The organism is Citrobacter sp. Cf125, from assembly GCF_030333935.1.
GTDB lineage: Bacteria > Pseudomonadota > Gammaproteobacteria > Enterobacterales > Enterobacteriaceae > Citrobacter > Citrobacter freundii.
Genome location: NZ_JAOWEY010000025.1, coordinates 576,715 through 672,150, shown reverse-complemented (window position 1 = coordinate 672,150; position 95,436 = coordinate 576,715). Strand labels below are relative to the sequence as shown.

General features: G+C 52.5%; 91 protein-coding genes, 1 tRNA gene, 2 other RNA genes and 1 riboswitch (1 of these 95 only partly in view). Of the genes, 47 read left to right on the top strand and 47 right to left on the bottom strand.

Going from position 1 to position 95,436, the window contains the following annotated elements:
* From OGV89_RS19880 to OGV89_RS19870, 3 genes are all read left to right on the top strand, one after another.
* Nucleotides 1-77: transfer RNA gene (locus OGV89_RS19880), tRNA-Ser, on the top strand.
* 46 nt (nucleotides 78-123) lie between these two features.
* A non-coding RNA gene (locus OGV89_RS19875) (RtT sRNA) lies at nucleotides 124-260 on the top strand.
* 44 nt (nucleotides 261-304) lie between these two features.
* A non-coding RNA gene (locus OGV89_RS19870) (RtT sRNA) lies at nucleotides 305-441 on the top strand.
* 141 nt (nucleotides 442-582) lie between these two features.
* Here OGV89_RS19870 and rlmC read toward each other — a convergent pair.
* The 10 genes from rlmC to OGV89_RS19820 form a co-directional block, all read right to left on the bottom strand.
* Nucleotides 583-1,710, bottom strand: a complete 1,128-nt coding sequence (gene rlmC / locus OGV89_RS19865) for a 23S rRNA (uracil(747)-C(5))-methyltransferase RlmC (RefSeq protein WP_003845530.1) — start codon at nucleotides 1,708-1,710, stop codon at nucleotides 583-585.
* Nucleotides 1,711-1,751: 41 nt separating this feature from the next.
* Nucleotides 1,752-2,240 carry a YbjO family protein gene (locus tag OGV89_RS19860; RefSeq protein ID WP_003035378.1) on the bottom strand — a complete coding sequence of 163 codons (489 nt, stop codon included), beginning with the start codon at nucleotides 2,238-2,240 and terminating at the stop codon, nucleotides 1,752-1,754.
* Nucleotides 2,241-2,299: 59 nt separating this feature from the next.
* Nucleotides 2,300-3,145, bottom strand: coding sequence for a putrescine ABC transporter permease PotI (gene potI, locus OGV89_RS19855; protein ID WP_003035376.1), 846 nt, complete (start codon nucleotides 3,143-3,145; stop codon nucleotides 2,300-2,302).
* Complete coding sequence (gene potH / locus OGV89_RS19850; RefSeq protein WP_003831667.1) at nucleotides 3,142-4,095, bottom strand: putrescine ABC transporter permease PotH; 954 nt, start codon at nucleotides 4,093-4,095, stop codon at nucleotides 3,142-3,144. Before potH ends, potI begins: the two co-directional genes overlap by 4 nt.
* Nucleotides 4,096-4,104: 9 nt before the next feature.
* Nucleotides 4,105-5,238: a putrescine ABC transporter ATP-binding subunit PotG gene (gene potG, locus OGV89_RS19845; protein WP_003845528.1), complete on the bottom strand. Its 1,134-nt coding sequence runs from the start codon at nucleotides 5,236-5,238 to the stop codon at nucleotides 4,105-4,107.
* Nucleotides 5,239-5,376: 138 nt separating this feature from the next.
* A complete protein-coding gene (potF, locus tag OGV89_RS19840; protein WP_257679336.1) occupies nucleotides 5,377-6,489 on the bottom strand; it encodes a spermidine/putrescine ABC transporter substrate-binding protein PotF in 1,113 nt (370 codons plus the stop codon).
* A 433-nt stretch (nucleotides 6,490-6,922) separates the two neighbouring features.
* Nucleotides 6,923-7,399: a type III secretion system chaperone family protein gene (locus tag OGV89_RS19835; RefSeq protein ID WP_003035368.1), complete on the bottom strand. Its 477-nt coding sequence runs from the start codon at nucleotides 7,397-7,399 to the stop codon at nucleotides 6,923-6,925.
* Nucleotides 7,400-7,489: 90 nt separating this feature from the next.
* Nucleotides 7,490-8,392 (bottom strand): 30S ribosomal protein S6--L-glutamate ligase, encoded by a 903-nt coding sequence (gene rimK / locus OGV89_RS19830; protein ID WP_003836932.1) that lies wholly within the window; start codon nucleotides 8,390-8,392, stop codon nucleotides 7,490-7,492.
* 59 nt (nucleotides 8,393-8,451) lie between these two features.
* Nucleotides 8,452-9,174 carry a nitroreductase NfsA gene (gene nfsA / locus OGV89_RS19825; RefSeq protein WP_044701671.1) on the bottom strand — a complete coding sequence of 241 codons (723 nt, stop codon included), beginning with the start codon at nucleotides 9,172-9,174 and terminating at the stop codon, nucleotides 8,452-8,454.
* The gene (locus OGV89_RS19820) at nucleotides 9,158-9,448 is read right to left on the bottom strand and encodes a YbjC family protein (RefSeq protein ID WP_003845523.1); all 291 of its coding nucleotides are present in this window, start codon (nucleotides 9,446-9,448) and stop codon (nucleotides 9,158-9,160) included. Before OGV89_RS19820 ends, nfsA begins: the two co-directional genes overlap by 17 nt.
* A gap of 172 nt (nucleotides 9,449-9,620) precedes the next feature.
* Between OGV89_RS19820 and OGV89_RS19815 the strand changes: the two genes are divergently transcribed.
* Entirely contained in the window at nucleotides 9,621-9,884 is a 264-nt protein-coding gene (locus tag OGV89_RS19815; protein WP_003035358.1) for a GrxA family glutaredoxin, read from the top strand.
* A gap of 34 nt (nucleotides 9,885-9,918) precedes the next feature.
* Here OGV89_RS19815 and OGV89_RS19810 read toward each other — a convergent pair whose 3' ends face one another.
* Complete coding sequence (locus OGV89_RS19810) at nucleotides 9,919-10,299, bottom strand: inner membrane protein YbjM (protein ID WP_003035356.1); 381 nt, start codon at nucleotides 10,297-10,299, stop codon at nucleotides 9,919-9,921.
* 269 nt (nucleotides 10,300-10,568) lie between these two features.
* On the opposite strand from OGV89_RS19810, the gene OGV89_RS19805 reads away from it, so the two are divergent.
* The 3 genes from OGV89_RS19805 (at nucleotide 10,569) to OGV89_RS19795 (ending at nucleotide 14,949) form a co-directional block, all read left to right on the top strand.
* Nucleotides 10,569-12,254 (top strand): aspartate:alanine antiporter, encoded by a 1,686-nt coding sequence (locus tag OGV89_RS19805; protein WP_003035354.1) that lies wholly within the window; start codon nucleotides 10,569-10,571, stop codon nucleotides 12,252-12,254.
* A 520-nt stretch (nucleotides 12,255-12,774) separates the two neighbouring features.
* Nucleotides 12,775-13,986: a multidrug effflux MFS transporter gene (locus OGV89_RS19800; RefSeq protein ID WP_003845517.1), complete on the top strand. Its 1,212-nt coding sequence runs from the start codon at nucleotides 12,775-12,777 to the stop codon at nucleotides 13,984-13,986.
* A 165-nt stretch (nucleotides 13,987-14,151) separates the two neighbouring features.
* Complete coding sequence (locus OGV89_RS19795; RefSeq protein WP_204583822.1) at nucleotides 14,152-14,949, top strand: SDR family NAD(P)-dependent oxidoreductase; 798 nt, start codon at nucleotides 14,152-14,154, stop codon at nucleotides 14,947-14,949.
* Between the two features lie 12 nt (nucleotides 14,950-14,961).
* Here OGV89_RS19795 and OGV89_RS19790 read toward each other — a convergent pair whose 3' ends face one another.
* Complete coding sequence (locus OGV89_RS19790) at nucleotides 14,962-15,876, bottom strand: DMT family transporter (protein WP_054528223.1); 915 nt, start codon at nucleotides 15,874-15,876, stop codon at nucleotides 14,962-14,964.
* Between the two features lie 102 nt (nucleotides 15,877-15,978).
* Here OGV89_RS19790 and OGV89_RS19785 point away from each other — a divergent pair, with 102 nt between their 5' ends.
* The gene (locus tag OGV89_RS19785; protein ID WP_003836947.1) at nucleotides 15,979-16,893 is read left to right on the top strand and encodes a LysR family transcriptional regulator; all 915 of its coding nucleotides are present in this window, start codon (nucleotides 15,979-15,981) and stop codon (nucleotides 16,891-16,893) included.
* 5 nt (nucleotides 16,894-16,898) lie between these two features.
* On the opposite strand, the gene OGV89_RS19780 is transcribed toward OGV89_RS19785, so the two are convergent.
* Nucleotides 16,899-17,447, bottom strand: coding sequence for a TetR/AcrR family transcriptional regulator (locus tag OGV89_RS19780; RefSeq protein ID WP_286559190.1), 549 nt, complete (start codon nucleotides 17,445-17,447; stop codon nucleotides 16,899-16,901).
* Between the two features lie 85 nt (nucleotides 17,448-17,532).
* Here OGV89_RS19780 and OGV89_RS19775 point away from each other — a divergent pair, with 85 nt between their 5' ends.
* The 3 genes from OGV89_RS19775 (at nucleotide 17,533) to OGV89_RS19765 (ending at nucleotide 19,945) form a co-directional block, all read left to right on the top strand.
* A complete protein-coding gene (locus OGV89_RS19775) occupies nucleotides 17,533-18,741 on the top strand; it encodes an MFS transporter (RefSeq protein ID WP_048216661.1) in 1,209 nt (402 codons plus the stop codon).
* A complete protein-coding gene (locus OGV89_RS19770; protein WP_203398491.1) occupies nucleotides 18,741-19,556 on the top strand; it encodes a Cof-type HAD-IIB family hydrolase in 816 nt (271 codons plus the stop codon). The genes OGV89_RS19775 and OGV89_RS19770 overlap by 1 nt, the downstream gene beginning before the upstream one ends.
* A 107-nt stretch (nucleotides 19,557-19,663) precedes the next feature.
* On the top strand, nucleotides 19,664-19,945 hold the full coding sequence (locus OGV89_RS19765) for a hypothetical protein (protein ID WP_003035330.1): 282 nt from the start codon (nucleotides 19,664-19,666) through the stop codon (nucleotides 19,943-19,945).
* Nucleotides 19,946-19,973: 28 nt separating this feature from the next.
* Here the strand turns inward: OGV89_RS19765 and OGV89_RS19760 are convergent, their stop codons facing one another.
* Entirely contained in the window at nucleotides 19,974-21,206 is a 1,233-nt protein-coding gene (locus OGV89_RS19760; RefSeq protein ID WP_286559187.1) for an MFS transporter, read from the bottom strand.
* 298 nt (nucleotides 21,207-21,504) lie between these two features.
* On the opposite strand from OGV89_RS19760, the gene ybjG reads away from it, so the two are divergent.
* Nucleotides 21,505-22,113, top strand: coding sequence for an undecaprenyl-diphosphate phosphatase (gene ybjG / locus OGV89_RS19755; protein WP_058842573.1), 609 nt, complete (start codon nucleotides 21,505-21,507; stop codon nucleotides 22,111-22,113).
* Nucleotides 22,114-22,177: 64 nt separating this feature from the next.
* A complete protein-coding gene (gene deoR, locus OGV89_RS19750; RefSeq protein WP_057102159.1) occupies nucleotides 22,178-22,936 on the top strand; it encodes a DNA-binding transcriptional repressor DeoR in 759 nt (252 codons plus the stop codon).
* 45 nt (nucleotides 22,937-22,981) lie between these two features.
* Here the strand turns inward: deoR and dacC are convergent, their stop codons facing one another.
* A complete protein-coding gene (gene dacC / locus OGV89_RS19745; protein ID WP_003035316.1) occupies nucleotides 22,982-24,184 on the bottom strand; it encodes a serine-type D-Ala-D-Ala carboxypeptidase in 1,203 nt (400 codons plus the stop codon).
* A 328-nt stretch (nucleotides 24,185-24,512) separates the two neighbouring features.
* Here dacC and OGV89_RS19740 point away from each other — a divergent pair, with 328 nt between their 5' ends.
* Nucleotides 24,513-25,139 carry a glutathione S-transferase family protein gene (locus tag OGV89_RS19740; protein WP_286559184.1) on the top strand — a complete coding sequence of 209 codons (627 nt, stop codon included), beginning with the start codon at nucleotides 24,513-24,515 and terminating at the stop codon, nucleotides 25,137-25,139.
* A gap of 5 nt (nucleotides 25,140-25,144) precedes the next feature.
* On the opposite strand, the gene OGV89_RS19735 is transcribed toward OGV89_RS19740, so the two are convergent.
* Entirely contained in the window at nucleotides 25,145-26,242 is a 1,098-nt protein-coding gene (locus tag OGV89_RS19735; RefSeq protein ID WP_200010760.1) for a PQQ-dependent sugar dehydrogenase, read from the bottom strand.
* A gap of 102 nt (nucleotides 26,243-26,344) precedes the next feature.
* A complete protein-coding gene (gene bssR / locus OGV89_RS19730; RefSeq protein ID WP_003845496.1) occupies nucleotides 26,345-26,728 on the bottom strand; it encodes a biofilm formation regulator BssR in 384 nt (127 codons plus the stop codon).
* Between the two features lie 229 nt (nucleotides 26,729-26,957).
* Between bssR and rimO the strand changes: the two genes are divergently transcribed.
* Complete coding sequence (gene rimO / locus OGV89_RS19725; protein ID WP_003035305.1) at nucleotides 26,958-28,283, top strand: 30S ribosomal protein S12 methylthiotransferase RimO; 1,326 nt, start codon at nucleotides 26,958-26,960, stop codon at nucleotides 28,281-28,283.
* 55 nt (nucleotides 28,284-28,338) lie between these two features.
* On the opposite strand, the gene gsiD is transcribed toward rimO, so the two are convergent.
* The 6 genes from gsiD to OGV89_RS19695 all read right to left on the bottom strand — a co-directional run bounded on the left by gsiD (nucleotide 28,339) and on the right by OGV89_RS19695 (nucleotide 35,590).
* Complete coding sequence (gene gsiD / locus OGV89_RS19720) at nucleotides 28,339-29,250, bottom strand: glutathione ABC transporter permease GsiD (protein WP_003035302.1); 912 nt, start codon at nucleotides 29,248-29,250, stop codon at nucleotides 28,339-28,341.
* Nucleotides 29,251-29,252: 2 nt separating this feature from the next.
* A complete protein-coding gene (gene gsiC / locus OGV89_RS19715) occupies nucleotides 29,253-30,173 on the bottom strand; it encodes a glutathione ABC transporter permease GsiC (protein ID WP_286559181.1) in 921 nt (306 codons plus the stop codon).
* A 46-nt stretch (nucleotides 30,174-30,219) separates the two neighbouring features.
* Complete coding sequence (gene gsiB / locus OGV89_RS19710) at nucleotides 30,220-31,758, bottom strand: glutathione ABC transporter substrate-binding protein GsiB (protein WP_149911552.1); 1,539 nt, start codon at nucleotides 31,756-31,758, stop codon at nucleotides 30,220-30,222.
* A 28-nt stretch (nucleotides 31,759-31,786) separates the two neighbouring features.
* Nucleotides 31,787-33,658, bottom strand: coding sequence for a glutathione ABC transporter ATP-binding protein GsiA (gsiA, locus tag OGV89_RS19705; protein ID WP_003836972.1), 1,872 nt, complete (start codon nucleotides 33,656-33,658; stop codon nucleotides 31,787-31,789).
* The gene (gene iaaA / locus OGV89_RS19700) at nucleotides 33,645-34,610 is read right to left on the bottom strand and encodes a beta-aspartyl-peptidase (RefSeq protein WP_286559179.1); all 966 of its coding nucleotides are present in this window, start codon (nucleotides 34,608-34,610) and stop codon (nucleotides 33,645-33,647) included. Before iaaA ends, gsiA begins: the two co-directional genes overlap by 14 nt.
* 191 nt (nucleotides 34,611-34,801) lie before the next feature.
* On the bottom strand, nucleotides 34,802-35,590 hold the full coding sequence (locus tag OGV89_RS19695) for an aminoglycoside adenylyltransferase family protein (protein WP_049003173.1): 789 nt from the start codon (nucleotides 35,588-35,590) through the stop codon (nucleotides 34,802-34,804).
* Nucleotides 35,591-35,765: 175 nt separating this feature from the next.
* Here OGV89_RS19695 and moeA point away from each other — a divergent pair, with 175 nt between their 5' ends.
* Nucleotides 35,766-37,001, top strand: coding sequence for a molybdopterin molybdotransferase MoeA (moeA, locus tag OGV89_RS19690; protein ID WP_044701113.1), 1,236 nt, complete (start codon nucleotides 35,766-35,768; stop codon nucleotides 36,999-37,001).
* Nucleotides 37,001-37,750 carry a molybdopterin-synthase adenylyltransferase MoeB gene (moeB, locus tag OGV89_RS19685; RefSeq protein WP_016149838.1) on the top strand — a complete coding sequence of 250 codons (750 nt, stop codon included), beginning with the start codon at nucleotides 37,001-37,003 and terminating at the stop codon, nucleotides 37,748-37,750. Before moeA ends, moeB begins: the two co-directional genes overlap by 1 nt.
* An 86-nt stretch (nucleotides 37,751-37,836) precedes the next feature.
* Here moeB and fsa read toward each other — a convergent pair whose 3' ends face one another.
* Entirely contained in the window at nucleotides 37,837-38,499 is a 663-nt protein-coding gene (gene fsa, locus OGV89_RS19680) for a fructose-6-phosphate aldolase (RefSeq protein ID WP_003836983.1), read from the bottom strand.
* A 132-nt stretch (nucleotides 38,500-38,631) separates the two neighbouring features.
* Between fsa and OGV89_RS19675 the strand changes: the two genes are divergently transcribed.
* The 4 genes from OGV89_RS19675 to OGV89_RS19660 all read left to right on the top strand — a co-directional run bounded on the left by OGV89_RS19675 (nucleotide 38,632) and on the right by OGV89_RS19660 (nucleotide 44,367).
* Nucleotides 38,632-39,531: a glycyl-radical enzyme activating protein gene (locus OGV89_RS19675; RefSeq protein WP_048233316.1), complete on the top strand. Its 900-nt coding sequence runs from the start codon at nucleotides 38,632-38,634 to the stop codon at nucleotides 39,529-39,531.
* A 5-nt stretch (nucleotides 39,532-39,536) separates the two neighbouring features.
* Nucleotides 39,537-41,969, top strand: coding sequence for a glycyl radical protein (locus tag OGV89_RS19670; protein WP_286559177.1), 2,433 nt, complete (start codon nucleotides 39,537-39,539; stop codon nucleotides 41,967-41,969).
* A 166-nt stretch (nucleotides 41,970-42,135) separates the two neighbouring features.
* A complete protein-coding gene (locus tag OGV89_RS19665; protein WP_060855615.1) occupies nucleotides 42,136-42,951 on the top strand; it encodes a Cof-type HAD-IIB family hydrolase in 816 nt (271 codons plus the stop codon).
* 153 nt (nucleotides 42,952-43,104) lie between these two features.
* On the top strand, nucleotides 43,105-44,367 hold the full coding sequence (locus OGV89_RS19660) for a DUF1479 domain-containing protein (RefSeq protein WP_003035273.1): 1,263 nt from the start codon (nucleotides 43,105-43,107) through the stop codon (nucleotides 44,365-44,367).
* A gap of 143 nt (nucleotides 44,368-44,510) precedes the next feature.
* On the opposite strand, the gene OGV89_RS19655 is transcribed toward OGV89_RS19660, so the two are convergent.
* A complete protein-coding gene (locus OGV89_RS19655; RefSeq protein ID WP_003035269.1) occupies nucleotides 44,511-46,106 on the bottom strand; it encodes an ABC-F family ATPase in 1,596 nt (531 codons plus the stop codon).
* 232 nt (nucleotides 46,107-46,338) lie between these two features.
* On the opposite strand from OGV89_RS19655, the gene ldtB reads away from it, so the two are divergent.
* A complete protein-coding gene (gene ldtB / locus OGV89_RS19650; protein ID WP_003845438.1) occupies nucleotides 46,339-47,259 on the top strand; it encodes a L,D-transpeptidase in 921 nt (306 codons plus the stop codon).
* A gap of 64 nt (nucleotides 47,260-47,323) precedes the next feature.
* Here ldtB and OGV89_RS19645 read toward each other — a convergent pair whose 3' ends face one another.
* Together OGV89_RS19645 and mntR are read right to left on the bottom strand one after the other, a co-directional pair.
* Complete coding sequence (locus OGV89_RS19645; RefSeq protein WP_048233313.1) at nucleotides 47,324-48,433, bottom strand: anion transporter; 1,110 nt, start codon at nucleotides 48,431-48,433, stop codon at nucleotides 47,324-47,326.
* Entirely contained in the window at nucleotides 48,430-48,903 is a 474-nt protein-coding gene (mntR, locus tag OGV89_RS19640; RefSeq protein WP_003035264.1) for a manganese-binding transcriptional regulator MntR, read from the bottom strand. Before mntR ends, OGV89_RS19645 begins: the two co-directional genes overlap by 4 nt.
* Nucleotides 48,904-49,089: 186 nt before the next feature.
* Between mntR and mntS the strand changes: the two genes are divergently transcribed.
* Entirely contained in the window at nucleotides 49,090-49,218 is a 129-nt protein-coding gene (gene mntS, locus OGV89_RS19635; protein ID WP_003035262.1) for a manganase accumulation protein MntS, read from the top strand.
* A 276-nt stretch (nucleotides 49,219-49,494) separates the two neighbouring features.
* Nucleotides 49,495-51,081 carry a phosphoethanolamine transferase gene (locus OGV89_RS19630; protein ID WP_048233312.1) on the top strand — a complete coding sequence of 529 codons (1,587 nt, stop codon included), beginning with the start codon at nucleotides 49,495-49,497 and terminating at the stop codon, nucleotides 51,079-51,081.
* Nucleotides 51,082-51,145: 64 nt separating this feature from the next.
* On the opposite strand, the gene ompX is transcribed toward OGV89_RS19630, so the two are convergent.
* Nucleotides 51,146-51,661: an outer membrane protein OmpX gene (ompX, locus tag OGV89_RS19625; protein WP_003035257.1), complete on the bottom strand. Its 516-nt coding sequence runs from the start codon at nucleotides 51,659-51,661 to the stop codon at nucleotides 51,146-51,148.
* Nucleotides 51,662-52,014: 353 nt separating this feature from the next.
* Here ompX and rhtA point away from each other — a divergent pair, with 353 nt between their 5' ends.
* From rhtA to ybiO, 6 genes are all read left to right on the top strand, one after another.
* The gene (gene rhtA, locus OGV89_RS19620) at nucleotides 52,015-52,902 is read left to right on the top strand and encodes a threonine/homoserine exporter RhtA (RefSeq protein ID WP_003035255.1); all 888 of its coding nucleotides are present in this window, start codon (nucleotides 52,015-52,017) and stop codon (nucleotides 52,900-52,902) included.
* Between the two features lie 302 nt (nucleotides 52,903-53,204).
* Complete coding sequence (gene dps / locus OGV89_RS19615; RefSeq protein WP_003035253.1) at nucleotides 53,205-53,708, top strand: DNA starvation/stationary phase protection protein Dps; 504 nt, start codon at nucleotides 53,205-53,207, stop codon at nucleotides 53,706-53,708.
* Between the two features lie 365 nt (nucleotides 53,709-54,073).
* Nucleotides 54,074-54,820, top strand: coding sequence for a glutamine ABC transporter substrate-binding protein GlnH (glnH, locus tag OGV89_RS19610; protein WP_286559175.1), 747 nt, complete (start codon nucleotides 54,074-54,076; stop codon nucleotides 54,818-54,820).
* Between the two features lie 137 nt (nucleotides 54,821-54,957).
* Nucleotides 54,958-55,617, top strand: coding sequence for a glutamine ABC transporter permease GlnP (gene glnP, locus OGV89_RS19605; protein WP_003035248.1), 660 nt, complete (start codon nucleotides 54,958-54,960; stop codon nucleotides 55,615-55,617).
* The gene (gene glnQ / locus OGV89_RS19600; RefSeq protein WP_003035246.1) at nucleotides 55,614-56,336 is read left to right on the top strand and encodes a glutamine ABC transporter ATP-binding protein GlnQ; all 723 of its coding nucleotides are present in this window, start codon (nucleotides 55,614-55,616) and stop codon (nucleotides 56,334-56,336) included. Before glnP ends, glnQ begins: the two co-directional genes overlap by 4 nt.
* Nucleotides 56,337-56,454: 118 nt before the next feature.
* Nucleotides 56,455-58,692 (top strand): mechanosensitive channel protein, encoded by a 2,238-nt coding sequence (ybiO, locus tag OGV89_RS19595; protein WP_016149831.1) that lies wholly within the window; start codon nucleotides 56,455-56,457, stop codon nucleotides 58,690-58,692.
* Here the strand turns inward: ybiO and rlmF are convergent.
* Nucleotides 58,689-59,615, bottom strand: a complete 927-nt coding sequence (gene rlmF, locus OGV89_RS19590; RefSeq protein WP_003845423.1) for a 23S rRNA (adenine(1618)-N(6))-methyltransferase RlmF — start codon at nucleotides 59,613-59,615, stop codon at nucleotides 58,689-58,691. The two genes, ybiO and rlmF, sit on opposite strands and share 4 nt — an antisense overlap.
* A gap of 210 nt (nucleotides 59,616-59,825) precedes the next feature.
* Here rlmF and mcbA point away from each other — a divergent pair, with 210 nt between their 5' ends.
* The 5 genes from mcbA to ybiJ all read left to right on the top strand — a co-directional run bounded on the left by mcbA (nucleotide 59,826) and on the right by ybiJ (nucleotide 64,292).
* A complete protein-coding gene (gene mcbA, locus OGV89_RS19585) occupies nucleotides 59,826-60,086 on the top strand; it encodes a DUF1471 family periplasmic protein McbA (protein WP_003035239.1) in 261 nt (86 codons plus the stop codon).
* A 293-nt stretch (nucleotides 60,087-60,379) separates the two neighbouring features.
* Nucleotides 60,380-62,665: a catecholate siderophore receptor Fiu gene (locus OGV89_RS19580; protein WP_286559161.1), complete on the top strand. Its 2,286-nt coding sequence runs from the start codon at nucleotides 60,380-60,382 to the stop codon at nucleotides 62,663-62,665.
* 43 nt (nucleotides 62,666-62,708) lie between these two features.
* On the top strand, nucleotides 62,709-63,386 hold the full coding sequence (ybiX, locus tag OGV89_RS19575) for a PKHD-type hydroxylase YbiX (protein ID WP_162648420.1): 678 nt from the start codon (nucleotides 62,709-62,711) through the stop codon (nucleotides 63,384-63,386).
* A 75-nt stretch (nucleotides 63,387-63,461) separates the two neighbouring features.
* A complete protein-coding gene (locus tag OGV89_RS19570) occupies nucleotides 63,462-63,728 on the top strand; it encodes a DksA/TraR family C4-type zinc finger protein (RefSeq protein ID WP_003035233.1) in 267 nt (88 codons plus the stop codon).
* 303 nt (nucleotides 63,729-64,031) lie between these two features.
* Nucleotides 64,032-64,292: a DUF1471 family protein YbiJ gene (gene ybiJ / locus OGV89_RS19565; RefSeq protein WP_003035231.1), complete on the top strand. Its 261-nt coding sequence runs from the start codon at nucleotides 64,032-64,034 to the stop codon at nucleotides 64,290-64,292.
* A gap of 98 nt (nucleotides 64,293-64,390) precedes the next feature.
* Here ybiJ and OGV89_RS19560 read toward each other — a convergent pair whose 3' ends face one another.
* The 5 genes from OGV89_RS19560 to OGV89_RS19540 all read right to left on the bottom strand — a co-directional run bounded on the left by OGV89_RS19560 (nucleotide 64,391) and on the right by OGV89_RS19540 (nucleotide 71,749).
* Nucleotides 64,391-65,476: a malate/lactate/ureidoglycolate dehydrogenase gene (locus OGV89_RS19560; RefSeq protein ID WP_286559158.1), complete on the bottom strand. Its 1,086-nt coding sequence runs from the start codon at nucleotides 65,474-65,476 to the stop codon at nucleotides 64,391-64,393.
* A 162-nt stretch (nucleotides 65,477-65,638) separates the two neighbouring features.
* Nucleotides 65,639-66,607, bottom strand: a complete 969-nt coding sequence (gene ybiB / locus OGV89_RS19555) for a DNA-binding protein YbiB (RefSeq protein ID WP_003035227.1) — start codon at nucleotides 66,605-66,607, stop codon at nucleotides 65,639-65,641.
* Between the two features lie 29 nt (nucleotides 66,608-66,636).
* Nucleotides 66,637-68,787 (bottom strand): ATP-dependent DNA helicase DinG, encoded by a 2,151-nt coding sequence (gene dinG / locus OGV89_RS19550; RefSeq protein ID WP_286559156.1) that lies wholly within the window; start codon nucleotides 68,785-68,787, stop codon nucleotides 66,637-66,639.
* Between the two features lie 154 nt (nucleotides 68,788-68,941).
* Nucleotides 68,942-70,363 (bottom strand): DASS family sodium-coupled anion symporter, encoded by a 1,422-nt coding sequence (locus tag OGV89_RS19545; RefSeq protein ID WP_003837022.1) that lies wholly within the window; start codon nucleotides 70,361-70,363, stop codon nucleotides 68,942-68,944.
* A gap of 33 nt (nucleotides 70,364-70,396) precedes the next feature.
* Nucleotides 70,397-71,749 (bottom strand): class-II fumarase/aspartase family protein, encoded by a 1,353-nt coding sequence (locus OGV89_RS19540; RefSeq protein WP_003837024.1) that lies wholly within the window; start codon nucleotides 71,747-71,749, stop codon nucleotides 70,397-70,399.
* 202 nt (nucleotides 71,750-71,951) lie between these two features.
* Here OGV89_RS19540 and OGV89_RS19535 point away from each other — a divergent pair, with 202 nt between their 5' ends.
* Nucleotides 71,952-72,686: a GntR family transcriptional regulator gene (locus OGV89_RS19535; RefSeq protein WP_003837025.1), complete on the top strand. Its 735-nt coding sequence runs from the start codon at nucleotides 71,952-71,954 to the stop codon at nucleotides 72,684-72,686.
* 67 nt (nucleotides 72,687-72,753) lie between these two features.
* Here the strand turns inward: OGV89_RS19535 and rhlE are convergent, their stop codons facing one another.
* On the bottom strand, nucleotides 72,754-74,100 hold the full coding sequence (gene rhlE, locus OGV89_RS19530) for an ATP-dependent RNA helicase RhlE (RefSeq protein ID WP_003845409.1): 1,347 nt from the start codon (nucleotides 74,098-74,100) through the stop codon (nucleotides 72,754-72,756).
* A 221-nt stretch (nucleotides 74,101-74,321) separates the two neighbouring features.
* Here rhlE and cecR point away from each other — a divergent pair, with 221 nt between their 5' ends.
* The 5 genes from cecR to OGV89_RS19505 are packed head-to-tail and all read left to right on the top strand — an operon-like array spanning nucleotide 74,322 to nucleotide 79,963.
* The gene (gene cecR, locus OGV89_RS19525) at nucleotides 74,322-74,999 is read left to right on the top strand and encodes a transcriptional regulator CecR (protein ID WP_003035216.1); all 678 of its coding nucleotides are present in this window, start codon (nucleotides 74,322-74,324) and stop codon (nucleotides 74,997-74,999) included.
* Nucleotides 74,996-75,991, top strand: a complete 996-nt coding sequence (hlyD, locus tag OGV89_RS19520; RefSeq protein ID WP_286559154.1) for a secretion protein HlyD — start codon at nucleotides 74,996-74,998, stop codon at nucleotides 75,989-75,991. Before cecR ends, hlyD begins: the two co-directional genes overlap by 4 nt.
* Entirely contained in the window at nucleotides 75,984-77,720 is a 1,737-nt protein-coding gene (locus OGV89_RS19515; RefSeq protein ID WP_286559151.1) for an ATP-binding cassette domain-containing protein, read from the top strand. Before hlyD ends, OGV89_RS19515 begins: the two co-directional genes overlap by 8 nt.
* On the top strand, nucleotides 77,713-78,846 hold the full coding sequence (locus OGV89_RS19510; RefSeq protein WP_032938555.1) for an ABC transporter permease: 1,134 nt from the start codon (nucleotides 77,713-77,715) through the stop codon (nucleotides 78,844-78,846). The genes OGV89_RS19515 and OGV89_RS19510 overlap by 8 nt, the downstream gene beginning before the upstream one ends.
* 10 nt (nucleotides 78,847-78,856) lie before the next feature.
* Nucleotides 78,857-79,963, top strand: a complete 1,107-nt coding sequence (locus tag OGV89_RS19505) for an ABC transporter permease (RefSeq protein ID WP_003035205.1) — start codon at nucleotides 78,857-78,859, stop codon at nucleotides 79,961-79,963.
* On the opposite strand, the gene OGV89_RS19500 is transcribed toward OGV89_RS19505, so the two are convergent.
* Complete coding sequence (locus tag OGV89_RS19500; protein WP_003035203.1) at nucleotides 79,925-80,335, bottom strand: YbhQ family protein; 411 nt, start codon at nucleotides 80,333-80,335, stop codon at nucleotides 79,925-79,927. The two genes, OGV89_RS19505 and OGV89_RS19500, sit on opposite strands and share 39 nt — an antisense overlap.
* Nucleotides 80,336-80,466: 131 nt before the next feature.
* On the opposite strand from OGV89_RS19500, the gene OGV89_RS19495 reads away from it, so the two are divergent.
* The 3 genes from OGV89_RS19495 to OGV89_RS19485 are packed head-to-tail and all read left to right on the top strand — an operon-like array spanning nucleotide 80,467 to nucleotide 83,428.
* A complete protein-coding gene (locus OGV89_RS19495) occupies nucleotides 80,467-81,228 on the top strand; it encodes an endonuclease/exonuclease/phosphatase family protein (RefSeq protein WP_003837036.1) in 762 nt (253 codons plus the stop codon).
* Entirely contained in the window at nucleotides 81,225-82,466 is a 1,242-nt protein-coding gene (gene clsB, locus OGV89_RS19490) for a cardiolipin synthase ClsB (protein ID WP_003845400.1), read from the top strand. The genes OGV89_RS19495 and clsB overlap by 4 nt, the downstream gene beginning before the upstream one ends.
* Nucleotides 82,466-83,428 (top strand): lysylphosphatidylglycerol synthase domain-containing protein, encoded by a 963-nt coding sequence (locus tag OGV89_RS19485; RefSeq protein ID WP_032938557.1) that lies wholly within the window; start codon nucleotides 82,466-82,468, stop codon nucleotides 83,426-83,428. Before clsB ends, OGV89_RS19485 begins: the two co-directional genes overlap by 1 nt.
* A 39-nt stretch (nucleotides 83,429-83,467) precedes the next feature.
* Here OGV89_RS19485 and OGV89_RS19480 read toward each other — a convergent pair whose 3' ends face one another.
* From OGV89_RS19480 to moaA, 6 genes are all read right to left on the bottom strand, one after another.
* A complete protein-coding gene (locus tag OGV89_RS19480) occupies nucleotides 83,468-84,172 on the bottom strand; it encodes a Bax inhibitor-1/YccA family protein (protein ID WP_003831536.1) in 705 nt (234 codons plus the stop codon).
* Nucleotides 84,173-84,213: 41 nt separating this feature from the next.
* On the bottom strand, nucleotides 84,214-84,666 hold the full coding sequence (moaE, locus tag OGV89_RS19475) for a molybdopterin synthase catalytic subunit MoaE (RefSeq protein WP_032938561.1): 453 nt from the start codon (nucleotides 84,664-84,666) through the stop codon (nucleotides 84,214-84,216).
* Between the two features lies 1 nt (nucleotide 84,667).
* Nucleotides 84,668-84,913 carry a molybdopterin synthase sulfur carrier subunit gene (gene moaD, locus OGV89_RS19470; RefSeq protein ID WP_032948888.1) on the bottom strand — a complete coding sequence of 82 codons (246 nt, stop codon included), beginning with the start codon at nucleotides 84,911-84,913 and terminating at the stop codon, nucleotides 84,668-84,670.
* Nucleotides 84,906-85,391 (bottom strand): cyclic pyranopterin monophosphate synthase MoaC, encoded by a 486-nt coding sequence (gene moaC, locus OGV89_RS19465; protein WP_003035188.1) that lies wholly within the window; start codon nucleotides 85,389-85,391, stop codon nucleotides 84,906-84,908. Before moaC ends, moaD begins: the two co-directional genes overlap by 8 nt.
* A gap of 2 nt (nucleotides 85,392-85,393) precedes the next feature.
* Nucleotides 85,394-85,906, bottom strand: coding sequence for a molybdenum cofactor biosynthesis protein B (gene moaB / locus OGV89_RS19460; protein WP_003035187.1), 513 nt, complete (start codon nucleotides 85,904-85,906; stop codon nucleotides 85,394-85,396).
* Between the two features lie 19 nt (nucleotides 85,907-85,925).
* Complete coding sequence (gene moaA / locus OGV89_RS19455; protein ID WP_032934386.1) at nucleotides 85,926-86,915, bottom strand: GTP 3',8-cyclase MoaA; 990 nt, start codon at nucleotides 86,913-86,915, stop codon at nucleotides 85,926-85,928.
* A riboswitch (molybdenum cofactor riboswitch) is annotated at nucleotides 86,903-87,048 on the bottom strand. (Overlaps the previous gene by 13 nt.)
* A gap of 329 nt (nucleotides 87,049-87,377) precedes the next feature.
* Here moaA and yvcK point away from each other — a divergent pair.
* On the top strand, nucleotides 87,378-88,286 hold the full coding sequence (gene yvcK, locus OGV89_RS19450) for a uridine diphosphate-N-acetylglucosamine-binding protein YvcK (RefSeq protein ID WP_088902524.1): 909 nt from the start codon (nucleotides 87,378-87,380) through the stop codon (nucleotides 88,284-88,286).
* Nucleotides 88,287-88,408: 122 nt separating this feature from the next.
* Here the strand turns inward: yvcK and uvrB are convergent, their stop codons facing one another.
* Nucleotides 88,409-90,430, bottom strand: coding sequence for an excinuclease ABC subunit UvrB (gene uvrB / locus OGV89_RS19445; protein ID WP_003837055.1), 2,022 nt, complete (start codon nucleotides 90,428-90,430; stop codon nucleotides 88,409-88,411).
* Between the two features lie 410 nt (nucleotides 90,431-90,840).
* On the opposite strand from uvrB, the gene OGV89_RS19440 reads away from it, so the two are divergent.
* Together OGV89_RS19440 and OGV89_RS19435 are read left to right on the top strand one after the other, a co-directional pair.
* Entirely contained in the window at nucleotides 90,841-91,188 is a 348-nt protein-coding gene (locus OGV89_RS19440; RefSeq protein WP_136345716.1) for a hypothetical protein, read from the top strand.
* Nucleotides 91,189-91,199: 11 nt separating this feature from the next.
* Entirely contained in the window at nucleotides 91,200-91,922 is a 723-nt protein-coding gene (locus tag OGV89_RS19435; RefSeq protein WP_003035181.1) for an ABC transporter ATP-binding protein, read from the top strand.
* Here the strand turns inward: OGV89_RS19435 and bioD are convergent.
* The 4 genes in view from bioD to bioB are tightly spaced (each overlapping or abutting the next) and all read right to left on the bottom strand, a layout consistent with a single transcriptional unit that may run on beyond the window.
* Nucleotides 91,888-92,586 (bottom strand): dethiobiotin synthase, encoded by a 699-nt coding sequence (bioD, locus tag OGV89_RS19430; RefSeq protein WP_016149822.1) that lies wholly within the window; start codon nucleotides 92,584-92,586, stop codon nucleotides 91,888-91,890. The genes OGV89_RS19435 and bioD overlap by 35 nt on opposite strands.
* Nucleotides 92,579-93,334 (bottom strand): malonyl-ACP O-methyltransferase BioC, encoded by a 756-nt coding sequence (bioC, locus tag OGV89_RS19425; RefSeq protein WP_088902525.1) that lies wholly within the window; start codon nucleotides 93,332-93,334, stop codon nucleotides 92,579-92,581. The genes bioD and bioC overlap by 8 nt, the downstream gene beginning before the upstream one ends.
* Nucleotides 93,318-94,475, bottom strand: coding sequence for an 8-amino-7-oxononanoate synthase (gene bioF / locus OGV89_RS19420; protein WP_088902526.1), 1,158 nt, complete (start codon nucleotides 94,473-94,475; stop codon nucleotides 93,318-93,320). Before bioF ends, bioC begins: the two co-directional genes overlap by 17 nt.
* Nucleotides 94,472-95,436: the 3' portion of a biotin synthase BioB gene (gene bioB / locus OGV89_RS19415; protein ID WP_003837062.1), read on the bottom strand. 76 nt of this gene lie beyond the right edge of the window; the window shows 965 of its 1,041 coding nt (coding positions 77-1,041); its start codon lies beyond the right edge, outside the window — the gene reads right to left on this strand; the stop codon is at nucleotides 94,472-94,474. The genes bioF and bioB overlap by 4 nt, the downstream gene beginning before the upstream one ends.

The following is a 95,436-nucleotide window of genomic DNA, read 5'->3' as shown; positions in this document are numbered from 1 at the left end:
CGAGTGGCTGAAGGAGCACGCCTGGAAAGTGTGTATACGGCAACGTATCCGGGGTTCGAATCCCCGCCTCACCGCCATATTTTAAGAAGAGCTCGTACGCAAGTACGGGCTTTTTTTTTTCGCATGTTGCACAGCCTGGCGGGGATGAGAAGCCCGGACCGGGGTTCGACTACTGGCGCAGCCAGTTGGACAGACTGAGAGCGCAGCGAACAGACTGCCCGCAGGGCGAGCGAAGCGAGTCAATCCCCGCCTCACCGCCATATTTAAAGAAGAGCTCGTACGCAAGTACGGGCTTTTTTTTCGCATATTGCATAGCCTGGCGGGGATGAGAAGCCCGGACCGGGGTTCGACTACTGGCGCAGCCAGTTGGACAGACTGAGAGCGCAGCGAACAGGCTGCCCGCAGGGCGAGCGAAGCGAGTCAATCCCCGCCTCACCGCCATATTTTAAGAAGAGCTCGTACGCAAGTACGGGCTTTTTTTTCGCATATTGATTTGCCGGATGCGGTGCAAGCACCTTATCCGGCCTACGAATGACGAACAACCTGTAGGCCTGATAAGCGAAGCGCCATCAGGCATAGCAATTATTGTCGGCTGAGTAGCGTTAACACTTCATAATGCGAGGTGTGCGGGAACATATCGAAAAGCTGAACGCGTTCAATTCGATACCCAGGCAACTCACGAATATCCTTCGCCATGGTTTGCGCATTACAGCTGGAATAAACAATAAAACGCGGTGCCATGCGGGAAAGAAAATCGCACAGCGGTTTCCCAATCCCGCGACGCGGTGGATTCACCAGCACCAGATCCGGAACTTCGCCCTGAGCGGTAGCAAACTGAGTTGAATCCAACGCCTGAAAATGCAGATTCTGCAACCCAAGTTCCTGCGCCGACTGCTTCGCGCAGGTAATCGCCTCTGGCGCGATTTCAATCCCCGTCAGTTTCATTTGCGGCGTAGCGCAGTGCAGGCCAAAACCCCCAACGCCGCAAAACAGATCCCACATGTGATTAACCGGAAGCTGACGCACCCAGTCGCGCGCCGTGGCATACAACTGCCCCGCCACCACCGGGTTAGTCTGGAAGAAGCTCTGTGGGCGGATCCACAACGGTACATCGTTAAAGCGTTCCGCCAGCGCCTGTTGTTCCGTCAGGAAGATTTCTGTCTCCCCTTCCATAATCGCCATATGCACCGGCTGAATATTGGCAGTGATCACTTTTAACTGTGGGAGTTGTGCCTGCAGCCAGGGCAGCGCCGCGCGCAGCTGTGCCAGTTTTGCTTCAGAACGCAGGACAAAACGCAGCATCATGCCACCATCGAACCGGCTTTCCGTTAACAACAAATATTTCAGTTCCCCGCGTTTACGCGCAACGTTATAGGGCGTTAACCCTGCTCGGGCGATAAACGGCTTAAGCGCGGAAAATACGGACGCAAAAGACTCAGGGTAGAGCGGACAGTCGCACAAATCTTCCGGCGTACCGTCACGATGCAACATCCCCAGCAACGGTTTTTCCACGCTGCCGCTGACCACCATTTTGGCTTTATTGCGAAACGCGCTTTCCGGACCACTGACCGGCGCGCACCATTCTCCGACCGGATAATCGGCCAGCAGATTCTGCAGATCGGCTGTTTTAGCGAAGAGTTGATCGGCGACAGGCTGTGTTATCCACTGACAGGAGCGACAGCGTTCGGCGTCATAAAGTGCGCACTGCATACAAAGACCTACAAATTAACCGGGGGCCAAGATTATACACGTTATTGCAAACGGAAGAACCGCCTGCTGGACGCAGGAACAAACAGTAGCAGCAATACCAGCATATCCGGTAGTTTTTGCATCACCAGCGTATGCAGGATTTCGCGTCTGGACTCCCCCGCAATACTGAACAGTTCGGGATATCCGTAGCCCAGCGAAGCAGCCCACAGATAGACGCTGGCGATAATCTGGGTCAACAGATAGATCCAGCGTGCCCAGTTCCGTCCTTTTACCAGCGAAAATGCACAGTAAATTTCGATAAATAGCAGCACCAGACTGCCCAGAAACACCAGCGTCAAATTCCAGGTCTGCACACTGCGATGAATAAACTCACTGGTTCCACGAAACCCAAGCGTATTAAAAATCATCAACAGATCGAGACAGCGGATCATAATAATAGCCAGCGCCGCCACCTGCACCAAAGCAGGGACGTTTAAGCGAGCATGTGATGTGGATGATTTCTTAAAAAATCCCAACGCGTCGTCTTCCATGAAAACGGCGCAACCACCACAGCTGCGCCGTATAGACAGGTTGGCAGATTTTAGTTTTTTCAGCCGCGTCTTGCACGTTGGATATCGCGGATCCGTTGTTTTTCTGTTCGCGCCATCAGATACCACGCGATAAATCCGATAATTCCTACCACACCAAGAATCAGCGTTGCCAGCGCGTTGATCTCCGGGTTCACCCCCATACGTACGCTGGAGAACACCAGCATCGGTAACGTTGTGGCGCCAGGACCAGAGACAAAGCTGGCAATAACCAGATCATCGAGTGACAGCGTGAAGGCTAATAGCCAACCGGAAATCACCGCCGGCATAATCATCGGCAGCGTGATGACGAAAAAGACCTTCAGCGGCGTGGCGCCAAGATCCATCGCAGCTTCCTCAATGGAATGATCCAGTTCGCGCAAACGTGAAGAAATCACCACCGCTACGTACGCTGTACAGAAGGTGACGTGCGCCAGCCAGATGGTCAGCATTCCGCGATCAGCCGGCCAGCCGATGGCGTGAGCCAACGCTACAAACAGCAGCAGCAGCGACAAACCGGTAATGACATCTGGCATAACCAGCGGCGCGGTGATCATAAAGGCGAAACCATTCGAACCACGAAAACGACCAAAGCGCACCATTACCACGGCGGCGATGGTACCAAGGATTGCCGCCATCGTCGCAGCGCCTGCGGCAATCGTTAGGCTCATGCCTACGGCGCTTATCATCGCGGTATCGTGAAAAAGCTCGCCATACCAACGCGTTGACCACCCCGCCCAAACCGTCACCAGCTTCGAGCTGTTAAACGAATAGATAACCAACATCAGCATCGGCGCGTACAGGAAGGTAAAGCCAACTACCAGGATAAAAATACGCCACGGTGAGCGAACGACCGGTAAGTTATTCATCCGTGTTCCCCCACGCTTTTTTGCTGATATTTGTGGAACCACATGATCGGCACAATCAGTAACAGCAGCATAATAATGGCGACAGCAGAAGCCACCGGCCAGTCGCGGTTATTGAAAAACTCCTGCCAAAGCACACGGCCAATCATGATGCTGTCCGGGCCGCCCAGCAGCTCAGGGATCACAAACTCGCCAACAGCCGGAATAAACACCAGCATTGACCCGGCAATAATCCCGCCCTTGGTCAACGGCACAATCACGCTAAAGAAAGTCTTCAGCGGTCGGGCACCTAAATCCAGCGCCGCTTCCACCAGCGAGTAATCAATACGGGTCAGCGCGGTATAAATCGGCAGCACCATAAAGGGCAAATAGGCGTAAACAATGCCGATATAGACCGCCAGATTGGTGTGCAAAATAGTCAACGGTTGGTCGATGACACCCAGCCACATCAGAAAGTTGTTCAGGACGCCGTTGTTTTTCAGGATCCCCATCCAGGCATACACGCGAATTAAAAACGAGGTCCAGGACGGTAGGATCACCAGCAACAGCAGAATATTACGCGTTGAGGGTTTACTGTGCGCGACTGCCCATGCCAGCGGGTATCCCAGCAGCAGACAACAGATTGTCGAAATTCCCGCCACCTGTAACGATTGCAGGTAGGCATCGAAATAGAGCGGATCGTCCGTCAGTTGCAGGAAGTTGGCTAAGTTGAGCGTGATGGATAACTGATCGTCAGCCCATGAAACGAGGTCGGTATACGGTGGAATAGCGCGCGCCATTTCAGCCAAACTGATTTTGAAGACGATCAGAAACGGCAGCAGAAACAGAAGCAGCAGCCACACATACGGCAGCGCGATCACCAGCTTGCGTCCGTGCTTCATTTGCAGTCGCGACATAAACAGCGTGAATCGCCCTGCTTTATCCACACGCGCCGGAGGTTCAAGTGTACTCATCTTCGCTCCTTAAACCGTCAACACCACACAGCTGTCCGCATCCCAACATAAACGGACTTCGTCACCCCAGGTTGGTAACCCTTTACGATAACGATGCTCATTTTGTAGCTGGGCGCTCAACATCTGACCGCTTTTCAAACGTACGTGATACACCGACAAATCACCCAGATAGGCAATGTGCACCACTTCGCCCACCGCGAAGTTATAACCGTCTGGGGGAGGAGCCTCACAGAGCATGATTTTTTCCGGGCGCAGCGCAACATACACCGGGACGTTATCGACAACAGAAGCATCGGCGTCCACTTTCAGCGGATGCACCAGTCCTGGAGACTCAATAATCAGACCATCTTCCTGGCGTTCTTTCAGCAGTCCCTCAAAAACGTTTACCGAACCGATAAACTCGGCGCTGTAGCGCGTAGTAGGATGCTCGTAGATCTCTTCCGGTTCGCCGATCTGGACAAATTTTCCACGATTCATGATCGCAATACGACCCGCCATCGTCATGGCTTCTTCCTGATCGTGCGTCACCATCACGCAGGTCACACCGACGCGTTCCAGGATATCCACTACCTCCAGTTGCATGCGGTCTCGGAGTTTTTTATCCAGCGCCCCCATTGGTTCATCCAGCAGCAGCAGTTTTGGACGTTTTGCCAGGCTGCGCGCCAATGCCACGCGCTGACGCTGGCCGCCAGAAAGCTGATGTGGTTTGCGTTTAGCGAACTCCTGCATATGCACGAGTCCCAGCATCTCATTCACCCGACTGGCGATTTCAGCCTTCGGCAGTTTGTCCTGCTTGAGACCAAAGGCAATGTTCTGCTCGACAGTCATATGCGGAAACAAGGCGTAGGACTGAAACATCATATTAATTGGACGCAGATAAGGCGGGACATGCGCTAAATCGACGCCATCAAGCATGATTTGCCCGGTAGTCGGCAGTTCAAATCCCGCCAGCATCCGCAGCAGTGTCGATTTGCCACAGCCGGACGCGCCGAGCAGAGCAAATATTTCACCTTTGTAGATAGTAAGATTGACGTCATCAACGGCGTGCTGACCGTCAAATGACTTGGTCAGATTGCGAATTTCAAGCAGCGGGGTCAGCGCCTTGCGGATTTTCGCTTGTGGGCGTGGGGTTGCATCATTCACTCAGGTGCTCTCCGGCATAAAACAAAGAAACGGTGCAAATAACGCACCATAACGGTGCGTATTGCCGGGTTATATGTGTCCGGGCTCAACGCTGCCCGGCAGGCACAAATCCTGCCGGGTCATGTCCCAAACATCGGTTTATTTCCCGCTTTTTACCTTCGTCCATGCGCGGGTACGTACACGATCGATCTTCGGATCCTGTACTTTCAGTGTGAACAACTTAGCTCGCACATCCGCAGGCGGGTAAATACCCGGATTGTCACGAACTTCAGGGCTGACCAGAGCCGTCGCTTCTTTGTTGGCATTGGCATAAAAAACGTGGTCGGAGATATGCGCAATCACATCAGGGCGCAGCAGGTAGTTGAGGAACTGATAGGCTTCGTCTTTGTTTTTCGCATCGGCAGGCATCGCGAATACGTCAAAGAACGCCATTGCACCTTCTTTAGGAATTGAGAAGGAAATATTGACGCCATTTTTCGCTTCTTTCGCACGGTTTGCTGCCTGCCATACGTCCCCAGCCCAGCCGATTGCAACGCAGGTATCACCGTTTGCCAGGTCGTTGATGTACTGCGAAGAGTGGAAATAGCGAATATTCGGTCGCAGTTTCAACAACAGATCCGTTGCCGGTCCGGTGTAATCATCCGCTTTGGTACTGTTTGGATCTTTACCCAAATAGTTCAGCACCGTGGCGAACACCTCTTCGGGGGCATCAAGGAAAGAGACGCCGCAGCTTTTGAGTTTTTCCAGATTTTTTGGCTTGAGGATCAAATCCCAGCTGTCAACCGGCGCATCCGGCCCCAGCACAGCTTTAACTTTATCCACGTTGTAACCAATACCGGTCGTAGCCCACATATACGGCATCGCAAACTTGTTGTCCGGATCGTGTTTGCCCACCAGCTTCAGCAGTTCAGGATCAAGGTTTTTCCAGCCCGGCAATTTGCTCTTATCCAGCGGTTGGAATACGCCCGCGGTCAGTTGACGCTCAAGGAAGCTGGCGGATGGAACGACAAGGTCAAAGCCGGTACTGCCAGCCATGAGCTTACCTTCCAGCACTTCATTGGAATCAAATACGTCATAGATGACTTTAATTCCGGTCTCTTTTTCAAAATTAGCCACCGTGTCCGGGGCAATATAATCAGACCAGTTATATATATGCAGCGTTTTTTGTTCAGCAGCGAGCGTGCCGGCAGAGACGGCCATCAGAGCACCCGCAACCAGGCCTGATAACCATTTTTTATTTAAGGCGGTCATAATCTCTTTCCTTCTGAAAGTTCGTTAACAAACGAACAAAAATGTCACACTCTAATGATATGCAAGAAACGTGCATATTCTTTCATGCGGCACCGATGTAAAGAGAGACCTCTCCTCACGCCGCTATTGCTCGCTGTCATCCGTCCAGGCATTCAACATACATTGTGGCCGTAGAACAGGTCACAAGGGGCTGTTTAAATGATGACGTTGGTAAGCTTCGCAAGAATAACTTTAGCCAGGAATTGTGGATATAGCCCAGATTAAAAAACGTCTTTTATCAATTTTTTATGCAGGAATTGTCTATGACGTAAAGCGGAAGGCGCTGAATAGAGGTGAATAATTCTTTAATGAAAGGTTAAATACAGAATAAAAACGGGCAATACGCAACCGCTCTGGCAGCGGCTGCGCAATATATGTCCAGATTCAGGAAGAATTAATGGAGGAAATGAATTTCAGCGGTGCTATTCTGCGCATCTTCTTCAGCATTAAATAACAGCTGATGCGCACCGGCTTCAAGGATCACCATCGATATCTGCTCTTCGCTCTGGCGAACAAAACATTCAAACTGCTCAAACGTCACACCCGGCATAACGGATAAAGACTGGCAAACCACCAGTTTTGGCAGATTATCATCCTGCATATCCAGAAAAGCTTTCACCGTCAGTGAGCTGGCATTGATCGCGGACAGATCGGCGGCCAGCGGCAGCAGTGCAGAAGGTCTGACTTCTGCCATCGCGGAAAACAGAATGACGTTATCGACCAAATCAACTTTTGCATCAAAGATGCCGTCAAAATTCTGCATGTGCGGTAAATGCAGCGCCTGACAGGTATCGCATTCAAAAAAACTCATGCCCAGGTCGTCGAGCCATTGACGCAACGTATCCAGAGTGGGAACGACCAGTGATGTCATAATAATGTGCGACCTCTATTGATGAAAAAAATACCGGCACAGCTTACGCAAAAAGAGCGTGTCATACCACGATCGCAATCGATATTGCGCTTAGCCGCCGATTTTAAGGCAAAATTCAGGCGTAGCGTGACGTTCGATCCACTGGATCATCTTGCCAGCTATGTCTATCCCGGTGGTTTTCTCCACTCCTTCCAGCCCCGGAGACGCGTTGACCTCCATGACCAGTGGCCCTCGATCAGCGCGCAGAATATCAACGCCTGCAACGTCCAGGCCCATAGTCCGGGCGGCTTTGAGCGCAATTTCTCTTTCGCGCGGCGTGATACTCGCAATAGTCGCCACACCACCGCGATGGAGATTAGAACGAAAATCGCCCTCTTTAGCCCGTCGTTCAATGGCGGCCACTACTTCGTCGCCCACCACGAAACAGCGGATATCGCGCCCCTTCGCTTCTTTGATATATTCCTGAACCAGGATATGGGCATTCAGCCCACGAAAGGCATCTACCACGCTTTCTGCAGCCTGCCGCGTTTCCGCCAACACCACGCCAATACCCTGGGTGCCTTCAACCAGCTTCACCACCAACGGCGCACCGCCAACCATGTCAATCATGTCGCTGGTATCGTCGGGAGAGTGGGCTATCCCGGTGATGGGTAAATCAATTCCCTGACGCGCCAGCAGCTGTAGCGAACGCAGCTTATCGCGCGCCCGTGTAATCGCTACCGATTCATTCAACGGATAGCTACCCAGCATCTCAAACTGGCGCAGCGCCGCCGTCCCATAAAAGGTAATCGCGGAACCAATCCGCGGGATCACCGCGTCGAAATGGGGAAGCTGGCGGCCCTTGTAATGAATAGAAGATGCCGCCGGACTGATGTTCATATAGCAAGAAAGGGGATCGATAACTTCAACCAGGTGACCGCGCTGCATCGCCGCTTCACGCAGGCGTTTACAAGAATAGAGCGTTCCGTCCCGGGACAAAATGGCAATTTTCACCCTGCACCTCTCTGAATGACCTGGTAAAAGCTGGCGTATCATACACTGGGTTAAAATCTTTAGCGCGTGGCCCATCCCTGTTTATGCAAATATTCCAGGATAAAGGGGCGACTTTCTTTAATGATGGTACGGCGAATGTGATCGCTCCAGGTGTCACGACGCGTATTGCTGCCGCGGGTCAGATAGTACTGCGCAAGCTGTTCGTCATACTGCGACAAAACGTCTGTATCGAGCGGCTGATACTGGTTTTCGTGCACAACAAGCGACGCAGGCAGGCGCGGCTTGATATCCGGGTTATCCGCAGGCCAGCCAAGGCACAAACCAAACAGCGGCAGAACGTGCTGCGGCAGCTTCAGCAGTTCGGTGACCGGCTCAATATTGTTACGCAGACCGCCAATGAATACGCCGCCAAGTCCCAGCGACTCTGCCGCCGTCAACGCATTTTGCGCCATCATTGCAGTATCAACCACGCCCAGCAGCAGCTGTTCCGCCAGCCCAAGTTGCGCATCAGGGCAAATCTGCAAATGACGATTAAAATCAGCGCAAAACACCCAGAACTCAGCGGCCTGGGCCACATGCTTTTGGCCGCCAGATAAGGTAGCCAGCGATTCACGCAGAGATTTATCCGTTATACGAACGATCGTCGTGCACTGTAGAAAACTGGAGCTTGACGTTCCCTGAGCGGCGGCAATAATCGCCTCACGCTGTGCATCCGAAATATCATCATCGGTAAAATGGCGAATGGAACGGTGGCTGCGGAGTAAATCAATGGTTGGTGTCATCTCTTTTGTCTCTGTCTAAATCAGTTGAATCACCGGGTGCGCGTGACATCAGTTGCGGTGCCAGCAGTTGAGCAATACGCCACATCAACGCCACCGCAGCAGGGAGCATCAGCAGTACGCCCAGAAATATCATCACCACGCAGGCTAACGGGCTGTTAAGCGGTGCGGGCAAGGTGAGGTAATCGTTAAGCGATAGCAGCGCCAGCGATAACAAAACCATCCCAATTATTTCCAGCATCAATACGCTTTTGGGTAATACACCAATTGTGCGCATACGCGGCCTCCCGGCGAAATGGCTTTCATTATAAAACGTTCCGGCTTGCCGTGTTTAACAGATATAGCTTGAGGATATCAAAGCAACAGGCTGAACCTGCTTTCCATCCGTCACAAATCGCGGCATCATAACAAGTATTGCCATCCGGCCTGATAAGTTCGAGGAGAAAGAGATGTTTGCCGTTATTTTTGGTCGCCCAGGGTGCCCGTATTGCGTGCGCGCAAAAGAATTAGCAGAAAAATTAAGCAGTGAGCATGACGATTTTAACTTCCGCTACATTGATATCCATGCTGAAGGAATTACCAAAGCAGATCTGGAAAAAACAGTAGGTAAGCCAGTTGAAACCGTTCCGCAGATTTTCGTCGATCAAAAACACATCGGCGGCTGCACAGATTTTGAAGCATGGGCAAAAGAGAATATGAATCTGTTCGCCTGATAGCTGTTTCTACGCCCTCAGCTTGAGGGCGTCATCAGTTCTTTTTCCGCCGTTGATGCTGATTGAATAAGCTACTGATAAATAAAAAACATAATGCGCCAAGCGCGCACCAAAACACCGCACTAAACAACCACGCCAGCTCTTGCCACAATGAACGCGTCGGCATAAAAACGAAACGCATCAGTAACAGGCAGCACGGCGCCGCCAACATTGCACCAAGAAGGGGTTTGAGTACTTCCCGACGATGGGAAAAAAAGCTTGCTGCAGCACCAGGTAAGATAAAAAACAACAATCCGACCTCAGGATGCCCTGCTGCTCTGAATGCCCCTTTCACGTTCAGCGTTAATGAAAGACACACCACAATAAAGAGCACAAAGCAGCAGACCGCACTCGCCCAACTTTGCTTATGTTTCAATCGTTCCTCCTGACACATTCTCTATCGAACACTCTTTTCGCCCGCAGGCGTCCAGTCAGATAAAGTAACTCGGCATTCCATGCCAAAAACACACCCACACGATTCTTATAGCCGTTGATACGTAATGAGATTAAACTAGCCGCATATATTGTTATGCTGCATTATTCGGGGCTGTGTACGATGCTATCGCCCCTTAATTTCTGGCAAAAACATTAGCGTAAATTGCCATTTCTTTCAATAGCTTACTAGTAAACAAGAAGTTAGTCTCCGTGAATATAAACGTCGCAGATTTGTTAAATGGGAATTACATCCTGTTATTATTTGTGGTCCTGGCTCTGGGCCTGTGTCTGGGCAAATTGCGTCTGGGTTCAGTCCAACTCGGTAATTCCATTGGCGTTTTAGTGGTCTCCCTATTATTAGGTCAGCAGCACTTTAGTATTAACACCGATGCATTAAATCTCGGCTTTATGCTGTTTATTTTTTGCGTCGGCGTCGAAGCCGGCCCCAACTTTTTTTCGATTTTTTTTCGCGATGGGAAAAATTATCTAATGCTTGCTCTGGTGATGGTCGGTAGCGCAATGCTGATCGCCCTGGGGCTGGGTAAGCTATTTGGCTGGGACATCGGCCTGACGGCGGGTATGCTGGCTGGCTCGATGACCTCAACGCCGGTGCTGGTCGGCGCAGGTGACACCTTGCGCCATTCAGGAATGTCAGGAACACAACTTTCAAGCGCTCTCGATAACCTGAGCTTGGGTTACGCCCTCACCTATTTGATTGGTCTGGTCAGTCTGATTGTTGGTGCGCGCTATTTGCCGAAACTTCAGCATCAGGATCTGCAAACCAGCGCCCAACAAATCGCGCGTGAACGGGGCCTGGATACTGATGCCAATCGTAAAGTTTACCTCCCGGTGATTCGCGCCTATCGCGTTGGCCCGGAGCTGGTGGCATGGGCCGATGGTAAAAATCTGCGCGAACTGGGTATTTATCGTCAGACCGGTTGTTACATTGAACGTATCCGTCGCAACGGCATTCTTGCCAACCCGGATGGTGACGCGGTGCTGCAAATGGGCGATGAGATAGCCCTGGTGGGTTATCCAGACGCCCATGCCCGCCTCGATCCCAGCTTCCGTAACGGTAAAGAGGTGTTCGATCGCGATCTGCTCGATATGCGCATCGTCACTGAAGAGATTGTAGTGAAAAACCACAATGCCGTTGGTCGTCGCCTGGCTCAGTTGAAACTGACCGACCACGGTTGTTTCCTGAACCGCGTGATCCGCAGCCAGATTGAAATGCCTATTGATGACAACGTCGTGCTCAACAAAGGTGACGTATTGCAGGTCAGCGGTGATGCTCGCCGCGTGAAAACCATTGCCGATCGTATCGGCTTCATTTCGATTCACAGTCAGGTGACCGATCTGCTGGCCTTCTGCGCCTTCTTTATCATCGGTCTGATGATCGGGATGATCACCTTCCAGTTCAGTAATTTCAGCTTCGGCATCGGGAATGCGGCTGGACTGCTGTTCGCCGGTATCATGCTGGGCTTCCTGCGAGCCAACCATCCAACGTTTGGCTACATCCCACAGGGTGCGCTGAACATGGTGAAAGAATTTGGCCTGATGGTATTCATGGCTGGCGTCGGTTTAAGCGCAGGCAGTGGCATTGGTAATGGGCTGGGGGCCGTCGGTGGTCAAATGTTGATTGCCGGTCTGGTAGTCAGCCTGGTTCCGGTTGTTATCTGTTTCTTGTTTGGTGCTTACGTATTGCGCATGAACCGCGCCCTGCTGTTTGGCGCCATGATGGGCGCACGTACCTGTGCTCCGGCAATGGAAATCATCAGCGACACCGCACGCAGCAACATCCCTGCGTTAGGCTATGCCGGGACCTACGCGATAGCCAACGTTCTGCTGACATTAGCGGGGACACTCATCGTCATTGTCTGGCCTGGCCTTGGTTAGCGCTGAAATTTACCCTTAAACGAAAATTTTTTGCAGGTAAGCAGAACTTTTCTTCAAGGTGTCAGTCATAACTATTGCCACTGCTTTTCTTTGATGTCCCCAATTTGTGGAGCCCATCAACCCCGCCGTTTTGGTTCAAGGTTGATGGGTTTTTTGTTGCCTGAAATTTACTACTGAAAAAATCAATCACGTACACCAACACGTACACCAACACCAACACCAACACCAACACCAACACCAACACCAACACCAACACCAACACCAGCAGTATGCCCGTATTCGAAGTCAGTGTACTTATGGTTCCTCGTGCTGCCTGGCAATCAAACACAATTAAATTTAACTGGAACCCTACCATCGAAAATTATGGCTATATACCTGTGACTCATATCTCAATTTTTTGAGTCAAAAGTTTGACAGTTCATTTCAACTCTGTTTTATTGCCTACACGATAATTATCCACAACATCTCTATTTAAATAGTGAACTTTTTCATGCTTTTAATTTACTCATGGTGATAAGTAATGAAGCTGCAAACTGTTATTCATAGAAAGAACATAATTTACTTTACTGTCGGCCTGGCCATGTTGACGATAATGGGAATTCTGGGAGTGGACACTTATTTACCTTCAATTCCCGACATCGCAAAAGAATTTGAAAAAAATGTCTCAACCACGCAGTTGTCGATTATGGTTTATACCCTATGCATTGGTTTTGGACAGCTAATTTTTGGTCCATTATCTGATGCTATTGGCCGGCGAAAAATTATGCTTACAGGTGCGGTTATTTATGGCGTGACAACATATTGTCTCACGCTCTCAACCGGTCTGGTTATGTTTCTGGCGATCCGTGTCATACAAGGTCTTTCTATATCAATAACGCTGGTTACAGCAATCAGCGCAGTTCGAGATGTAACTCGTGGTTCAGTGGCCGCGACGCTGTATGCCATCATCATCACTATCGAAGGTGTCGTTCCCATTGCTTCGCCGCTGCTGGGAGGGGTAATTAATGACTTATGGGGATGGCGCGCAATTTTTTTAATGATATGTGGCTATGCTATTATAACGTTAACATACGTTTATTTTAACTTCCCTGAAACACTCAGCCATGAGAGAAGGGTTGCCTATTCATTGAAATCATCATTTAATACGTATAAAGAGATCAGCAAACAACCTCGATTTTATCTACCTTGTCTGTCTCTTGGTCTGTCATTCTCGCTGATTTATTGCTATGTCACAGCCTCCCCATTTATTTTTATGGTTACGTTTGGATACTCATCAACGCAATTTGGTGTGCTTTCATCAATTATTGGAGGCTTCCTACTGCTGGGGGCTGCATTATCAGGTAAACTTCTTAAGAAAAGGTCTGCGCCGCAAATTTTGAATTCGTGGCTGAAAATCATCGCCTCATTTATTGTACTGTGTATTCCATTAATAATACTTAGTTATCACGTCAATATTTTTATATTCTTCTTTATTATCCTGATGTTTGCTGGAGGGATGTTCGAATCACTCTATACCTACCTGACCATGTCCAGCCAGCGCACCAACCTGGGAGCGACCTCTGCGTTGATGGGAGCCGCCTCGCTGGTTATTCCGTCAGTCATCGGAGGTGTCGGTAGTTTTTTAATTGAGCTAAATACCAGCATCTGGATGATGTACTTGCTTTTGATAATTTTGATAATGATATACATGTTAAAGAAATATCAAACACTTACAGTAACTGATCGGCGTTAAAATGAGCTGATAGACATTGCTGCTATAAGATCCATAGCAGCAATGTCCCCGACATAACCTGATTTTTCATCGCTGAGTGAGGTTCCCCGGAAACGCTTTCTCAAATTTGCAGCATGCCCGTTATGGCACATACTTTACTCGGTGCTAAATGGTGATGGGGTTGCTATGTTACTCTCAGGCAAAGTCGCAATGATCTTCGGTGGCAGCGGCGCTATTGGTAGTGCGGTTGCGCATACTATGGCGCGCGAAGGAGCCCATGTGTATCTGGGCGCCCGCCGTCAGGAAAAGCTGGATTGGACCGCCAGTGGCATCCGAACGGCGGGAGGTACAGTCGAAACCTTTATCACCGATGTACTCGACGAGCACAACGCATCGAAGGAAGTTACCCGCCTTGTACAGCAAACCGGTGGAATAGATGTGGTGGTTAACGCAACGGGATTTATGCACGAACAGGGCAAGCGCATCGATGCATTATCCCTCTCTGAGTTTATGAGCGGTATCACCCCTTTTCTTGCGGCGCAGTTCAATATCGCAAAAGCCGTAACGCCGCACATGGGCGGCAATCGAGCGGGCGTTATTCTCACCATCGTTGCGCCCGCAGCCCCGATGGCGATGCCCGGGCATCTCGGCCATATCGTCGGCTGTGCAGGAACAGAGGCTTTTATTAAGGCGCTCGCCAGCGAGACGGGACCAATAAACATTCGTGTCGTCGGCGTGCGGTCGCATGCGATTGTGGATGCTGTAGCGGCTGGCTCCTATACCGGAGAAATTTTCACCGCTAAAGCACAGTCAATGGGTTTAACCGTCGATCAATGGTTAGAGGGGGCGGCGCAAAGTACCATGCTCGCGCGCCTGCCTACGCTTGCACAAATCGCTGAGGTTACAACCTTTCTCGCTTCAGACCATGCCAGCGCTATGACCGCCACAGTGGTAAATATTACCGGGGGTGCCACCGTAAGCTAATTTACCCGCTTTTCACGCCATGTGCTGCTGCGAGCCTTTTTTTGCACTCGGACGGGAACACAATGCTATACCGCACATAATAACCAACGCGCTCACCAGATGATATGAATGCAGAGTGACGTGCAAAAACATCACGCTAAATAATCCGCCACTCAATGGGATCAAGTGTGAATAGATCTCTCCACGCGTTGCGCCAATGGCGCTAATCCCTTTGTTCCATAATAGATATGACAGCCAGGAAGGAAAAATAACAAGGTATGCCAGCCCAGTTACAACGCCTGTATTGGCATAGCTATTCCATCCCGGCATACCATTGCGTATCAACTCCAGAGCCAGTACCGGAATAAGTACAATCGCACCTAACAGCGCGCTCACTGCGACAAAGGCGTTTCCCTTTACCTCACGCGGTTTAATGCGTAAAAAGGCACAATAGACGGCCCAACTTAACGCTGACCCCATGGTCCAGAAATCGCCCTGATTCAGATGTGCAAATACCCGCGCATTTATCACATCACCCTGCGACACCAGCCATATAACACCAACAGTACTCAGGATCACACCAGCTATATTTCGCGCAGAAATCCGCTCTTTAAAAAAGAACTTATTGATTAACAGTACGAGCGCCGGTGTGGTGGACATATAAATCGCGGCATTAAGCGAGGTTGTATATTGCAAGCCGATATACAACGTTAAGGGGAAAAGAACCTGACCACAAAGCGCAAGGAAGACGATAGTACCAAAGGATTTTTTCATCACCGGCCATTGCTCTGTGACCTGACGAAAATAGAGCGTCATCAATAATAACGCGGTAAATACCCAGCGTGCCGCTGATAAAACGATGGGATTAACTTCAGCGACCAAGAGATGACCAATCACATAATTTCCACCCCAAAAACAGGCAGCCAGACTGAGTAAAAGATAGGGCATATTTGCGCCTTATTGTCAGTTGTACGGTATGACCACAAGGCTACGGCGGCGTGAGAATGAATGCTAATATAACGTTTTTATCCATCTGCATAGATTAAAACTATGAAATTTACGCTAAGGCAACTTGAGTTTTACATCGCGCTTGCAGAAACATTACAAATTTCCAAAGCTGCTGCACGCTGTCATATTTCTCAGTCATCAATGACCATTGCCATGCGGAACCTGGAAGAAGCATTAGACGTGCAGCTATTTGTACGTTATCCCAAAGGTGTGAAGCTCACCGCTGAGGGCGAGCGCTTTCTGGCACATGCCTGCAACATCATCAACAGTAGCCACTCGGCTATTGACGCCCTGCATGACAGGAGCGAAATTCTCACCGGCACGGTGCGCATAGGCATTGCTGAAACGCTCTCTGCCTATCTTATCCCGGATATACTCAACGATATTGAACGACGTTTCCCTTTGCTGGAGATCGTGTTTTATGAAGCTACTGCACCGGAACTGGTACAGGCGCTACGGGAACAAAAGGTCGATTTTTGCCTGCTTCTGACCTCAAATATCAACCATGATAACGACCTGGAGATCGAAACATTTATTCGTTCACAGCGCCGCCTGTGGACGTCTATTGGGCATCCGCTACAGAGCCAGGCATCGATCCGTTTAATAGACGTCGAGAAACTACCATTTTTACTACTGGAAACCGATAAGTACCCTGACGTAATCATCGATTACTGGCAGCAGCGTGGCTATACGCCCAATATCAGTTTTCGCAGCAACTCTTTTGAAGCAATAAGAAGTCTGGTTGCAAAAGGTAGAGGGATAACCATTTTATCCGACCTGGTGTATCGCCCGTGGTCACTGGATGGTCTGCGCGTCATGCACAGAACGATTGATGATTTTATTACTTATATGGATGTCGGGACGGTAAAAATAGCCGCCCGACCGTTGACGCCAGAGGCGGTAAAAGTCATTGATTTTTTACGTCAGGCCGTTACCCGCCTCGACAAACCATTTTGAGGATTTTATCTCTGCGGCCATTCGGCAATACGCTCCACCATCATCAGAATATCTTCTCGCTGCAGCGGTTTTTTATCCGTGACAAAATGCAGCGTCATTCCTTCAATAAACGCATCCAGCGCCCGCGCCGTAACCGGATCAAACCACTGCTCTAACGTTTGTTGGCTGCGTAGCATCCAGTTCTGCATCACCGTTTTCAACGCTGGTTTACGGCTGGCGAAAGCATACAGCTGATACATAAGCTCCATATTATCAGGCGTTGTGACCTGGGAGCCGTAAATCATATCGGTAATCGCATGGCAGGCCGCCTGCGCATCAGCAACGTCGGCAAAAAAATCCTGGTACTGCTGAGACATAGTATGCGTAAAACAGCTGAATGCCTCCAACAGCAGATCATCTATTCCTGCAAAATAATAGGTCATTGAGCCCAGTGGCACCTCGGCAATCATAGCGATTTTACGGTGTGTAACCCCATGAATACCATGGATTACTATCGCCTTAAGGGTGGCCTGAACTATTTTTTCCCGCCGCTGCGGATCGTTTGCACGTCGCACTGCATTTCCTCTTCTTGCATTTGTGTACAAATGTACACAACCTTGCTAATGTTGTCTTCTTTCCTCTTTTCTTTGGCTCGAATTCATGACTGGCATCTCATCACGCAAAGCCTTAAGACGTCGCACCTGGGCGCTGTTCACGTTCTTCTTTTTACCAGGATTATTAATGGCCTCCTGGGCAACGCGTACCCCTGCCATCAGAGATATCCTCTCAATCTCTACCGCCGAAATGGGCGCGGTGCTGTTTGGACTCTCTATTGGTTCGATGAGTGGCATTCTTTGTTCGGCCTGGCTGGTGAAACGATTTGGCACGCGCAAAGTGATCCGCACTACCATGTCATGTGCGGTCATTGGGATGGCTATCCTCAGCATGGCGCTCTGGCTGCATTCCGCCTGGCTTTTCGCATTTGGTCTGGCCGTGTTTGGCGCCAGTTTTGGCGCAGCAGAAGTGGCCATCAACGTCGAAGGTGCGGCGGTTGAACGCGAAATGAATAAAACCGTGCTGCCGATGATGCATGGTTTTTACAGCCTGGGTACGCTGGCGGGCGCAGGAGTCGGGATGATGCTTACCGCCTTCAGCGTCCCGGCAAACGCGCATATTCTGCTGGCGGCGCTGGTAGCTATCACTCCTATCTTTATCGCCATCAAAGCAATTCCTGACGGCACGGGTAAAAATGCCGCTGATGGTTCTCCCTCCGGTGAAAAAGGACTGCCTTTTTATCGCGATATCCAGTTATTGCTGATTGGCGTCGTGGTGCTCGCAATGGCATTTGCTGAAGGTTCCGCCAACGACTGGCTTCCGCTGCTGATGGTGGACGGTCATGGGTTTAGCCCAACATCAGGCTCTCTGATTTATGCCGGATTTACGCTGGGCATGACCGTTGGCCGCTTTACTGGCGGCTGGTTCATCGACCGCTACAGCCGCGTCACGGTGGTGCGCGCCAGTGCGCTGATGGGCGCTCTCGGGATTAGCCTGATTATTTTTGTCGACAGCTCTTGGGTGGCGGGTGTTTCCGTTATTTTGTGGGGACTCGGTGCATCACTCGGCTTCCCGCTGACCATTTCAGCCGCCAGCGACACCGGCCCCGATGCACCAACCCGCGTCAGCGTTGTCGCAACAACCGGCTATCTGGCGTTCCTGGTTGGACCGCCGCTGCTGGGCTACCTGGGTGAACACTACGGCCTGCGCAGCGCTATGCTGGTGGTGCTGGCGCTGGTGCTTGTCGCCGCCATCGTCGCGAAAGCGGTGGCGAAACCGGATCTCAAAAATACCACGGTGATGGAGAACAGCTAATGAGCATCAAATTAATTGCGGTCGACATGGATGGCACATTTTTAAGTGACCAAAAAACCTATAACCGTGAGCGCTTTATGGCGCAATACCGCCAGATGAAAGAACAAGGGATCCGCTTTGTGGTCGCCAGCGGCAATCAATATTATCAGTTGATTTCCTTTTTCCCCGAACTGGCCAGTGAGATCTCATTTGTTGCCGAAAACGGCGGTTGGGTAGTCAGTGAAGGTGAAGATGTTTTTAACGGCGAACTGGCAAAGGATGATTTCCAGGCCATCGTTGAACATCTGCTGACCCGTACAGACATTGATATCATTGCCTGTGGTAAAAGCAGCGCCTACACGCTGAAGCAGTACAGCGATGAACATAAAGCTGTTTCCGCCATGTATTATCATCGTCTCGAATTTGTAGATAATTTTGACAATCTTAACGACGTTTTCTTCAAGTTCGGGCTGAATATTTCCGACGACAGAATCCCACAGGTGCAGGCCGATCTCCACGAGGCGATTGGCGACATTATGGTGCCGGTGCATACCGGCTACGGCAGCATCGATTTAATTATTCCTGGCGTGCATAAGGCAAATGGACTGCGGCTGCTGCAACAACGCTGGAATATTAACGACGATGAGGTTGTTGTGTTTGGCGATGGTGGAAATGATATTGAAATGCTGCGCCAGGCGGGATTTAGTTTTGCAATGGCCAACGCCCATGAGCCGGTTATCAAGGCGGCGAAATATCGCGCGGGATCGAACAACGAAGAGGGCGTCCTGGATATTATCGAGCGCGTGTTAAAGAATGAAGCACCGTTTACGCATTAACGCCTCAGCACAGACGGCAACAAAATGATGGCATGATCTATTCATAATCCGCCTCAAATTAACCCACTGGATTATTACTTCCAGTGAATATTTCAGGTGAGCGGATTATGAAGAAAAGTGTACTGATGGCGACATTGTTGCTGGGTTTTGCAGGGTCAGTATTTGCACAAAGCGTTACCGTTGATGTACCAAGCGGTTATAAAGTGGTGATCGTGCCCTCTTCCGTCAGCGTGCCTCAGGCGGTCAACGTGACTACCGCGCCACAAACGGTGTATGTTGCCCCGGCTCCTGCCCCGGCTCCTGTTTATCGCGCACATCCTTATGCGCGACATGTTGCCAGCGTCGGTGAAGGCATGATCATCGAACATCAGATTGACGATCACCACTAAGTTTCTGCCAGGCCCGGGCTACCGGGCTTTAGCCTTCCCGGGAATCCCCTACCCGTTTATCTTTCAGGAAGATCACCATAAGAATCAGCCACAGCACCCCGCTGGCCAGATTGAACAAGCTGAACAAGCCGTTGCCTCCCAGCAGATAAGCGTGTTTACTCAGCTCGATACCAACGGTAAAAATCAGCATCTGCAACATACCCATTGCGGCAGAAACCGTACCTTTACTCATTTCACTGGCAAACAGCGTCAGGCGCACCAGCCCCGCATTCGCCACGCCAATGCCAAACGCATAGATACTCAAACCCGCCGTCATCCATAGATATGCATGAGATGACACCACCGTTGCCGCAGCGGCAATAATCAGGCCAACGGCAATTGGCCAGCCGCCCATGATAATCAGCGAACGCACGGTTTTTCGCGAAGTCAGACGCGCCAGCACCAGGTTACCGGCAATCAGCGCACCAAAAATCGGCACCTGCAACAGGCCATATTCGTAACTACTGAGATGTTCTCCGCTGATGATAATAATCGGAGATTGCGCAATCCACGCCAGTAACGGCAGGCTGACAAAACCCAACGCCAGTGCGCCTGCAACGAAACGCACGTTCCTTAGCACCAACTTATAATCCTTGCCCAGCTCTTTAATGGACAGCTTTTCGCCCAGCCGGGTTGCCGTTTCCGGCATCGCGCGTTGCAGACCAAAAAAGGAGATACCCGCAAGGGCAGCAAACAGAATAAACATGCCCTCCCACGGCAGAACGTGCACCCAGGCTGCGCCGACCAACGGTCCCAGCAGCGGCGCAATCAGCGCCACGTTTGCCATCAGCGCGGTAATTTTTATGCAGACCGCTTCTTCAAAGGATTCCTGAATGGCGGCGTAACCCACCGCACCAATAAAGCACAGGCTTATCCCCTGCAAAAAACGCAGGAAAGTAAATTGCTCAATATTCTGTGCAAGCAGGGTCGCAAGGCAGGTCACGATGAACCAGAGCACGCCGGTTAACATTACCGGACGACGCCCAACACGATCCGATAGCGGTCCTAACAACCACTGTAAAAACATGCCGCCAGCCAGATAGGCAGTCATGGATGTGGGTACCCAATCTAATCCGGCATTGTATTGCTCCACCACCGCCAACATTCCAGGCTGGATCATATCGTTGCCGATATAAGTAGAGAATTCGTAAAGCACCAGACAGAGAGGGAAAAGTAATGCCTGACGCCCCAAACGGGCGCCTGAAGATAAACGGTTCTGCATGCAGTCTCTTAGCTATAGAAAAATCGCGCAAAGTGTAATAAATGCGCCGTACTGGTGATAGTGAATTATGTGATTTGAAAGCAAAATGCGCACATTTTTACATTCATTTGCTCAAGAAGATTTTGCTTTAAGGTTAATTTAAGTTGAGACCGCTATCATGCTCAATAAGTCTCATTAATTGTCTTAAAAATAGTCATTTAGCAGACAAATAAGACAAGACCGCTTTTTATCCCGTAAAAGCAATTTTATGCTCTCGCTCCCATGGGCCTTTTTAACGATTACACTGAGTCTGGACGTTATGTTGGAAAATCTGAACAACTCACTTTTTTACCTGATCAATGCAACACCCGACTCTGCGCAATGGGCAATTTCGCTCGCCATTTTCATTGCCAAAGATCTGATCAGCATTGTGCCGCTGTTAGCCGTTGTGCTCTGGCTTTGGGGACCGCGTGGTCAGGTTACGCTCCAGCGCCAGTTGGTCATCAAAATGGCCATTGCGTTGATAGTTGGTCTGACGATTTCCTGGCTGATGGGACATCTGTTCCCTCACGATCGCCCGTTTGTAAACCACATTGGTTACAACTTCCTGCATCATGCGGCAGATGATTCTTTCCCGAGTGACCACGGTACGGTTATCTTTACCTTTGCACTGGCCTTCCTGTTCTGGCATCGCCTGTGGACGGGCGCTCTGCTGATGGTCGTTGCCGTGGCGATTGCCTGGTCGCGGGTTTACCTTGGCGTACACTGGCCGCTGGATATGCTGGGCGGATTACTGGCTGGGTTGATCGGCTGTCTGAGCGCCCAGATGATCTGGCAGCGCTTTGGCGAGACCCTGTACCTCGGCTTGCAAACTTGCTATCGCGCCTGCTTCGCCCTCCCCATCCGTAAAGGTTGGGTACGTGACTAACCCACGGTAAAAAGAGTAGTATTAAGCGCGAAACTAAGCACTTATTCTATTCTCCAGGGGAACTATGGAAACTCGACGCGACGAGCGTATTGGTCAATTACTGCAGGCGCTGAAACGCAGCGATAAATTACACCTCAAAGAAGCCGCAACGTTGCTGGGCGTGTCTGAGATGACCATTCGTCGCGACCTGAATAATCATGATGCTCCCGTCGTGCTGCTCGGGGGCTATATTGTTCTGGAACCCCGCAGCGCTAACCATTATTTAATCAGCGATCAAAAATCCCGTCTGGTTGATGAAAAACGTCGCGCCGCCCAGCTGGCGGCGAGTCTCGTGCAGGCGCATCAGACCATCTTTTTCGATTGCGGTACTACCACGCCGTGGATCATTGAAGCGATCGACAATGAACTGCCCTTCACCGCAATCTGCTACTCGTTGAATACGTTTCTGGTGCTGCAGGAAAAACCGCAGTGCCGCGTCATTCTGTGTGGTGGCGAATTCCATGCCAGTAACGCGATTTTTAAACCGCTCGACTTCCAGGAAACGCTGAACAATCTGTGTCCGGATATCGCCTTTTATTCTGCGGCAGGCGTTCATATCGAGAAAGGCGCGACCTGTTTTAATCTGGAAGAACTGCCGGTGAAGCACTGGGCAATGTCGATGGCGCAGCATCACGTTTTGGTGGTCGATCACAGCAAGTTTGGCAAGGTGCGGCCTGCGAGGATGGGGGAATTAAAACGCTTTGATACCATCATCAGTGATAACCGCCCTGACGATGAGTTTGTTGAGTACGCTAAAGCGCAACGTATCTCGCTGAAGTATTAAGAGATACTGCCGGACGGCGATTGCGCCATCCGGCAATAAGTAAGGTTAAGAGAACCAACCACCAAACCACTGGTGGAATTTCATCATCACAAAGTCCCACATGCGGCTAAAGAAACCACCCTCTTGCACATCCTCCATCACCATCAACGGACGTTGCTCAATAGATTTTCCGTTCAACTGAAAGTCGATAGTGCCCACAACCTGACCTTTCTTCAGCGGTGCAGTTAGCTGTGGTTCAGTCAGGGTAAAGCTGGCCTTCAGGTTTTTGAGCTGGCCACGCGGGATGGTCACAGAACCGCCTTCTCCGGCCCCCAAATTCACTTCACTCTTATCGCCAAACCATACGCGCTGAGTAACGAAAGTCGCATCCGGCTTGATCGGCGTAACAGTTTCAAAGAAGCGGAAGCCCCAGGTCAGCAGCTTTTCTGACTCATTAAAACGAATGCGATCGGTTTTCGCCCCCAGCACCACGGAGATCAGGCGCATATCGCCCTGGGTTGCGGAAGCCACCAGGTTGTATCCCGCCCCGGCAGTGGTCCCGGTTTTCATACCGTCCACGTTCAGGTTGGTGCTCCACAAAAGACGGTTGCGGTTCGGTTGACGAATTTTATTGAAGGTAAATTCTTTCTCTTTGTGAATAGCATACTCTTCTGGCACATCGTGAATTAACGCCTTCCCGAGCAGCGCCATATCACGTGCGGTACTGAACTGTCCTGCCGCATCCAGGCCGTGCACCGTCTGGAAAGTAGTGTTGGTCAGCCCCAGTTTTTTCGCATAGCCGTTCATCAGACCAATAAAGGATTCCTGGCTGCCGGCAACGTAATCAGCGAGTGCAATACAGGCATCGTTACCTGACTGAATGATAACGCCTTTATTCAGATCTGACACCGCAACCTGATCGCCGGGCTTGAGGAACATGACCGACGAACCGCGCAGGGCTGGATTACCGGTCGCCCAGGCGTCTTTGCCCACGGTGACCATGTCGTTGAGGTTAATTTTTCCGGCCTTCAGCGCCTGCCCAACCACATAGCTGGTCATGATTTTGGTCAGACTGGCAGGATCCAGTTTCTCATCAGCATTACCTTCCGCCAGCACCTTGCCACTGGCGTAATCCATCAGAATCCACGCGCGCGCGTCCACGCTCGGCGGGGCCGTCGGTTGCTCCGCCGCCTGTACGGTCGGCGCCAAAAGGATTAAGAGTGCAGAACCTGCAGCAAAGCTGCGAAGTGAAGAGAAGTATTGCGTCATAAATGCCACCCGAGTATCCATTCCAAAAAACCACGTCATACCACACCGTGTTTACACAAAACCGGCCAAGCGACCTCGACCAACCCATGCAGAAAAAGTCTGATGGATGACGTGTAAAATAAGTGCGGTGAGTAATAACGCACTAACGAGCTTAAAGAAACCGTAAGTTGGTAAAGTTTTTAAAGTTTATGCAATAACGCCGCGCTGCGCTGCTCCTGGCACGATTTTTTTAGACTTTGTTGCGTAAATATTAGGTTTACCCCACCATGTGAGCTAGTCAGATGGCATCTGCAGCCATAAAGCTGCTCAATTAATTTGCGGGGTTACTATGATTACACTGTGGGGTCGCAATAACTCGACCAACGTAAAAAAAGTATTGTGGACGCTCGAGGAACTGGAACTGCCGTATAACCAAATTCTGGCGGGCGGACAGCATGGCGGTAACCGCGATGCCGACTATCTGGCACTAAACCCGAACGGACTGGTCCCGTTGCTACGCGATGATGAAACGGACGTTGTTCTGTGGGAATCCAATACCATTGTCCGCTATCTGGCCGCTCAGTACGGACAAAAACGTTTGTGGATTGACGCACCGGCCGAGCGCGCCGTCGGCGAAAAATGGATGGACTGGGCAAATCAGACGCTAAGCCCTGCGCATCGGGTTATCTTATTTGGCCTGGTCAGAACACCTGCCGATCAGCGCGATCTAGCGGCCATTGAGGCCAGTAAGCAAGTTTGCGATAACCTGTTTGCCATTCTGGATAACGCGTTGGCAGACCAGTCATGGTTCTCCGGGGCTGAATTTGGCACGGCGGATATCGCTGTGGCACCGTTTATCTATAACCTGTTCAACGTTGGCCTGAGCTGGACCCCGCGCCCGCATCTGGAACGCTGGTATCAGCAACTGACCGAGCGCCCGGCGTTTCAAAAAATCGTGATGATCCCGGTCAGCTAAACAAATCAGGGACTCACTTTTAGTAATTCCCCGTCGGACTCGTCGGTTAACACGTACATATAACCGTCTGGTCCGACGCGCACATCACGGATCCGTTGCCCCCTTTCCTGCAACAGTCGACCATCCTCAGTGACCGTATTCCCTTTAACGCTCAGTACGATCACTTCTTTATCTTTCAACGCGCCGATGAACAACTTCTGCCGCCACTGTGGAAAGGTATCGCTATTATAAAAAGCCATTCCGCTGACCGCTGGCGACTTTTCCCAGTAAAAGATGGGTTGTTCCGTGCCAGCAACAATTTGACCTTTTGCTTCGGGAATTTTCAAACCACTGTAGTTAACACCCCAGGTCGCGATAGGCCAACCGTAGTTTTTCCCTTTCTCGGGGATATTAATTTCATCGCCTCCGCGTGGGCCATGCTCATTGAGCCACAACACATCACTCCACGGATTCATCGCCATACCCTGCGGGTTGCGGATGCCATACGACCAAATCTCTGCCCGCGCTCCCTCCATGTTCACAAACGGATTATCCGGTGGAATTTTGCCCTCATCGGTCAGCCGTACGACCTTGCCCTGCAGCTTATCCAGATCCTGGGCGGTAGCGCGTTGATTATTCTCCCCCAGGCCAATAAACAGATAGCCGTTGCCATCAAATACCAGACGTCCACCAAAATGGTTTCCGGTAGAGAGCTTTGGCTGTTGGCGAAAAACGGTCTGAAATTCTTGCAGGTGTTTGAGATCGTCACTCAATCGCCCGTAGCCTACCGCGGTGCCCGCTTTGCCTTCGCGGTCGGCTTCAGCGAAGCTTAGCCACACCCGGCGGGATCGTTCAAAGTCCGGAGCTAACACCACATCAAGCAATCCGCCCTGACCATTCGCCCAGACTTTTGGTACGCCGGTCAGCGGGTCGGAAAGCCCTTTATCAGGCTGCCAGAGTCGAAGCTGTCCACCTTTGAGCGTAATGAGCATACCGCGGTTATCGGGTAAAAAAGCCAGTGACCATGGATGATCGAGTTTGGTTTGCAGCACTTCCACTTTTACCGCGACGGCATAAGAGGAAAATAGCGCAAGTGGGATAGCACAGAGAAAGAGTCGACGCATAACACCTCCTTAATGGCTCTGCATAAAGCGTAGCCAGCAAGGGGAATCACCCCGTCATATTTACATAATCTTAACGAAAAGGGGGAGCGCCCTCCCCCTGATTCAGACGTGTTCCAGCGTTGGGTAAGATTGCAAACTCTGGATACTCAGCGTCAGCGTTGTCAGGCAGTTTTCCAGTTTCTCTGCGTTAACGGCGATAAACGTTGGACAATCATGGTGTCCACTCATAAGACAAACAGCGGCGGCGGCTAACGCCCCTTCAGCACGATGAAGGGCATTCCACTCTTCCTGATCAAGATGCATACCGTGAAGCTGTGATTGTTCGTGCAATTCGCGATTCAGTGCAAAAAAATTATCACGCAGACGATCGCTCTCGCTGACTGACATGTAGCCTTTCGCTTTTCTCAACAGCAGATAAGCGGCAAGTTCGATACGGGCGTTTATCAATTTGTTGAGAAGATCGGTTCTCAGTCTGTCAACAACCATACTTTGTTCCTCCTCTTTCCAACTATGGTGCAATTTAATAGTATGGTTGTTTTTTGAACAAAGTCGTGTCCAGGATCAATCCATCACTTAAAATTAACATAATTTACAAATAATCTTTAATTCGGCGCCCGGCAGGCCGCTGATGGTATGAGATTGCGATACAATTTTTGTTCAGAACTCTGTAGAATCCCTGCCCTGAATATTCCAATAACTGAACACTTTTTACGCTATGAGCAATGTAACCCACCAGCCGAAAATCGGCTTTGTCTCCCTCGGCTGCCCGAAAAACCTCGTCGATTCTGAGCGCATCCTGACCGAACTTCGTACCGAAGGCTATGATGTCGTGCCAAGCTACGACGACGCGGATATGGTTATCGTTAATACCTGCGGCTTTATCGACAGTGCGGTTCAGGAATCCCTGGAAGCAATCGGCGAAGCGCTTAACGAAAACGGCAAGGTGATCGTCACCGGTTGTCTGGGCGCAAAAGTCGATCAGATCCGTGAAGTCCACCCGAAGGTGCTGGAAATCACCGGGCCACATAGCTACGAACAGGTTCTGGAGCACGTTCACCATTACGTACCCAAACCAAAGCATAATCCGTTCCTGAGCCTGGTTCCTGAGCAGGGAGTCAAGCTGACTCCGCGCCATTACGCCTATCTGAAGATTTCTGAAGGCTGTAATCACCGCTGTACGTTCTGCATTATTCCATCCATGCGCGGCGATCTGGTGAGCCGTCCGATTGGCGACGTCCTCAGCGAAGCCAAGCGTTTGGTCGATGCGGGCGTGAAAGAGATTCTGGTAATCTCTCAGGATACCTCCGCTTACGGTGTGGATGTGAAGCATCGTACCGGTTTCCATAACGGCGAGCCGGTCAAAACCAGCATGGTTGATCTGTGCGAACAGTTATCAAAACTGGGGATCTGGACGCGCCTGCATTACGTGTACCCTTACCCGCACGTTGATGACGTGATCCCGCTGATGGCAGAAGGGAAAATCCTGCCGTATCTGGACATCCCGTTACAGCATGCCAGCCCGCGTATTCTTAAATTGATGAAACGCCCAGGCTCCGTAGACAGACAACTGGCGCGCATCAAGCAGTGGCGTGAAATCTGCCCTGAACTGACGCTGCGCTCCACCTTTATTGTTGGTTTCCCGGGTGAAACGGAAGAAGACTTCCAGATGTTGCTCGACTTCCTGAAAGAAGCTCGTCTGGATCGCGTGGGCTGCTTTAAATACAGCCCTGTAGAAGGCGCTGGCGCTAATGACCTGCCGGATCAAATCCCGGAAGAGGTGAAAGAAGAACGCTGGAACCGCTTTATGCAATTGCAACAGCAGATCTCTGCTGAACGTTTGCAAGAGAAAGTGGGCCGCGAGATTCTGGTTATCGTTGATGAAGTTGACGAAGAAGGCGCAATTGGTCGTAGCATGGCTGATGCTCCGGAAATCGACGGCGCGGTATACCTGAATGGTGAAACCAAGGTGAAACCTGGTGATATCATCCGCGTGAAGGTCGAAAACGCAGATGAATACGATCTGTGGGGTTCACGCGTTTAATAAGCGTAACTCAACCGTAGGCCGGATAAGCGTTACGTCTTATCCGGCCTGTAATTTATCCTTTTATCTTCGGGTCCAGCGCGTCGCGCAGACCATCTCCCAGTAAGTTAAACGCCAGCACCGTCAGGAATATCGCTACCGCCGGGAAAATCGCCACGTGCGGCGCGATCACCATGTCAGCACGCGCTTCATTAAGCATTGCCCCCCACTCCGGCGTCGGCGGCTGTGCGCCTAATCCCAGAAATGACAGGCTCGCGGCAGAGATGATCGACGTGCCAATTCGCATGGTAAAAAAGACCACGATCGATGAAACCGTACCCGGCAGGATATGGTTAAAAATGATAGTCGTATCGCTGGCACCAATACTGCGCGCAGACTCAATAAACGTCTGTTGCTTCAGCACCAGTGTATTTCCGCGCACCAGGCGCGCGAAAGCAGGAATGGAGAAAATGGCCACGGCGATAATCACGTTCGCAATGCCGCTGCCCAGCACGGCGACCACGGCTATCGCCAGCAGAATGCCGGGAAAGGCGAACAGCACATCGCAGATACGCATAATCAGCCGATCCCACCAACCTTCGTAGTATCCCGCCAGCAGACCCAGCACTGTGCCAATCGCCGCGCCAATAAACACGGCAAAGACTCCTGCCGCCAGCGAGATTTGGGCGCCAACCAGCACGCGGCTAAAGATATCTCGTCCCAGAGAATCGACACCAAACCAGTGCAGCATCGACGGCCCATCATTCAAACGGTCATAATCGAAGTAATTTTCGGCATCAAATGGCGTCAACCAGCGAGCAAAAATCGCCACCATGATCAGGAGCAATACAAACAGCCCAGCGAACATCGCCATGTGCTGTCGACGAAAACGACGCCAGAACTCATGCCACGGTGTGCGTATCTGCTCTGGCTTAACAAGGGGCATTGCATTCAAAATCGCCTGTCGGCGCCAGTTAAAAAATCGCATCCTTACTTGTACCTGATAGCCGGATTAATGGCGGCGTAAAGCACATCCACCACTAAGTTGATAAGAATAAACTCCAGAGAAAACAACAGCACCTCGGCCTGAATCACCGGGTAGTCGCGCATTTCGACGGAGTCCACCAGCAGTCGCCCAAGCCCAGGCCAGTTGAACACCTTCTCAACCACGATTGATCCACCAAGCAAAAAGCCAAACTGTAGTCCCATCATGGTGACCACCGGGATCATCGCGTTACGCAGACCATGTTTTAACACCACCCAGGTCTCACTCACCCCTTTAGCCCGCGCGGTGCGCATATAGTATTCGCTGAGCACATCGACGAACGAGGCGCGGGTAAACCGGGCCAGCACCGCAGCCACCGCCGCGCCCAGCGTAATAGACGGGAGGATATAGTGCAGCCAGGTGTCAGCGCCAACGGTGGGTAACCAACCGAGCTCAACGGAGAATATCTGCATGAGCAGCATGCCAAGCGCAAACGCCGGGAACGAGATCCCGGTGACCGCCAGCGTCATACTCAACCTGTCCGGCCAGCGATTGCGCCATACGGCTGCAATGATCCCCGCCGTCATACCAAATAACACAGCCCATGCCATACTCGCAATTGTCAGCCATAACGACGGCATAAAACGGCTGGCTATCTCTTCGGAAACCGGGCGACGAGAAACCATCGACGTGCCAAAATCGCCTTGCAACACGTTGGTCATGTAATGCCAGAACTGAATATGCAGCGGTTGGTCCAGACCCAGCTGCTTGCGTACCAGTTCAATCACCTCGGCGTCAGCTTCCGGTCCGGCAATCAGCCGGGCCGGATCGCCGGGTAGCAGGTGAACAAATAAAAACACCAGCACCGCAACAATCAATAGCGTTGGGATCAACCCCAGCAGGCGCTTGAAAACATAGTTAAGCATCACGCTCCCTTCGCCGGCCCCTGGTTAGCGGGGCCGAATGAATAGCTTATTTTAAATCCGCATCATCAAAGCTAAATCCGGTATCCGGCATAATCCAGAACCCGGTCAATCTGGTGCTGTGCGCCGAAATCAGTTTTTCCACTACCAGTGGGATCCACGGCGACTCTTTCCAGATAATATCCTGCGCATCCTTGTACAGCTTCGCTTTCTGCGCCGGATCGTTGGTTTGCAACGCTGCCGCTAAATCACTGTCCACCTGCTTATTGCTATAGAACGCCGTATTAAACAGTGTTGGCGGCCAGTTTTGTGATGCAAACAGCGGTGACAGCGCCCAGTCAGCTTCCCCCGTAGAGGCAGACCAGCCGGTGTAGAACATCCGCACCCCGCTCTCTTTCTGCGCTTTACCCTCGACTTCCGCCGCGCGCTGGCCGGCATCCATCGCTGTTACCTGAGCCTTAACTCCCACCTGCGCCAGCTGCTGCTGGGTAAATTGCAGCACTTTCTGCGCGGTACTGTGATTATGCGAAGACCATAGCGTGGTGGTAAAACCGTTCGGATAACCTGCTTCTTTCAGCAGTTCGCGCGCTTTCGCCGGGTCGTATGGCCATGGCGTATAGTTTTGCGCATAGGCTATCGACGGAGGAAGAACGCCCGTTGCTGGCGTGGCATAACCCGCAAACGCCACTTTCACCAGCGCCTGGCGGTTGATGGCATAATTCAGCGCTTCACGCACCTTCGGGTTGTCGAATGGTTTTTGCGTGACGTTCATGCTGATATAACGTTGCATAATAGACGGACTGGCCACCAGTTCCAGGTTTTTGTTCTTCGCCAGTAACGCCGCCTGCTCGTAAGGGATCGGGAAGGCAAACTGCGCTTCCCCGGTCTGCAGCATGGCCGCACGCGTGTTGTTGTCGGTCACCGGACGCCAGGTAATCGTATCCAGCTTTGGCAGCCCTTGCTGCCAGTAACCCGCGAACTTCTTAACCTTCACAAAATCTGTCTGATTCCAGGTATCAAGCTGGTACGGCCCGGTCCCCACAGGGTGGAAACCGATCTCCTTACCGTATTTCTCCAGCGCGGCGGGAGAAATCATTGCCGTTGCGGGATGCGCCAGAATATTGATAAAGGCAGAGAACGGCTGTTTCAGCGTAATCTTCACCGTCGACGGATCGACGACTTCGGTTTTATCGATATTCTTATACAGGTTGTAGCGTTTCAGACGGTTTTCCGGATTGCTGGCGCGGTCGAGGTTGGCTTTAACCGCATCGGCGTTGAAGTCGGTGCCATCCTGAAATTTCACGCCCTGACGCAGCTTAAGAGTGTAAGTCAGGCCGTCATCAGAAACCGTATAGCTCTCTGCCAGCACATTTTTCAGCTTCATCTCTTTATCAAGGCCAAACAGTCCCTGATAAAACGACTTCGCTACCGCCTGCGACAACGTGTCATTCGCGTCATAGGGGTCAAGTGTGGTGAAATTGGATCCTACCGCCACCACCACGTCTTTGGCGGCCCAGCCAGGCGATGCGGCCAGCGCAGAGGCCACTCCCACAGCAACCAGCCATTTCCGAGCAACAATTTTTGTCATGTTATTCTCCTTAAACCCTGCCTGCCTGTTATAAACGCGAAAGCGCATTTTCTGGTTGCCCACGCGCAACATAATGCCCCGGGCCAACTAACTGTAACGACACGGGGGAAATCTCTTCGCCGCGCTTGCGGATATTGCTGGGGATATCATCCGACAACAGCACACGCTGTGGTCGGTGATGCGATGGATCGGCAACTGGTACTGCCGCCATCAGTTTGCGCGTATACGGATGTTGCGGATTTTCAAACACCGCGCGTCGGGGGCCAATCTCAACGATTTGCCCGAGATACATCACCGCCACACGGTGACTGATCCGTTCCACCACCGCCATATCGTGGGAAATAAACAGGTATGCAATTCCCATTTCCCGCTGCAGGTCGAGCAACAGGTTGATAATTTGCCCACGAATTGAAACATCCAGCGCCGAGACAGATTCATCGGCAATAATCACTTTGGGATTGAGTGCCAATGCCCGTGCAATACAGATACGCTGACGCTGACCGCCGGAAAACTCGTGCGGATAGCGCCAGGCATGCTCAGGCAGCAATCCTACGCGTTCCAGCAGCCATGCAACTCGTTTTGACCCCGCATCCCCCTGCAATAACCCATGCACCCGTAGCGGCTCCAGAATGGAATATCCCACCGTCTGACGTGGATCGAGCGAGGCATACGGATCCTGGAAGATAAACTGAATATCCCGACGCAGCGGCTGCAACTTGCTGGCAGCAAGGGTATCAATACGCTGTCCGTTGAAAATGATTTCCCCACGCTGAGACTCAACCAAGCGCAACAGCGCCCGCCCGGTGGTGGATTTCCCACAGCCCGACTCACCCACCAGCGAGAGCGTTTCTCCCGGCCACAGGTCAAAGCTGACGTTTTCCACTGCATGCACCTCGCGAGTTACGCGATTTAGAATGCCGCTACGCAGAGGAAAACGCGTCACCAGGTTACGTACCTGCAAAATTGGCTCGCCTTCAACCACGGTATCCTGTTCGGTCTGTGGCTCTACATGGCTGGGATCGTGTAATGAAATAAGCGGGAAACGGCGCGGAAGTTCATGCCCGTTCATTGCCCCAAGCTGCGGCACGGCTGCCAGCAGCGCTTTGGTATAAGGATGCTGGGGAGCGTGAAAAATCTGCTCAACGCTGCCGGTTTCTACCGCCTCGCCCTGATACATCACCAGCACGCGGTCGGCAATATCCGCCACAACGCCCATATCGTGGGTAATAAAGATCACTCCCATCGACATATCCTGCTGCAACACTTTTATCAGTTGCAGGATCTGCGCCTGAATGGTGACATCCAGCGCGGTTGTCGGCTCATCAGCAATTAAAACCGCAGGGCGACACGACAGTGCCATGGCGATCATCACCCGCTGGCGCATACCGCCGGAAAGCTGGTGTGGATAACGCGATAAAATCGCCTTCGCCTCGGGGATACGCACCTGATCGAGCATTCGCTTCGCTTCTACCATCGCCTCTTCGTGACTGGCACCCTGGTGCAAGCGGATAGACTCGGCAATTTGCTCGCCCACGGTAAACACCGGATTAAGCGATGTCATAGGCTCCTGGAAGATCATCGCGATATCCGCACCGCGCACGTGACGCATTTGTGATGCGCTCTGTTCACCCAGCTCAATAACCTGTCGATTACGGCGTCGGAGGAGCATTTCATCGCAGCTCACCTCGCCGCCGGACTGTTCAATCAGACGCATCAGCGACAAGGCGGTCACCGACTTACCAGAACCAGACTCGCCGACTATCGCCAGCGTTTCGCCACGCTTCAGGCGAAATGACAGATTGCGCACTGCGCTGACACGCTGCTGCTCCTGTTCAAAGGCAATATTCAGATTGCTGACTGCCAGCACATCGCTGGCATCAAGCTCATCACTGTGTGGCAACGCTATCTCCTTTTTCCCGATAAATACCGGTGGTTGGCGTATCACCTGCACATCCCCAGGCGCGGTACATGCCTTCGCTGTTAAACGGCAAAGCGACATTGCCCTCATGATCGATAGCAATTAAACCGCCGCTGCCGCCAAGCGCCGGTAATTTTTCCATCACTACGCGTTCACACGCTTCGGATAAACTCAGACCGCCGTAGTCCATCAACGCCGCAATGTCATAGGCCGCCAAAGCACGAATAAAGACTTCTCCGGTTCCGGTGCAGGAGACTGCCACACTTGCATTATTGGCATAACAGCCTGCGCCAACCAACGGACTGTCACCCACCCGCCCCGGTAATTTATTGGTCATCCCGCCGGTCGATGTTGCTGCCGCCAGATTGCCAAACATATCTAACGCGACCGCACCCACGGTACCCATTTTGTTGTTTTCATCCAGCGGGCTCGCGCTATGGTCCAGCACCGTTTCACCCGCTGTTCGCGCCGCCAGAAGTTGAGCGTAGCGTTCTGGCGTCGAGAAAATATCCGCTGATACGCGCTCCATACCCTGCGCAATGGCAAAGTTTTCAGCCCCTTCACCTATCATCATGACGTGTGGGCTGTGTTCCATTACCAGGCGTGCCGCGAGAATCGGGTTTCGCAGATGGCTTACCCCGGCGACGGCGCCTGCGTTCAGCGTATTACCGTCCATCACACAGGCGTCCAGCTCATGGGTTTCATCACGGGTATACACCGCGCCAATTCCGGCATTAAACAATGGACACTCTTCCAGCAGGCGCACGGCCTCGGTAACGACATCCAGTGCGCTACGACCGTCTTCAAGCATCCGCTGGCCGGTTTCAACGATATCCGACAGCGCCTGTATATAACGCAACTCTTGCTCCTGGCTCAGCTGCGAACGGGTAATAGCCCCTGCGCCGCCGTGAATTGCAATGACTGCTTTACCCATTTTTTTCGTCCATTAGGTGGCAGGTACCGGGGTTATAAATATCAGAATTTCTGTGACTTATTGATTCGATTTTTGAATATAGAAAGATGCAGACGTCATGTAAAGGTTAAGGCCCGTACCTCACCCCCCATCCCATCAGGTTATTTAGATGAGTTAATCAGAAAGGGGATCTTCCAACATCGTTGAATATATTATTCAAGCCGATCGGCAATCTGTTTTTTTGCATAAAACACAAAGCGTTCAACAGACGGCATAGACGCAGCCCAGTTCTTTTTGGTTAACCCCAGGTATTCCGCACGCGCGGCTTGCAGCGTGTCAGCATACTCAACGGGTAATTGCGGTATAAGCCAGGAGGCGGCTTCATCTTTAGCGACAATATTGCCCGTAACCACGCTGTACCAAATACGCGCCAGAGTAAGGATGATATTTCGCTCGTCACCCTCTAAATCGCCCGTTTTCTGCCACATATCAAGAATATGCCGAAATGTTTGCACAACATCGCTAAAAGGAATGACGTTGAATAACGTCTCAGCGGCTTCACCGAACAACGCTACGCTGGCGCGCCTGGCCTGGGTCAGCAGGATGGAAAGATCAGGATCCACCTGTGTCGGTTCAACAATTCCCGCGCGAATATCGTCACGCAACCATTCGCCAAATTGCATTTCTCTTGACGGTGGGAATTGCCAGGGTACAAGTTGTGAATAGATCACGATGGTCACTTCCAGCGCCCGATATCTATCAACGCTACCAGGCGGGGCTGATATTTCCAGAAAACCCTGCATCAGATCTTTTCTTTGCCGGGTATTAAGTGGCTGCCTAATGGTAACCAGTAAATCGATATCGCTTTGGGGCTTTAAGCCACCTTCAACAGCAGAGCCATACAAATGAACAGCAACCAGGTCGCCCTCGATAATCCGCGCAATCAGTGCACTGGCGGCATTCACCTGCCGTCGAATTGAATCCGGGATAGTCGCAGACATTTAGCCTCCTGGAGAAAAAGCAGAAATCATGAGTCTATACTGCATTTTTCCTGTAGCGCTAATCTCTGGCAGAAAACCTGTATCAGATCTGATCCTAAGCCTGAGGTAGCATACTGTCCGCGTCCATTTTCTGACATAATGAGCGGATTCGATTTTGCCCCGCAGGAGTCTTCTCATGGAATTTACCGCCGGACTGATGCCGCTTGAAACGGCTCTTTCTCAGATGCTTTCGCGTATTACCCCACTCACCGCCGTCGAAACGCTGCCGCTGGTTCAATGCTTTGGCCGCATTCTGGCCACCGACGTCGTCTCCCCGATTGATGTGCCGGGATTCGATAACTCGGCAATGGATGGCTATGCGGTGCGATTAGCCGATTTACAATCAGACCAGCCTCTTGCGGTGGCTGGCAAAGCCTTTGCTGGACAGCCATTTCACGGCGAGTGGCCTGCGGGAACCTGCATCCGTATTATGACCGGAGCCCCGGTGCCTGCCGGTTGTGAAGCCGTGGTAATGCAGGAGCAAACGGAACAAACTGACGACGGTGTGCGTTTTACCGCCGACGTCCGCAGCGGACAAAATATTCGTCTGCGCGGTGAAGATATTGCAAACGGCGCGGTGGTATTCCCCACAGGAACTCGTCTGACAACCGCCGAGCTTCCCGTGCTGGCTTCGCTCGGTATTGCCGAGGTCCCCGTTGTGCGTAAAGTCCGCGTGGCATTGTTCTCCACCGGTGATGAGCTGCAATTGCCGGGTCAGCCGCTGGGCGACGGGCAGATTTATGACACAAACCGTCTGACCGTTCACCTGATGCTGCAGCAGTTGGGCTGCGAGGTGATCAACTTAGGGATTATTCGCGACAATCCCAACGCGCTGCGGGCCGCATTTATCGAAGCCGACAGCCAGGCCGACGTCGTCATCAGCTCTGGTGGCGTTTCGGTAGGCGAAGCGGATTACACCAAAACCATTCTGGAAGAGCTGGGAGAAATTGCCTTCTGGAAGCTGGCTATCAAACCCGGTAAACCGTTCGCCTTTGGCAAACTGAGCAACAGCTGGTTTTGCGGCCTGCCGGGTAACCCGGTGTCTGCTGCCCTCACCTTTTATCAACTGGTACAACCGCTGCTGGCGAAACTCAGCGGCAACACCGCCTGTGGGTTGCCTCCGCGCCAGCGCGTGCGCACCGCTTCACGCCTGAAGAAAACGCCAGGGCGTCTGGATTTTCAGCGTGGTGTATTGCAGCGTACCGCGGAAGGCGAACTGGAAGTCACTACCACCGGGCACCAGGGCTCGCATATTTTTAGCTCCTTTAGCCAGGGCAATTGCTTTATTGTGCTGGAGCGCGATCGCGGTAACGTTGAGGTCGGAGAATGGGTTGAAGTTGAGCCATTTAACGCACTGTTTGGAGGTCTGTAATGGCAGAACTCAGCGACCAGGAGATGATGCGCTATAACCGGCAAATCATTCTGCGCGGCTTCGATTTCGAAGGTCAGGAAGCGCTCAAAGATGCGCGGGTACTGGTCGTTGGTCTGGGGGGACTGGGATGTGCTGCAACCCAGTACCTTGCTGGTGCTGGCGTCGGGCATTTAACCCTGCTCGACTTTGACACGGTCTCCGTGTCGAACCTCCAACGCCAGACGCTGCACAGCGATGCAACCGTAGGGCAACCAAAAGTGATATCCGCTCGTGACGCGCTAACGCGGATTAACCCTTATATCGCCATTACGCCGGTGAATGCGCTGCTGGACGATAGCGAGATTCACGCGCTTATTGCCGAACACGATTTGGTGCTGGACTGTACGGATAACGTCAGCATCCGCAATCAGCTGAATGCCGGATGCTTTGCCGCCAGAGTTCCGCTGGTTTCCGGTGCAGCAATTCGCATGGAAGGGCAAATTACCGTCTTTACGTATCAGGAAGGCGAGCCCTGCTACCGTTGCCTGAGCCGTTTGTTCGGTGAAAACGCCCTGACCTGCGTAGAAGCCGGAGTGATGGCCCCGCTGATCGGCGTGATCGGCTCGTTACAGGCGATGGAAGCCATTAAGCTGCTGGCAAACTACGGTAAACCGGCATCCGGAAAAATCGTCATGTACGATGCCATGACCTGCCAGTTTCGCGAAATGAAGCTGATGCGTAATCCGGGGTGCGAGGTTTGTAGTCGGTAAAAAAGTCGGGTGGCGGCTTCGCCTTACCCGACCTACAACGGCTCGAACGTAGGCCGGGCAAGCGTTAGCGCCACCCGGCAACAGCATCAGATCGACGTGCGACCGAATGCGCTCTGCCAGTCGTGCTCAAACTTCGCGACGGCAGCATCAACTGCCGGAGAGCTAATCATCTGCTGAGCAACGTCCAGCGGTAGCGTGATGGACTCGCAGCCTGCCAGCAGGCAATCCAGCGCCTGACGCGGCGTTTTAAAACTGGCTGCCAGTACTTTGGCGTGCGGGGCATGCATTTTCAGTAACGTCTGCAGGTCGGTCACCGTCTGAATGCCATCCCCTCCTTGCGCATCCACGCGGTTAACGTATGGCGCAACATATTCCGCACCTGCCAGTGCAGCCAATAACCCTTGAGCTGCACCGTATACCGCAGTACCCAACGTCGGGATCCCTTCTTCTTTCAGCAATTTTATAGCCGCCAGACCTTCTGCTGTTACCGGCACTTTGACCACGATATCAGCAATGATTGCCCGCAGCTTACGCGCATCGCTAACCATCCCTTCGGCGGTGGTCGCCATCACCTGAGCAAACAGACGGCCTTGTCCTCCCATCGCTTCCTGCAGTTGCGGCAGTAGTACTTCCAGCGTCTGGTTCCCCGCCGCCACAATGCTCGGGTTAGTGGTCACCCCTGCCAGCGGGAAAATGCGCGCCAGAGCTTTTACCGCATCAACATCAGACGTATCTAAATAGAGTTCCATAACCTTTCCTCAAACGAATTATTGGCATGAATAAAAGGTAGCACGGCGAAACCTCACGGTTAGTTGACGCACGTCAATATAACTTTCATTCGAAAGTAATTTAATCTTTATATGAAAGAAAAGAGGTCGCTTATGATTTTCAATATCCAGCGCTATTCCACGCATGATGGTCCCGGGATCCGTACTGTGGTGTTCCTTAAGGGATGCTCCCTGGGCTGTCGGTGGTGCCAGAATCCGGAAAGTCGCGCCCGTACGCAGGATCTGCTCTATGACGCACGCCTGTGCCTTGATGGTTGCGATCTTTGTGCTCAGGCAGCACCCGCAGTAATTGAGCGGGCACTAAGCGGGTTGCTGATTCATCGCGAAAAACTGACCGATGACGATCTGACGGCGCTGACCCACTGCTGTCCAACGCAGGCGCTAACCGTCTGTGGAGAGATAAAAAGCGTGGACGAAATCATGGCGACCGTATTGCGTGATAAACCGTTTTACGATCGCAGCGGAGGGGGCCTCACCCTGTCCGGTGGTGAACCGTTTATGCAGCCAGAGCTGGCGGCTTCTTTGCTCAAAGCCAGCCACGACGCCGGCATTCATACCGCAGTGGAAACCTGCCTGCATGTCCCGTGGAAGTATATTGAACCATCATTATCTGACGTCGATCTGTTTCTGGCCGATCTAAAACACGTGGCGGATGCGCCGTTTAAACAGTGGACCGATGGCAGCGCCTCTCGTGTGCTGGAAAATCTAAAAAAACTGGCCGCAGCTGGTAAAAAAATGATTATCCGCGTACCGCTGATTCAGGGATTCAACGCTGACGAAGCCGCCATCCAGGCTATTACCGATTTTGCTGCCGACGAGCTTCACGTCGGGGAGATTCATTTTTTGCCCTACCACACCCTTGGTATCAACAAATACCACTTACTCAGTCAACCCTACAACGCACCGGATAAACCGCTTGATGCGCCTGCACTGCTCGAATTTGCCCAGCAGTATGCCAGCCTTAAAGGTTTAACCGCGACCCTACGAGGATAATCGCCATGACCACTCTGAAACTGGACACACTCAGCGATCGTATCAAAGCGCATAAAACAGCCCTGATCCACATCGTGAAACCGCCGGTTTGTACCGAGCGCGCCCAGCACTATACCGAGATGTATCAGCAACACCTGGATAAGCCGATCCCGGTACGCCGTGCGCTGGCGCTGGCCCATCATCTGGCGGAACGCACCATCTGGATCAAGCATGACGAACTGATTATCGGTAACCAGGCAAGCGAAGTGCGCGCCGCGCCGATCTTCCCGGAATACACCGTCTCCTGGATTGAAAAAGAGATCGACGACCTCGCCGACAGACCGGGTGCCGGCTTTGCGGTAAGCGAAGAGAATAAACGCGTATTACATGAGGTGTGTCCGTGGTGGCGTGGTCAGACCGTGCAGGATCGCTGCTACGGGATGTTCACTGACGAGCAGAAAGGGCTGCTGGAAACCGGCATTATCAAAGCCGAAGGTAATATGACCTCCGGCGACGCACACCTGGCGGTGAACTTCCCGCTACTACTGGAAAAAGGTCTCGACGGCCTGCGCCACAAGGTCGATGAACGTCGCTCCCGCATCAATCTGACGTGTCTGAACGATCTCCACGGCGATCAGTTCCTGAAAGCGATTGATATCGTGCTGGAGGCCGTCAGCCTGCACATTGAGCGCTTTGCCGCGCTGGCGCGTAAAATGGCGTCCACAGAAACGCGCACCAGCCGTCGCGATGAACTGCTGACCATGGCGGAAAACTGTGATGTGATTGCCCATGAGCCACCAAAAACATTCTGGCAGGCGTTGCAGTTGTGCTATTTCATCCAGTTGATTCTGCAAATTGAATCTAACGGTCACTCAGTGTCGTTTGGCCGTATGGATCAGTACCTCTACCCGTTCTACCGTCGCGACGTAGAACTGAATCAGAGCCTCGATCGTGAGCACGCCATTGAGCTGTTGCACAGCTGCTGGCTGAAACTGCTGGAAGTGAACAAAATCCGTTCCGGCTCCCATTCGAAAGCCTCAGCGGGCAGCCCGCTCTATCAGAACGTAACCATAGGTGGCCAGAACCTGGTCAGCGGTCAGGCGATGGATGCCGTCAACCCGCTCTCCTACGCCATTCTGGAGTCCTGTGGCCGCCTGCGTTCTACTCAGCCGAACCTGAGCGTGCGTTATCACGCGGGGATGAGTAATGACTTCCTTGATGCCTGCGTGCAGGTGATCCGCTGCGGCTTCGGGATGCCAGCCTTTAACAACGATGAAATCGTCATTCCGGAATTCATTAAGCTGGGCATTGAACCGCAAGACGCCTATGACTATGCAGCGATTGGTTGCATCGAAACCGCCGTTGGCGGCAAATGGGGCTACCGCTGCACCGGCATGAGCTTTATTAACTTTGCCCGCGTGATGCTGGCGGCGCTGGAAGGCGGACGCGATGCCACCAGCGGCAAAGTCTTCCTGCCGCAGGAAAAAGCGCTCTCAGCTGGCAACTTCAACAATTTCGATGAAGTGATGGATGCCTGGGATACGCAGATCCGCTACTACACGCGCAAATCCATCGAAATAGAGTACGTCGTCGACACCATGCTGGAAGAAAACGTACACGATATTCTGTGCTCCGCGCTGGTAGATGACTGTATTGAACGTGCGAAGAGCATTAAGCAAGGCGGCGCGAAGTATGACTGGGTATCAGGTTTGCAGGTGGGTATCGCCAACCTCGGCAACAGCCTGGCAGCAGTGAAGAAACTGGTCTTTGAACAGGGCGCTATCGGTCAACAACAACTGGCCGCCGCGCTGGCCGATGATTTTGACGGTCTGACCCATGAGCAGTTACGCCAACGACTAATCAACGGCGCACCGAAATATGGCAACGATGACGATAGCGTTGATACGCTGCTGGCCCGCGCTTATCAGACTTATATCGATGAACTGAAACAGTATCATAATCCGCGTTACGGGCGTGGTCCGGTTGGCGGCAATTACTACGCCGGGACCTCGTCTATTTCTGCAAACGTGCCGTTTGGCGCAGCAACAATGGCAACGCCGGATGGCCGTAAAGCACACACTCCACTGGCAGAAGGCGCAAGCCCGGCTTCCGGTACGGACCATCTCGGCCCAACTGCGGTAATTGGCTCGGTGGGTAAACTGCCGACCAGTTCGATTCTCGGTGGCGTGCTGTTAAATCAGAAGCTGAACCCGGCCACGCTGGAAAATGAGTCTGACAAACAAAAGCTGATGATTCTGCTGCGTACCTTCTTTGAAGAGCACAAAGGTTGGCATATTCAGTACAACATCGTTTCTCGTGAAACGCTGCTGGAAGCCAAAAAACACCCGGATCAGTACCGTGATCTGGTGGTGCGTGTAGCGGGTTATTCCGCCTTCTTCACCGCGCTGTCTCCGGATGCACAGGACGATATCATCGCGCGCACTGAACATATGCTGTAACCCTCCCGCCCGGTGGCGCTACGCTTACCGGGCTTACATACTCCCCTTTAGCCAGGTAAGGCGAAGTTGCCACCTGGCGTTTTACTTTCATTCGAAATTAAATTTGTGCTTTAGCTCACATTGTTATTAAAATGTTTCTGGTCGCAGTTATGAGCCAGGAGCATATATGACCATCAAAGTTATCGTCACCGATATGGACGGAACTTTTCTCGACGACGCCAAGCAATACGATCGTGCACGCTTTTTGGCGCAGTATCAGGAACTGAAGAAACGAGATATTGAATTTGTCGTGGCAAGCGGCAACCAGTATTACCAGTTGATCTCCTTTTTCCCGCAGCTCAAAGATGAGATCTCTTTTGTCGCCGAGAACGGGGCGCTGGTGTTTGAACATGGCAAACAGCTGTTTCACGGCGAACTTACGCGCCACGAATCACGCATTGTCATTGGCGAACTGCTCAAAGATAAGCAGCTCAACTTTGTGGCCTGTGGACTGCAAAGCGCCTACGTGAGCGAAAATGCCCCAGAGTCCTTTGTCGGTTTGATGTCAAAACACTACCACCGCCTGAAACCCGTAAAGGATTATCAGGATATCGACGATGTGCTGTTCAAGTTCTCGCTGAATTTACCTGACCAACAGATCCCGCTGGTTATCGATCACCTTCATTCTGCTCTAGACGGCATTATGAAGCCCGTCACCAGCGGCTTTGGGTTTATCGACCTGATCATTCCGGGCTTACATAAAGCCAACGGAATCAGCCGTCTGCTAAAACGCTGGAACCTGTCACCGCAAAACGTGGTCGCCATTGGCGACAGTGGCAATGACGCGGAAATGCTGAAGATGGCGCACTACTCTTTCGCCATGGCCAATGCGGCAGAGAGCATCAAAGCGATTGCCCGCTATCAGACCGATGACAATAACCATCAAGGCGCGCTGAACGTAATTCAGGCAGTGCTGGATAACACTTCACCTTTTAACGTCTGATCCTGCCAACCGGGGTATCCCTCATCCCGGTTTTCACTCTTTTTCTATTTTGCTCACACCAGCAGGTTTTTAAACTTGCATTAACCAATTTTTAACTTATATTGTCACTTGCAATCAAATTTAGTTTCGAATGAAAGTTAATGCGAGGTGGTTATGGCTTTTACTTTTACCAGCGACACGTTGCCCGCCGATCACAAAGCGGCAATCCGTCAGATGAAACAGCAACTGCGGGCACAGCTTGGGGATGTTCAGTTGATCTTCAATCAGCTGAGCGATGCCATTGCCACCCGCGTGGCGGAAATCAACGCTCTCAAAGCGCAAGGTTCCCCGGTATGGCCTGTGTTGTCCTATGCGGATATCAAAGCGGGTCGCGTGAGTGCAGAGCAGCGTGAAGAAATTAAGCGTCGCGGATGCGCAGTCATTAAAGGGCATTTCCCCCGCGAACAGGCGCTGGCATGGGATCAGTCGATGCTTGATTACCTGGATCGCAACCATTTTGATGACGTCTACAAAGGGCCAGGCGATAACTTCTTCGGCACCCTGAGCGCATCGCGACCTGAAATCTACCCCATTTACTGGTCCCAGGCGCAGATGCAGGCCCGCCAAAGTGAAGAAATGGCCAATGCGCAGTCGTTCCTCAATCGTCTTTGGACATTTTCAAGCGAAGGTAAACAATGGTTTAACCCGGATGTCAGCGTTATCTACCCTGACCGTATACGCCGCCGTCCGCCGGGAACCACCTCCAAAGGGCTGGGCGCGCATACGGATTCCGGCGCGCTGGAACGCTGGCTGCTGCCTGCGTATCAGCAGGTATTTGCTCATGTTTTCAATGGCAAGCTGGCAGATTACGATCCGTGGCAGGCTGCGCATCGCACCGAAGTAGAAGAATACACGGTGGATAACACCACCAAATGTTCAGTGTTCCGTACCTTCCAGGGCTGGACTGCGTTGTCCGATATGCTGCCAGGTCAGGGATTGTTGCACGTGGTTCCGATTCCTGAAGCGATGGCGTATGTGCTGTTACGCCCATTGCTTGACGATGTGCCGGAAGATGAGCTTTGCGGCGTAGCGCCCGGCAGAGTCCTGCCGATTTCTGCGCAATGGCATCCGTTGCTGATTGAAGCGTTAACCAGCATTCCACAACTGGACGCCGGAGACTCCGTGTGGTGGCATTGCGATGTGATTCACTCCGTCGCGCCTGTCGAAAATCAGCAGGGCTGGGGTAACGTAATGTATATCCCTGCCGCCCCGATGTGCGAAAAAAATCTGGCCTACGCCCACAAAGTGAAAGCTGCGCTGGAAAAAGGCGCATCGCCGGGTGATTTCCCGCGAGAGGATTATGAAACTAACTGGGAAGGACGCTTCACGCTGGAGGATTTGAATATCCACGGTAAACGCGCGCTGGGGATTATTTAATATGTAGCTTACACAATTTTCCCTAGGTATTTCGCGTTACAGGAAGGCGACCAGCCTGTAAATCCCCGGGAGCTTACATAAGTAAGTGACCGGGGTGAACAGGTGCAGCCAACACACCTGTAACACGAAAGACGACGGGTGAATTAACCGTCAATACCTTTACTACGCAGGTAATCTTCGTAGTTGCCGGTGAAGTCGATCACGCGTTCCGGCGTAATCTCAATCACGCGGGTCGCCAGGGAACTGACGAACTCACGGTCGTGAGAAACAAAGATCAACGTGCCCTGATACATTTCCAGCGCCATGTTCAGCGACTCGATAGATTCCATATCCAGGTGGTTGGTCGGTTCATCCATGACCAGGATATTCGGTTTCTGCATCATCAGCTTACCGAACAGCATGCGTCCTTTTTCACCACCGGAGAGCACTTTGGCAGGTTTCTTGATATCGTCCTGGCTGAACAGCAGACGGCCAAGGAAGCTGCGCACAACCTGCTCATCATCGCCTTCTTGTTTCCACTGGCTCATCCATTCGAAGACGGTCAGATCGTTTTCAAACTCGTATTCATGATCCTGCGCGTAGTAACCCACCTGGGCGTTTTCAGACCACTTAACGGTACCGTTGTCCGGCTGCAAATCGCCAACCAACGTTTTCAGCATGGTGGATTTACCCACGCCGTTGGCACCAATGATGGCAACCTTCTCCCCTACTTCCAGCAGCAGGTTGAAGTTTTTAAACAGCGGACCTTCATCAAAACCTTTCGCCAGCGCTTCCACTTCCAGCGCGTTACGGAACAGTTTCTTATCCTGTTCGAAGCGGATGAACGGGTTCTGACGGCTGGACGCTTTCACTTCGTCGAGCTTGATCTTATCAATCTGACGCGCACGAGAGGTCGCCTGTCGAGATTTAGACGCGTTGGCGCTAAAGCGGCTGACGAAGGATTGCAGATCGGCAATCTGTGCTTTCTTCTTGGCGTTATCGGCCAGCAGACGTTCACGCGCCTGGGTTGCCGCCGTCATGTATTCGTCGTAGTTACCCGGATAAACACGCAGTTCGCCATAGTCCAGATCCGCCATGTGTGTACAGACCATGTTCAGGAAGTGACGGTCGTGCGAAATGATGATCATGGTGCTGTCACGCTCGTTCAGCGTCTGCTCCAGCCAGCGAATGGTGTCGATATCCAGGTTGTTCGTTGGTTCGTCGAGCAGCAGAATGTCCGGGTTAGAGAACAGCGCCTGCGCCAGAAGCACACGCAGCTTCCAGCCGGGCGCGACTTCGCTCATCGGGCCGTAATGCTGTTCTACCGGAATGCCTACGCCCAGCAGCAGTTCACCCGCACGCGCTTCCGCAGAGTAGCCGTCCATTTCGCCATACTGAACTTCGAGATCAGCAACTTTATAGCCGTCTTCTTCGCTCATCTCAGCCAGGGCGTAAATGCGATCGCGCTCCTGCTTCACTTCCCACAGTTCAGCGTGACCCATGATCACGGTGTCAAGCACGGTGAATTCTTCAAAGGCGAATTGATCCTGGCGCAGCTTACCGATACGCTCGTTAGGATCGAGGGAAACGTTACCCAGCGTCGGTTCGAGGTCGCCGCCGAGAATTTTCATAAAAGTGGATTTACCGCTACCGTTCGCGCCAATCAGGCCGTAACGGTTGCCGCCGCCGAATTTGACGGAAATATTTTCAAACAGCGGCTTACTGCCGAACTGCATGGTGACGTTGCTGGAAACTAACACTGGCGTATCCTGAAAGAGAAAGAAATATGTGACAAACCGCTTATTATGCCATAAGTCTGCAAGAAGATCGCGTCTTCATGCGGAAGGGATAAAGTGAAACCAAAAGGAAAAAAATGTGATTTAGTACACATCCGAATTCCTTGTTGCTCAGATTGCACATATAATGCGTGCCCAACACTACATAAATCTCAACCCACTAGCCTGCCTGGCACTGAATCTCGCATACATGAATATGAATATGAAATTAACAACGCTTTTCGCGGCGGCACTCGCAATAGTTGGTTTTTGTAATACCGCTTCAGCCGTCACGTACCCGCTGCCGACCGATGGTAGCCGTTTGATTGGCCAAAACCAGGTCATTACTATTCCTGAAGGCAACACCCAACCGCTGGAGTATTTTGCGGCAGAGTATCAGATGGGTCTGTCTAACATGCTGGAAGCCAACCCGGGCGTGGATACCTTCCTGCCGAAAGGCGGCACCGTGCTGAACATTCCTCAGCAGTTGATCCTGCCGGATACCGTGCATGAAGGTATTGTTATCAACAGCGCTGAAATGCGTCTGTACTACTACCCGAAAGGCACCAACACCGTCATTGTTCTGCCGATCGGTATCGGCCAGTTGGGCAAAGACACGCCAATCAACTGGACCACCAAAGTAGAACGTAAAAAAGCAGGCCCAACCTGGACGCCAACGGCGAAAATGCATGCGGAATACCGCGCTGCAGGCGAGCCGCTGCCAGCCGTTGTTCCGGCTGGTCCGGATAACCCGATGGGACTGTACGCGCTGTATATCGGTCGCCTGTATGCTATCCACGGTACCAATGCTAACTTCGGCGTCGGCTTACGTGTCAGCCACGGTTGCGTACGTCTGCGTAACGACGACATCAAATTCTTGTTTGAAAATGTGCCGGTCGGCACCCGTGTACAGTTTATTGATGAGCCGGTAAAAGCCACTACCGAACCAGACGGTAGCCGTTACATCGAAGTACATAACCCGCTGTCTACGACTGAAGCACAGTTCGAAGGCGGGGAAATTGTACCGATTACCCTGACCAAGAGCATTACCAGCATCACCGGTCAGCCTGACGTCGATCAGGCAGTCGTTGAGCAGGCGGTACAGAACCGTTCAGGTATGCCGGTTCGTCTGAACTAAGCACATACCTAAAACGAAAAAGGCGGATGATTCATCCGCCTTTTTTATTGCCTCAATGCCGCTATTACATTAATAACAACAAACCATAACCCACCAGCGCCGCCCATATCAGCATCGGTACCGAATACCAATGAAAACGCCACCAGATCCGGCGGTCGTTTGCCATCCGTAACGCAATGAGATTCGCCAGCGATCCTGGCAACAGCCCAAAGCCGCCCACATTGACCGCCCAGGCCAGAAGCAGCGTTGGCGGGACGTAGTTCAGCAGCAAAATCGTACTGGGCACATTACTGATAAACTGCGACAGGCCAATGGCGGTCAGCCAAAGTCCCGGCGCTGAAAGCGCGCCAATCTGGTGGGTTATCCCCTGCAGGGCCGGAAGCTGCGTCAGCAAGTGCACATCAATGAACATCGCCATAAACACCAACAGCAGCGTCCAGTCTACGCTGAGGATCACGCGGCGAGCCAGCACCATGAACCCTGCCGCCACAATCGCCAGACCCCACAGCTCTTGTTTTAACTCCAGTGCTGCAAGGAAGATGATATACAACATCAGACAGCCCCACACCAGACGCGGTTGCCAGTCAGGTGCGCGCGTACCGGTATGATAGTGCAACGCTTTATTCGGGAAACTGAACCAGCACAGCACCACCAGCGTCAGCATCATGGCCCCCGCAAGCGGCGCCATTTGCCAGGTAAACGCGGTAAACGATAAGCCTGAGCGTCCCCACATCAGAATGTTTTGTGGATTACCTATTGGCGTGAGCAACGATCCGGCGTTAACCGCCAGCGCCTCAAAGATAATCAGGCGATTCACCGGAATAGCGCACAATTTTTTCAGGGTGATGGTCAGCGGAACAACAATAAACAGCGCAACATCGTTGGTCAGAAACGTCGACAACAACGCCGCCGCCAGCACCATAAATATCGCCAGCTGGCGCTCTGTTTTGAAACGGCGGGTCATCTTGCGCCCTAACACATCGAAGTAACCGCTTAGCTCCACGCCTTTGGTCAGTAACATCAGGCCACTAAGCGTGATAATTGTGTGCCAGTCAATTGCTCCCGGCCACGACCGGGGTGTAAATGGCGTGAACAGGCTCAGTACAACCCCAACGATGATTAACAGCTGGAAAAAACGATCGCGCTGTAAGGCGCGTAATAAAGGAAAACTCATTCAGAGCCTGTTCCTTGCTGTTGCGTAAACCGGCTAAAAGCCTCCAGCGTTTCCTTACTGACGTGATGCTCCATCCCCTCCGCGTCGCGACGGGCAATTTCCGGACTGATACCTAACATCAACAGGAAATTCTCCACAATCTGATGACGCTCCCGACTTTCCTGAGCCAGTCGTTCACCTTCTGCGGTTAAAAACACGCCTCGCCAGGGGATCATTTCAATCAATCCGACTGAAGCAAGACGCTTAAGCATTTTAGCAACCGTCGGCTGGGAAACCCCAAGCCGTGCGGCCATATCCACCTGGCGCGCTTCACCTACCTCAATAATGAGATCGGAAATCAGCTCTACGTAGTCATCAATCAGCTCACGGCGATGCGCCTCCCGAACCTGACGAAACCCTTCAACGTGTTCTTCGACATTCACCAATTGCGTCACTTTTTTTGTTGTTGGCGTACCTGCGCGACGACTCATTCTGCTTCCTCGTTACTGTGACGCGTTAACGGCATCTGATTAGAGAGCACTCATTGTAAACCAGAGTTGCGCGGGCACAAAAAATTAACGTTTTAGCAATAGCTATATAATATAGCCTGTGCTATATCTGTATATAATAAAGACATCCCTCAAGGACTGATGGGATCGTGAAGTCAGGAGGTTTACATGAATGAATTTAAGAGGTGTATACGCGTGTTTAGCCACTCTCCCTTTAAAGTACGGTTGATGCTGATCTCTATGCTGTGTGACATGATTAACAGCAAACCAGAGAAGGATAAACCTTCAGAAAAATAATGCGGCGTCGCGGTACGCCGCTTCATTTTCCTGCCGTCATCCGGGTACGGTGGTGGTTTTCGTCTCAATAACCCTTCTTTTTGTCAGTTTTGCCACGTTCCTCGCAAAACAATTTCTTTGTAGTAGTTGACCTTCTCTTGCGCACACTCTATCTTTTCGCAGCCCTGCATATATTGCGGCTCGCGGATGCGAACCCTATCCCTCTTCTCGCTCTCTCAGGCAGGCAATGACCCTTAGCGCCAGGGTAAGCACATGGCGTTTTTGTAACAGTGGCATATGAATTTAACCCTCAAAGATTCAATCATTGCTCGCAGCCGGGCGATTAGTCCGTGGACTGGCCTCTATTTCTTACAGTCTCTGCTGATCAATCTTGCGCTGGGCTATCCGCTTAGCCTGCTCTATAGCGTTGCTTTCACCTGTATATTAATGCTGATGTGGCGCAGCGCGCCACGCGCGCAGAAAGTGCTGATTGGCATTTGCTCGCTGATTGCGGCAATGTATTTTCCGTTCGGCCAGGCTTACGGCTCACCGAACTTCAATACCTTGCTGGCGCTGCACTCAACCAATATGGAAGAGTCCACCGAAATCCTGACCATCTTCCCCTGGTACAGTTATCTGGTTGGGGTGTTTATTTTCGCCCTCGGCGTTATCGCCGTACGTCGTAAAAAAGATGAACAAAAGCGTGGCTGGAACAAGTTCGACAGCGTTTGTTTGCTGTTCAGCATTGTCGCATTCTTTGTTACCCCGGTACAAAACCTGGCCTGGGGCGGCGTGTTCAAGCTGAAAGACACTGGCTATCCGGTTTTCCGGTTTGCCAAGGACGTGATCGTCAATAACAACGAAGTGCTCGACGAACAAGAGCGTATGGCGAAGCTGTCGAGCGTGAAAGACAGTTGGACCGTAACCGCCGTGAAGCCGAAGTATCACACCTACGTCGTGGTGATCGGCGAAAGCGCCCGCCGCGATGCGTTAGGCGCGTTTGGCGGTCACTGGGATAACACCCCGTTTGCCAGCTCTGTTAACGGCTACATCTTTGCGGATTACATTGCTGCCAGCGGTTCAACGCAAAAGTCACTCGGCCTGACGCTGAATCGGGTGGTCGACAATAAGCCCCAGTTCCAGGATAACTTTGTCACTCTGGCCAACCGCGCGGGTTTCCAGACATGGTGGTTTTCCAATCAGGGACAAATTGGTGAATACGACACGGCCATCGCCAGCATTGCAAAACGCGCTGATGAAGTTCAGTTCCTCAAGAACGGTGACTTCGAAGCGGATAAAAACACCCGTGACGAAGCGCTGTTAAAGATGACCGCTCAGGTGCTGGCAACCGAGCGCACTCAGCCGCAGCTCATTGTATTGCATTTAATGGGCTCACATCCGCAGGCCTGCGACCGTACGCAGGGTAAGTACGAGACTTTCGTCCAGTCAAAAGAGACGTCTTGCTACCTGTACACCATGACGCAAACGGATGACCTACTGCGCCAGCTATACGATCAGCTACGTAATAGCGGTACCAGCTTCTCAATGGTCTATTTCTCCGATCATGGCCTCGCGTTTAAAGAGCGTGGAAAAGAGGTGCAATACCTGGCGCATGACGATCAGTTCCAGCAAAATTTCCAGGTACCTTTCATGGTGCTGTCGAGCGATGATAAAGCGCATCGGGTGATTAAGGCCCGTCGATCCGCCAATGATTTCCTCAGTTTTTTCTCGCAGTGGACAGGGATCAGCGCAAAAGAAATCACCAACAGCTACCGCTTTATCTCAGAGAAAAAAGCCGGGCCGGTGTACATCACCAACTTTAAGCTGCAGAAGGTGGACTACAACCACCTTGGTACCGACATCTTCGAGACCAAATCTCGTTAACAGCTCATATTGCAGGCAAAAAAAATCCGCCCCGAGAGGCGGATTTTTCATATCACCGAAGTGATTAGAAGCGGTAACCCACGCCAGCGATCCAGGTGCCAACGTCAACGCTACGAATACGGCTCTGCTCGTAGGAGAAGTCCAGAGCAACGTTTTCGATCGGGTTGAACTGCAGACCAGCACCGTAAGAGAAACCGTAGTCGCTGGTGGTGTGGTTGTCAGCCGGGGATGCTGCGTTCTGGAATTTACCGTAACCAACACCCACTACACCGTAGATGCTTGCCCAGTCGTTCAGACGGTAAGCCGGACCAGCAGTGATGCCGTAGTACTGGGTTTTGTTGTAGTCGCCAGAAGCATCGGTACGATCTTTTTCAGTGTAAGTGAAGGAACCGATAACACCCAGCGGGTTGTTGTCCTGCTCGTAGCGATACTTCAGGTTGAAACCGTTCATTTTGTTCGCTGCGCCCTGAGCATCGCTCTGAGCGTAACCACCGGTAACGGTAGAAGTAGCAGCTACAGCAGTACCTGCGGAGAAAGCCAGAACAGCGGCCAGTGCTGAAAGACATGCAATTTTTTTCATAACCACCTCAAATGTGCTTCAAGTAAATCTTAAGTTTTAAATATACCAAAAATTGATGGGAAACTCTTTGCGATTAGCGATGTCTAACGGGGTCTTTCATGTAACAGAACATTTCAGAAATCCGCTATCTCTTTCAATTAACATCACTTTTCTAAAGTAAAATGCCATTATTGCGCGCACAATATGGCACATTCATCCAGATTATTCCTAATCATGCAGATTATTAATCCATCAGTTTCATGCCATTGTACGGAACTGAGCAATTTTTTTTTCAACGAATACTCAACCGCATGTGTGTATTTCCATTACACTCGCTGTTTTACTTCTATTGACATAATTTGACAGGAGAAAGGATGCCGGGGTCGTCACGTAAAGCGCCAGTCTGGTTGCCTATTTTGGTTTTGCTAATTGCTATGTCCTCCATTCAAAGCGGAGCATCTCTGGCGAAATCGCTGTTCCCGCTCGTCGGCGCGCCGGGCGTTACCGCGTTGCGCCTTGCGTTGGGCACCCTCATCCTTATCGCCTTCTTTAAACCCTGGCGTTTGCGATTCGCCAAAGAACAGCGCCTGCCCCTTCTGTTTTATGGCCTGTCTCTGGGCGGGATGAACTATCTCTTCTATCTGTCAATCCAGACCGTGCCACTGGGAATTGCCGTGGCGCTGGAATTTACCGGCCCGCTGGCGGTAGCGCTGTTTTCATCCCGGCGCCCGGTGGATTTCATTTGGGTTGCACTGGCTGTACTCGGACTGTGGTTCCTGCTGCCATTAGGTCAGGACGTTTCTCACGTCGATTTAACCGGTGCTGCGCTAGCGCTGGGGGCTGGTGCCTGCTGGGCCATCTATATTCTTACCGGGCAGCGAGCCGGGGCGGAACACGGTCCGGCAACCGTCGCAGTAGGGTCATTAATTGCAGCACTGGTATTTGTGCCAATCGGCGCGATCCAGGCTGGTGATGCCCTGTGGCATTGGTCCATTCTGCCGTTAGGCCTGGCCATTGCAGTCCTCTCTACTGCACTTCCCTATTCACTGGAGATGATTGCATTGACGCGCCTGCCGACGCGTACTTTCGGTACATTGATGAGTATGGAACCTGCCCTGGCAGCGGTTTCCGGAATGATCTTCCTCGGTGAAACGCTGACGCTTATCCAGACACTCGCTCTGGGTGCCATTATCGTCGCATCAATGGGCTCTACGCTCACTATTCGTAAAGAGCCACAAATAAAACAAGTCGACGTGAATTAACCACGTAATATTCTGCATGGTTTGCATAATCATGCAGAATATCCAATTGTAAATCTGCGTGATAATAATTCTAAAAAATATAATTTTCTCATCCGCATATTTCATTTAATCTCAAAATTAACATAAAAATAACACCACGCAAGAAACACAACAATCAATGCATTGATTTTACTAGGTATTTTATATTTATCCTTTCTTCGCTATTAAAGTAATAGGCAACACCGGAAAAAAAAATCCAAATTTAGCGCTATACTTAATTCCGTTGAAGAGTTGGGACATAACTATCAAGAGGATATGAAAATATGAGTACCGCGAAACTGGTAAAAACAAAAGCATCCGCCCTCCTTTATACCCGCAACGATGTGTCTGATAGCGAAAAGAAAGCGACCGTTGAACTGCTGAATCAGCAAGTAATCCAGTTCATTGACCTGTCATTGATCACCAAACAGGCTCACTGGAACATGCGCGGCGCAAACTTCATTGCGGTACATGAAATGCTGGATGGCTTCCGTACAGCCCTGACCGATCACCTCGACACAATGGCTGAACGCGCCGTACAGTTGGGCGGTGTGGCACTGGGCACAACTCAGGTTATTAATAGCAAAACGCCTCTGAAAAGTTACCCGCTGGATATCCATAGCGTACAGGACCACTTAAAAGAACTGGCTGAACGTTATGCCGTAGTTGCAAACAGCGTACGTAAGGCTATTAGCGAAGCAAAAGACGAAGATACCGCAGATATCTTTACCGCAGCTTCTCGCGACCTCGATAAATTCCTGTGGTTTATCGAAGCCAACATTGAGTAACAGCAGACATAAGAATTACCTATATAACCCTCGCTCCGGCGGGGGTTTTGCACATCTATGGTGCATAACATTGATCGTTCGTCACTCCAAAGTAAATTATTTGTAATAATCACCTCACACAATCGTTAACGAAAGATTGTTTTATCAACAATTTTTACGCTAAATAGTCATACCGTTTGCACCGTGGCTGGTTCGCACCAAATGAGTGCCCCAAAACAGTGCAAATTACTCGCTTTGCCCTACTTATTGTGCAGAGAAACGAGATACCCTCTTGTTAAAACAATGAGTTGCAAAATTGGCACGATTCTTTCATTAAGCCATATGTTCTCGCAGGGGATCGCCCCGTGGATATAAAAGGAAATCCTATGAAGTCTGTATTAAAAGTTTCACTGGCTGCACTTACCCTGGCTTTTGCGGTGTCCTCCCATGCCGCAGACAAGAAACTGGTTGTCGCAACCGACACCGCGTTTGTACCGTTTGAATTCAAACAGGGTGACAAATACGTTGGTTTTGATGTGGATCTGTGGGCTGCCGTTGCCAAAGAATTGAAACTGGATTATGAACTGAAACCAATGGATTTCAGCGGCATCATCCCGGCTCTGCAAACCAAAAACGTCGACCTGGCGCTGGCGGGTATCACCATCACCAATGAGCGTAAAAAAGCGATCGACTTCTCCGATGGCTACTACAAAAGCGGTCTATTAGTGATGGTGAAAGCAAATAACAACGACGTCAAAAGCGTAAAAGATCTGGATGGTAAAGTCGTTGCAGTTAAGAGCGGTACCGGTTCCGTTGATTACGCGAAAGCGAATATCAAAACCAAGGACCTGCGTCAGTTCCCGAACATCGATAACGCCTATATGGAACTGGGCACCAACCGCGCAGACGCCGTGCTGCACGACACACCAAACATTCTTTACTTCATCAAAACAGCTGGCAATGGCCAGTTCAAAGCTGTAGGCGAATCACTGGAAGCCCAGCAGTACGGCATCGCCTTCCCGAAAGGCAGCGACGACCTGCGTGAGAAAGTGAACGGCGCGCTGAAAACGCTGAAAGAGAACGGTACTTACAACGAAATCTACAAAAAATGGTTCGGTACTGAACCTAAATAATAACCGGTAGCGTTGCCCGGTGGCGTGATGGTTACCGGGCCTACGCCTGGATTTTTGAGACCTGTAAGCCGGATAAGCCCAGCACATCCGGCAAAACGGGCATTTGAATATTTACACCACGGTAACAGGAACGACATATGCAGTTTGACTGGAGTGCCATCTGGCCCGCCATCCCGCTTTTGATTGAAGGCGCCAAAATGACCCTGTGGATCTCGGTCCTCGGTCTGGCTGGCGGTCTGATAATCGGACTTGCAGCAGGGTTTGCGCGCACTTTCGGCGGTTGGATCGCCAACCACGTAGCGCTGGTGTTTATCGAAGTCATTCGCGGTACGCCAATCGTTGTGCAAGTAATGTTTATTTACTTCGCTCTACCAATGGCATTTAACGATTTACGCATTGACCCTTTTAGCGCCGCCGTTGTCACCATCATGATCAACTCCGGTGCCTATATTGCGGAAATCACCCGCGGTGCGGTGCTCTCAATCCATAAAGGATTCAGCGAAGCCGGACTGGCCCTTGGACTTTCACGCACAGAGACTATTCGCCACGTTATTTTGCCTCTCGCGCTGCGTCGTATGCTGCCGCCGCTGGGCAACCAGTGGATCATCAGCATTAAAGATACCTCGCTGTTTATTGTCATTGGCGTCGCTGAACTGACCCGTCAGGGCCAGGAAATCATTGCCGGTAACTTCCGCGCACTGGAAATCTGGAGCGCCGTTGCGGTGTTCTATCTGATCATAACGCTGGTGCTGAGCTTCATTCTGCGTCGTCTGGAAAGAAGGATGAAAATCCTGTGATTGAATTTAAAAACGTTTCTAAGCACTTTGGTCCAACCCAGGTGCTGCACAATATTGACCTGAACATTCAACAGGGCGAAGTAGTGGTGATTATCGGGCCGTCAGGATCCGGTAAATCTACCCTGCTACGCTGCATTAACAAACTGGAAGAGATAACCTCTGGCGATCTGATCGTCGACGGTCTGAAAGTGAACGATCCGAAGGTAGACGAGCGGTTAATCCGCCAGGAAGCCGGGATGGTATTTCAGCAGTTCTATCTGTTCCCGCATCTGACGGCGCTGGAAAACGTCATGTTCGGGCCGCAGCGCGTACGCGGGGCGAATAAAGAACAGGCCGAGAAACTGGCGAAAGAACTGCTGGCGAAAGTAGGTCTGGCCGAACGTGCGCATCACTACCCTTCTGAGCTGTCCGGTGGTCAACAACAGCGTGTGGCTATCGCCCGAGCGCTGGCGGTGAAGCCGAAAATGATGCTGTTTGATGAGCCAACCTCTGCGCTTGACCCGGAACTGCGTCATGAGGTTTTGAAAGTTATGCAGGATCTGGCGGAAGAAGGGATGACCATGGTGATTGTGACCCACGAAATCGGTTTTGCCGAGAAAGTGGCTTCACGCCTGATTTTCATTGATAAGGGAAGAATTGCCGAAGACGGTAATCCGCAGGCCCTGATTGAAAATCCGCCCAGCCAACGCTTACAGGAATTCTTGCAGCACGTATCCTGATAGCTCTGCCTCCCTTCGCCCGAAGGGAGGTTTTTCACCAGAATCCTCTCATTTCAATTCTCTCCCGCCCTGACATCTATACTTATCCTTTTGAATTTATTTTCTCATGGGAGGAGTCATGCGCGGGATCCTGTTCATTTTTGTTTGTCTGTTGAGTTTCCCGACTCAGGCGGTGACGATACCTGGCGTCACCACGCCAACATCAACCAACGCGCAAACCACAGCGGCGAAAGAGCCGGATATTGAACAGAAAAAAGCGGCTTACGGCGCACTGGCCGATGTGTTGGAAAATGACGCCTCGCGTCAGGAGCTGATCGGTCAGTTACGCAAAGTGGCCACTGCCCCTCCTGCCGAGCCGGTGCCGACCATTGTCCCGCCCACGTTAACGGAAGAAAAAACGGTACTGGAAAACGTCACGGACGTCACCCGCCACTACGGTGAGGCGCTCTCCAGCCGCTTTGCCCAGCTTTATCGCAATATTACCGATGCCCCGCATAAGACCTTTAATCCGCAAACGTTCACCAATGCTCTGACGCATTTTTTAATGCTGGCGGTGTCAGTGTTCGGTTTTTTCTGGCTGGTTCGCCTGTGCGCGCTACCGTTGTATCGCAAAATGGGACAATGGGCGCGGCGGAAAAACCGCGAACGCAGCAACTGGCTTCAGCTTCCGGCGATGATCGTTGGCGCATTCATTATTGATTTGCTTCTGCTGGCGCTGACATTATTTGTCGGGCAGATACTGAGCGACAAAATGAACGCTGGCAGTCGCACGATCGCCTTTCAGCAAAGCCTGTTTCTCAATGCCTTCGCCCTGATTGAATTCTTCAAGGCCATTTTGCGCCTGATATTTTGCCCAACGGTGGCCGAGCTGCGCCCGTTTAACATTCAGGATGCTGGCGCACGCTACTGGAATCGCCGTTTGAGTTCATTGAGCAGCCTGATTGGCTACGGGCTTATCGTTGCCGTACCCATTATCTCGAATCAGGTCAATGTGCAGGTCGGCGCGATGGCCAACGTCATCATCATGTTATGTATCACGCTATGGGCGCTGTACCTGATTTTCAGAAACAAGAAAGAGATAACGCAGCATTTGCTGAATCTGGCGGAAAGATCCCTCGCTTTTTTCAGTCTGTTTATTCGTGCTTTTGCGTTGGTATGGCATTGGCTGGCCAGCGCCTATTTCATTGTGCTGTTTTTCTTTTCGCTGTTTGATCCGGGCAACAGCCTGAAATTCATGATGGGCGCTACGCTGCGCAGCCTGGTAATCATTGGAATTGCCGCCTTTGTTTCCGGCATGTTTTCCCGCTGGATAGCCAAAACTATTACCCTTTCGCCACACACCCAGCGCAGCTATCCGGAACTACAAAAGCGGCTGAATGGCTGGCTGTCGACAGCGTTAAGCGTAGCCAGGATCCTGACGGTGTGCGTTGCGGTGATGCTGCTACTGAATGCCTGGGGGCTGTTCGACTTCTGGAACTGGCTGCATTACGGCGCAGGAGAAAAAACAGTGGATATCCTGATCCGTATCGCGCTGATTTTATTCTTCTCCGCCATCGGCTGGACAATCCTTGCCAGCCTGATTGAAAATCGTCTGGCTTCCGATATTCATGGTCGCCCGTTACCCAGCGCGCGTACCCGCACCCTGCTGACACTGTTTCGTAACGCACTGGCGGTGATTATCAGCACGATCACCATCATGATTGTGTTGTCGGAAATTGGCGTCAATATCGCCCCCCTACTGGCCGGGGCCGGGGCGCTGGGGCTGGCTATCTCTTTCGGCTCGCAAACGCTGGTAAAAGATATTATTACCGGGATTTTTATTCAGTTTGAAAATGGCATGAACACCGGCGACCTGGTGACCATTGGCCCACTCACCGGTACGGTTGAACGGATGTCCATCCGTTCTGTGGGCGTGCGTCAGGACACCGGGGCGTACCATATCATTCCCTGGTCATCGATAACGACCTTCGCCAACTTTGTGCGGGGAATTGGATCGGTCGTCGCCAATTACGACGTAGACCGCCATGAGGATGCGGATAAAGCGAATCAGGCGTTGAAAGATGCGGTTGCTGCGGTGATGGAAAAAGATGATATTCGCGGGCTGATTATTGGCGAGCCGTCGTTTGCCGGGATTGTAGGATTAACCAATACGGCATTCACACTACGGGTCTCGTTTACCACCTTGCCGCTGAAGCAGTGGACGGTACGTTTTGCGCTCGACAGCCAGGTGAAGAAATATTTCGATCTGGCCAACATACGCGCCCCGGTACAGACCTATCAAGTGTTGCCTGCACCAGGGAATGGCCCAACATCTGCGGCAAGCGAACCGCTGCCGCCAACCGAGCCAACGCTTTAGCGTTTACGCGCCATAAAACGACGACGCTGATCGTTATCCATAAAGGTCCAGGCAATAAAGCGACTCTGCTTTTGCCCCTGGGCCATCTCTTTCTTGACCACTTTCACCGCGCCCGCATCCGTTAATGCGTGGTACAGCGGAGGCAAGTTCTCGCCGCGCGAAACCAGCGTGGTAAACCACATAACCTGACGGCCAAAAGCCTGGCTTTCGACGATCATTTTTTTGATGAACGCTACTTCGCCGCCTTCACACCACAGCTCCTGCTGTTGTCCGCCAAAGTTCAGCGCATCATCTTTATCTTGCCCCAGATTACGACGTTTACGCTCGCTTCCTGCGCGGGCTGAGGCCGCAGAATCATGGAATGGCGGGTTACACAATGTGGCTTCATACTGCTCATTTTTGTGAATGATACCGTTGAAGATTGCCGAAGCATCTTTCTGACGACGCAGACGAATAGCACGGGTTAACCCCGGATTGCCGTTTATGATCGCCTGAGCGCTGTTAAACGCTTCGCTACTGCTCTCACTGCCCGTGAATCGCCAGCCGTATTCATGCACGCCGATCAGCGGATAAATACAGTTTGCCCCTACGCCTATGTCCAGGATGCTCGCATTTGCCGGAATGGTTCCGCTGGTTTCCCCCAACAGGTCGGCCAGGTGGTGAATGTAGTCAGCACGACCAGGCACCGGCGGGCACAGAAAACCGTCCGGAATATCCCAGTTTTTCACCGCATAAAAATGCGCCAGCAGTGCTTTATTGAGCGCCTTTACTGCCTGCGGATTGGCGAAATCAACACTCTGCTCCCCGCCGGGCGTGAGGGTGAGAAATTGCGTCAGCTCTGGGGTAATCTGGCATAAAGTCGCAAGATCATAACGGCCATTGTGGCGGTTGCGTGGGTGTAATCCCGGTTTCTGGGCGGACATAGCATTCTCCTTTTAACAGCGGCGTAAGATACCCGCATAACGCCACGCGGTAAACACACACAACAAGGAAATTTGATTTTTTACGCCTGTTTGACGCTTTGCTGATTGTTCGAAAAACAGACAGTTCATCACCAGTTTTTTGCGGTAAATGCCATCCGCTGACGACCTAAACTTATCAGGCACACCTGTTGTTTTTCAGAGGATATCACCATGAAGAAATGCCTCACATTACTTGCCGCTACCGTACTTACCGGCATGACATTTGCCTCCTTTGCTGCACAGCCATACACCAGCCCAGCTACCGGTCAGCTACAAGCTTCCGGCACAGTATCCGCTACCGGCGCCTCTAACCTGAGCGACCTTGAAGACAAGCTGGCAGAGAAAGCGAAAGAGCAAGGAGCAAAAGGCTTTGTCGTTAATTCTGCTGGCGGTAAAAATCAGATGTACGGCACCGCAACTATCTATAAATAACTCCCCTTCCTTAGCCTAACTGCATTCATCCCGAATGCAGTTATGTGCGCGCTGTTCACTTCATTGCAGCTCAATTTGTAATCAATGTGTTGGCATTTTGAATCCAATGTAAATAAATGTATTTATTTTTGAATTAATGAATGTTAAAACGTCGAACTGATTAGAAATGATTATTAAAATCATTATCAATTACACATTCATTTTCGCGAGACCTGCAGGGTACAACATCCACAGAGATGTCCCTTCGCGTGAGTGAAACCGTCTACTCAAAAAATAATAAGTCATTAATTAAAATGGATAAAAATCGCAACTTGCCGTCCAGTAGTTTTCATTCACTGACTTTTTTTGCCGGTCTGTGCATTGGCCTGTCTCCGGTAGCCCAGGCTGTCGCAGCAGGCGATCAGGATAAAAAACAAGAAGATACGTTGGTCGTTGAAGCGGCCAAACCTTCGCTGTACGCCCCAACACAGTCTGCCGACCCTAAATTCTCCCGCCCGGTGGCGGATACCACCCGCACCATGACAGTGATTCCTGAGCAGGTGATTAAGGATCAAGGCGCAACAAATTTGACCGATGCGCTGAAAAACGTACCGGGCGTTGGCGCGTTTTTCGCTGGTGAAAACGGCAACTCCACTACCGGTGATGCGGTTTATATGCGTGGCGCGGATACTTCGAACAGTATTTATATCGACGGTGTTCGTGATATCGGCAGCGTCACGCGCGATACCTTCAATACCGAACAGGTCGAAGTGATTAAAGGTCCTTCCGGTACCGACTATGGACGTAGCGCACCGACTGGCTCTATCAATATGATCAGCAAACAGCCGCGTACCGACTCAGGAATCGATGCGTCGGCCAGCGTCGGTAGCGCCTGGTTCCGCCGTGGTACACTGGACATTAACCAGGTTATCGGCGAGACCACCGCCGCACGTTTAAACCTGATGGGTGAAAAAACACATGATGCCGGTCGCGATAATGTTAAGAATGAACGTTACGGCGTGGCCCCCTCACTTGCTTTTGGCTTAGGCACCGAGAACCGACTGTATCTGAACTATCTGCACGTTACTCAACACAACACACCGGATGGAGGCATTCCCACCATCGGCCTGCCGGGTTACTCCGCGCCTTCCGCAGGGACGTCTGCACTGAATCATTCAGGAAAAGTTGATACGCATAACTTCTACGGCACCAACTCGGATTACGACGATTCGACGACCGATACCGCGACGATGCGTTTTGAACATGACCTGAGCGACAGCACAACGATTCGCAACACCACCCGCTGGTCGCGCATTAAACAGGATTATCTGATGACGGCGGTGATGGGCGGTGCGTCTAATATTACGCAACCCACCAGCAGCGTCGACACCTGGACATGGTCACGCCTGGCAAATACCAAAGATGTCAGTAACAAAATCCTGACCAACCAGACCAACCTGACCTCAAAGTTTTACACGGGATCCATCGGTCACGACATCAGCACCGGCGTGGAGTTGACGCGCGAAACACAAACCAACTATGGCGTCACCCCGATTACCCCGCCGCCGGTTAATATTTATCATCCCAACAGCGACGTGAATATCGGCGGATTATCGCGTAACGGCGCCAACGCTAACGGGCAAACCGATACCTTTGGCGTATACGCTTTTGATACGCTACAAATTACCCGTGAGTTTGAGCTGAACGGTGGTATTCGCCTCGACAATTACCGCACTGAATATGACAGCGCCACCGCTTGCGGCGCTTCTGGCCGTGGTGCAGTGGCATGTCCGACAGGCGTCGCCAAAGGTTCCCCGGTCACCACTGTGGATACTGCCAAATCAGGCAATCTGGTGAACTGGAAAGCGGGCGCGCTGTATCACCTGACCGATAACGGCAATGTCTACATTAACTATGCCGTTTCTCAGCAACCGCCGGGCGGCAGCAACTTTGCCCTTGCTCAGGGCGGAAGCGGTAACAGCGCAAACCGTACCGACTTCAAACCGCAGAAAGCGAAAACTAGCGAGATTGGCACCAAATGGGAGGTGCTGGATAAGCGCCTGCTGCTAACCGCCGCAATTTTCCGCACGGATATTGAGAATGAAGTTGAGCAGAACGACGACGGTACCTATTCCCAGTACGGGGAGAAACGCGTTGAAGGCTACGAGCTCTCGGTAGCAGGCAACATCACCCCCGCATGGCAGATTATTGGGGGTTACACCCAGCAACGCGCCACCATCCACAGCGGCAAAAACGTTGCTCAGGATGGTTCTTCTTCCCTGCCCTATACGCCGGAACATGCGTTCACGCTGTGGAGCCAGTATCAAGCAACCGACGATGTTTCCGTTGGCGCAGGCGCTCGCTACGTGGGCAGTATGCATCGCGGTTCGGACGGCGCCGTGGGTACGCCATCCTACACTGAAGGTTACTGGGTCGCAGACGCCAAACTGGGCTATCGCGTGAATCGCAATCTCGATTTCCAGCTAAACGTCTATAACCTGTTCGACACCGATTATGTATCCTCCATAAACAAGAGTGGATACCGTTATCATCCAGGCGAGCCAAGAACCTTCCTGCTCACCGCCAATATGCATTTCTGATCCATCGCGTGGGGCGAAAGCCCCACTTTCAGGAGAAACACTGATGATGTACCACATTCCCGGCGTTCTGTCGGCGCAGGATGTAGCCTGGTTTCGCGAACAACTGGACGCAGCCGACTGGGTTGATGGCCGCGCAACCACCGGCGCTCAGGGGGCGCAGGTTAAAAACAACCAGCAGGTGAATACGCAAAGTGAACGCTACGACGTTTTACAACAGGCGGTACAGACTGCGGTAAATAACAGCGCGCTTTTCTTCGCCGCGGCACTACCGAAAACGCTCTCCACGCCGCTGTTTAATCGCTACCAGGACAACGAGACCTACGGTTTTCACGTTGACGGCGCGGTGCGTAGCCATCCGGAGAACGGCTGGATGCGCACAGACCTTTCCGCAACCTTATTCCTGAGTAATCCGGATGATTATGAAGGCGGAGAGCTGCTGGTTAATGACACCTACGGCCAGCATGCGGTGAAGCTTCCGGCAGGCGATCTGGTGCTTTACCCTTCCAGCAGCCTACACTGCGTAACGCCAGTGACCCATGGCGTTCGTGTGGCATCCTTTATGTGGATCCAGTCGATGATCCGTGACGACAAAAATCGCGCCATGCTTTTTGAACTGGATAAAAACATTCAATCCCTGAAGGCTCGTCATGGAGAGAGCAACGAGATCCTGTCATTACTCAATCTCTACCATAACCTGTTGCGCGAATGGTCTGAAATCTGATACTGCTGGCGCATGGTCGTTTTTCAGCCATCATCTTCGCTATACTTAGTCTGTAGACACCTGCAGGAGGTACACATGGCATCCGGATGGGCAAATGACGACGCTGTAAACGAACAGATCAACAATACTATTGAAGATGCTGTTGCCCGTGCCCGCGGTGAGTTACCGACGGGGGAAAGTCTGTATGAATGCGAAGAATGTGGCAATCCTATCCCTCAGGCCAGACGTGAGGCCGTACCTGGGGTACGTTTGTGCATCACTTGCCAACAGGATAAAGATTCACATAGTGCGGCATTTTCAGGATATAATCGCAGAGGTTCGAAAGACAGCCAGCTACGTTGACTCATCTTTACCAAAAGTTTCAGCGCATACGATTTCCTTTACGAGCACGCTTTTTCGCACTCTGTGTGGCAAAATGTGCCGTTGTTGGTTTCTCTGTAAAGCGCAATGACAAGAACTGTAAATCCCTCGTCTGAATTTATTAATATTCAATAAGTTATTTGTCATTCAATTTTTTTGATTGATGTCGTCAATTCTATTCGATTTTCTCTCACCAAAAAAAACGTGATACTTATCACATCGACGGAACAACGTCTTCTTAAAGAACACTGACTACTAACAGAACAACCCTGCGAGAGATTAATCATGAAAAATATCAAATTTGCTGTTGCTGCCATCGCCCTGTCTACCCTGTCATTTGGCGTTTTCGCTGCCGAGCCGGTTTCCTCCACTCAGGCACAAAGCATGAATAAAATTGGTGTAGTTTCTGCTGATGGCGCCACCACACTGGATGGCCTGGAAGCCAAACTGGCTGAGAAAGCGGCTGCTGCTGGCGCAACTGGTTACAGCATCACTTCCGCTGTCGGTAAAGACAAAATGAGCGGCACCGCGGTTATCTATAAATAACCGAAAGATTACCTGTACGACCCAATGCTCCAACCCTCATTGACCCTGTTTGTTACCCTTTGTTTGCCCGTCCGCCACTGGACGGGCTTTTTTTTTGCTTAGTGTTCAAGTCGTTGACGGAATTCCTGCAATACGGCGTCCGGCATGCCTATTTGCAGCGCCGCCTCGCAAATCGCCTGCCAGCTTCCTGCATCCAGCGGAATACCGTGTTCCAGCCGTTCCTCGCGAGTATTCACTTCCCACTCACCTGGCAACAGGATCGGGGCATCTTCAGCATGCGGGGACGCTTTCACCCACTCAGCAAATGCTGCGACCTGGTTGTCGCAGTCCGGCGCGCCGAACAGTTCCGGATTCATAATAATAGTGGTCATACAGTTGATGATGGCGTCCGGGCTGGTCTGCAGGCTCTCTTCATGTGTGGTTTTACCCCCTGAAAGCGCACCACCCATAATTTCGCACATCGCCGCCAGCGCATACCCCTTGTGCTCGGCAAAGGTTAGCAACGATCCCAGCGGAGAAACCTGCATTACCGCAGGATCGGTTGTAGGCATCCCCTCCACATCAATCAGACATCCAGGAGCTACCGGCTCGCCCTTATGCCATGCCACACGGGTTTTGCCAAAAGCGATGGCACTGGTTGCATAGTCGAGCAATAGCGGGAAGGTATTTTTACGCGGAAAAACAACGCAGAAGGGGTTAGTGCCAAAACGACTATCGCGGCCATGAAACGGTGTAACCATCGGGATCCCGACCACACTCACAAAATGCACTGAGACAAAACCTGCAGCCGCGCATTGCTCCGCCCAGTAACCAATACGTCCGATATGATGCGAATTATGTAATGCCACGGCGGCGATACCGTGCTGACGAGCTTTTTCAATCCCCAGCGTGATGGCTTCGTGAGCCGCCACCTGACCAAAGGCACAATCGCCATCAAGCGTAATCACCGCCCCCGCATCTTTTACCACTTTGGCATGACGGTTGATTTGCAGATGCCCCAGCGAGAATGAACGAATATAGCTTGGGATCATACCGATGCCGTGGGAGTCGTGACCGGCGAGGTTAGAAGCTATCAGATGATCGGCCACCAGCCGCGCCTCCTGATCATTGCTTCCCATCTGGTGAAAAACGGCCTGGATAAAGGCGTGCAGCGTTGGCACATGGAAGCGATGTCCACTGTTCATTGTTATCTCCTGTTGTGTCGCGTGTTTGTTGTGTTTCTTATTTTTCAACAAACTATGCTGCGCCACGGCGCTCAGGAGGTCAATAAACGTGCAGAAATTTCACGTTGCCGAAAAGAGAAAACCGACAGACCAGGTAAAAGGCCCGTCGGGATAACAAATAAATCAGAAACTTTGCTCGACGCGGGCAAGTCCTTCGGCCAGCGAGGCGGATTCACCGGTTGCCACCAGGCAGCAGGCCATCTGAATTTTCAACGATGCCGGGACCGGCTCACTGCCAGCCAGACAACGCTCAATCCAGCGCGCGGTGGTTTCCGGATCTTTTGCCACCGGCAGCGGTACCGGCTCGTCAGGCATCTCGCTTTGTCGGTCCTGTAACACTCGCACACCGGATGAATCTATCAGGCTTATCTGCGGGCAGCGCTGCGGGTTGGCATACACTTCGCCCTCGGTACCATGCATCAACAGGCCGCGCCCACCGATATCGCCGAAGAACTTCGCCACACGCGAGACGTATTCCGGGTGGGAAACGCTGGAAAGACGCAGCGCCGCATCTTCAGCAAACGGCGTGGCTAATTTAGCCAGCGTGTGCGCACTGTTACGCACGCCCATGCGCCAGCGCATCGCCAGCTGTTTCTCCAGCGGAGGGCACAGCGCGCTCACCGGGATAAATACCGGCTGATGACCATCCAGCTTTGCCTGCGCCTGCCCGGCATGCAGCGTTGGCGTAATCCCCATCAGTTCAAAAATGGTTTCTGTCAGCACGCGGGTTGGATCCTCGCTGACGCCGTGCACTACTACCGGGAAACCGAGCTTATGCAGTAAAATCGCCAGCAGCGGCGTCAAATTCGCCTGCTTGCGTGCACCATTGTAGCTGGGAATGACAATCGGCATGGGTTTGGCTACTGGCGGAGTCAGGCGAATGGTGTGGTTTTGCATCGCTTCGTAAAAGCCCAGCATCTCCGCTTCGCCTTCGCCTTTAATACGTAGCGCAATCAGCACCCCGCCCATCTCAAGGTCAGGTACGTCGCCGTTCATCATATGGGTATACAGTCCGCGAGCAGTATCCTTGTCCAGGTCACGCGCGTGATTTTTTCCTCGCCCAATCTCTTTAATGATTTTGCGGTAATCCATCGATAACTCCTTGCCTGTTGCTCGCATCGTTAACGCCGACGGCGGCGCGTGGGTTTCGCTTTTTCTTTTGGTTTTACTATAACGTCTGGCACAGCAGGTTGCTCTATCGGAAATATGGGTAACGCGTTCAGTAAACGCTTGCCATAGTTTTTGGTCAATAAACGTTTGTCATAAATAACCACTTCTCCCCAGCAGCCATGGCTACGGATGAGTCGCCCAACCTGCTGGATCAAATTGAACGACGCCGCGGGCAGGCTCTGCACCTCGAAGGGGTAGCGGTTCAGGCTTTTCAACCACTCGCCCTCGGTGATCACCACCGGGCTGTCGATCGGTGGAAAAGCAATTTTGTGAATATGCACCTGGGTCAGCAGGTCGCCTTTCAAGTCCAGACCTTCAGCGAAAGATTGCAGCCCAACCAGTACGCTGCGCTCGCCGTTGGTCACCCGTTTGCGGTGCAACTCTACCAGACGATAGCGCGGCTGATCGCCCTGCACCAACAACAGCAGGCGCAGATCGGTAACATGCTCAAGAAAACGCTGCATCGCCCGACCGCTGGCAAAGAGTACCAGCATCCCCTGATGCTTTTTGCTTTCCAGTTGTTCGCGAAAATAGGCGGCCATTTCCGCGATATGCTGCTCTTCGTTATCAATTAACGGTTCGTAGCGCATCTGCGGAATGACGATTTTGCCCTGTTCAACGTGATTAAACGGTGAATCCAGCGCGACAAACCGATCCCCTGCTTTTTCCTTCAGACCACTCATCTCCTGCAAACGCGAGAAGCTGTTGAGCGAGCGCAGCGTTGCGGAAGTGACAATAATATGCGGGACGCTACGCCACAGCAGTCGTTCGAGCTGATCGCTCACACGGATCCCCACGCAGTGGAACCAGACGTGGATCTGCCCGTCACGCACCTCGCGCGTCGCCCATTTACTCACCGGCGCACCTGACGACTGCGCGAGCGATGCCAGCCGCCACAGTTTGCTTTGCGCCTCAAACATGCCCAGCGCCCGGTTCATCTGCAAAATAACCCGATGCAGACGCACAATATCGTGAGTGCCGGTTTTTTCGCTGAGATCGTTGAGGAACAGTTCCGCCAGCCCGCGTAGCATTTCCGTAAGCTTTGCCAGACGCTGACAAATCTCCATCACTTCTGCAGGCAGTTCGCCCATCGCAAAGCGGTGTTCCGCCTCCTGAGTAGCAGGCATATACAGATTAAGAATGTTATTGAGCGATGAAATCAGTTCATACAGCTCTTCACAGTGACCGTTCAGACGCTCGGCATTCGCCAGCGGCGGCGTGGTTTTCGGGTGAAACTGTTCAAGACAGGTCGCCACTAATTTGCAAAACAGATCCAGCTGGAGCCGGTACCAGGGGGTGCTGATTTCCGCGCTCATCTCCAGCGCATCGCGCGCGACATCCGGCAAATGGTGGCCTTCATCAAGTACCAGCAACAGGTTTTTCGGCTCCGGCAAAACGGCTTCGCTTTCCATCGCCGCCATCACCAGCGCATGATTAGCCACCACCACTTCAGCTTCCTGAATCTCCCGGCGGGCGACAAAAAAAGGGCATTCACGATAGTAGTGACAGTTGCGATTCAGACAGCTAGCTTTATCGGTGCTCAGACGCTGCCAGAGTCCGTCGTCAATGGCGATATCGGTGTGATCGCGCAGCCCGTCCCACTTGTAGCTGTCGAGATCGCCTTTTAACCTGGCGCAGCGCTTTTGTTCTTCCTGGTTGTTGGGCGTCAGGTCATCGTCGAGAAAAGCCAGCAGATCCTGCTGATTGGGTTCAGTACTGGCCAGCGCCGCTAAGTTACGCGGGCAGACATAGCGTCCGCGACCAAACGCGGCGGTAAAACGCAGGTCAGGGATAATTTTGCGCAGCAGCGGTAAATCTTTGCTGTAGATCTGATCCTGCAAAGCGACGTTGGCGGTGCTGACCACCAGCGTTTTTTGCTCTTCACGCGCAATGGCAATACCGGGAATCAGATACGACAGAGTTTTCCCCACCCCGGTCGGCGCTTCAATCGCCAGATGCCGGCCTTCTTCACCTGCCAGCGTTTTCGCGACGTCAGCAATCATCTGCCGCTGCGGCGCACGGGGGATAAAGTCGGGGATCTGTTCCTGAAGCGCCTTATACCAGGCGGCGATTTGCGCTTTTAACGCAGCCGTAAGTGCCATGAGAAAACCTGAAATACTGTATAAACAGCCACTATTGTGGCACATTTCAGGCCCTGGATGTACCTTTTTCCCCCATTCTGGAAAGCGTTTCGCAATTCATTTTTCCTGGCCGGACGGCTGTTCGAGTCCTGTCCGGCCAATAATTCACTGACGTTTAATAGTATCCCAACAGCTTCCACCACAGCATGCCCACGGCAAAAATGATGATCACATTTGCCGTCACCACACAGAGGTTAATTTTGTAAAAGCGCGGTCGTTCAAAATAGCCCTGGGCAAAATAAATGGGGCCAGGTCCACCACCATACTCGGTATTCCCCCACATCAGGTTACTAAAGATACCGAAGCAAATAGCCACCATCATCGGCGGTGCTCCCGCAGCGATCGCCGTGGCCGCGAAAGGGGCATACAGCGCAGCCACATGCCCGGTCGCCGTAGCGAAGAGATAATGGACGTAAATGTAAAGGATCCCCAACACAATAAAGGACTCGATCGCGCCAAAACCCTGAATACCGCTGCCTAACTTTATGGTCATCCATTTAATAAAACCCAGATCGGCAAGCCCTGTCGCCAGACTAATAATGACGCTAAACCAGATCACCGTATCCCAGGCGGCGTGGTCATTAAGCAAACTTTTCCAGCTAACAGCGCCCGAGGCAAACAGATACGCAGCCAATCCCAGCCCGACAGATGTGGCAGACAATCCCGTAATCAAGCTGGTCCCCCAACCAACCAATGCCAGCACAAAACCAAACGCGACCTTTTTCTCATTGCTGCTCATCGAACCGAGCTCACCGAGGGCCTGTTTGCCCATCGCTTTCGCCTCCGGCGTACGCTTAAGCTCGGGATCCAATAATTTATAAACCAATAGCGGCATCAGGCAGAAACAGACCATCGCAGGAACCACTGCGGAAATAAACCATCCGCCCCAGGTTATCTCTATTCCTAATGACGATTTCGCCAGACTCGCTACCAGCGGATTCGCCGCCATCCCGGTGAGAAATATTGCCCCGGTAATCGGCGTAAACTGGAAGCACACCATGGTTAAGAAATCGCCGATACGCTTGCCCGTTGCCCCCGGCGCTGAGCCCAATACATCATTGATGGAACGAGTGATAGGGAAAATAATCCCCCCGGAACGCGCGGTTACTGATGGCATTGCCGGGGCCATAATCAGATCGGAAACCCCCAGTGAGTAAGCGATACCCAGGCTGCTGCCACCAAAGAGCGATAACATTTTATACGCAATACGTTTCCCCAATCCCGAGGTTACAAAACCCAGAGACAAGACGTAGGCACAGAAAATGAGCCATACTGTACCGGATGCAAAACCTGACAATGCTTTTGCCTCTGGCAACGTTTTGGTGAAAATTACCACGCAAAGTGCAATCAACATCACCGCCCCCGAAGGGAGCGGCTGGGTAAGAATCGCGGCTATGGTCGCGGCAAATATCGCGAACATATGCCAGGCCTGAGGCGTCAGACCAGCAGGTACGGGATAAAACCAAATGATCGCGCCTATCGCCAGCGGTATCAGGAACGAGAGAATGGATTTTCCCGTGGCAGAATTTTTTGACATAAAAATATCCTTATTCCGTTAGCCCAAGAGCGTTCATTTCCGCGACATATATCTCGCTAATACCTGATCCACCATTGCTGGCGCCATTCCAAGGTAATTTGCCGGGTCGGTCAGTTCTTCAATCAACTGCGGGTCAAGTCGTTCCGAGACAGATGGCATCGCATTCAGCACGTCCGCTAATCGCCCGCCTTGTTCGTTGACGATGCGGCAAGCGTCGTACACCACATCATGCGCATCCTGACGACCAATGTACGGAGCCAACCCCATCATGACCGCTTCAGCCACAATCAATCCGTTGGTCATACCGAGGTTACGTTTCATCGCCGCTTCATCGACCACCAGCCCCGCCAGCATAAAGTTAGCCTGATGCAATGCCCCCGCGCTGAGAACGAAACTCTCCGGGATAGCAATCCATTCGGCATGCCACGGCCCGGTTGCACGCTCCAGATCTTGCACCATTGCATCAAGCATCAGCCCTGCCTGTTGGCGAACGCCTTTGGCACAGGCCAGCATTAACTCGCTGGAAATAGGGTTGCGTTTCTGCGGCATAGTACTGCTGGCACCGCGTCCTTTAACAAACGGCTCATACAGCTCACCAAACTCGTTTGCTGCCAGCAGCATTACGTCGTAGGCAATCTTGCCCAGCGACCCGGTAATCACCGCTAACAGATTCACCGCCTCGGCGAAACCATCACGCGCAACATGCCATGTGGACGTTGGGATATTCAGCCCAAGCTCTTCCATCATCGCTTTTTGTACCGCCAGCCCTTTATCCCCCAGCGATGCCAGCGTACCGGCGGCACCCGCAAACTCGCCGACCAATACACGAGGACGCGCCTGAGTCAGACGTTCCGCGTGACGTTCAAACATATCCAGCCAGATGGCTGTTTTATAACCGAAGGTCACTGGCAGAGCCTGCTGCAAATGGGTTCTCCCGGCCATCGGCGTATCACGATAACGGCGTGAGAGATCGGCCAGCGTTGCACGAAGTTTGTCCATATCGGACTCAATGAGCGCAAAAGCATCACGAATTTGCAGGACTACAGCAGTGTCCATAATGTCCTGAGTGGTTGCCCCCCAGTGCACATAGCCGCCGGACTCGCCAGCCTGTTTAGAAATCTGGTGCACCAGCGGTAGGATCGGATAACCCACGATTTCGGTTTCATGGCGTAATAAATCAAAATCGAGCGTATCGGCATTACATTTTTCAGCAATTTCCTGCGCCGCAGCCTCAGGTATCACACCGCAGCGTGCCTGGGCTTTAGCTAATGCCACTTCCACTTCCACGTATTTGCGTACCAGCTCGCGATCGTCAAACACCGCGCGCATCGCCGGTGTGCCGAAAGAATCCCTGAACAGAACAGAATCAAGTACATTCGAAGCCATAAATCCCCCTGGAAAATCTGATAGTGATAAGATGCGTGTTTACGGTCGATTTTTAGATATTCAAACACCGACACAATGTCCAGACATAATTAAATGTCCGTACATTTGAATGTACGGACATTTATAGTATTCATAAGAAATGTAGGGAATAGTCCGTACAAATTTTCGTGATAAAGATCACTAATATTTTGATGAAACCGCGATGAAAGAATCTCTGTACAAGCGAATAGCACGTGAACTGGCGCAGCAAATTTCGGTGGGGACCTTTGCCCCCGGATCGCTGTTTCCAACGGAAATGGAACTGTGCGAAACATGGCAGGTCAGCCGCCACACCATGCGTGAGGCGTTGAGGGAATTAACAGAGCAAGGTCTGATTTCACGGCGTAAAGGCGCGGGAACTCGCGTTTGCGAACCTAAGGCTAACGGTGTCAATCACCCGCTATCGCATCTTGAGGATCTGTTGCTGCTGGCCAAAAACAATCTGCGCGTCATCAAGAAAATCGATGAGATTGTGGCGGACATCGAGCTGTCCCAGATGATTGGCTGCCCGCCAGGTTCTCGATGGCTGCACATTGCCAGCACTCGCGAAGATGCGCACAACCCCGACGCACCGATCTGCTGGACGGACAGCTATGCCAGCACGGATTACGCTAAACTGCGCACCTACATCCGTGACGATCCACACTCATTAATCAGCGACTTGATCGAAACGCATTACGGCATCAAAAGCCATGAGGTGCATCAGACTATTACGGCTGTCGGTGTGCCCAAAAAGGTGGCAAAGATTCTCAATGTAGCGCCTGATTCGCCAGCGATGAGAATTGTGCGTCGTTATCTGGACAGGGACGGGAAAGTATTTGAGACGACGATTTCGATTCACCCGGCAGGACGATATACCTGCTCGATCGTGCTGAAATCGCAAAGTTCGGGGGAGTGATTGACCTATCCGGCCTACACAGTGTGTAGACCGGATAGCGTGTTTATACAGCCATACAGTAAGGGAATTACTGCGCTGTAGACGGTTTGCGCGGACGGCGCGGCGGACGAGGCTTATCGCCTGCCGGTTTGCCTTCGCCATTACGCGGCTTCGCTTTTGGCGCACCGCCATCCTGACGACGCGGCTGCTGGCCACGCCCTGCTCCGCCCTGCCCGCGACCACCACCGCCGCCACGCTGCTGGCGACCATTCTGGATCGGCTCAGCTTTAATGGAGGGATCTGGCTCATAGCCTGGCGTTGCAATACGCGGGATCTCTTTTTTCAGCAGCTTCTCGATGTCACGCAACAACTTGTGTTCATCGACGCACACCAGAGACAACGCTTCGCCGGTGGCAGCGGCACGCCCGGTACGACCAATACGGTGCACATAATCTTCTGGGACGTTTGGCAGCTCGTAGTTCACCACGTGCGGTAACTCTTCAATGTCCAGACCACGCGCGGCAATATCGGTCGCTACCAGCACGCGTATATCACCGGATTTAAAATCAGCCAGCGCACGTGTACGTGCCCCCTGAGATTTATTACCGTGGATTGCCGCACTGCGGATGCCGTCTTTATTCAGCTGTTCTGCCAGATGGTTCGCGCCATGTTTGGTACGGGTAAACACCAGCACCTGCTGCCAGTTGCCCTGACCAATCATCTGTGACAACAGTTCACGTTTACGTTTTTTATCGACGAAATGAACATGCTGAGTTACCTGCTCGGACGCGGTATTACGACGTGCCACTTCGATTTCCAGCGGGTTATGCAGCAGTTTTTCGGCCAGCGACTTAATGTCATCAGAGAACGTTGCCGAGAACAGCAGGTTCTGACGTTTTGCCGGCAGTTTTGCCAGAACGCGACGAATATCGTGAATAAAGCCCATATCCAGCATGCGGTCAGCTTCATCCAGTACCAGGATCTCCACCTGATCCAGTTTTACCGCATTCTGATGCTCCAGATCGAGCAAACGACCCGGGGTGGCAATCAGTACATCCACACCGCCACGCAGTTTCATCATCTGCGGGTTAATGCTGACGCCGCCGAAGACCACCAGCGAGCGAATATTCAGATACTTACTGTAATCACGGACGTTTTCGCCAATCTGGGCCGCCAGTTCACGGGTTGGCGTGAGGATCAGCGCACGAACCGGACGACGGCTTTTACCATGCGGCTGATTGGTAATCAGGTGCTGCAACAGCGGCAGGGTAAAACCTGCCGTTTTCCCCGTACCGGTCTGGGCGCTGGCCATCAGATCGCGGCCTTCCAGCACGGCAGGAATAGCCTGCTGCTGAATAGGGGTAGGTTCACGGTAACCCTGCTCGGCAACGGCACGTAAAATTTCAGGGTTTAAACCAAGGGAATCAAAAGACATAACAACTCCGAACCGCCCTGACCGTTACCGGTGTCGTTTTCAGGGAGATACATACAATAGAGATGACAAAAACCACAATGTCATGAAGGGGCGGAGTGTAGCAGTTTTTGTGATGTGCCGCATAAATTATCCCTTCACTGGAAAATAACCGTCCGGACTGGACAAGGCTGCACATCAGTCATAATCTTAATCAATCGATTGATTAAGATTAGAGTCGTGCCATGAATACACCCACCATGACAACCAAAGGTGAACAGGCGAAGAACCAGCTCATTGCCGCCGCATTGGCACAATTCGGCGAGTATGGTCTGCACGCCACGACGCGCGATATCGCTGCACAGGCCGGGCAAAACATTGCGGCTATCACCTACTATTTTGGCTCAAAAGAGGATTTATATCTCGCCTGCGCCCAGTGGATTGCAGATTTTATCGGCTCACAGTTTCGTCCGCACGCTGAAGAGGCCGAGCGTTTATTCGCTCAGCCAGAACCGGATCGTGGCGCGATGCGTGAACTGATCCTGCGCGCCTGCAAAAATATGATCATGCTGTTAACCCAGGACGACACTGTTAACCTGAGCAAATTTATCTCGCGTGAACAGCTTTCCCCCACTGCGGCTTATCAACTGGTGCACGACCAGGTTATCAATCCGCTGCATACACACCTGACGCGCCTAATTGCCGCCTATACCGGCGGCGATGCCAACGATACCCAAATGATTCTGCATACCCACGCCATACTCGGCGAGGTACTGGCTTTTCGTCTGGGGAAAGAAACCATTCTGTTGCGTACGGGCTGGTCACAATTTGATGAGGATAAAACCGCGCTGATTGACCAAACGATCACCTGTCACATCGATCTTATTCTGCAAGGTTTAACGCAAAGGAGTCTGGAGTCATGAAAAAACCTGTCGTTCTCGGGCTGGTTATCGCGGCCCTCGTTGCCGTGATTGCCGGTGGAACGTGGTGGTATCAGAGTCGGCAAGATAACAGCCTGACGCTATACGGCAATGTCGATATCCGTAGCGTCAACCTGAGTTTTCGCGTCGGCGGCAGACTGGCCTCACTGGCGGTTGATGAAGGCGATGCGATTACCGCCGGTCAGGTACTGGGTAAACTGGACCGCGCACCGTATGAAAACGCATTGATGCAGGCAAAAGCCAACGTTGCCGCCGCGCAGGCGCAATACGATCTGATGCTGGCAGGGTATCGCGAAGAAGAGATCGCGCAAACCGCGGCGGCAGTCAAACAGGCGCAGGCCGCCTATGATTACGCGCAGAATTTTTACAATCGGCAGGTAGGATTGTGGAAAAGCCGTACCATTTCTGCCAACGATCTGGAAAATGCGCGTTCATCTCGCGATCAGGCGTTAGCTTCATTGAAATCCGCACAGGATAAACTCACGCAATATCGCAGCGGTAATCGTGTGCAGGACATCGAACAGGCAAAAGCCACGCTCGAACAAGCTCAGGCAGAGCTGGCACAGGTAGAGCTTAATTTGCATGATACCACGCTGACCTCGCCATCTGACGGCACGCTTCTCACCCGCGCGGTTGAACCCGGCAGCATGCTGAACGAAGGGAGCACGGTACTGACGCTGTCGCTCACGCGTCCGGTATGGGTCCGCGCCTACGTTGACGAACGCAATCTGAGCCAGGCGCAGCCAGGACGTGAGATCCTGCTCTATACCGACGGTCGCCCGGACAAACCGCATCACGGCAAAATCGGCTTTGTGTCACCAACCGCCGAATTTACGCCGAAAACGGTCGAGACTCCTGATCTGCGCACCGATCTGGTGTATCGCCTACGAATTGTCGTAACCGACGCGGACGATGCGCTACGTCAGGGAATGCCGGTAACGATAAAATTTGGCGATGAGGCACGGCATGAATGACGCCGTCATTACGCTTAAAGGGCTGACGAAAAACTTTGCTGGAATGGAAAAACCGGCCGTCGCCCCGCTCGACTGTATCGTGCATGCGGGCTACGTGACCGGGCTTGTCGGGCCGGACGGTGCGGGCAAAACCACGTTGATGCGCATGCTGGCGGGATTATTAAAACCTGATGCCGGAAGTGCTGCGGTAATTGGTTTTGACCCCATCAAAGACGACAGCGCGCTGCACGCGGTGCTGGGCTATATGCCGCAGAAATTTGGTCTGTATGAAGATTTGACCGTCATGGAGAACCTCAATCTCTATGCCGATTTGCGCAGCGTCACCGGTGAGGCGCGAGAAAAAACCTTTGCCCGACTACTGGAGTTTACCTCGCTGGGGCCATTTACCGGACGACTGGCCGGCAAACTTTCCGGCGGCATGAAGCAGAAGCTCGGGCTAGCCTGTACGCTGGTCGGCGAACCCAAAGTGTTGCTGCTGGATGAGCCAGGTGTGGGTGTCGACCCAATTTCCCGTCGCGAACTGTGGCAAATGGTCCACGAACTGGCCGGAGACGGCATGCTGATCCTCTGGAGTACGTCGTATCTGGATGAAGCAGAGCAATGCCGTGATGTGCTGCTGATGAACGAAGGCGAATTGTTATACCAGGGCGATCCTACTCAGCTTACGCAAACCATGGCTGGTCGCAGCTTCCTGATGAGCAGTCCGCAGGAAAATAACCGCCGACTGCTACAACGCGCGTTAAAACTACCGCTGGTCAGCGACGGAATGATTCAGGGGAAATCCGTCCGTTTAATCCTGAAAAAAGAGGCGACAGCTCAGCAGATCCAAAACGCTGACGGCATGCCGCAGATAACCATCAATGAAACTGCACCCCGCTTCGAAGATGCCTTTATCGATTTACTCGGCGGAGCCGGAACATCGGAATCCCCGCTGGGCGCTATCCTGCATACCGTAGAAGGCACGCCTGGCGAAACGGTGATCGAAGCCAAAGCGCTGACCAAGAAGTTTGGCGATTTTGCCGCGACCGACCACGTAGACTTTTCCGTACAGCGCGGCGAGATTTTTGGTCTGTTAGGACCCAACGGTGCCGGCAAATCCACCACCTTTAAAATGATGTGCGGCCTGCTGGTCCCCACTTCCGGCAAAGCGCTGGTGCTGGATATGGACCTGAAAGTCAGCTCCGGCAAAGCGCGTCAGCATCTGGGTTATATGGCGCAGAAATTCTCCCTGTACGGTAACCTGACGGTTGAACAAAATCTGCGCTTTTTCTCCGGCGTCTACGGCCTGCGTGGTCGGGCGCAGAAGGAGAAAATCGATCGAATGAGCGAGGCATTTGGCCTGAAGAGTATCGCTTCCCACGCCACCGACGAACTGCTGCTGGGGTTTAAGCAGCGTCTGGCGCTGGCCTGCTCGCTGATGCATGAACCCGACATTCTGTTCCTTGATGAACCCACTTCCGGGGTCGATCCCCTCACCCGTCGTGAGTTCTGGTTGCATATCAACAGCATGGTGGAAAAAGGCGTCACGGTGATGGTGACCACCCACTTTATGGACGAGGCGGAATACTGCGATCGCATCGGGTTGGTGTATCGCGGCAAACTGATTGCCAGCGGAACACCGGACGACCTGAAAGCTCAGGCTGCCGACAGCGACACTCCGGACCCGACCATGGAGCAGGCATTCATTACGCTAATCAATGACTGGGATAAGGAGCATACGCATGAGTAACTCCGCTCTCTCCTGGCGTCGCGTACGTGCGCTGTGCGTGAAAGAGACGCGCCAGATCGTTCGCGATCCCAGCAGTTGGCTGATTGCGGTGGTGATCCCGCTGCTGCTGCTGTTTATCTTCGGCTACGGGATAAACCTCGACTCCAGCAAGCTGCGGGTCGGGATTTTGCTCGAACAGCAAAGCGAAGAGGCGTTGGATTTTACCCATACCATGACCGGCTCGCCGTATATTGACGCCACCATCAGCGATAACCGGCAGGAATTGATTGAAAAAATGCAGGCCGGGCGCATTCGTGGGCTGGTGGTGATCCCTGTGGATTTTGCCCAGCAGATGGCGCGACCTAATGACGTGGCACCGATCCAGGTGATCACCGATGGCAGCGAACCCAATACCGCCAACTTTGTGCAGGGTTATGTCGAAGGCATCTGGCAGATTTGGCAGCAACAGCGGGCGGAAGATCGTGGGGAATCGTTCGAGCCTTTGATCGACGTGCAAACACGCTACTGGTTTAACCCGGCGGCCATCAGCCAGCACTTTATTATTCCCGGGGCGGTAACCATCATCATGACGGTGATTGGCGCGATCCTCACCTCATTAGTGGTGGCGCGCGAATGGGAACGCGGAACCATGGAGGCACTGCTTTCTACCGAAGCCACCCGCGTCGAATTACTGCTGTGTAAACTGATCCCCTATTATTTCCTCGGCATGCTGGCGATGCTGCTGTGTATGCTGGTGTCGGTATTTATTCTTGGCGTGCCCTATCGCGGCTCGTTGCTGATCCTGTTTTTCATTACCAGCCTGTTTCTGCTCAGTACGCTTGGCATGGGGTTGCTTATTTCCACCATCACCCGCAACCAGTTTAACGCCGCGCAGGTCGCGCTGAACGCCGCTTTCCTGCCCTCGATTATGCTGTCAGGTTTTATCTTCCAGATAGACAGCATGCCCGCGATTATCCGGGCGGTAACCTACATTATTCCGGCGCGTTATTTCGTCAGTACCCTGCAAAGCCTGTTTCTGGCGGGAAATATTCCGGTGGTGCTGATTATTAACGTGCTGTTTTTAATCGCTTCGGCGGTGATGTTTATTGGCCTGACGTGGCTTAAAACCAAACGTCGGCTGGATTAAGGGGACGGGCATGTTTCATCGCTTATGGACATTAATTCGCAAAGAGCTGCAATCGCTATTACGCGAACCGCAGACGCGAGCCATTCTGATTTTACCGGTGCTGATTCAGGTGATCCTGTTCCCGTTCGCGGCAACGCTGGAAGTCACCAACGCCACGATCGCTATCTATAACGAAGACAACGGTAAACATTCGGTTGAGCTTACCCAGCGCTTCGCCCGCGCCAGCGCTTTTACGCATGTTCTGCTGCTGAAAAGCCCGCAGGAGATTAAGCCTACCATCGATACGCAAAAAGCCCTGCTGCTGGTGCGCTTCCCGGCCAATTTTTCGCGCAACCTGGACACCTTCCAGCAAGCTCCTATGCAGATTATCCTCGACGGGCGTAACTCCAACAGCGCGCAAATTGCCGCCAATTACCTGCAGCAAATCGTTAAGACGTATCAGCAGGAGCTGATGGACGGCAAGCTGAAACCAAACAACAGCGAGCTGGTCGTGCGTAACTGGTACAACCCGAATCTGGATTATAAATGGTTCGTGGTGCCGTCGCTGATCGCCATGATCACCACTATCGGCGTAATGATCGTCACCTCGCTTTCGGTTGCTCGCGAGCGCGAGCAAGGTACGCTGGATCAGCTGCTGGTCTCCCCACTTACCACCTGGCAGATTTTCATCGGTAAAGCTGTGCCCGCGCTGATTGTGGCTACTTTTCAGGCCACCATTGTGCTGGCAATTGGTATCTGGGCTTATGACATTCCATTTGCCGGTTCACTGGGGTTGTTCTATTTCACAATGGTAATTTACGGGCTGTCGCTGGTCGGCTTTGGTCTGCTGATTTCATCGCTGTGCGCCACCCAGCAGCAAGCGTTTATCGGCGTGTTTGTGTTTATGATGCCGGCGATTTTACTCTCGGGCTACGTGTCACCGGTCGAAAACATGCCGGTCTGGTTGCAGAATCTGACGTGGATAAACCCGATCCGCCATTTTACGGACATCACGAAACAGATTTACCTGAAGGATGCGAGTCTGCAGATTGTCTGGGGAAGTTTGTGGCCGCTGTTGGTGATAGCGGCCACAACCGGCTCAGCGGCGTATGCGATGTTTCGACGTAAGGTGATGTAGCTTTTTGTCTTTCGCCAGCAGCGAGACCACGGCGGGTCCGGCCAGGATCACCAGACCCGCCAGTGCCAGCAAGACGTTGTTTTGCAGCACGCGCGACAGCAACCACAGCACGATCATTGCGGCACCGAAATACCACGTGGTAGTCAGCTCTTCCAGCACATCAGCGACGTCACGCCAGCGTTGTTCATGGTGACGTTGCAAGGCCAGCATTAATAAAACCGTTACGCCGTAAACGACGCATAATCCCAGGCCGACGCGCACCAGCGTGCCGCTCATCCAGCCCATTACCAGCAACGCCACTACCAGTAAATGCAACACAATCTGCCAGCAACTTAGACCCGTTGCGACACGAACACGTTGTTGCCACCTCATGGCTTTTCTCCTGAAGGATTTTCAACTAATTGTTCAGAGTACCGGACTTTACGGAAAATTCCGCAACACTGCATCTTTTTGTGACGATGACTACACTATTTTATTTAGGAAGTGACGCCAACGGGAGGCTCATGAGCGGATCGGGAGTTCAATTTTCATTCAATGTGCTCACCATTAATACTCACAAAGGGTTCACCGCCTTCAACCGGCGTTTTATTTTACCTGAGCTAAGGGAGGCCGTCAGAACGGTCGGTGCAGACATTGTATGCCTGCAGGAAGTGATGGGTGAGCACGAAGCTCATTCGCTGCACATTGAGAACTGGCCGGATACCAGCCACTACGAATTTCTGGCGGACACGATGTGGAGCGACTTCGCCTACGGGCGTAACGCCGTGTACCCGCAGGGACATCACGGTAATGCTGTGCTGTCGCGGTATCCCATTGAGCATTATGAAAATCGTGATGTTTCGGTCGGCGCGAGTGAAAAGCGCGGAGTCCTTTACTGCCGAATCGTACCGCCAATGCTCTCCCACCCCATCCATGTGATGTGTGTGCACCTCGGCCTGCGTGAAGCTCACCGCCAGGCCCAGCTCGCGATGCTGGCAGACTGGGTTAACGCCCTGCCCGACGCGGAGCCGGTGGTGATTGCCGGGGATTTTAACGACTGGCGGCAAACGGCCAATCGCCCGTTGAAAGCCAAAGCTGGCCTTGACGAGATTTTTACCCGCGCCCACGGCCGCCCAGCGCGAACATTTCCGGTGCAGTTTCCCCTGCTGCGTCTGGACAGGATCTATGTGAAAAACGCGAATGCCAGTACCCCAACGACGCTGGCGCTGCGTCACTGGCGACATTTGTCCGATCATGCCCCTCTGAGTGCGGAGATTCATTTATGAAATATGGCTGGCGTGAAGGCAATCAAATTCAACTGCTGGAAAACGGCGATCAATTCTACCCCGCCGTCTTTGACGCCATTGAACAGGCACAGCAAAAAATAATCCTCGAGACCTTTATCTGGTTTGAAGATGCGGTAGGAAAACAGCTGCATGCCGCGTTGCTCGAAGCCGCCCGGCGAGGAATCAAAGCAGAGGTGCTGCTGGATGGCTACGGCTCGCCGGATCTTAGCGACAGTTTTGTCGAAGAGCTCACCGTAGCCGGCGTTGTTTTCCGCTACTACGATCCGCGTCCGCGTCTGTTCGGGATGCGCACTAATCTCTTTCGCCGTATGCATCGCAAAATTGTGGTCATTGATGATCGTGTTGCCTTTGTTGGCGGCATCAATTACTCCGCTGAACACATGTCTGATTACGGTCCGGAGGCCAAGCAGGATTACGCCGTGCGCGTTGAAGGTCCAGTCGTTGCTGACATTCTGAAATTCGTGCTGGAAAACTTGCCCGGACAGAGTGCTGTACGACGCTGGTGGCGACGTCATCACCGGGCAATCGACAATCATCGCCCCGGCGAAGCGCAGGCGCTGTTTGTCTGGCGCGATAACGAAGAACATCGTGATGATATTGAACGCCACTATCTGAAAATGCTGACCCAGGCACGGCGGGAAGTGATCATCGCCAATGCCTACTTCTTTCCCGGCTATCGCTTTCTGCATGCCATGCGTAAAGCGGCCCGACGGGGCGTGCGGGTAAAACTCATCGTGCAAGGTGAACCGGATATGCCGATTGTGAAAGTGGGTGCCCGCCTGCTGTACAACTATCTGGTAAAAGGCGGCGTCCATGTCTATGAATACCGCCGTAAACCTCTGCATGGCAAAGTGGCGCTGATGGACGATCACTGGGCGACGGTGGGTTCCAGCAATCTTGATCCACTGAGCCTGTCACTGAATCTGGAGGCAAATCTGATTATTCATGACCGCACGTTTAATCAGACCCTGCGTGACAACCTGAATCCTATTATTGCGCAGGACTGCAAGCGGGTTGATGAATCCATGCTGCCAAAACGCACCTGGTGGAACCTGACCAAGAGCGTACTGGCCTTCCACTTTTTACGCCACTTCCCGGCGCTGGTCGGCTGGCTGCCGGCGCATACCCCGCATCTGGCCGAGGTAGAGCCGCCCGCGCAGCCTGCTCTGGAAACTCAAGACCGTATACAAACTGAGGATGCAGGAGGGAAAACCTGATGGCAAAAAGCCACCGACGCTGGCGGTTAGCGAAAAAGATCCTCACATGGCTGTTTTTTATTGCGGTGATCGTGCTGCTGGTTGTTTATGCCAGCAAGGTCAACTGGCAGGAAGTGTGGACGGTAATTCGCGATTACAATCGGATCGCCCTGCTCAGCGCCGTGGGGTTGGTGATCGTCAGTTATTTACTTTACGGCTGTTATGATCTGCTCGGGCGCTACTACTGCGGCCACAAACTGGCAAAACGCCAGGTCATGCTGGTGTCATTTATCTGTTACGCCTTCAACCTGACGTTGAGCACCTGGGTGGGTGGTATAGGGATGCGTTATCGCCTTTACTCGCGCCTCGGATTGCCGGGGGGCACAATAACGCGGATTTTTTCGCTGAGTATTACCACTAACTGGCTGGGCTATATTCTGCTGGGCGGTTTTATATTTACCTTCGGCGTCGTCGAACTGCCCGCACACTGGTATATCGATGAAGGCACATTGCGCATCTTAGGCATTGCGCTGCTGCTGATTATTGTTGTTTATCTGTGGTTTTGCGCCTTCGCTAAACATCGTCACATCACCATCAAGGGCCAAAGACTGGTGCTGCCCTCCTGGAAATTTGCCCTCGCGCAAATGACGATATCCAGTGCGAACTGGATGGTAATGGGGGCGATTATCTGGTTGTTGCTCGGTCAGAATATCGATTATTTCTTCGTGCTGGGCGTGCTGCTGGTGAGCAGTATTGCCGGCGTAATCGTGCATATTCCGGCGGGGATCGGCGTGCTGGAAGCGGTGTTTATGGCGCTGCTGGCAGGAGAGGACTCGTCTCAGGGAACGATCATTGCTGCCCTGCTCGCGTATCGCGTGTTGTACTATTTTATTCCGCTGCTTCTGGCACTGGTGTGTTATTTGCTGCTGGAGAGTCGGGCAAAAAAGTTGCGGGTAAAAAACGAGAAGGCGATGGCGAAATAATTCACCGGATGGCGGCTTACGCTATCCGGTGACGGAAAATTAACGACGATTGCCGAAGATACGCAGCAGCATCAGGAACAGGTTAATGAAGTCCAGATACAGCGTTAACGCCCCAAGAATAGCGTATTTACGCAAGTTGGAACTGTCGCGCAGATCGATCTGCTCACCGATATTTTTCAGCTTCTGCGTGTCATAGGCGGTCAGGCCGACAAACACAATCACCCCTATGTACGTCACCGCCCACATCAACGCTTCACTCTTCAGCCAGAAGTTAACCAGCGAGGCCAGCACAATACCAATCAGCGCCATAAACAGCATATTGCCGAAGCCGCTCAGATCACGTTTGGTGGTGTAGCCATACAAGCTCATGATCCCGAACATCCCTCCGGTAACCACAAAGGTGCTGGCGATAGACGAGTAGGTATAGACGATAAAAATGCTTGATAGCGTCAGCCCGGTTAATGCCGAATAGAGCATAAACAGCGTGGTCGCCATACCCGCGCTCAGCCTTTGCACCATGCCGGACAGGACGAACACCAGCGCCAGTTGAGCGATGATCAGGCCAAAGAAGGTGATTTTGCTGGAGAAGACAAACATCATCACTGCGGGCGTATTTGCCGCATACCAGGCGATAAACGCCGTCAGCAACAGTCCGCAGGTCATCCAGCCGTATACCTGCGCCATATACGTTTGCAGGCCGGAACGGGCCTGTACAATAGAATCGGATCGTGGGAATCGGTCCATGACAATCTCCTGAATCAGTATGAGCCTACAACAATTGTACTCTACCAGCGTTTTGCTGCTAGCTTATCGCTGTCTCGGGCATCAACCCAGCGCTCACCTTCCGGCGTGGCCTCGCGCTTCCAGAACGGCGCGCGGGTTTTCAGGTAATCCATAATGAACTGCCCGGCATCAAACGCGCTGCTGCGATGCGCACTGGTCACGCCAACAAACACGATTTCGTCACCCGGCCACAGTTCGCCAATGCGATGAATCACCGTCACCCGACCCAGCGGCCAGCGCAAACGCGCTTCGTCGACAATCTCCGCCAGCGCTTTTTCGGTCATTCCCGGATAGTGTTCCAGCGTTAACGCCTTAACGCTGTCACCGAGATTGTGATTGCGCACTTTACCGGTGAAAGTGACTACCGCGCCATCTTCATCGCGCTCTGCCAGCCAGGGATACTCATCCCCGACGCGAAACGGCGCAGGGCCAACAACAATTCGCGTTTCAGTCATTTTAGCCTCCGGTTACGGGCGGGAAGAAAGCGACTTCATCACCCGCGTTAAGAGGATGATCAAAACTGACCAACGTCTGATTTACCGCCGCCAGCAGCTTGCCGTCTTCCAGCGCCAACGCCCAGCGATCGCTTTTTGCCGCAAGATGCTTGCGCAGCGCTTCTACCGTTGCAAACTCGGCGGCAACCTCTAACGCATCGGTGTTTACCAGTTCGCGTACCTGAGCAAAGAAGAGAACCTTAATCATGCGCATCTACCTTAAAATCTCCGGACTTGCCGCCGCTTTTTGCCAGCAGACGCACCGGACCAATCACCATATCCTTTTGCACCGCTTTGCACATATCGTAGATGGTCAACGCCGCCACGGAGGCCGCCGTTAACGCTTCCATTTCAACGCCGGTTTTACCGGTCAGGCGACACAGCGTTTCAATCCGTACGCGGTTGTGCTCCGGTTCAGCGTGAAGATTGACTTCCACCTTACTCAGCATCAGCGGATGGCACAGCGGGATAAGATCCCAGGTACGTTTGGCGGCCTGAATACCCGCAATACGCGCCGTGGCGAATACATCACCTTTATGGTGGCTGCCATCGATAATCATCGCCAGAGTTTCGCTACGCATAGTCACGAATGCTTCAGCACGCGCCTCGCGTACAGTTTCCGCTTTGGCGGAGACATCCACCATATGCGCTTCGCCAGCGGCGTTAATATGAGTCAGTTGCGACATACTTATTTCTTCAAATGTGGGTGGAAATTACACGGACGCGTACGGGCATCAAGCTGCGGCGCAATGATATTTTCCCAGGCGGTACGACACGCTTTGGTCGAACCCGGCATGGCGAAAATCAGCGTTTTATTGGCCACTCCGGCAATCGCGCGGGATTGCAGCGTCGCGGTGCCAATCTCTTCAAACGACAGCATACGGAAGACTTCGCCAAACCCTTCAACTTCTCTGTCAAACAGCGGTTGCAGCGCTTCCGGCGCCTGGTCCCCTTCGGTTAACCCGGTACCGCCGGTAATGAGCACTACCTGTACATCATCACTGGCAATCCAGGCAGAAACCTGGGCGCGGATGGCGTAACGGTTTTCTTTGACAATCGCCTTATCGACAATCTGATGACCCGCTTCTTGCGCCGAGTCACGCAGATAATGGCCGGAGGTGTCATCTTCTTCGCCGCGACGGTTGGAAACAGTAAGAATAGCAATGCGTGTCGGGATAAATTCAGCGCTTACCTGACTCATGAAAAACTCCTTTTAGCGATCAGCCGCCAATGTAAGATAAGTTTTGCGTAATACCGGTATTGTTCTGATGCAGGAAATGGGTCTGCTTTTTCTCCAGCAGCGCGGCTGAAATACGTTCTTCCAGCGCCGGCTGCTGAGCGTCATCTTCCAGCAAATCACGCAGGCTTACGCCGCCTTCACCAAATAAACACAGATGAAGCTTGCCAACAGAGGAAACGCGCAGACGATTACAGGTGGCGCAGAAGTCTTTCTCATAAGGCATGATCAGACCAATTTCACCAACATAATCAGGATGACAGAAAACCTGAGCCGGGCCGTCGCTGCGCTGTCGGATCTGGTGGATCCAGCCGCGACGCAGCAGCTCATCGCGAAGTACCTGTCCGGAGATATGGTGTTTACGGAAGAGAGAGCTGCCCTCGCCCGTTTCCATCAGTTCAATAAAACGCAGTTGGATTGGCCGAGGTTGGATCCACGCAAGGAAGGTGTCCAGTTGATGATGGTTTACGTCGCGCATCAGCACGGTGTTGACTTTCACTTTTTCAAAACCCGCATCAAAGGCGGCGTCAATGCCTGCCATCACCTGTTGAAACTTGTCCTGCCCGGTAATGGCATGAAACTGACGGGCATCCAGGCTGTCGACGCTGACGTTGAGCGCGGTCAGTCCGGCATCGCGCCAGGCAGCAGCATCTCGCGCCAGACGATAACCATTGGTGGTTACCGCAATCTGACGGATGGCGTCGTTTTCGCGCACGGCGGCGATAATGTCCGTAAAGTCGCGACGCAGTGAAGGTTCGCCCCCTGTCAGACGCACTTTTTCCGTTCCCAGACTGGCGAACGCGCGCGTGACACGGCGAATTTCATCAACGGTCAGAAAGCCGTTATTGGTGACCCCACCGGGCTTATAGCCATCCGGCAGGCAGTAGGTGCAACGAAAGTTACACACATCGGTAATCGACAAACGTAAGTAGTAAAACTTACGTGCGAAAGCATCGGTAAGTTGAGAGCCCATGTACACCTTTCCAAATACGGGAGACGTAGTCATTTCTTCCTGCGCCCTGGTGACAAACTTTTTCAAGTCTTGTCACGGCCAAAGCACCGTATCATTTGACCCAGGTGCAGAGGCTAGAGTGTTTATACTCGTCATACTTCGTGTTGCAGATGCGTTGGCTTCCGGCAACTCAAATTATTAAGAGTACTTAGTGGTTATGCCGATACTAGCGTGTAAATGACGCTTTTGCCATGTACACTTTCGCTATATAAATACATACATAACGACATGATCGTGCAATTTCGCTACAGAATAAGCAAAAATCACAGTTTTGCATTGATATACATCATCTTGCCATCAGGTGGATCTCGCCAGAAAGGAGTAGACCGCAGAAAAAAATTACGGCAGATGCCGACTGGATAATTGCTGAAAACACGCTATTTACGTTACTGTAACGCCGATCAATTGATATCAGGAAAATATATGCGCACTCGCACGCTGGCAGATCTGGACCGCGTTGTCGCTCTCGGCGGAGGGCATGGATTAGGACGCGTTCTCTCCTCTCTTTCCCCATTAGGTTCCCGCCTGACGGGTATCGTCACCACCACGGATAACGGCGGGTCGACAGGTCGTATTCGTCGCTCTGAAGGAGGGATAGCCTGGGGAGACATGCGTAACTGTCTGAACCAGTTAATTACCCAACCCAGCGTTGCATCCGCCATGTTTGAGTATCGTTTTGGGGGTAATGGCGAACTTTCCGGGCATAACCTCGGAAATCTGATGTTAAAAGCGCTCGATCACCTCAGCGTGCGGCCTCTGGAAGCCATCAATTTAATTCGAAGCCTGTTGAAGGTCGATGCGCATTTAATTCCGATGTCGGAGCTGCCGGTGGATTTGATGGCTATAGACGATCAGGGACATGAAGTTTATGGCGAAGTCAATATCGATCAGCTCACCGTCCCGCCTCAGGAACTGATGCTGTCGCCAAAAGTCCCCACCACGCGGGAGGCGGTTGAGGCTATCGCCGAAGCGGATTTGATTCTGATAGGACCTGGCAGTTTTTACACCAGCCTGATGCCGATTCTGTTACTCAATGAAATGTCACAGGCATTACGTCGCACACCGGCTCCGATGGTCTATATAGGCAATCTTGGGCGCGAATTAAGCCTGCCAGCAGCCAGCCTGACGCTTAGCGATAAGCTGGCCATTATTGAACAGTACGTCGGGAAGAAAGTGATTGATGCGGTGGTTGTGGGGCCGAAAGTGGATGCATCCGCCGTTACCGACCGCGTTGTCATTCAGGAAGTGCTGGAAGCCAGCGATATTCCATACCGCCATGACCGCCAGCTATTGCATAGTGCGCTGGAGAAAGCGGTGCAGGCGCTAGGCTAAACGGATTTGCCTGATGCGCGGCGCTTATCAGGCCTACAAAACGCTCTGCTCCGGCATCCGACCTACGAACGCGATCTTTGCCGTAGGCCGGATAAGGGGTTTACCCCGCATCCGGCACACTCTTACGATGCTGCGATAAACAACTCGCGCAGTTGATGCAACTGGTCGCGGATCGTCGCTGCCTCTTCAAATTCAAGATTCTGCGCATGCTGCATCATCTGCCCTTCCAGCTCGTGAATCTTCTGCTGCAGCGCTTTTGGCGTCATATCCAGTTCCACAACTTCAGACTTCGCGCCTGCGCGTGACTTCCCTTTGCCTTTCGCCTTGGTCTTCGCAATATTCTGACCCAGCGCCAGAATATCGACTACTTTCTTATTCAGGCCCTGCGGCGTAATACCGTGCTCTTCGTTGTAGAGTTGCTGCTTCTCACGACGACGTTCGGTTTCACCAATCGCTTTAGCCATTGAGGCGGTAATTTTATCGCCGTAGAGAATAGCCTTACCGTTGATGTTTCGCGCCGCACGACCGATGGTCTGGATAAGCGAACGTTCAGAACGCAGGAACCCTTCTTTGTCTGCGTCCAGAATCGCCACCAGGGAGACCTCAGGCATGTCCAGACCTTCACGTAACAGGTTGATACCCACCAGCACGTCAAACTCGCCCAGACGCAGGTCACGAATGATTTCCATGCGTTCCACAGTATCGATGTCAGAGTGCAGATAACGCACCCGCTCGCCATGTTCTTCGAGGTATTCTGTGAGGTCTTCTGCCATCCGTTTGGTCAGCGTGGTGACCAGCACACGTTCGTTAATCGCCGCACGGGTGCGGATCTCCGACAGCAGATCGTCAACCTGCGTCGCCACCGGACGCACCTCAATGACCGGATCCAGCAGGCCGGTCGGTCGTACCACCTGATCGACCACTTCATCACCGGATTTCTCCAGCTCATAGTTGCCCGGCGTCGCCGAAACGTAGATAGTTTGCGGAGCCAGCGCCTCGAACTCTTCAAATTTGAGCGGACGGTTATCCAGCGCCGACGGCAGACGGAATCCGTATTCGACCAGGGTTTCTTTACGCGCCCGATCACCGCGATACATGCCGCCAATTTGCGGGATAGTCACGTGGGATTCATCCACCACCAGCAGGCCATCGGCAGGCAGGTAATCAAACAGCGTCGGCGGCGGCTCGCCAGGGCCGCGCCCGGACAGATAGCGGGAGTAGTTTTCAATCCCCGAGCAGTAACCCAGCTCATTCATCATTTCCAAATCGAACTGGGTACGCTGACTTAAGCGCTGTTCTTCCAGCAGTTTGTTATTTGCCAACAGGACTTTACGCCGCTCTGCCAGCTCAACTTTGATTTCTTCCATCGCCTGCACGATACGTTCTCGCGGCGTCACGTAGTGCGTTTTAGGATAGATGGTGTAGCGCGAAATTGTGGATTCGACCTGTCCGGTCAGCGGGTCAAACAGCGATAAACGTTCGACCTCTTCATCAAACAGTTCCACGCGCAGCGCGATGTCATCGGATTCTGCCGGGAAAATGTCGATCACTTCACCGCGCACGCGGAAGGTCCCGCGCTGGAATGCCTGATCGTTGCGGGTATATTGCAGCTCCGCCAGACGACGCAGGATCGCACGCTGGTCGATAATCATCCCCACCGTCAGGTGCAGCATCATTTTCAGGTACAGATCCGGGTCACCCAGACCATAAATCGCGGAAACCGACGCCACGACAACGACATCGCGACGTTCCAGCAGCGCTTTGGTTGCCGACAGGCGCATCTGCTCAATATGTTCGTTGACCGAAGCATCTTTCTCGATGAAGGTGTCAGAACTGGGTACGTAGGCTTCCGGCTGATAATAGTCGTAGTAAGAGACAAAATACTCCACCGCGTTATCCGGGAAGAACTCTTTCATCTCACCGTACAGCTGAGCAGCAAGTGTCTTATTGGGGGCCAGCACCATGGTAGGACGCTGCAAGTCCGCAATCACGTTAGCGATGGTGAATGTTTTCCCCGACCCTGTCACCCCCAGTAGCGTCTGATGCGCCAGACCATCCTCCAGACCTTCTTCCAGGCGACGAATCGCCTCAGGCTGATCGCCAGAGGGTTTAAAAGCGGAATTTAGTTTGAACGGTTTACTCATGAGCAGCTACCTGAAGCAATGGGCGGGCAGGTGTGTAATTTTACTCGCAGCAGTATATTTTGCCAGTAAAATATACTGGATGAAAAAACAGTAACGCGCCAGAATATTTCTGTTACCCCAGCAAAATGGCCGTGGCTACAGGCTAAAATTTGTCCGCAGGCAAGATAAAACACCAGCAAAAATGTGTTATCCCCAAACCAATGACTTTTTTAACATTTGTCAAGCTACTCGATGAAAGTTTTGTGGCAACGCATGACACTTCTGCGACAGCCATTGCATTTATCTAACATCCTGTAATCTAATGATTATTATCTCGAGCCGTCTTTCGCATCAATTTAGTCGCAGGCCGCGTCTTCTCTCGCTTACATTGTGTTTTCTAACCCTAATACACAAGGTTATCCACAGGAATAGTGGATAACTGCCTCCAGCCCGTATGGACTGTAGCCTGGCAAAAACGTCCTGATGGTCTTTTCTGGTGGGATAAAAAAAAATTATCGCTATTTTTTGATATTTATCAGCTAACGAAGCGACCTCGGATGGCCGAGATCTTGCTCGCATTTTCATCATTTTCCTGCCTGCACCATCACGACACCACCAGGCACTGCCAATGTGCACAAAACAATGTCAGGAATGCGGTCAGTAAGAATTTACCGCCAGCGCTGCACGCCATCCTGCTGTATTTTTCCCCAATTCCGCTTCTGGCAAGAGATTTGCAGTTTTCTCCCGACCACCAGTCCGCGAGGCGGATATCATCATGAGGGAGAAATCTATGTTGAGTCTTCGTGCAGTGAATCACTATTACGGTAATCAACACTCGCTTTGGGATGTCGATCTCGACCTGTTGCCCGGTAAATGTACCGCCGTGCTGGGTCTTCCAGGGATGGGAAAGACTACGCTTGCCAATTGCATCATCGGCAATTTACCGATTGAGAGCGGAACCATGTTCTGGCATCAGGCTGGCGCACCACCTTGCGATCTGCTTCAGATTCCGGCGGCAAAGCGCATTGCACTAGGTATTAACTGTGTATCACAGGAGCGGCGAATTTTTTCGCAGTTGACGGTAGAGGAAAATCTGCACATTGCGCGCCAGGCGGTTGAGGAAAGCGAAGCAATGAACAGCAGCGATATTTACCGCCTGTTTCCACAGCTGTTTGTACTGCGTCAGGCCAAAGGGGTGGCATTGTCGGAGGAAAATCAGCACCAGCTTGCACTCGCCAGCGCGTTGGTCACTCGCCCGCGTCTGCTGATCCTCGATGAGCCCACACGAGGAACAGGCCAGGCGTATATCCACAAACTGGGGAATCTGATTGTGAGGCTAAGCCAGGAGCTTGGCATCACCATTATGCTCGCGGAGCAGAGCCTGCCGTTCATTCGTCGGGTCGCCGACTGCTATTGCTTGTTACATCGTGGCCGCAACGTGGCTCAAGGGCAAATAACACAATTCAGCGACCCGCTAATCAACGACTGGTGGATGCCAGAGACAAAACGCTAAGATCGATATAACGACCTGTCGATGCTTGCTCCGGCTCTTCTGCCAGCCAGGGAATTTCCCCCAGCAGCGGAGCCGCAAGCGCACGCTTTAGCGTCGCCATATATTCAGCATGACGCTTGCCGGGGGGCGTCACATCATTGGCAACCCATCCGGCGAGCGTCAGCCCAGCCTGCTGCACCGCCTGGGCGGTCAAAATGGCATGATTGATACAACCGAGCTTAACGCCAACCACCAGAATCACCGGCAGTTGTTCCTCTTTTACCCAGTCAGAAAAACTCAGCGTTGGCGAAAGCGGCGTAAACCATCCGCCTGCACCTTCCACCAATACCCAGTCAGCCTGTTCTTCAAGCAAGCGTAAGCCCGCAGACATCACGGAGGCCTCAATGGGGCGCCCTTCGTCAGCACTGATGATATGCGGTGAGGTAGGTTCCGCGAAGGTATACGGATTGATGGCTGCATAATCCACGGCTACAACGCTGTTGCGCTGTAGAGCCAGCGCATCGCTGTTTCGCAGACCTTCATCCGTCATTTCACTGCCTGACGCCACCGGCTTATAGCCGACGGTTCGCAATCCCAACTGTCCCGCCGCCTGAAGCAACGCACAGCTGGCGATAGTTTTACCTACTTCGGTGTCCGTCCCGGTGACAAAATACGTGTTAGTCACGTTGAATCACTCCCAAAAAAAGATGATAGGTCAGCGGATATTTCCCCTGCTGACAGGGCCAGGCGAGCTGTAGCTGACGCAGTTGCGAGCGGGTCAGCACACGCTGCTCGCGTCCATCATGCAAATGCGTCGCGCCAATACCCTTCAACGAGCGCATGGCGCTCAGCGCATCGTAAAACCACAGCGTGACGGCATGAGACTGGTATTCAACGTCCCAGCCGCACAGCGCGTTTTCCAGTTGCTCCACGGGCAAAAAACGGTTGGCATGCTCCCGGTCATCAACTGTTCGCCACGCCTGACGAAGTTCCGGCATCGAACCTTGCGCCAGGGTACTAAACGCCACAGTTCCGCCAGGACGCACCACCCGGTATAGCTCGCTTAACGCACCGCGTAGGTCGCTGCACCACTGCACGGCCAGATTGCTCCAGGCCAGGTCGAAAGTGGCAGCGGCCTGCGGAATGGCTTCGATATCCGCCAGCAGATAGTGATGGGCAACATCGTGACGCTGCGCTTCAGCCAGCATTTGCGCCGACAGATCCAGCGCGCAGACCTCGCTCCCCTGCTCCCGCCAGTAGCGACTCATACGCCCAGGCCCACAGCCCGCGTCCAAAACCCTTGAGAACGCCCGGCCATCGAGTTGTGCCAGTAACGCATCGGCACTCTGACGTTGCAGCTCTGCGTGTTGCTCATAGTAGGTGGCAGCGCGGCCAAACGCGGCGGCAATCGCCTGTTTATTGACCTGCACCATGCAACACCTCCAGTAGACGATCGATATCCTGCACCTCATGCGCCTGGGTCAAAGTCAGCCGTAATCTGGCCGTACCGGTGGGCACCGTTGGTGGGCGAATTGCCGTCACCCAGCATCCCTGTTGCCGTAACGTCTGTGCCAGTTGCAGGGCTTTATGATTGTCGCCAACGATCAGCGGTTGAATAGCGCTATCTGAATGCGCCAGCGTCAAATCCGTAGTATTCACTCCAGCGCGAAAACGCTGGATCAGCATCGCTAACTTTTCCCTGCGTTCATCGCCTTCACGGCTGCGGATCACCGCCAGCGCGGCGCGTAAGGCCTGCGCCTGCGCCGGAGGCATACTGGTGCTGTAGATCAGATGGCGGGCAAACTGCAACAGATAGTCGGCCACGCTATCAGAACACAGGATCGCCGCACCGCTGACACCAAACCCTTTGCCAAACGTCACCACGAGCAGCTCAGGTTTCACCTGTTGTCGAGAGCACGAGCCGCGCCCTTTCTCACCGCTTACGCCAATCCCATGCGCATCATCCACCAGCAGCCACGCGCCCTGCCGTTTCGCCACCGCGTGGATTTCTGCCAGTGGCGCACTATCGCCATCCATGCTGAATACGCCTTCAGTGACCACCAGTTGCTGCCCCGGACAGGGGGAAGTCAGCAGACGCTCCAGATGTTGCGGATCGTTATGGGTAAAGCGACGTAAAACAGCAGGGCTAAGGCTGGCGGCCTCCAACAGCGAGGCATGGCTAAGCCTGTCGGCGACAATGCGATCGTCTTTTTCCATCAATGCGGCTATCACTGCCTGATTAGCGGCAAAACCGGAGATGAACAACAGCGCCCGGGAATAGCCGAGCCACTGCGCCAGCTCTTCTTCCAGCGCCTGATGAGCAACGGAATAACCGCTGACATGGCCCGAGCCGCCACTGCCGACGCCAAAACGCTCTGCACCCTGCTGCCACGCGCAGATAATCTGCGGATGGTGGCTTAAGCCGAGATAGTCGTTGCTGGAGAAATTCAGATACTGACGACCGCCAGCCTGTAACCAGCGACCAGCACCCTGTGTCACTGCATAGCGCCGACGCCACGCATCAGCACGACGACGCGCCGTTAGCGCATCGTCGATTTTTTGCTGCCAGGTCATACGGTTGCCGCGTTGTAGTAATCGTCGGTATCCGGGGTACGCAGCGCCTGCTCCAGACGTTGTTGCTGTTCGTTATCACCCGCCAGTACCGCCGTTTGCTGCGGGTTAAGACCCAGCTTACGGAACAACAATAAATCTTTATCTTCGTTCGGGTTCGGCGTGGTCAGCAGTTTGCAGCCGTAGAAAATCGAGTTGGCCCCGGCCATAAAGCACATTGCCTGGGTTTGTTCGTTCATCTGCTCGCGCCCGGCAGAAAGACGTACGTATGAGGTCGGCATCATGATGCGCGCGACGGCGATAGTACGAATAAAATCAAAAGCATCTACGTCGTCGTTATCGGCAAGCGGCGTGCCCTTCACTTTCACCAGCATGTTGATCGGCACGCTTTCCGGCGGCGTCGGCAGATTCGCTAATTGCAGCAGCAGACCCGCGCGGTCGGTCACCGTTTCACCCAGCCCCACAATCCCGCCGGAGCAAACTTTAATGCCCGCCTCACGCACTTTATCCAGCGTATCCAGGCGCTCCTGATACGAACGGGTGGTAATGATATTGCCGTAAAATTCCGGCGAGGTGTCGAGGTTGTGGTTGTAGTAGTCCAGACCCGCATTGGCCAGGCGCTGGGCCTGAGATTCGTCCAGCGTGCCCAGCGTCATACAGGCTTCCAGCCCCAGTTCTTTCACGCCCTGAACCATTTGTTCCAGGTACGGCATATCGCGTTCGTGAGGGTTCTTCCACGCCGCGCCCATGCAAAACCGCGTTGAACCGGCTTGTTTCGCCTTACGGGCAGAGTCCAGAACCTGTTCAACTTCCATCAAACGTTCCGTTTCCAGTCCGGTTTTATAGCGGGAACTTTGCGGGCAGTATTTGCAGTCTTCCGGGCAAGCACCGGTCTTAATCGACAACAGCGTACTAACTTGTACCTGCCGCGGATCGAAATGCTGACGATGAACCTGCTGCGCTT

Excerpts from the sequence above, each read along its gene's own strand:
- bioF (WP_088902526.1), bottom strand. The coding sequence starts at position 94,475 with ATGACCTGGCAGCAAAAAATCGACGATGCGCTAACGGCGCGTCGTCGT.
- OGV89_RS19485 (WP_032938557.1), top strand. The coding sequence starts at position 82,466 with ATGGCAAAAAGCCACCGACGCTGGCGGTTAGCGAAAAAGATCCTCACA.
- deoR (WP_057102159.1), top strand. The coding sequence starts at position 22,178 with ATGGAAACTCGACGCGACGAGCGTATTGGTCAATTACTGCAGGCGCTG.
- OGV89_RS19660 (WP_003035273.1), top strand. The coding sequence starts at position 43,105 with ATGGCTTTTACTTTTACCAGCGACACGTTGCCCGCCGATCACAAAGCG.
- OGV89_RS19540 (WP_003837024.1), bottom strand. The coding sequence starts at position 71,749 with ATGGCTTCGAATGTACTTGATTCTGTTCTGTTCAGGGATTCTTTCGGC.
- OGV89_RS19665 (WP_060855615.1), top strand. The coding sequence starts at position 42,136 with ATGACCATCAAAGTTATCGTCACCGATATGGACGGAACTTTTCTCGAC.
- moaB (WP_003035187.1), bottom strand. The coding sequence starts at position 85,906 with ATGAGTCAGGTAAGCGCTGAATTTATCCCGACACGCATTGCTATTCTT.
- OGV89_RS19765 (WP_003035330.1), top strand. The coding sequence starts at position 19,664 with ATGAAGAAAAGTGTACTGATGGCGACATTGTTGCTGGGTTTTGCAGGG.
- OGV89_RS19775 (WP_048216661.1), top strand. The coding sequence starts at position 17,533 with ATGACTGGCATCTCATCACGCAAAGCCTTAAGACGTCGCACCTGGGCG.
- fsa (WP_003836983.1), bottom strand. The coding sequence starts at position 38,499 with ATGGAACTCTATTTAGATACGTCTGATGTTGATGCGGTAAAAGCTCTG.
- OGV89_RS19795 (WP_204583822.1), top strand. The coding sequence starts at position 14,152 with ATGTTACTCTCAGGCAAAGTCGCAATGATCTTCGGTGGCAGCGGCGCT.
- OGV89_RS19580 (WP_286559161.1), top strand. The coding sequence starts at position 60,380 with ATGGATAAAAATCGCAACTTGCCGTCCAGTAGTTTTCATTCACTGACT.
- mntS (WP_003035262.1), top strand. The coding sequence starts at position 49,090 with ATGAATGAATTTAAGAGGTGTATACGCGTGTTTAGCCACTCTCCCTTT.
- OGV89_RS19510 (WP_032938555.1), top strand. The coding sequence starts at position 77,713 with ATGAGTAACTCCGCTCTCTCCTGGCGTCGCGTACGTGCGCTGTGCGTG.
- OGV89_RS19545 (WP_003837022.1), bottom strand. The coding sequence starts at position 70,363 with ATGTCAAAAAATTCTGCCACGGGAAAATCCATTCTCTCGTTCCTGATA.
- ybjG (WP_058842573.1), top strand. The coding sequence starts at position 21,505 with ATGTTGGAAAATCTGAACAACTCACTTTTTTACCTGATCAATGCAACA.
- ybiX (WP_162648420.1), top strand. The coding sequence starts at position 62,709 with ATGATGTACCACATTCCCGGCGTTCTGTCGGCGCAGGATGTAGCCTGG.
- OGV89_RS19515 (WP_286559151.1), top strand. The coding sequence starts at position 75,984 with ATGAATGACGCCGTCATTACGCTTAAAGGGCTGACGAAAAACTTTGCT.
- cecR (WP_003035216.1), top strand. The coding sequence starts at position 74,322 with ATGAATACACCCACCATGACAACCAAAGGTGAACAGGCGAAGAACCAG.
- moaA (WP_032934386.1), bottom strand. The coding sequence starts at position 86,915 with ATGGGCTCTCAACTTACCGATGCTTTCGCACGTAAGTTTTACTACTTA.
- OGV89_RS19675 (WP_048233316.1), top strand. The coding sequence starts at position 38,632 with ATGATTTTCAATATCCAGCGCTATTCCACGCATGATGGTCCCGGGATC.
- potF (WP_257679336.1), bottom strand. The coding sequence starts at position 6,489 with ATGACCGCCTTAAATAAAAAATGGTTATCAGGCCTGGTTGCGGGTGCT.
- OGV89_RS19630 (WP_048233312.1), top strand. The coding sequence starts at position 49,495 with ATGAATTTAACCCTCAAAGATTCAATCATTGCTCGCAGCCGGGCGATT.
- OGV89_RS19860 (WP_003035378.1), bottom strand. The coding sequence starts at position 2,240 with ATGGAAGACGACGCGTTGGGATTTTTTAAGAAATCATCCACATCACAT.
- ybiO (WP_016149831.1), top strand. The coding sequence starts at position 56,455 with ATGCGCGGGATCCTGTTCATTTTTGTTTGTCTGTTGAGTTTCCCGACT.
- OGV89_RS19560 (WP_286559158.1), bottom strand. The coding sequence starts at position 65,476 with ATGAACAGTGGACATCGCTTCCATGTGCCAACGCTGCACGCCTTTATC.
- gsiB (WP_149911552.1), bottom strand. The coding sequence starts at position 31,758 with ATGACAAAAATTGTTGCTCGGAAATGGCTGGTTGCTGTGGGAGTGGCC.
- OGV89_RS19760 (WP_286559187.1), bottom strand. The coding sequence starts at position 21,206 with ATGCAGAACCGTTTATCTTCAGGCGCCCGTTTGGGGCGTCAGGCATTA.
- potI (WP_003035376.1), bottom strand. The coding sequence starts at position 3,145 with ATGAATAACTTACCGGTCGTTCGCTCACCGTGGCGTATTTTTATCCTG.
- nfsA (WP_044701671.1), bottom strand. The coding sequence starts at position 9,174 with ATGACACCAACCATTGATTTACTCCGCAGCCACCGTTCCATTCGCCAT.
- moaE (WP_032938561.1), bottom strand. The coding sequence starts at position 84,666 with ATGACTGAAACGCGAATTGTTGTTGGCCCTGCGCCGTTTCGCGTCGGG.
- OGV89_RS19770 (WP_203398491.1), top strand. The coding sequence starts at position 18,741 with ATGAGCATCAAATTAATTGCGGTCGACATGGATGGCACATTTTTAAGT.
- glnH (WP_286559175.1), top strand. The coding sequence starts at position 54,074 with ATGAAGTCTGTATTAAAAGTTTCACTGGCTGCACTTACCCTGGCTTTT.
- mcbA (WP_003035239.1), top strand. The coding sequence starts at position 59,826 with ATGAAGAAATGCCTCACATTACTTGCCGCTACCGTACTTACCGGCATG.
- OGV89_RS19500 (WP_003035203.1), bottom strand. The coding sequence starts at position 80,335 with ATGAGGTGGCAACAACGTGTTCGTGTCGCAACGGGTCTAAGTTGCTGG.
- OGV89_RS19495 (WP_003837036.1), top strand. The coding sequence starts at position 80,467 with ATGAGCGGATCGGGAGTTCAATTTTCATTCAATGTGCTCACCATTAAT.
- gsiC (WP_286559181.1), bottom strand. The coding sequence starts at position 30,173 with ATGCTTAACTATGTTTTCAAGCGCCTGCTGGGGTTGATCCCAACGCTA.
- glnP (WP_003035248.1), top strand. The coding sequence starts at position 54,958 with ATGCAGTTTGACTGGAGTGCCATCTGGCCCGCCATCCCGCTTTTGATT.
- OGV89_RS19480 (WP_003831536.1), bottom strand. The coding sequence starts at position 84,172 with ATGGACCGATTCCCACGATCCGATTCTATTGTACAGGCCCGTTCCGGC.
- OGV89_RS19835 (WP_003035368.1), bottom strand. The coding sequence starts at position 7,399 with ATGACATCACTGGTCGTTCCCACTCTGGATACGTTGCGTCAATGGCTC.
- OGV89_RS19670 (WP_286559177.1), top strand. The coding sequence starts at position 39,537 with ATGACCACTCTGAAACTGGACACACTCAGCGATCGTATCAAAGCGCAT.
- moeB (WP_016149838.1), top strand. The coding sequence starts at position 37,001 with ATGGCAGAACTCAGCGACCAGGAGATGATGCGCTATAACCGGCAAATC.
- ybiJ (WP_003035231.1), top strand. The coding sequence starts at position 64,032 with ATGAAAAATATCAAATTTGCTGTTGCTGCCATCGCCCTGTCTACCCTG.
- rlmC (WP_003845530.1), bottom strand. The coding sequence starts at position 1,710 with ATGCAGTGCGCACTTTATGACGCCGAACGCTGTCGCTCCTGTCAGTGG.
- clsB (WP_003845400.1), top strand. The coding sequence starts at position 81,225 with ATGAAATATGGCTGGCGTGAAGGCAATCAAATTCAACTGCTGGAAAAC.
- ompX (WP_003035257.1), bottom strand. The coding sequence starts at position 51,661 with ATGAAAAAAATTGCATGTCTTTCAGCACTGGCCGCTGTTCTGGCTTTC.
- OGV89_RS19535 (WP_003837025.1), top strand. The coding sequence starts at position 71,952 with ATGAAAGAATCTCTGTACAAGCGAATAGCACGTGAACTGGCGCAGCAA.
- rhlE (WP_003845409.1), bottom strand. The coding sequence starts at position 74,100 with ATGTCTTTTGATTCCCTTGGTTTAAACCCTGAAATTTTACGTGCCGTT.
- OGV89_RS19815 (WP_003035358.1), top strand. The coding sequence starts at position 9,621 with ATGTTTGCCGTTATTTTTGGTCGCCCAGGGTGCCCGTATTGCGTGCGC.
- yvcK (WP_088902524.1), top strand. The coding sequence starts at position 87,378 with ATGCGCACTCGCACGCTGGCAGATCTGGACCGCGTTGTCGCTCTCGGC.
- dps (WP_003035253.1), top strand. The coding sequence starts at position 53,205 with ATGAGTACCGCGAAACTGGTAAAAACAAAAGCATCCGCCCTCCTTTAT.
- OGV89_RS19785 (WP_003836947.1), top strand. The coding sequence starts at position 15,979 with ATGAAATTTACGCTAAGGCAACTTGAGTTTTACATCGCGCTTGCAGAA.
- dinG (WP_286559156.1), bottom strand. The coding sequence starts at position 68,787 with ATGGCACTTACGGCTGCGTTAAAAGCGCAAATCGCCGCCTGGTATAAG.
- rlmF (WP_003845423.1), bottom strand. The coding sequence starts at position 59,615 with ATGTCCGCCCAGAAACCGGGATTACACCCACGCAACCGCCACAATGGC.
- moaC (WP_003035188.1), bottom strand. The coding sequence starts at position 85,391 with ATGTCGCAACTGACTCATATTAACGCCGCTGGCGAAGCGCATATGGTG.
- bssR (WP_003845496.1), bottom strand. The coding sequence starts at position 26,728 with ATGGTTGTTGACAGACTGAGAACCGATCTTCTCAACAAATTGATAAAC.
- dacC (WP_003035316.1), bottom strand. The coding sequence starts at position 24,184 with ATGACGCAATACTTCTCTTCACTTCGCAGCTTTGCTGCAGGTTCTGCA.
- potH (WP_003831667.1), bottom strand. The coding sequence starts at position 4,095 with ATGAGTACACTTGAACCTCCGGCGCGTGTGGATAAAGCAGGGCGATTC.
- OGV89_RS19790 (WP_054528223.1), bottom strand. The coding sequence starts at position 15,876 with ATGCCCTATCTTTTACTCAGTCTGGCTGCCTGTTTTTGGGGTGGAAAT.
- gsiD (WP_003035302.1), bottom strand. The coding sequence starts at position 29,250 with ATGCGATTTTTTAACTGGCGCCGACAGGCGATTTTGAATGCAATGCCC.
- OGV89_RS19740 (WP_286559184.1), top strand. The coding sequence starts at position 24,513 with ATGATTACACTGTGGGGTCGCAATAACTCGACCAACGTAAAAAAAGTA.
- OGV89_RS19505 (WP_003035205.1), top strand. The coding sequence starts at position 78,857 with ATGTTTCATCGCTTATGGACATTAATTCGCAAAGAGCTGCAATCGCTA.
- moeA (WP_044701113.1), top strand. The coding sequence starts at position 35,766 with ATGGAATTTACCGCCGGACTGATGCCGCTTGAAACGGCTCTTTCTCAG.
- mntR (WP_003035264.1), bottom strand. The coding sequence starts at position 48,903 with ATGAGTCGTCGCGCAGGTACGCCAACAACAAAAAAAGTGACGCAATTG.
- moaD (WP_032948888.1), bottom strand. The coding sequence starts at position 84,913 with ATGATTAAGGTTCTCTTCTTTGCTCAGGTACGCGAACTGGTAAACACC.
- uvrB (WP_003837055.1), bottom strand. The coding sequence starts at position 90,430 with ATGAGTAAACCGTTCAAACTAAATTCCGCTTTTAAACCCTCTGGCGAT.
- OGV89_RS19435 (WP_003035181.1), top strand. The coding sequence starts at position 91,200 with ATGTTGAGTCTTCGTGCAGTGAATCACTATTACGGTAATCAACACTCG.
- rhtA (WP_003035255.1), top strand. The coding sequence starts at position 52,015 with ATGCCGGGGTCGTCACGTAAAGCGCCAGTCTGGTTGCCTATTTTGGTT.
- OGV89_RS19645 (WP_048233313.1), bottom strand. The coding sequence starts at position 48,433 with ATGAGTTTTCCTTTATTACGCGCCTTACAGCGCGATCGTTTTTTCCAG.
- OGV89_RS19695 (WP_049003173.1), bottom strand. The coding sequence starts at position 35,590 with ATGTCTGCGACTATCCCGGATTCAATTCGACGGCAGGTGAATGCCGCC.
- ybiB (WP_003035227.1), bottom strand. The coding sequence starts at position 66,607 with ATGGATTACCGCAAAATCATTAAAGAGATTGGGCGAGGAAAAAATCAC.
- hlyD (WP_286559154.1), top strand. The coding sequence starts at position 74,996 with ATGAAAAAACCTGTCGTTCTCGGGCTGGTTATCGCGGCCCTCGTTGCC.
- rimO (WP_003035305.1), top strand. The coding sequence starts at position 26,958 with ATGAGCAATGTAACCCACCAGCCGAAAATCGGCTTTGTCTCCCTCGGC.
- OGV89_RS19735 (WP_200010760.1), bottom strand. The coding sequence starts at position 26,242 with ATGCGTCGACTCTTTCTCTGTGCTATCCCACTTGCGCTATTTTCCTCT.
- bioC (WP_088902525.1), bottom strand. The coding sequence starts at position 93,334 with ATGGTGCAGGTCAATAAACAGGCGATTGCCGCCGCGTTTGGCCGCGCT.
- OGV89_RS19820 (WP_003845523.1), bottom strand. The coding sequence starts at position 9,448 with ATGCGCACAATTGGTGTATTACCCAAAAGCGTATTGATGCTGGAAATA.
- ldtB (WP_003845438.1), top strand. The coding sequence starts at position 46,339 with ATGAATATGAAATTAACAACGCTTTTCGCGGCGGCACTCGCAATAGTT.
- OGV89_RS19800 (WP_003845517.1), top strand. The coding sequence starts at position 12,775 with ATGAAGCTGCAAACTGTTATTCATAGAAAGAACATAATTTACTTTACT.
- OGV89_RS19570 (WP_003035233.1), top strand. The coding sequence starts at position 63,462 with ATGGCATCCGGATGGGCAAATGACGACGCTGTAAACGAACAGATCAAC.
- iaaA (WP_286559179.1), bottom strand. The coding sequence starts at position 34,610 with ATGGGTAAAGCAGTCATTGCAATTCACGGCGGCGCAGGGGCTATTACC.